The following is a 115,343-nucleotide window of genomic DNA, read 5'->3' as shown; positions in this document are numbered from 1 at the left end:
TCACCCACTATCGCATGCTCGACGCGATCCGTGAGGAACTCGACGTCGCGTGTCTCCGGCTTCACGCGATGGAGTACCACCTCTCCGTAACGGACTCCTCTCTCCCCCCGAGGGCGGTCGAGCGCGGTCTCGAGTTCGCCGCCGTCAACGCCGCGACGAAGGCCGCACTGGGCGGGATCACGTCTCCAGACGACCTCGAGACGGGACTGGAGTACGAGCCGTCGGCGAACGGTACCGAAGCGGTCGCACTTCTCGCGGACCACCTCGAGGAGACGGCCGAGAACGGCGTCCTTTGCACCCCGACGGTCGTCGCCTGTCCCAACCGCGTCGTCGACGATCCCGCGGGGACGGTCGGGATCGGCGACATCGTTTCCGCGTCGAGTTTCCTCCTCGAGCTCGCCGTCGCCGACGGTCGCGACGGACGGGATCGGTAACCGTCCGTTCGGAGCGTCTATCGCCACCGCTACCGGTCCGGGTCGCCGACGAGTCGGGAAGCGGTCGACTCCCGGCGCAAGACGTCGGTACGGACGGCTGTTCCGATCCGACGCGAGCGGCTGATCGAGCGACACCTATACGGGTCCACCGCCGCGTCGGGTGAGCGTGCACAATCGTTATCGTTCGAGCAGGCGTATACCGTACCGATTCACGACGGAGCGCTCGAGACGTTTCTTTCTTTCTCGGCTCCGAATCGGAGAATCACGAGGAACGCAGATGGCCACAGAAGGTACCGTTCGACGCGGCGGGGTACAGCCAGTAGAACTCTATCGGTTCGAGGGAACGGACGTCTGGCAAGAGGGCGACGAAAACGCGCGGATCCGCGGATATTTCCCGCTGTCGCCGGGCACGCCGAACGCTAGCGAGGTCGCGGGCGAGGAGGTGACGATCGTCTGTCTCGAGATCGAACCCGGAAACTACCTGCCGACTCACCGCGACAGCAACGAGGAACTGCTCGTCGTCGTCGACGGAACGGTCGAGGCGTCGGTCGGCGAGGAGAGGGTCGAACTCTCGAGCGGCCAGTGCGCGATCGTTCCCGAGATGGAACCACACGGGATTCGAAACGTCGGCGACGCGACCGCTCGAGTTATCGGGTTCTTTCCGACCGACGAACTGACCGCGACGTTCGACGAGACCCTGATGCCGTTCGACAGCACCGTCGTCACCATCGGCGGACGGGGCGAGTAGACGCCGAGTCGCAGCGAGCACTGACCGCCACTTCTTTCGCCGCGACACCCGCCTCGATCCGTGATCCGACAGCGCTCCGATCACGGATCGGTTCGCTCTCGGATCGGCTCGGAGTGATCCCGGTACGTCGCGAAGACGCGCTCGGCCCAGCCGCGAGCGATGGCCGAGTCGGAGTCGACGAACACGCGCATCGTCCCGGTTCGTTCGTCGTAGCCGGCGACGCCGACCCGATCGTCGAAGACGGCGAGACCGTACGGAAGCGCCTCGCGCGTCCGAAGCGTCAGGTGTCCCGCGTCGATGGCCTCGCGAAGCTGATCGGGGTAGCTCTCGAAGAGCACGTCGACGACCTCGGGGAGGTAGATGAGTTCCACGTCGCGACCGTCGAACAGCCGCTCCGACGGCTCCGCGAGCCCCAGCGGGAGCATGGGGGTTGTGTTGAATCCGCGAAGGGTCTCGCTCCCGCGCAGTAGCTCCACGAACCGGGACGCCGGTGCGTAGGGGTCGTCGGGCGTCGCCGTCGTCACCGTCCCGTCCGCAAACGGTGCGACGACGAACTCCCGGTGTCTCTCACAGATCGACTCGAGCAACGGAGCGAGCGCCGTCGCAGCCCGCAGGTCCCGCTCGAGACGGACGACCGCGTCGGCGTAGGCCTGCCCCGTTCCCGTCAGCGTGAACCGGTTGTCGACTCGTTCGGCCAGATCGTGATCCTCGAGCCAGCGAGTGAACCGGTGGCTCGTCGCCCGGGAGACGTCGAGTTGTGCCTCGAGGTCGTTCCGGTCGAGCGGTTCGGCTACCAGCGCCTCGAGGAGGTCGCGGTGACGGACGACGTCGAGGAGCTCGTCGGTCGCCATTCGCTCGCCGAGTTCGTGTGCCGATACCGTACTCGACTCCAGCTCGCGGCTGGTTTCTAGAATTTCGTCCAGGACTGTGTTTCCCATCTCGATCACGTCGATCTCGCCGATCGGGACCTCTACGTGTCTCACGCGGATAGCTCTATCTCAGGTGCTGAGACGGACTCCGTCAGGCGACACTGAACTTCGAGGGTGCGGGAGCGATCGATAACTGACTACACGTGAGTCGAGCGCGTCCATACGACCATGGAACGGAGAACCGAGTCCGACGGGCGAACGGGATCGACGAGCGAACGGAACGAAGCGGTCCCGTGGCGATCCCGGACGGTACAGATCGTGTTGACGAGTACGGCGCTGGCGCCGCTCGGCGTGCCGCTGATCAGCCCCGCTCTGCCGGTGTTCAGGGACGTGTTCGGGATCACCGACGCGCAGGCGAGTCTCCTGGTAAGTACCTACTTCCTCGTGGGGATCGTTCTCTCGCCGTTCATCGGCATCCTCGCCGATCGCGTCGGTCGGAAGCGAGTACTCGTCGGCGGGCTGATCGCGTTCGGCGTCCTCGGGGGAGCGATGGCGGTCGCGCCGACGTTCGAGGCCCTGCTCGCCCTCCGGATCGCGCAGGGAACCGCCGCCGCGGCGATCTTCATCACCACGGTCACGCTCGTCGGCGACGCGTTCGACGGCGTGCAGCGAAACGCGGTACTGGGTGCGAACGTCGCGGTGCTCTCTGCGACCGCCGCCCTGTTCCCCGTCGTGGGCGGGGCGCTCGCCGGTATCGCGTGGAACGCGCCGTTTCTCGCGTACCTGGCGGCGCTCCCGATCGCCGCGTTCGCGCAGATCGCGCTCGAGGAACCGGACCGCGCTGGCGACAAGGGCGGACTCGCGTACCTCGCCGACGCCGCTCGAACGGTCCTCACGCCGGCGCTCGCGGCGTTGTTCGGCGTCGCGTTCCTCACCGAATTCCTGCTGTTCGGGGTGGTCTTCACCGCGATGCCGTTCGTCCTCGCGACGACGCTTGCCCCCGTACTGATTGGCGTCGTCATCCTGGTCTCGGAGACGGCCTCGATGGTGGTCGCACTCTCGAGCGGACGGCTGGCACGATACCTCTCGAACGAGTGGCTGATCGCGACCGGGTTCGCCTGCTACGCCGTCGGGTTCGCGGCCGCGTGGGCCGCGGCCGGCCTGGCCGGAACGATCGTCGCAGTTCTGGTCGTCGGCGCCGGTGTCGGACTGCTGATGCCGGTCGTCGACGCGGCCGTGAGCGACAGGGTCACCACGGAGTACCTCGCCGGCGCGATGAGTCTGCGCAACAGCACCACGTTCCTCGGTCGCACCGCCGGACCGGTCGCGTTCGCCGGGCTGGCGATTACCGCGGGTGTCGGGTACGACCCCCTCCTGCTCGCATCGAGTATCGTCGCCGTCGCCGCGACGGGCGTCGCCGTCGTCGCGGGGCCCGTTCGCCTGGCTCGAGTCGGTGCTCGCAGCACGTCGGCCTAACGCGACGGTGCCGAGTCGAAGCTCGCTCACGGAGCGTCTGTGTGCTCGTTCGCGGGGACGCCAGTGCGAGAGAGCACAGTCGGTACCGGACGACAGGTGAATCGAGCACCGAGCCCGCCGAGAGAGGCTCTGAGTCGTTTTGCGACGGTGTGTTCGAGAACTGCCCGCGCCGTTCGCCGCCCCCGTCGAACGGACGGCCGCGGCGGGGTCTCCCGCCGGCGATCGGACACGCACGGACCGACCGACGGACGATCACGGGATCGGCGCGTCCCGACCGAATGTATCGATCCGACAACCGCTCGGCCGCCGAACGCGGGAGAGTGGAACCGGCACCCTCACGCCGCCGGTTCGACGTTCTGGTTCATCCGGAACAGGTTCGTCGGATCGTACCTCGTTTTCACCTCGACCAGTCGATCGTGGTTCTCACCGTAGGCGAGAGATTCTTCCCCCTCGAGTTCGCTGATGAAGTTCACGTAGACGCCGCCCATCGCGTGCGTCCGCATGTCCTCGTAGAACTCCCTGGCCCACGCGATACATCGATCGTCCATGGCGGGATCCTCCCAGCGCGTGTGGACGTTCATGGCGTACGCCGCGTCGCGGTGCGGGTACGCCGTCGCGTCCGTCTGCACGCGAGCCATCGCACCGCCGACCTGTCCGAAGAAGATTTCGGACAGGGGCGACGGGAGTTTCTCGGCGTATTCGATCGCCGTGTCGATAGCGTCGTCGGAGAGTTCGTCGAAGTTGTGTGACTTCCAGTAGTTTCGGGCACCCTCGGTTAACAGCGGATCGAACGCCTGCTGGAACTCCGCGTACCGGTGTGGTCCGACCGCGTCGGCGATGGGATCGCCGAACTCCCGAATCGGCGCCAGCACCTCCTCGCCGTCCTCGAGGGAGCCGGCGTAGAACGCGACGACGATGACGACGCCGACGCCGTGGACGTTCTCGGGAAGGAACGGTAGCGGCGGCGCGGCACGAAGAATCGTCCAAACGGCAGACTCGTCGGGAGCGTCTTCGTTAAAGTCCCGAACGTGCCTGAGGACCGCGGGGGCGTCCTCGCCGGAGTAGACGATCGGTCCGGACAGTACTTCGGGGCCGACCTCGTGGAGGTCGAACTCGAAGGAAGTGACGACGCCAAAGTTGCCGCTGCCGCCACGGACGCCCCAGAAGAGATCCGCGTTCTCCCCTTCGCTCGCGTGTCGCAACTCGCCGTCTGCGGTGACGACGTCGACCGACCGGAGGTTGTCCACGGTCATGCCGTATTTCCGGGTGAGCCAACCGAAGCCGCCGCCGAGCGTGAGGCCCGCGATTCCGGTCGTCGAGTTGATTCCGAGCGGCGTCGCGAGCCCGAACTCCTGCGTTTCGTGGTCGACGTCGGCGAGCGTTGCTCCCGGTTCGACCTGCGCCGTTTTGCCGGCCGGATCGACCCGTACCGATCGCATCCGCGAGAGATCGAGCTCGAGGCCGTCGTCACAGACCGCGTTCCCCGCGATGTTGTGTCCGGCGCCGCGAACCGAGAGCAGTAGCTCGTGTTCGCGAGCGAAAGACACCGCGGCGATCACGTCCGAAACGCCTCTCGCCCGCACGATCATCGCCGGGTGGCGATCGACCATCCCGTTCCAGACGGAGCGCGCTTCGTCGTACCTCGAGTCGCCGGGGCGGAGTAACTCGCCCCGGAGCTGTTCTTCCAGTACGTCCGCCTCGTCGTCCGTGGGAGTGGTTGTTACTGACATGCATCCTCTACCGAAGGGACGACGCCGACCGAAATATAGATTTATTATTAATTATTATAAATACCAGCGAGCGAGACGCGCTCGAGAAGTGCGTTTCGATTTCCGTACCGAACGTCCCGGTCGGAAGAATCGTCCGGCCCGTAAATCCAGCAATCCTTTTCCCGGACCGCAATACGACCCGTCCTACAGGTGGTATTTTGAGGGGCGCGTCCGCTGCAGTGCGTCGATGGCGGGATGTTTGTGGTGGTATCGGGATCAAACGGGACAACAGACCATGAGTTAGTCAAAACACACTGTACGGAAGGAGGTAGAGGACGATCGTCAGAAACGGGAACAGGGCGAGTAACATCACGGCTGCGTACCCGAACATCTCGCGGGCCCTGATACGCGTAATTGCCAAAAGCGGAATCGCCCAGAACGGGTTCAGCAAGTTCGTGTGTGCTTCGCCAACGGCGAAGGCCATCGTCGCATGGCCGAACTCGATGCCGAGCTGGTCGGCGGCTTCGAGAATCGACGGACCCATGACGATCCACTGCCCGCCACCGGACGGAACGAACAGGTTGAGGATCGCTGCCGCCAGCCACGTAAAGATCGGAAACGTCTGGACGGTCGAGAGCCCGATAATGAGTTCGGCGATTGCGCTCGCGAGGCCCGAATCGGCCATCATCCCCTGAATACCGGCGAAAAAGGGAAACAGTAGGATGATTCCAGCAGCTGCCGATGCCGCCTCACCGAACTTCTCCCGGTATGTGGATGGGTTCGTCCAGACCAGTATACCGGCCATCAGGAACGCGAAGTTGATCGTATTGAGATCCCACACTTCGATTCCTTCGGTAAGGAGTATCCAGAAGATGTACGCGACGCCGGCACCCGCAAGGAGACCGCCGAGAACGCGACTATTGTTGATACGCTCTGCCGGAACCGTCTTGCCGGTATCGGGCTCGTTCGCTTCTAGGGTCCCCTGACCGCCGTCAGTACCTGTTTCGTATAGTTCGTTTGCAGGGATATACTCGGTGATACCCCGTGCCCTCTCGCCCGACGGAGTAATGAGGTACAACACGGTAATTGCAAAGAGGATAGAAAGGATTGTTAGCGTGATTGTGTACGGGTGGAGGATGGTTTCAGTTACCGGGACCGGATCTGAAACTACTGCGAAGGCCGTCCCGTCACCGACTTCCGTCTCATCGGTAAGCAACAGCGGTGCGGATCCGGACCATCCCCAGTGCCAAGTCAGACCCAGCCCCATGTACCCTGCGACACAGAGCAGTGGATAGTGTACGTCGATCCCCCGTTCGTGTGCGGCTCTTCCCATCTCTCGAGCGAAGATTGCACCCAGAATGAGACTGAATCCCCAGTGAATCCAGGCGACGACCATCGAGAACCCGGCGACGAGAACGACCGCTTGATGAGGGGTTTTGGGAAGCCTGGCGAGTCGAGCGAGAAGTTTGTTGGCGGCGGGATGATACGCAAGCACGAACCCCGTCATCAGTATCACGACCATCTGCATCGAGAACCCGAGGAACCCCCAGAATCCATTGAACCAGAACTCGATCATCTCTACCGGTCCGACGGTCCCGTTACCGGCAGCTGGTTCGATCGTTCCTGTTTGATTTAGTATAAGACCGGTCCCGAAAACGAGGTAGGTGAGAAGAATTGCAAACAGAAACGGACTGGGCATCCATCGTTCGACGATACCCGAGAGTCTGTATCCGAACCGTTCGATAGTCGAATCCTCCGCGCCACTTTGGGACATACAGACTCTGTGTTCGCGACTATCAAAATAAATTATACGGTTCAAATAATACATAGAATGACGGGCACCGTCTGATCGGGTCAGTTCGAAAAGTGAGCGGGTCGTTAAGTTGGTGTAGCTACTCTCTCAGACCAGTTCACCGAGAGCTACGAGGGGGATTTAAAGGTGTATTGGGAGAACGAGCGGACGGCGAATGTCCCGGCGGACGTCGCCGTCAGCTTCATCAGATCGGGATTCGCTTCGAGAGACAACGACGATTCTGGTCGCTGAATTAGGTCAACTACCCCTGGGACGCAAAACACCTAGACGCGTAGTTCATTGACGGGATGTGGTCGAGATACGACGATGGGATTTTCTGAGTGACAGTGCGAAAGCAGAAGCAACGGTCCTACGATCTCCCGTCCAGCGCGTGACGGGCGGAACGCGGAGCAACGGGAGTAGCGGTAACTGGATCCGGCAGTGCTCCTGGAGCGCGCGGGCGATGCGGAGTTTATCTTCAGGGCTGACCCGACTCACCACGACGCCGTCGCGATCCAGAAGCGCCCCGAGGACCTGGTCATCTTCGGGAAGCTCATCGCCCTCGACGATGAGTCCGGCGTCACTCAACAACCCGATCTCGGCGGCGATCGCCTGCGCCGTAGCCGGGTGATCCCCCGTTATCATCGCCGTTCGGACGGACGCGTTTCTGCTCGCGGCGACGGCGGCTGCCGTACCCGGACGCGGTGGGTCTTCAAGGCCAACAACACCGACCAACTCGAGATCGGTTTCGATCGACTCGGGATCGGCGTCCACAGCCACCTCGTCAGCCGGCCGCGTCGCGACCGCGAGGACGCGCAGTCCACGTTCTGCCATCTCTGCGACCGCCGCTCTCGCGTCGTCGCTCCCGTAACGAGTCCTCGAGAGGACCGCCTCTGGGGCGCCCATAACTAACAGCCGATCCCGCGTGAGTACGGACGTTCGTCGCCGTCGCGGATCGAAGGGAAACCGCCTGAGTTCCGGATCGGCTCGCGTCCGTTCCTGAATATCCACGTGTAGACGACGAGCGAAGGTGACGAGTGCAGCCTCCATCGGATCGCCGTGTGCGACCCACTCTCCGTTCTGTCGTTCGATGTCACCGGTCGAACACCGCGCGACGATCGTCCCCATTTCTCGGATCGGAGATTGCGTCCCGTCGTCGGCTTCTACACTCCCTGCCGGATCGTAGCCGTCGCCCTCGATTCGAGCGCGGCCCGCCGGCGTCCACGCCTCGACGACGGCCATTCGGTTCTGTGTGAGCGTCCCGGTCTTGTCCGTACAGATGAACGTCGTCGAGCCGAGCGTCTCGACGGACTCGAGTCGCCGCACGAGCGCGTTTTCCGCCGCGAGGCGTTTGGCTCCGACGGCGAGCGACATCGTGACGCTCGGGAGCAGCCCTTCGGGGACGAGTGCGACCGTGACGCCGATCGCGAAGAGGACGCCGACACCCGGATCGGTCCCGAGCGCCACGCTCACGGCGAAGAAGACGCCGCCGACCGCGACGGCGATCGTCGCGATGATCCGGACGAGACGGCCGATCTCGTGGTGAAGCGGCGTCTCCGGTCGCTCTCGCGCGCGTCAGTGCTGCGATTTCGCCGAGCCTCGTCTCGGACCCCGTCGTTCGAACGATCCCAGTGGCTTCGCCTTCGAGAACGAACGTCCCCGCGTATGCGGTCTCACCCGCCTCGACTGATTCGGGTGTGCTCTCGCCCGTGAGCAAGGAAATATCGAGACGGAGACCGTGAGAGTTCACGATTTCGAGATCCGCTGACACGCGATCCCCCGGGCCGAGCAGGACGACGTCGTCGACGACCAGTTCCGTCGCGTCGATCTCTCGCGTCGCCCCGTCTCGTCGGACGGCAACTCGTTTCGGAAGCAGATCCCGAAGCCGTTCGGCCGCACGTTCGGCTCGGTACTCCTGGACGAACGCGAAGACGCCGTTGATCGCCACGACCAGGGTGATGGCGACTCCCAGTTCGCCCATTCCGGCGAGGACCGCCAGGCCACTCGCCGCCCAGAGCATGATCGCGAAGAAGTGCACGAACTGCTCGGCGAACACGCGCCACGCCGGTGGCGGCCGCTGCGTCGGCAGGACGTTCGGGCAGTCGCGCCGGAGCCGTTCGTCCGCTTCCGGGGAAGTAAGACCGGTGACGCGACGCACGGAACGCGAGCCGGCAGGATTCCGCTCCATCCATCGGGAACTCACGACCACGACCTCGAAAAAACCCTGTAACGATCGGTCCGCTAAGCAGACCGTCGGCAGGTCGTTGTCAGAACGGTTCGTTCTCGAGAACGTGAATTCCGATGCCGAACTCGCCACCATCGATTCGTTCGACGCGGCGGTATGGGCGGACGACTCGCTCGTCGATCCGAAAGCCGGCGAGCAATACCACATGACGAGGCAAACCGCCCGCTTCTCCGACCCGAGTACGAGTCGACTACCGGAGACGACTTTGGACGAGACTGTGCGCCGACCGTGTCCGGTGCGGAGCGCTACGGTGACGATCTCTCGAGCGAGGTCGGCGAGCCGGTGACGCTTTCCGCGCGGTTCGTCCGGACGATCCTCGTCGCCCGGTGAAGGCGCGAGCGCGCATCGACTCACCGCTCGCGGCGGCAGTTGACGCCGGGCCGATCCAGGTCGGGCGCACCGGAGCCGATCACGACGGGAAGCGCCACCGCCAACCGGCCGTCGCTTCGACGTTCGAGTCCCAGCGCGAAGTGTGTTGCCGGACTCTCGAAACGACCCCGGAGGTCGCTGGATCGCTATGAGGGACTGAAACCGGTCGCCGTCCGCATCGCCCTCCAGACTCAATAGCTTGGCTGTCGAACCGTACCTGATGGGAGCGACCGACAGCTCGATCGTCACGGTCACCGTCGACGGCACCGAACTCGAAGGGGAGTTGCTTGTCCCGGACGACGCGACCGGTCTCGTCCTGTTCGCGCACGGGAGCGGCAGCAGCCGGCACAGCCCGCGAAACAACTTCGTCGCCGATCGCGTTCGTGCGCGCGGTGTCGGAACGTTGCTGTTCGACCTGCTCACCGAAGCCGAGGATCGAACGTACGAAACGCGGTTCGATATTCCGCTGTTGACCGACCGACTGATCGGTGCGACGCAGTGGGTCCGAAGCCGGGACGACACCGCCGACCTGAACGTCGGCTACTTCGGCTCGAGCACCGGTTCCGCTGCCGCGCTTCGAGCTGCGGCACGACCCGAAACCGACGTCGCGGCGGTCGTCTCGCGCGGCGGGCGCGTCGATATGGCGGAGGACGCCCTCGGTCGGGTGACGACTGCGACGCTGTTCATCGTCGGCGGGAACGACCATCCCGTTCTCGAGTGGAACGAGGAAGCGTACGAACTGCTGGCGGGAGAGAAGTCGCTCGAGGTCATCGAGGGCGCGTCGCACCTCTTCGAGGAACCGGGAGCACTCGAGTCAGTAGCTGAGCACGCCGGCGAGTGGTTTGCAGAGAAACTGCTGTAACGATCCGGGTTCACCGAATTGATGATGTACTGGAGACAGCCACGAATCGTCGCACCGGTCGCAACACCGTCGTCGACGACGTCACGCGCTTTCCCTCGAGATCGATCGCATCTCGACCCGCTCGATACTGTCCGCCTTCTCTCGCACAGCGGTCGCCTTCTCGCTGCGTTTCGACGGACGCTTCATCGACCGAAAGCTGGCCGATGATCTCCTCGTTGGGCCAGACGGAGCCCTCGCTCGCCGCCAAACCGATCACCAGTTCGGGATTTCCCGGCGCGCCGATCAGGGGCATCGCCGACTACGCGATCCACGGCGACCTCTTCGACGTCGTTCCCGCGCTCGCCGAGGAGTTCCAGTGAGTTTCGGCTTCCAGCGACGAAAACCGTTGGACACTCCTCCGTTCCCGACCGTGACGGCAACTCGTCGAGGAAGCCCGCAACCTCCGTTATGGCTCTCCCTCGAATACATCCGCCAATCGTTCGCGCATGAACTCACGTCGATACTTTCGGCGTTCCGCTTCCGAAAGGTAGTTTTCCAGAACGACGCCCGCATCGGAACTGCCCTGATCGCCCGCAATCACGTCGAGATTCTCGAGCAACTGTTTCTGTGCATCCATGTACGTCGTATACCAGAATCGTCGACCCATTTTCGAGGTCGGCGTCTCGCCACGGACAGTAACGTTGGCACGGTTCGCAAGCCGTTGAAAGCGGGATTGGACCGTTTCACCGACGAGATGACCGCTCGAGGACGCCGTCGAAGGGAACAGATACCCGTTCCACTCGTCGTCTCGGGCACCGAGTGCGTCGATGTGATCCGCCAGCCGCTCACGTCCATAGACCAGTGCGACTGTTCCTGGACCGTTCTTTCGCTCCTCGAAGTAAATGTGTGGGTCATCACCTTCGAGTACGATCTGTGAAACGTGTAACGACGCGACCTCGTTCCGTCGAAGGCCCCACGCACACAGCGCGAGCACGAGCAGTTCCTCCTCAGAACTCTCGACAGCGCCGTACAGTCGCCGGACGCCCTCGCTCGAGAGCGGCTGGTTGTCCTTTCCCTCACGGTTCCAGTTGTACTCCTCGTTGATTCTCGAGGTTGGATTGAACGCGGCGATCGCACGACGTTCGAGGTGACTATAGAACTGATTGACGTCGCTCAGATACCGCTGCTTCGAAGCGTCGGTCCCGAGATCGGCGTCGAGTTCGTCGAACACCGCAAGGACGCGTCGGATCTCGCCAGCCCGTTCGGTGGCGTCGACAACGCGGTCCACGAGGTTGGCCTGACCGTGAAGCTCGTCGTACAGTTGCGCGTAGGTCGCAAGTCGTGAGCGTTTCGTCGCGACTGTCGTGTCGGCGAGCCCTTGTCGACGCTCGAGCGTTCGGATGAACGACTCGAGTTCCTCAGTGGTGGTTTCGTCGTCGATACCCCACGGATAGCCCTCTGCAGACCTCTCGACGTAGCCCACGGACTCGAGAAACTCCGAGAGGGTCATCTCGTAGTGCTCTCGAAGCGTGTAGGTGAGTCCGCCGTAGCCGACGTCGAGTAGGTCCTGATAGGTGGGTTTGTCCTCGAGATCGTGGCCAGCGCGCTGCAGTGCGAGTTCGATTTCGGTGTTCCAGAACTCGCGGAGTTCCTCGAGCGATTTGTGCGACCACCGGATCTGGTCGCTACGCATCGGGATCCTCCTCGAGTAACCCGTTTGCTCCGGATTGTGGTAGTTCTGAGAGCTCCATTTTCATACGATTCGCCACTCATGACACTCACTAAAAGCTACCGTGTATTCGGTTGTCGGGGGTGAGACAACCAAAATACATAGACTAGGTATCGCATGGGTTCAGAACCGAGATAAACTTCATCCAGCTATATGAATTGGCCTACCGTTGAGTTGCCGGAGCTTCGGAACGTAGTTGCAGAGAGCAGCCTTCGCCTGATACGGAAGGTCGTAGGGCGTTACAACGTCACTGACGCCAGTCATCGTGTCCTCACCACTCTCGAAGGCGTCGTCCAACGCGCTTCTGTACGTTTCGAGCGTATCCTGAAGCTTCTCCTCCTTGTGCGTGGTCGGCGGGGCAAGAGTCGCTTGGAGTGTCTTAGTCGCCGTAGCCGACATCACTGATCCTCCACGTCGTCCATGAGAACGTCGATGCTCACTTGCCCGGTACTGGCGAGGAAGTACCCCGGTTGCCAGAACGAATCTTCCAGCGTCTGTTTCACTTTAGGGTACTCACTGCGGACCTTCCGTGACGTGACGCCCTTTAGCGAGTTGATGAACTTCGTTATGTCGGTGGTCGGTTTCGCGGTGAACAGGATGTGAACGTGGTCAGCCCCACCGTTCACGTTCTGAATCTCAACCCCGAAGTCCTCCGAGAGTTCGTTCGCAATCTCACCGATACGTTCCGCGATTTCTTCGGTGAGGATGGTCGCACGGTACTTCGTGACGGTCACAAAGTGATACTGGAGTGCGTAGACCGTGTGCGACCCTGTTTGAAGGTTGTACTTCATTTGGCCTCACCAGATACAAGGAGACCAATTGTACTAAACATTGTATCGTGAGGTATTCGGTGAGCTGTAACTCGTGGTTTGCCTAGTCGACCGACGCGATTCACGCCCGTCCCCAGAACGCTTCGCGTTCTGGTGTGCGAACGAGAGCTTCACTCTCGTCAACGCCGTAAACGGCGGGATTCTCTCGCTGTTTAAAGATAGCGTCCGGCCCGTTCTTTTCGTTCGCCGCTAAAGGCGTACCGTGGTCTATATAAATTAAGGTCTAAGTATCGGCGTTAACAATTTACGCGGCGTTCTGGACCAGAGGGTATGCCTCGCACATCCTCATCCACTGACGACTCGTCCGTCTGTAACACTGCTCCCGTCAAATTGGATGCTGCGGACTCAACCTCATCAGAATTAGCGACGTCCCGGCGACAATATCTCGCAATAACAGGTGTTGGTCTCTCTACGATCACTGTTGGGTGTGCATCTACCGAGTCCAATGGATCGTCGAGGGGATCCGATCCCACGGAGCCGACCGATGAAACGTCCGATAGCCCAGTGACGACTGAAAACACCACAGAAACCGAGGACGATAGAGAAGGCGATAACGATGACACAGGAGCTGACGATGACAACGAAGACGAAATAGAATCTACCGATGAGCTCCCGCTGTTCGATGCCCACACGCATATCATCCCAACGGAAGCACGGGGCCAGGATCCGCTATCAGCCAGTGAACTCGTCGGTTGGATGGACGGGAACGGTATTGATCGTGCAGTTGTCCTTCCGTTCGATTTTCCCGAGAGCTATCCGGTCCAAGCACCAAGTTCGTGGGTGCTCGAGGAGGTAAACGCGTATCCTGACCGCCTCGTTCCCTTCTGTTCGGTCGATCCCCGAGATATCGACGGTGAGGGAGCTGCTTCCGAACGTCTCGAGGACTTTATCGATCGTGGTGCTCGTGGGTTTGGCGAGCTCAAAGTCGAGATGACTATTGACGACGACCGTCTCGAGACGCTGTATGAACTCTGTGCGACCTACGAGCTCCCCGTTCTCTTCCATACTGATCAGCAGTCACTGCGAGACGAGGTCGGCCTTCCGAAACTCGAAGGCGTGTTGACCTCGTATCCAGAGGTCAACTTTGTTGCTCATGCCCATGGCTGGTGGTCCCACATAGATGCAGACGTCGAACAAGGAGACCTCGGCCGTATTCCAGAAGGACCAATCGAGTCACGTGGCCGCATATGGGAGTTACTTGCTGAATACGACAATATCTACGGCGACATTTCGACGTTGGCAGGCTGGAATGCGCTTACACGTGACCACGGATATGGACAGGAGCTACTCGAGTCACACCACGACCAAATCGTATTCGGGAGTGACTACCTCTATCCCGGGCAGGGGATCCCGCACTTCGACCTGTTCGAACAGTTCGAACTCGATCTCAACGCGTGGGCGAACATTCGGTATCGGAATCTCGAGAGCCTGCTTCGCTGAGTATTACTATAACTAGGCCACGTTTAGATGGTCGTGTTGGCACTGTCTAGTTCTGCACCGCCTCGACTGGTACGTTTTCATCGAGAGCGTGATGCAGTCTCTGGTGATTGTAGTAGTGCACGATCTGTTCAAGGCATTTTCGAGCGCTCGCCCGACTTCCCATCCACGAATTATAGAAGCGATCGATACGCATTTTGAGGGAGTGAAACCACTTTCCGATGAGGGTTCGATCAGTATAGTTGATCCGACTTCCCAGTCCGACTCGGGAGAGGGCGGTCCGGTAGCCAAATTAATCGACGAGAAACACAGCCTCGGAGAGATCGTGTTTCTCGCGGAGTTTCTGCAGAAATGGAGCCGCCGGATCACTGCTCTGTCGACTACACAGTGCAGCGTCAAGAATCGACTTTGTCTCGGTGTCTATTGCAGCATACAGCCAAGACCACTCTCCGTTACTCTTGACAGCTGTTTCGTCGACAGCGACCCGCCGACGTCCACGAAAACAACGCTCTCGTGCGGCCCATCAGAACGCTTCGCGTTCTGAGGACGGCATCGCTGTCGGCAGGTCGCGTCCGCTGGCAGCTTATCCGATGAACTCTGTTCTAAACCGCTCCACGAGAGCGTTCACCGCCTAATTCAGCGAGAATCGTTGTTGTCTCCCGAAGCGAACAATCGGTCTGATAGAGGCGGACGGCGAACGCCCTGACGGGCGTCCTCAGAACGCGAAGCGTTCTGATGGGCTGCACAAGAGCTTCGCTCTTGTGAACGACGCCGGCCGCTCGTTCTCCCAAGATCCATCACCCCGCTCAGCGAGTGGCTCGCCAGCGACCGCTCGGGTGTGCCACGGGCGAAGCAGTCAGTCGTCCCCGGCGACTACGAGACGAACCCGCGAATGACGGACCTCACGGAGCAGCAGGTCGAAAATCAGCCCCCTTCGGACTTCTTCACCCTCCTCAGCCTCCTTCCGAACGACCCGAGCATGTCGCTTATCGACGACTCCCGCAAGGAGTAACTGATGCCACTCAACACTTCGATCGACGAGTCGGACTACGCGTTCTCCTCATTGCTCTCCTCGTCGGCGCCACGACCGTATCCCTCGACCTCTTGAATTTCGACATCATCGTCTTCGTTACCAGATTCGTTCTCGTTCGCATCAGTATCAGCGACGTCGTCGCCTTCTTCTCCAGTAGGCGTATCATTCCCGTTCATTCCATTGTCTTCGTCCATCTCACTATCCTCATCGTTAGCTGTCTCACCGTCGTTGGTCTCTTCGGGGCCCTCCTCCTGGAGGACTCCACAGCCCGCCAATCCCACTACTGCACCCGTGCTTACAATCGAGATTATCCGGCGACGTGTGAGCGTTCGGTCTATCATGGTGCAGTGCAGGTACGATGGAACGAGGTAATAAGGACCACAGGTAGTTCGGATAATCAATATAGATTGGATGTGATCTGACCGAGTTAGATTTCTGATTGGTACGACTAAACCGGTTAACCGATCCGTACTCACGGTCCTCGAGTACGATCACCCCATCGGAGGACACGGCGTATTCGACGGCTACGGATCAATCGCGACGATTCAGCGCTACTGCCAGCGATCGGTCGGAGGTTATTGTTGCAAGTGCTACTACAGATTTCATCGGTCTGGCACTCGGATCGGTTTCGGACCCTCTTACCCCGGAAGTCAGGACTCAGTCGGCCTCGAGGACCTCGAGATCGAACTCGAGCGTTTCACCCGCCAGCTGGTGATTGAAGTCGATCCGAGTGATCTCCGGATCGATATGCGTGACTTCGCCGACGTTTCCGTCCTCGGATCCGATCTGGATCCCTGTCTCGAGGGATCGGCCTTCCGACTCGAGTATCTGCTCGAATTCGACGGTGGGGTATTCGACGATCGAATCGTCAGATCGCTCACCGTATGCGTTCTCCGGTGGAACCGTGATCGTCGTCTCGTCGCCCGCTTCCATCCCGATGAGCGCGTCGTTGACCCCTTCGATGAGTTCGTCGTCGCCAACTTCGACGGTGAGCGGTTCGTACTCGCGGTCGGGCAGCCGCTCGGCCAGCCCCGTCTCCTCGGCAACGTCTTTGCGCGTCGTATCGAACACGAGGCCGTCGGCGAACCGAGCCGTGTATTCGATCGTGACCGAGTCGCCGGTTTCGATTGGCATGGATACTCGGTAGTGTGGTGAGGGATAAAGGGCCTGTCCATCACTCTCGCACCTGCGTTTCGTTCGCGTGCGTCTACGGGCGATCCGCTGACGCTGCTACGGGACAACGAGTTTCGAGCGTATTCGGTCGTCTCGATTCTTCCCGTCGGCTGTGCGGCCGTGCTCGGTACCTCTACTCTCGAGACGCCACATACTGGCCAGATTGGCGGGTACCTCGAGCGAACGGTGCGGTACGCCGCGTTTCAGATCGATCCGCTGACGAATTCGACCGGCTACGCGAATATGGACTCCCCGCCGTGGAACGATGAGTGGTATTCGTCGCGGTGAACCGATGACGGCCCACACGAAAGCGTAGCTCGAGGCCCGAGGAAACGTGCAACATTGAACTCCCCATCGGGGAATCCCATGACCTGAGACGTAGGAGAGTGTCAACCTCTCGAGAATATCGACGACCGATCGCTTCCGTCCGCTGGCTGCGGCCGAATGCGGTCGCTCGCGCGTCCGTACAGCTTCGTGAACGGCGTAGACGTGACGCCGTGGATCAGGACCGAACTCGCGATGACCAGACTGGCTGCTCCCCAGACGAGTTCGTTACCGAGTATCCGGTGGGCGACCGTCGCGTAGAACAGTGCTGCGATCCCGATCGGGCCGAACCAGCCCGCGAACAGCGCGCCGAGATCGCCACCCGTTTCGGAAACCGCCCGTCGGAAGACCAGTACCATCGGCAGTCTCCGGAGGAGGAGCACGCCCGCGGCGAGGATCACGCCGGCTACTCCGAGCGACGCCCACTGCTCGACCGGCAACGCGGTACCGAAGAGCACGAAGATCGGAAACGTGAACAGTCGAAGCATCGTCTCTTGGACCTTCTGCTCGTCTGCTTCGTCCGTGGCGTCCGCGAACTGGTTGAACAACAGCCCGGCTACGAACGCCGCGAGAATTCCGTCGCTGCCCAGCAACTTGACGGCACCCAGCACGGCGAACGTGAGAGCGACGGTCACGCTCAGCAGGGACGTCTCCTCGAGGAACTCGTGTCGTCGGGACTCGCGCTCGATCCAACCGGCGGCCGCACCGATTGCGGCGCCGATGACGATAGCCGCCCCGACCTCCCAGAGGAGCGTCGAGAGCAGCCAGTCGGAAATCGCCCGCCGGGGCGAATGCTGGAGGACCAGAATCGGCAAGAAGACGACTGGATACGCCAGTCCGTCGTTCGCCCCCGACTCGGCGGTAAGGAGGTTCCGGATCGGTTCCGGAATGTACTCCGCCGCAGTATCGCCGGTTACGATCGTTCCGGCGAGGACGGGGTCTGTCGGCGTGACGATCCCGCCGATGAGCAACGCGACCCAGAGGGGAACCCCCAAGAGGAGATAGACGAGTCCGCCGCTGACGAGCCACATGCCGACCATTCCGGGAACGAGAATCGCCGCCATCGAGCGCGCGTGTTTTCGGAAGTATCCCTGAGGAAGCCGAAGCGCAGCTCCCACTACGGCCAGTCCGACCGTCAGCCGGGCACCCTGCTCCAGGATCACGAACGGATCCCCCCAGCTCGACAACCGGACCAGGCCAAGTCCGAGAGGCCCGATAACGATCCCCAGAAGTACCGCTAGCATCGGCTCTGAGAGGAAGTTCACTCGACTGTGTATCAATCCTGCGACGAGACTCAACACCAGCGTCAGACCGCCGATCGTGGCGAGTACGATATTAAGCTCTTGCATAGTCTCGAGCCCGAACGTCGACTGAAATTGAAACACCCGAAAAGCGGGCGGTCTACGATCAGTCGTTCTTCGAGAATCGGGATAGTGGTTCGGCCTGCAAGCCTCGCGGCCGCGCAACGACCGACAGCGCGCTCCAAGGAACGTCGACGACGAGACTCTCGAGGACGGTACGAAGGGCGACCACGGGAGCGCACCGCTGCACGCTCGTTCGCGTCGTCCGTCGGTTCCCCTCGGAACGACCGACAGACGGCGTTTCCCGTCGTCGACCGAAGCGAAGTCCGGGATTCCGACCGAGGCGAACCGGTGGTTCCGGTACCGGTTGCTTACGAAGGGACCACCTTGATATTGGTCGGAGGTATGCTACTCGGGGCATGCCTCACGTTACCGTCGAAGACGACACCGAGGTGTTCGTGCGCGATCTGGGTACGGGCGACCCCATCGTCTTCCTGCACGGCTGGCCGCTCAACCACCGGATGTTCGAGTATCAGTACCACCGCCTCCTCGACGAGGGGTTTCGCTGTGTCGGTATCGACCTTCGCGGCTACGGGAAGTCCGATAAACCGTACGGGAATTACAGCTACGATCGGTTCGCCGACGACGTCCGCGCGGTTCTCGACGAACTGGACCTCGAGGGGGTGACGCTGGCGGGGTTCTCGATGGGCGGGGGCGTCGCGACTCGCTACATGAGCCGCCACGACGAAGCCCGCGTCGACGAACTGGCGTTGCTAGCCGCCGCGAGTCCGGTCATCACCGAAAAGCCCGACTTCCCCGAGGGCCTCGACGAGGCGGTGGTGAACCCGCTCATCGAGGGCGCCCGAACCGATCGGGCGAAGATGAACGCCGACTTCGGCGAGATGTTGTTTCACACCGATCAGAGCGACGAGATGATGGACTGGATCTGGAGCCTCGGGATGGAAGCCTCGGGGCAGGCGACGGTCGCCTCCGCCAGGACCTGGCGTGACGCGGACCTTCGGTCCGACATGGACGACATCACCGTCCCGACGAAGGTGTACCACGGCAGTCACGACGAGGTCACGCCGATCGAAATCACCGGAGAGGTGCTCGCGGACGGTATCGAAACCGCCGAGCTGATCCGCTTCGAGAACAGCGGTCACGGGCTCGTGGCCGACGAGACTGAACGGCTCAACGAGGAACTGGTATCGTTTGCCGGTTGACCCGAAACTCGGGACCCGCCTCGCGGCGCGTCACCCACTTGAGAGCCCGCCGAGCGGCGCCTACAGAATACGAGGAGGAAGGTCGCGGCGAAGCCGTGGGTAACTTACTCGGCATAACTCGCGGCGCGCGTTCGGAGGTAACGAAAGAGGTCGAGCGCTACCGCGACGGGGAGCAAAGCCAGTACCAGCAAAACGACGAGCACGATGACGAACACCTCGTCCGGTGCAGTGTACGATCTGTCGGCTGCGGTCAACGAATCCCACGTCGAACCGAGGAGCATCCGCGTCTCGACGAGCAGGGGGCCAGAGTCGGTCACTACTGATCCCTCTACGGCGATCGATTTTACGCTTTCGAGAGCGACTCGGTCCGCGCGCTGTCCGGACGGAGGGTCGCAAACGGGAACGGGACCGGAAACTCGAGTCGGGTACCCTTCCGACGGGACCGGCCAGCGAGCCCCAGATGTATACCGTATCGGATCGTACGCGTCGTATGGATCATCCCATCCTCGTACCGACGGACGGAAGCGAGCCTGCGACGGCGGCGCTGGACCACGCGCTAGACGTCGCGGCGGGGACCGACTCGACCGTTCACGTACTCCACGTCGCGGACGCGGGCGACTCGGATTCGGCTCGTCGCGACGAGCGGTCCGACGGAGCGGCGGGTGGCCCGGGAGCGGAACTCCTCGAGCGCGCTCGCGCGACGGCGGCGGAACGCGGAGTAACCGTCGCCGATCACGTTCGACGGGGGGACCCGAAGGCGGTGATCCTCGAGTACATCGACGACAACGACATCGGAACCGTGATCATGGGCGCCCACGGCCGTCACGGGATCGGGGAGTACCTGTTCGGGACCACCACGGAAGCCGTGGTCGCCTCGAGCGAGGTCCCGGTGCTGACGGTTCGGGCGGATAACGGGAAGCCTGCGTACCCCTACGAACGGATCGTGGTTCCAACCGACGACAGCGATTACGCGCGAGCCGCGGCCGAACTGGCAGCGACGATCGCGGCGCGAAACGATGCGACGCTTCACCTGCTGTACGTCGCCGACGAGTTCCCGGAAACGATCGATCCGCGCTCGACCGAACTCCCCGCCGAGGTCAAAGAGACCGCGCTCGAGTTGCTCGGCGACGTCGCGTCGGGACTGGATCACGACGACGTGGTTCCCGTGGTCAAAGCCGGTTCCGTCCCGCACGTGATCTGCTCCCACGCGGAGGAGAACGATGCGGACCTGATCGTGATGGGGACCCACGGCTGGTCGGCGGTCGACCGCTTCTTGCTCGGGAGTTTTACCGAACGGGTCATCCGAACCGCACCGGTGCCAGTGTTGACGACGACGGTCGAGGAGGAGTAGTTCCGAGCGCCGAGAGCCAGATTCGGGTTCCCGTCCCGCCGAGCCGGATCGCCTCGAGGGACCGCCTGTGAGGAGAGCGTGACCACTCCGTCAGCCCGCTACCGAGCGCTCCACCGGAGACCGCGGGTGAATCGCGGCGGGAAAGTCGGCTCGCCCGTTCGGGGACCGACGTCCGAGAAGTTCGGTGCCACAATCACCGACGTGAGAGCCGGTTCCGCGCAGTTCGCGAGCGAGAGGGGTGCTCCTCCGCGTTCGCTGCGGACACGCCGGGGCGACTCCGAGAAACGCGCCGGAGGAGTTCGGGCGGCGCTCTGCAATCAACAATATGGCATATAAACTCGATTCAACAGATACTTATTCGATTACCGCCGGACGTGGTGTACATGCACGCAGCCGGTGTGAGCCAACGCGAACGCGGCGCGAGAGCGCACGAGAGCGGTGTAAAACTACAGTCGCCCGCACACAGCCGCGTTCCTGACGACCCATGAGTGCGATCGAGGCGTTCAAACGCGAAACCGACCCGTACGTGTTCGCGCTCGCGCTGGGGCCCCTGCTCGGGATCATCGTCGGCATCGTCGCGTGGCCCGACGCCGCCGCGTCGAAACTGGCGCTCGCGAACGAGGTCATCGTCACCAATCTGGGGTGGCTCTACCTGTGGATCGTGTTTCTCTCGTTCGTCTTCGTGCTGTACGTCCTACTCGGCCCGTGGGGGCGTATTAAACTCGGCGATCCCGACGATGAGCCCGAGTTTTCGTTCTGGCAGTACCTCGTGATGACGTTTACCGCCGGTCTCTCGTCGGGGGGACTAGAGTTCTGGGGGCCGGTCGAGCCGCTCGTCCACTACGACACCCGACCGCCGTTTTTCAGTTCCGACACGGGCACGTGGGCGCAGATGGCCGACGCGCTCCAGTACGCCATCTTCCACTACGGCGTGTCCGCCTGGGCCACTTACCTCGTGTTCGCAGTCGCCATCTCGTACTTCGTCTATCGGAAGGACGCGCCGTTCCGACCCGCCGTCATCCTCGCGCCGTTCGTCGGGACGGACAACGTCGACGGCTGGCTCGCCAAGCTAGTCGACGCGATGGTCGTCGTCATTACCGTCAGCGGCATCACCGTCTCGTTCGGCCTCGGCATTAGCCAGTTCATCTCCGGTCTCGGATTCAAGTGGGGCGTTCAGCTCGGCGATACCGGCCGCATCGGACTCATCCTCCTGGTCGGCGTCCTGTTCCTGCTCTCCGTTATCGTCGGCATCCAGGGCGGGATCCGTCGGTTCGCCGACCTCAATATCGTGTTGTTGCTCGGACTGATGGGTATCACGTTCGCGTTCTCGCAGCTGCCGTCGCTGGTCAATCTCGGTTCCCACGCGCTTACCGGGTACGCGACCGACTTCATCGGCATGAGCCTCTTCTACGAGCCGGGCAGCGAGTCCACGAACTGGCTCAGCTCCTGGACGCTGTTTTTCTGGCCGTGGTGGCTCACGTTCGCGCCGATGGTCGGCATCTTTATGGCGCGTATCTCCCGCGGACGGACGCTCCGCCAGCTCGTCTTCGCAGGATTGGTCGGCTCGTTCGGTCTCACCGTCCCCTGGTACGTCGCCACCGGTGGCTCCGCGCTTCTCCTCCAGACCTCGGGCGCCGCCGACCTGCTCGAGGTCTACTCGAGTTCGGGGCTAGAAGCGGTCGGCTTCGCGCTGTTCGAGAACCTCCTCCCGTACCCCGGCGTGTTCTCGGCCGTCCTGTTGGTACTCGTCGTCAGCTTCCTCATCACGACGCTTGACTCCTCCACCCTCAGTATCGCCATGATCGTCGACGGAGGGAGCGAGTCGCCGTCCGTACTCAACCGCGTTGTCTGGGGGTTGATGATGGTGTTGCTGACGATCTCGCTCAACCTCGCCGGCGGCATGTCCGTGCTCCAGTCGTTCACGATTCTGGTCGGCCTGCCGACCGCCGTCCTCTGCGGGCTCACCATGGTCGGGATGCTCCTCGAGTTCGAACGGGAGTTCCCCGTCCTCGGCGAGGACGACACCGACGACGTACAGGCGCCGTCCGCGCCGACGCAGCCGGCGATCGAGCGATATCCACAGGAGAGTTCCGACGACTGAACGGGCGACGGGTCGACAGTCACACCGTGTTTCGGTCGTGAGAGAACGTTAGACGCGGCGTCCGCCGCCGCGCTCGTCCGTCGTTGCGGCCTCACGAACGCGAGCCACGCGCTCGTCGGTCGGCGGGTGGCTGTCGAGTGCTCGCTCGAGCGGCGTTCGGTTCCGACGGCGCTCTCGACCGAGGAAGATCCGCCGCAAGACTCCCCGGTGGGACTCGTTGGCGCGCTGGATCTTCTCGAGCGCCCGAGCGAACGCGAGGGGATCGTCGAGAACCGCCACCGCTCGCCGGTCGGCCGCGTACTCTCGACGGCGGGAGTCGGCCTGGAGCGCCAGGATCGGTGCGACGGACAGCCCCAGTGCGATCCGCACCAGCCCGCGCCGCAACCCGCTTCCGACGCTGTCGGGACCGTGCACCGGACGACCCACCATCAGCGACAGTCCCCAGCAACCGATCGTGACGACGGCCACGAGCGGGAGCAGCGATGCGAGCACGAGCGTCGTCACCGTCTGGAGAACGCTCAGGGCCAGCGTTCGGAGCAGTCCGTCGGAGCGCTCGAGGTGGGCGAACTCGTGCGCGAGCACCCCCTCGAGCTCCGCGGCGGTCAGCAGTCGGACGAGCGAGCGGTCGACGACGAGCGTCCGACGGCCGAGCGCGAACGCGTTGGGCTGACCGAGTCGGGCGACGTACACGTCGGGCCGATCGACGTTCATTCGTCGAGTCAATCGATCGACGCTCGCCTGGAGACTCGGCGCGCGGACCGCCGAGAGCGGGATCGTCTCGAGTCGCGAGAGGAGCCGCCTGGTACCGATCCGGTAGTTCAGGTAGCCGAACAGGAGCGCAATTCCGATCGCGAGAAGCGTCACGACCAGGAGATCGGTTCCGGAGAGGAACGCCTCGATGACGCGAACACCGACGACGATGCCGAAGCCGGCGAGTGCGAGCAACCACGACCCAAGCAGGACGGCGAGGACGCGTGGCCGTCGAACAGACACCGACATGGTTCGAGTAGGACCGTCGCGGCCAAAACGGTTGCTGGGTCACCCCCGCGGTTCGGTCTCCGGAAGAGTGCCGGTCGGTCGTCTACCCAGCACAAATACCACTCCAGGGCATAGCACGAGGCTATCGACCGAAACCCGGATGAACGATAGCTGGAAACTCGCAAACCGTTTGGCAAGTAATTTATATAGCTCTGTGGCAGTCCGTGCTATGTCGAACGACCTCGCTCAACGGACGAGTACGCTCCGAACGCAGAAGCGGCGACCGAGCCGCGAGACGACACCCGTCGTCGCCGTCGTCGCGGCGGTTGCGGACGCGGCCGGAACCGATCCGCTCGAGCTGCCGCCGCTCGGTAACGCTATCGATCCCGAGGCGTTGAACGACCTGGTCGATCCCGAGCGGAGCACGGGACTCGAGTCGATCGCGTTCGAGTACGCGGGATACGACGTCGTCGTCGCCGGCACCGGCGACGTCCGGGTGAATCAGTCCGAGTGAGTGCGCGGGGGCCGCGTCGGGACTCCCGCGGGGCGTCCGCCGTGACCTTGCAACGCGACCCGTTTTCCTCCTTCGCGCCGAACTCCCGGGCATGGGGGGCGACGATATCGACGAAACGTGGGAGTCGTACGGGACGGACGTCACCGAGCGGGATCACCCCCTTCACTCGATCCTGGATCGACTACTCCTTCGATGGAACCGGATCGTCGTCACCGTCGCGCTCACCGTGGGCGCGTTTCTGCTCCTGGTGGGTGTCCACGCACTCGGCCTCGTCTCGAGTGTCAACGACGCTACGATGACGCGGATCAGCCAGGGGTTGATCGCGGGGACGTTCTCGCTCGTCACCCTCGTCGTCACCGTCAACCAGTTGATCCTCTCGCGGGAGTTCCGCACGGCCGACGAGTTCCGGGACAGGTTAGGCGGCGTCGTGGGCTTTCGCCGCGATATCGAGGACGCGACCGGCGCCGCCGCGACGCCGGCCGCGCCGGCGGATCTGCTCGAGCTACTCGTCAGAGAGATCGGTCACCGGGCGGACCGGGTCGAGGAGAGCCTCGCCGACGACCTCGAGGGGCCGACCCGAACGCGGCTCGAGGCGTTCGTCCGTAGCGTCCGGGAGGGCACCGACCGAACTCGGGAGACCCTGGATCGGGCCCGGTTCGGGACGTTCAGCGCCCTCGCCGCGACGATGGAGTACGACGACGCCTGGCAGATCTACGCCGCGAGACACCTGCGCAACGACCACGAGGACGAGCTGTCGGACGCCACCCGCGAGGCGCTCGAGGAGCTGGTCGAGTCGCTCGAACTGCTCGAGACCGGTCGCGAGCACCTCAAGACGACGTACCTGCAACGGGAGCTGACCCGCCTCTCCCAGCTGACGATCCTGTTGGGGATCCCGGCGGTGCTGGCGGCGTTTCTCCTGGGACTGTTGTACGGGGGTATCGGCGGGCCGACGATCGGTCACGCCGACGCCCCGGTCGTCGTCAGCGGATTGATCGCGATCGCCTCCTCGCCGGTGGCGCTGCTGTCGGCGTACGTTCTCCGCGCGGGGACGATCACGCGACGAACCGCCTCGATCGGCCCGATGCTCCCCCAGAAGGGGCCCGACGAGGGGCCGTTCGAGGTCGCCCGCGACGCGGACGGAGAATCGGAGTGAGACGAGCGAAACGTCGCCCCGCGGCCGCCGTTTCCGTTCGACGACGATCAGATGAACGCGAGCGGAATCATCAGTGCGATCCCGATCGCGATCCCGCCGGCCAGCTCCGGCTTCCCGCCGTTCGGTAACGGCTCGCCGAGCTCGAGCGCCTCGGGAACGAACTCCGAGAGCACGAGGTAGATCATCGCCCCGGCGGCGAACCCGAAGCCGAAGGGGAGAAACTCCCTGGCGACCCGAACGAAGTAGAACGCGATCACGGCGCCGATCGGCTGCGGGAGACTCGAGAACACCGCCCACCAGATCATCTTCGCCTCGGAAACGCCCATCGATCGCAGCGGGATCGAGATGGCGGTTCCCTCCGGGACGTTGTGGATCGAAATCGCGAGCGTCATAAACACCGCCAGCACCGGAACGGTAAAACCGAGCACCGGGACGCCGCCCTCGAGACCGAGGTCGGCGAAGGAGACGCCGACGGCGACCCCTTCGGGAAAGCTGTGGACGGTCAACACGCCGAGGATGAGCACGAGCTTCTTGAAGTCGGCCTCCTCGTACTCTCGGGGGTCGACGTCGGCGTCGACGATCACGTCCCTGGCGACGACGACGAGGACGACCCCCGCTGCCATCCCGACCGCGATCTGGAACGGCGTTCCCTCGGCGAGTCCCTCGTCGACGAGGCCGAACACCGACGCCGAGATCATGACGCCCGAGGAGAACCCCCAGAGGACGACGTTTCGGCGGTCGCTGATCTCCTCGAGGAAGAGAAACGGCACCGCGCCAAGCCCCGTCGCCAGCGCGGTGACGAGCCCGGCGACGAACACCAGCACGAGATTCTCGAGAAGAGCCACTGGTACCGACGTATTCGGCCTCGTCGTACAAACGGTTGACGGAACCGGTCTCGGTCGACGCCTCGCCGGTTCGACTCGCGGCCGGGCGCACGGCGGAGTTCCCGACGCTTCGACGGTGTCGTCGATAGTGCACACTATCTCCCCCCTGAAGAATCGCCCATTATACAACGGGACAGACGGTACGACGCTCTCGGTTCTCTATACGAGTATAACCCATGACGACCATAGAAGACCACGCGACTGACGGCGACGATCGCGACCCCCTCTTCGCGCGGATCCCGCGACGGGACTTCATGAAGGCGGGCGCCGCGGTCGGCGCGGTGGGATCGCTCGCGGGCTGTACGGGACTGCTCAGCGACGATGGACAGGTCTCGGCGGCGGACGCCGACGCGAGCGTCCCGCCGGGCGAACACGACGACTACTACGCGTTCCTCTCGGGGGGTCACTCCGGCGAGATCCGGGTCTACGGCATCCCCTCGATGCGCCAGTTGATCCGCATCCCGGTGTTCGGCCGCGAAAGCGCCCGCGGCTACGGCTACGACGACCGATCCAGCCAGATGCTCGAGGACGCGGGCGGCTACTCGTGGGGCGACGCCCACCACCCCCGCGTGAGCCAGACCGACAACGACTACGACGGCCGCTGGGCGTTCGTCAACGACAAGGCCAACGGCCGGATGGCTCGAATCGACCTGAAGTACTTCGAGACCGACGCCATCGTCGACGTTCCCAACCAGCAGGGGACCCACGGAGCCTGCTGTATGCTTCCCGATACGAAGTACGTCTTCGGCGTCGGCGAGTTCCGCGTGCCGATGCCCAACGACGGTCGGGAGCTCGACGACCCCGACAGCTACACCTCGACCATCGCCGCGATCGACCCCGAGTCGATGAACGTCGAGTGGGAGGTGCTGGTCGACGGCAACATGGACAACGGCGACGGCGGCAAGGAGGGCCGCTGGTTCTTCGCGACGGGTTACAACAGCGAGAACGGCGTCACCGAAAGCGAGATGTCGTCCTCCGAGACCGACTGGGTCAAAGCTTTCGACGTTCCCGCCATCGAGGAGGCCGTCGAGGCCGGCGAGTACGAGGAGGTCGGCGGCGTCCCGCTCGTCGACGGCACCCGCGACAGTTCGCTCAACGGCGGCGATCGACCGATCGTCCGCTACATCGACGTCGCCAAGAGCCCCCACGGAGTCAGCGTCACGCCCGACGGGAAGTACGCGATCGCCAGCGGCAAGCTCGATCCGACCTGCTCGGTGATCGACATCGAGGCGCTCGCCGAGACCAACGATCCCAACGAGGCGATCGTCGGCCGACCCAGCCTCGGGATGGGACCGCTGCACACCGCCTACGACGGGCGCGGCCACGCCTACACGACGCTGTTCATCGACTCACAGGTCGTCAAGTGGGACATCGAGGCCGCCGTCGAGGCCGCGGACGAGTCCGAGGACCCCGTCGTCGAGAAGATCGACGTCCACTACAACCCCGGTCACTTGATCGCCGCCGAGTCGTACACGGCCGAGCCGCAGGGCGACTGGCTGGTCGCGCTGAACAAGCTCTCGAAGGATCGGTTCCTCAACGTCGGACCGATGAAACCGGAGAACGATCAGCTGATCTACATCGGCGACGACGACGCGGGGATGGAACTGGTCAAGGACACGCCGGCCTACGCCGAGCCCCACGACGCCTCGATCGTCAGCGCCGACAAGATCCAGCCCGCGGACATCTACGATCCCGAGGACTACGACGAGGAGTTCGTCGATCACGACGACTCCGACATCGTCCGCGAGGACGGGCGCGTCCACGTGAAGATGTACTCCCAGCGCAACGAGTTCGGCTTCCAGGACGTCACCGTTCAGGAGGGCGACGAGGTGACCTTCACCGTCACCAACATCGAGACCACGCCGGACCTGCTGCACTCGCTGGCGATCCCCGAACACGACGTCAACATCAAGCTCGCACCCCAGGAGACTCGCGAGGTAACGTTCACCGCCGACGAGCCCGGCGTCTACTGGATGTACTGTGCGTTCTTCTGTAGCGCACTGCACCTCGAGATGCGCTCGCGACTGCTCGTCGAACCCGCGGAGTGATCCACCATGACCCGTCTCACACGACTGGCCGAACTGCGACGCCTCCTGCCGCTGACAGCGGCGGGGCTGTTCCTGCTCGCGCTGACGGTTCCGGTGTGGCGGATCACGTTCGACGCGCCCCAGTACGTGGAGACGCTGGTCGTCGAACTGTACGCCCACCCGCGAATCGGCGGGGACTTCGAGGAGGTCGCGATGCTCAACAAGTACGTCGGGTTCTACTACCCGGACCCGGTGTACGCCGATCCCAACTACGCCGTCCACGAAAAAGCCGTGGCCGTCCCGGAGTGGATACTCGGCCCGGTGGCGTTCGTCGGGCTGGCCGCCACGGCCGCCGTCGTCGCGCTCCTGCCGGGCGGAAGGATCGAGCGAGGGCTGCTCGCCCTGTTCACCGGGGCGGTCGCGGTGCTCGGCTCGATGGCCGTCATCATCCAGTACCGCCTCTACCAGGCCGGCCACACGCTCGACCCGGACGCCCCGCTCAACGGCGTCGACGGCTTCACGCCGCCGCTGCTGGGTAACTACCAGGTCGCGAACATCGACGGCACCGCCTGGGTCGGCCCCGGCGGCTACATGCTCGTCGCCGCGGTCGTCGCGCTGGCGGTCGCGGTCGCCCTGCGGGACTCGCCGGCGACGATCGCCGACGTCCCCGCGCTGGCCCGAAACGGCTGGAACCGGTTCCGGGACCGCGTCCGGCGACGGGGTCGCGAGGACGACCGCTCGAGGGGAAACCGACCGTCCGATTCGGACGAGCGTCCGGGCCTCGACGTCGAGACCGACGGTGGTTCCGATCCCCGCGCCCCGGATGCGCGCGGCTCCGACGGGCGCGGCCCGCCGACGGGAGGTGGACGGTCGTGACCGAGCGGTACTTCGCCGTCCTCGCCGCGGTCGTGCTCGTCACGTCGCTGGCGGGTGCGGCCGTCGGGGCGACGGACGGCTCGAGCGGTTCGGAGACCGTCGACGACTGGCGGGCGGACGTCCCCGACGTACACGACGTCGAGGAACCCGACGGCGACGGCACGGCGACCCTCGAGAGCGACGGCGAGGACCGCGAGTTCGCGTCCCTGCAAGCGGCCGTCGACGCCGCCGAACCCGGCGATAGGATACTGCTCGAGGGGCGGTTCGACGAGCGGGTTACCGTCGACACGCCGAACCTCACGATCGAAGCCGTCGAGCGCGACGCGGCCGTGATCGACGGCGGCGGCGAGGACACCGTCGTCGAGATCGCAGCCGACGGGACGACCCTCGAGGGGGTCTGGATCCGCAACTCCGGGCTCGAGAAGAACGACGACGACAGCGGCGTCCTGGTCAACGGCTCGAACACGACCCTCTCGGAGCTTCGCCTGACCGAGATCGCGTTCGGGATCTGGATTGGCGACACCGACGGCGTCGTCGTCGAGGAGTCGCTGATCGCCGGCCGCGAGGACGTCCCGACGGTCCAGCGGGGCAACGGCATCCACCTCTGGGAAGCGAGCGACGCCGAGCTCCGGAACAACGCAATCACGACCGTCCGCGACGGCATCTACTACCAGTGGGCCGAGGGCGTCCACGCCGAGGGCAACGCGATGTGGGAGATGCGCTACGGCGTCCACTACATGTACTCGAACGACAATCACCTCGAGGACAACACCGCCTTCGACAACGACGTCGGCTTCGCGCTGATGGTCTCGACCGGGCTGACCCTCGAGGACAACGTCGCGGTGAACAACGACGGCACGAGCGGCCACGGCATCCTGCTGAAGGACGTCGAGGACAGCGAGATCGTCGGCAACGAGGTCGTCGGCAACGGGAACGGCCTGTACGTCTACAACGCGCAGGACAACCGCCTCGTCAACAACCTCGTGCTCGAGAACGACGTCGGCGTCCACGTGACCGCCGGCAGCACCAACGCCGTCGTGGCGGGCAACAGCTTCGTCGCGAACGGCGAGGCCGCGTTCGCCGAGACGACCTCGCAGGCCCACTGGAACGGAACCGACCGGGGTAACTACTGGGCCGACGCGCGGACGACCGATCTCGACGACGACGGCGTCGGCGAGATCCGCTACCAGCCCGCGGGGACCGTCGAGCGACTGGTCCACGAGCGCCCGGGGGCGGCGGCCTTCGCCGAGAGCCCGGCCTTCGACGCGGTTCGGATGGCCGAGAGCTCGTTCCCGGTCGTCGAATCCCCCGGGATCATCGACCACCGCCCGCTCGCCGAACCGCCGCACGACGAATGGAGGACATACTATGAAGATCACGATCACTGACGTACGCAAACGCTACGGCGACGTCGTCGCCCTGGACGGGCCATCCTTCGAGATCCCGTCCGGGTCGACGTTCGGCGTCCTCGGGACGAACGGCGCGGGAAAGACGACCCTCTTCGAGCTGCTGGTCGGGCACCACGAGCCCGACGCGGGGCGGATCGAGGTCGGCGGGCTCGACGTCGAGCGGGCGGGCCACCGCGTCCGCGAGCGTGTCGCCTTCCTGCCCGAACACGCCGGCTTCCCGCCGTCGATGACGGGCCGAGAGGTGCTCTCGGTCCACGCCCGCATCCGCGGGCTCGCAGACCGCGAGGCCCGCATCGACGAGGCCCTCGAGACGGTCGGGCTGGCCGACGCGGCCGACCGGGCCGTCGACGGGTACTCCAACGGGATGGAACGGCGCCTCGGGCTCGCGTCGGCGCTGCTGGCCGAGCCGCCCGTGCTCGTCCTCGACGAGCCGACCGCGGGGCTCGACCCCCGCGGCGTCGCCACCTTCCACGAGATCGTCGAGCGGATCGACCGCGAGACCGACGCGACCGTCGTCCTCTCCTCGCACGTCCTGAGCGAGGTCGAACGGCTCTGTGACACCGTCGCCGTCCTCGAGGACGGCGAGCTCCGGACCGTCGGCGACGTCGACGAACTGCGAGCAGCGGGCGAGACCGTCACCGTCGTCTTGCAGTCGGCCGACGACCCCGCCCGACTCCTCGACGCCGTTCAGGGGTGGGGCGAGGTCGTCGAGACGACGAACGCGATCGAAGTGACCTGCGAGCGCGACGCCGCGTTCGATCTCCTCTCGGCGATCGATGCCGAGACGATCGATCGCTTCGAGGTCCGCGAACCCGGGCTCGAGGCGGCGTTCCGGAAGGCCCTCGCGACGGAGGCGGCCGCGGGAGACGAACCTGCGGCCGAAACGGAGGTGGACGCGTGATGTCCGACGGGTCCGAATCGAGAGCCGCGGCTCCGGCCGCCCGAACGGAGCCGGCGCTGCGGTCGGACGGCGGGTACGAAACGGCCTCGAACGCTCGAGAGTCGTCGACGCGACGCCCGACCGCCGTCGACGGCGGGCGCTCGGGGAGCTGGTACCGACAGCTGTTCGTCGTCGCCGAAACCGAGTACCGACTCGCGGTTCGAGGCCGCTGGGCCGTCGCGCTCGCCGCTATCTTCGCCGCGTTCGCGCTCGGGCTGACGACGTTCAGCGGGGCGAGCGTCGGCCCCGAGGGGTTCGAGCGAACGGTCGCGAGTCTGGCCGCCCTCGCGGTGTATCTCGTCCCGCTGCTCGCGCTGGCGTTCGGCTACGACGTTATCGTCGGCCGGGAGGAGAGCGGTTGGCTCCAGACGCTGTTTTCGCTCCCGATCGACCGCTCGTGGATCGTCGTCGGCGCCGCGGTCGGCCGGGCGGTCGTGCTCGCGAGTGCGGCGGTTATCGGGTTCGGGATCGCCGGCGGCTTCCTGCTGTGGGAGTTCGGATTCGCGGGATTTGGCACCTACGTCGCCTTCCTGCTGGCCGCGGTCGGACTGGCCCTCGCGTTCCTGGCGATCGGCGTCCTCGTCTCGACCGTCGCCAGCGAGAAGACGCACGCTCTCGGAACGGCGCTGCTCGCGTGGGCGTGGTTCGTCCTCGTTCACGACCTGCTCGGGTTCGGCGTGATCGCCGCGTTCGATCTCTCCGAGACCGCCGTTTCGGTCCTGTTGATGGCGAACCCGACCGGGATCTTCCGAGCGCTCGTTCTCGGCTCGCTGGGCGCCGCCGGCGACGCCGGCTTCGCCGCCGTCCTCGCCGAAACCGGCGTCTCGAGCCCGATCCTGATCGGGGCGTTACTCGCCTGGATCGTCGTCCCGATCGCGCTCGCGGCGCTCGCGGTTCGGAGGCGGCGTGTTTAACTCGTTTTTCGGAGACGGTTCCCGACGGTTTCAGCCGTCGCCGACGAGCCGCGGCCAGTCCCAGTCGACGCCCTGCGCCGAGCGGAAGCCGATGCTCATCTCGCCGTCGATGCCGGCCGTCTCGTTCGTGTTCACCCCGCCCAGCGTCGCGCCCTCGAGATCCTGGATCCAGAACTCGACTCCCGATTCGCTGTCGGCGACGAACCGACAGTCGACGGTCTCGCCGACGAGGCTCGGCAGCGTCGAGTCCTTCGCGAGGATCTCGGCCCCGTCGCCCGTCTCGCGGGCGATCCGTATCCCGCCGTTGGGATCGATGATGAGCCGCCAGCCGGGCGTCTCCGTCGACCAGACGTCCTCCTCCATCCCGAAGAGGATCCAGGGCTGGAAGGTGTTCGAGTTCGGCCGCACGAGGACCGAGACCTCGCTTCCGTCCTCGGGGTAGTTCGAGAGCCCCTGCCCGGGGAACGACCGCACGTTCGAGTCGCCCTCCTGTCGAAGCCCCCGGCTCGAGTCCGGATGCAGGGCCGCCTCCGAGACGACGGCGGCGTCGCCGGTTCCGTCGAGCGTCCACGACCGATAGAGACCGCCGCCATCGTACTCTTCGAAGTCGTCGATCAGTAGCGCGTCCGAGCCCCCGAGTCCGCCGCTCTCGTCGACCTCGATCTCGTAGGCGGCGGTGTCCGCGCAGTTCGTAAGCGCGAAGGAGTAGACGGCGGTCTCTCCCGGCTCCGGTCCGGGCTCGTCGGCGTAGCGCGTACTCGAGAGCTCGGTGCCGCCCTCGTCGTAGATCCGCGCGGCGGCGTCGAGGGCGCGTTCCGAGTCGCCGACGTTCTCGAGTTCGACGTGGACCTGACAGCGGTCGTCCGGGGAGTCGTCGGCCCGGGTGAAGGTGTGGCGCTCGGCCGAGAAGAACTCGCCCGCGGCGGCGGAGACGTCCACCTCGCCCTCGACAGACTCGTCCTCCCGCAGCTGTTCGTCGTCCGATTCGTTCGCGTCCTCCGACCGGCCGCCGCCCGCGGCACCGTCGCTGCCGTTCGTTTCGGACTCCCCCTCGTCGTCGGACCCCGAATCGCCGCAGCCGGCCAGCGCGATCGAGAGCGTCGTCCCGGCGCTCCCGAGTATCGTCCGTCGTCGCATACGCGAGTATCTATTCAACAGCGGAATAACAGTATCGAAACGACTCTCAGACTCCCTGCCGCGTCGTCACCGTCGTTCAGATCCCTCGGACGGGGTGCCGACGCCCGCCGGCCAGCCGGGCGGCTGCTCGGGCGAGGGGTCGGCGTGTTCGCGTTTCAACACCATCGGCGTCCGCTCGAGCGAGAGCACCTTCGTTCCGTCCTGGTTGTACGCCCGGAGCTCGGTCGTGACGATCCCGACGTGGTCCCGGGAGTTGCTCTCGCGTTTCTCGAGGACCTCGCTCTCGGCGTAGATCGTGTCGCCGTGGTAGACGGGGGCGTGGTGGCGGATCCGATCGTAGCCGAGGTTGGCGGTCGCGTTCACCGAGACGTCGATCACGCTCATCCCGACCGCGAGGGCGATGACGAACGTGCCGTCGACGAGGCGCTCGTCGAACTCGGTCTCGGCGGCGTAGGCCTCGTTGAAGTGCATCGGGTTGAGGTTCATCGTCACGTTCGTGAACCAGACGTTGTCGGTTTCGGTTACGGTCCGGCCGAACGGGTGTTTGTAGACGTCGCCGACCCGGAAGTCCTCGTAGTATCGGCCGTGCCAGCCGGCGACCACACGTCGCTCCGGTTCCTCCCGCCTGTCGACTGCACCGTCGGTGTCTTCGGTCATCGTGTCCGCCCGTACGGTTCCTCGAGGGCGAACTTGATCCTGCCGGCGGTCGCTTCGACGGTGTTTCCCGCTCCGTCACGGGGGAGAGGTCGCGTCGCGGTCGCGGCGAGAACACGTACGTAATGCGAAAGTTCAGGATCTACGCGCCAGAAGGTTTTGGGACCGAACCTATACCGATGTGGCGTGTCGGTAAAAGCGAACTCATGACCTCGATCATCAACCTCGAGATCTCGGGCGAGGGAACCGGACTCGCCGAACTGGTCGACGCGGTTCCGTCGCTGACGTGCGAAGCGGAGGCGACCATCGCCTCGAGCGGGCACGATCTCTGGCTCTCGGGCGCCCCGAAGGCGGAGATCGAAGCCGGGGTCGCCGACGCCTCGTCGATCGACGACTACGCCCTGATCGACGGAGCCGAAGGGAAGTGGCTGTACAACGTCGAGTTCGCTCCGGAGACGATCGACGTCTTCGAACTGGTCCTCGAGGAGGGCGGGACGATCCTCGAGGCGTCCGTGCCGAACGGGTCCTGGGTGCTCGACATCCGTGTCGAGGACCGCAGCGACGCGAGCTCGATCTACGATCGGCTCGAGGACCGCGAGCTCGAGCCGACCATCATCCGCCTGTTCGATACGAACGGGGGCGCTCGATCGCAAACGGGGCTCACGGAGAACCAGTACGAGACGCTGGTCGCGGCGATCGATCACGGCTACTTCGAGATTCCGCGGCGAGTGTCGATGCAGGAACTCGCCGAGGAACTCGATATCTCCCACCAGGCGCTCTCCGAGCGCCTGCGTCGCGCGTACCGATCGCTGGTCACTGCAGAACTCGACGTGACGACCGAGGAGGCCGATTCGGTTCGCTCCCCGACGCTCTCGGACTGACGGCCGCATCGGTTCGCGGCCAGTCGTCGACCTTGCAAAGGGAACCCAAGGAGTGACGTCGATAGCCCCGCTTCCCGCGAACGATGCAAAAGCGCTGTCTGAACTGCGACTGGACGATCCGCGGATCGGAATCCAGCCGGAACGACGAACGGGCCCGCGAGACCCTCGAGCACTTCACCGAGACGGGACACACGATCGTGACCCTCCCCGAGCCGATGAACGCCGAACTGCCCGGGTGACGGTCTCGCGGCAGCCGTCGTTTTCGAGCGCACTCGAGCGCCGGCGTGGGAAGCGCGTTGTTTCCCCCTCGAGGCCCGACGACTCGCCGAGATCGAGGTCGCGGTAGGCGGGACTCGCCGCGACGGGCGCAGACAGCTTTATGGCGCGCACCGTGGTCATGGTGGTCGTTGGCACTGACCAACGGGTGGACGACGATGCCTGAAACACGATTCGAAGTCGACACGAGCAGCGATCCGGACGACCAGCCGGGCCCGACGCCCCACAACCGGTGGCACCCGGACATCCCGGCGACGGTCTCGGTAGAACCGGGCGAAACCTTCCGGCTGGAGATGCTCGACTGGACGGGCGGACAGATCGGCAACGACGACGATCCCAACGACGTCCGGGACGTCGAACTCGAGCAGGTCCACTACCTCAGCGGCCCGGTCGAGGTCGAGGGCGCCGAACCGGGAGACCTCCTCAGGGTCGACCTGCTGGATCTCGGCCCGCTTCGGGACATGGAGTGGGGGTTCAACGGGATCTTCTCCCAGCAAAACGGCGGCGGGTTCCTGACCGATCACTTCCCGGACGCCGCGAAAACGGTCTGGGACGTCGAGGGAACCGTCGTCTCCTCCCGGCACGTCCCCGACGTCCGGTACGAGGGGAAGATCCACCCGGGACTGATCGGCACCGCGCCCTCCCGCGAACTGCTCGAGGAGTGGAACAGCCGCGAGGGAGAGCTGATCGACAGACACATGGACGATCCGGAGTCGATCCGGAACCACCCCACCGGGGAGACGGAGCCGCCGGTAGCGAACCCGCCCACCGAGGCGGGCGCCCTGATGGGCGAGATGGACCCTGACGAGGCCGAGGAGGCCGCGACGGAGGGCGCTCGGACCGTTCCCGGACGGGAGAACGGCGGCAACTGCGACATCAAGGACCTCTCGCTGGGGACGACGATCTACTTCCCGGTCTACGTCGAGGGCGCGAAGCTCTCGATGGGCGACATGCACGCCTCGCAGGGCGACGGCGAGATCTCCTTTTGCGGCGGGATCGAGATGGCCGGCTACGCCGACCTCCGGGTCGACGTCGTCAAGGACGGAATGGAGAAACACGGCGTCGACCACCCGATCTTCCAGCCGGGCCACCGCGGGCCCGACTTCTCCGACTGGGTCACCTTCGAGGGGTACTCGGTCACCGAGGACGGCGAGCAGCGGTACATGGACGCCCACGTCGCCTACCGCCGGGCCGCCCTCGAGGCCATCGACTACCTCGCGAACCTCGGCTACAGCCGCGAGCAGGCCTACATGCTGTTGAGCACCGTCCCCGTCGAGGGACGGATCAGCGGCATCGTCGACGTACCGAACGTCTGCGCGACGCTGTCGATCCCGAACGAGGCCTTCGAGTTCGACATCACGCCCGACTCGCTGGGCAGCGTCGAGAACCGCAGCCGGGACGTCGTCACGGACGACCCCCTCTGAGATCGACGGCCCGTTCGACATCCGGACGATCCCCGCAGAGCGACGTCGATCCCGTGACGGCCGTCCACGAGCCGACACGGGAACATGTTCGACGGGACGTAGACGGACGAGGCGACCGTACCGGAAAACGAGATGAATCCCCTCTCAGGTTTCCGCTCCGGCGGCGTGGACGAGGACCAGTACGACGGATGGGACGAGTTCGTTCTGGCGAACGTTCCCGGGCCGGGGCCGTTCCTCGAGGACCACCGCCCGCTCGAGGGCGAGGACCACGTCGCCGTCCACGAGCGCGCGCGGGAACTGTTCGAGGAGCGGGGCGTCTACGACGCCACCTTCGGGTACAACCTCGCGAAGCTGAACCTCGATCGGCGCCACCCCGACGCCGGGTTTCGGTACGCGCTCGAGGACGACGGCGTCCTGCGGGCCGAGTTCACGCCCACGACCGAGTTCTGTCCGCAGGCCGACGCGCTCCTGAAGGGTGCGTTCCGGGCGTGGAACGACCACGGCGGCGACCGCGAGTACGAGCTGGTTCGCGTCCGCGTCCGCCCGTCCCACAATCAGACGGGATCGATCAACGACGCGCTCGAGGCGGCAGAACGGCGGTTCCGCGAGACCGGGGCCGTCGAGTTCGGAGCCGAGCGCTCCCGCGAGTAGCTCTCGGCGGGCGACGCCGAATCGGCGCGACGGATCGGCGATCGGGTCTCGGAGTCGATCGCTACCGCACGTGTTCGGGGTAACGCCGACGTCGGTGGTATCGGTACCGTTCGACGCATGGCGACGAACTACGACGAGCTGCCGCTGGTGTACTCCTGTTCGGGGTGCTCGAGCGCGGCGCAGCTGGCGAACGAGCTCGCAGTGTCGCTCGACAGGGAGGCGGTCGCCGAGATGTCCTGTATCGCGGGCGTCGGGGGCGACGTCGCGCCGCTGGTCGCGACCGCCACCGACGGACGACCCGTGGTCGCGATCGACGGCTGTCCGCTCGAGTGTACCCACCGGTGTCTATACCGACACGACGTTCGTCCGGACCGACACTACGTTCTCGCGGAGGAGGGCGTTCCGAAGGAGTACCACGCCGACTACGACGACGAGCGAGCCGACGAGTTGTTCCGAAAACTCCGGCCGGAGATCGAGGCCCTCGACGGGGACGACGCGTAGCCGACCGAACCGGTTCGGCCGAACGTCCAACCGGAGCCGGACCGAACGGTCGCTCATGTCCCGAAACGACGGCGAACGGGTCCTCGACGTCCGCGAGGTCGACGGCCCGCCGTTCGACGAGATCTCGACCGCGCTGACCGACCTCGAGGACGGCGAACGGCTCCGGCTGATCGCGCCGTTCGAGCCGCGCCCGCTCTACGAGGTCCTCGAGGAGCGGGGGTTCGAGTACGATCCCGAACGAACGGACGACGGACGCTTCGAGGTGCTGATCGCCGACTCCCTCGAGTAGCCGACCGCTCCGACGAGGACGTTCCCCGGGATCGACGACCGCACTGTCGCCACTGACGGCGAACGTGTTCGTGCCAATCTGCATACTGACACCACGACTACCTCGAGTCGTATGACACGACTCGACGTCCGCGAGATCCCGCCCGTGAACAGGCATCCGACCATCCACGACGCCTTCGCGGAGCTCGACCCCGGCGAGGAGCTGACGATCGTCAACGACCACGAGCCGAAGCCGCTGTTCTACGAGTTCCAGGCCGAGGTCGAGGCGTTCGATCCCGACGGCTACAGCGTCGAGTGCGTCGCCGACGAGAAGTTCGTCGCGACGTTCCCGAAGCGCGCGGACTGATCCGGGTTCGGCGCTCGTCGGCGCGACCGCGTTCCGATCGACGGTCTCGAGCTCGACGGCGACGGCCGACGGGCGAACGTGTTCGGAGCCAACTCGAGGGTCGTGGCGATCCTCGGTTCGAGTATGAACGTACCCGATGGCGTTCGAACGGATCGCGGACCGCCGATGGCGATCCCGTTCCAGTACTTCGTCGTCGCGTTGGGGTTTCTGGTCGCGGGCGCCGTCGGCGGCGTCCTGTCGAGTCTCGCGGCGCTGCCGGGGCTGGGGTCGCCCGCGTACGCCCACCTCCTGCTCGTGGGCTGGATCTGTCTGACCATCATGGGCGCGATGACCCAGTTCGTCCCCGTCTGGTCGGGCGTCGAGCTCCACTCGCGACGGCTCACGACGGTACAGCTGTGGCTCGTCGCGGGCGGGCTCGTCGGGTTCGTCGCCTCGCTGCTGGCTCTCGCGCTGGAGGTGTTGCCCGTCTTCGCCGCGCTCATGCTCGCGGGGATCTGGCTGTTCGTCTACAACGTCGGGCGAACGCTGCTGTCGGCGCGCCCGTTCGATTTCACCGAGCGACACTTCGCCGTGGCGTTCGCGTCGTTCGCGGCGCTCGCGGCGCTCGGGTTCGTCCTCGCACTTGATTTCGCGCTCCCCGTCCTCGACCCGATTGCGCTCGATCGCGGCGACGTGCGCGGAGCCCACGTCACCCTGGCGGTCTTCGGCGCGGTGACCGCGACCGTCGTCGGCGCGATCGCACAGCTCGGGACGATGTTCACTCAGACCGGGAGCGACCCGCTCTACCGCGGCCTCGAGGGCCTCGAGCAGGCGACGTTCCCGCTCGGGCTGGTCCTATTGGCGCTCGGACGCGGCGCCGGGTCGACGACGGTCGCGACCGTCGGCGCCGTCGGCGTCCTCGTCGGGCTCCTCGCGGTCGCGCTCGTGCTCGTCCGTCGGCTGGCCGCCTCGTCGACCGACGCCAGCCCGATGACCGACCGCTACTGGATCGTCGCCGCTGCGCTGTTCGCCTGGATCGGGCTCGCGGCGCCTGCGTGGTTGCTCGATCCGATCGGACCGGAGCGGGTGTTGGGCTACCCGGACGCGACCGCCCTTCTCGTGTTCGGGGTCTTCGGATTCGTCGTCGTCGGGACCCTCTACCACGTGGTTCCCTTTATCATCTGGATCGAACGCTACAGCGACCGCGTCGGGCTCGAGCCGGTGCCGATGATCGACGACCTCTACAGCCACCGGCTCGAGCGCGCCGACCTCGCGGCGACGGGTCTCGGTGCCGCGGGGCTGGTCGTCGGCGAGTTCCTCGGACTGGCGACGCCGGTCGTCGCCGCGTCGGCCGCGGCGCTCGGCGTCGGGTTCTGTCTGTTCGTATCGAACATGCTGCTGACGGTTCACCGACACGATCCGAACGGACTGGGACACGTTCTCCGCCCTCGCCTCGACCCCGCGAAATCGGCGGTCGCGGAAGGAGCCGACGCTCCCGAACCCGATCGCGACCGGAACTGAGCACGCCCCGCGACAAGGCCCGAACTCGTTCGGGGCGGAATAGAGGTCCGACGAGATCCAATGATTGGACATGACGAGTCACCGATCGGTCGTCGCCCGAACCGACGCCCCGACCGACCGCCCTCGAACGGTGCTCGACGTTCGCTCGCTGGGACCGCCCGACCCGCTCCAGCGGACGCTCGAACGGTTGGCCGAACTTCCCGACGAGACCGTCCTCGTCCAGCGGAACGACCGCGCGCCCCAGTTTCTGTACCCAAAACTCGAGGACAGAGGGTACGCCTACGAGACGGTCGAAACCGACGAGGAGGTCGTCACGGTCGTCTGGCGCGAGTGACAGTCCCGCGGAGAGAGACGTATTTCCCCATCGGATCCGGATCCTCGCTCGAAAAGGCGGGACGTCCGCGGTGACGTTTCTTAGATAAGACTCAAAGTTACTAATCTTACGTCTGTATCTTAGATGAGTTAGGTGGGAAAGACACATACCCAAGATTGCGAGCGAACCCGCACGAAGGCGTCGGTTCGTTCGAGCGAGCGGTGACACGACGAAATCGGTGATTTCGTTCCGGGGCCGTCGGAGTACGGCGGTCGATGTGTATCCGTATTCGTCCAATTTCGGATCGGAGATTCCCGCCACAATAAGACATTCGTAAGATTCTAGTACGAAGTCTGAGTGACGTCACGTAATGACCTACGAATACCTGAACGAAGAACTGGTGAACGCGTTGCTCGGGGACGGCCGCGCGAGCCTCCGAAGCCTCGCCGAGGATCTCGACGTGTCCGTCACGACGGTCTCGAACCGGCTCTCGGACCTCGAGGACGAAGGCGTCATCCAGGGGTACACGCCGACCGTCGACTACGGCGCCGTCGGCTACGACGTCACCGCGGTGATGCAGCTCAAAGTCGAGGGGGATGCGCTCGCCGAGATCACGGAGACCTTGCGCGAGCATCCCCAGATGATCTCCGTCTACGAGGTGACGGGCGACTACGACGTGATCGCGATCGGCAAGTTCGAGGACACCGACGACATGAACGATCAGATCAAGTCGCTGATCACCGATCCGGCCATCAACCAGTCCAACACCAGCATCGCGCTCAACGCCGTCGCCGAGAACGAGCAGTTCGAACTCGAGACCGACATCGACGACTGATCGAGGACCGGTCAGTCCGTTTGCTCCGCAGCCTCGTCGAGAAGAACGAGCGCGCCACCGAGCAGGGCGACGTTCTTGCAAAAGTGGATCTCGTTCGCCTGGCGCACCTCGCCTTCCATCGTCCAGAAGTCGTGGATCTGCGGCGTCGTCCCGAGGAAGAAGACGATTACTGCCCCGGCCGACGCGCGCGGGAACTTCCAGAAAACGATCCCCAGGTTGGCGATGAACAACAGTCCGGTGGCAAACGGGACGAGCAGTTCCGGTGCGGGAACCCCCTTCTCGCGGGATATGTCGACGCGTTTCTCGTTGTTTCGAAAGCCGTCGACGGCCATGTACATGAGCGTCACACCGTACAGCAGGCGACCCAGTCTGGACGGCGGGGTGGATGTGTCGGTCATGCGCTCTCAGACGACCTCGATTCGGCTGACGTTCGCGTCGAGCCGACCGACGGTGGAGTACGCCCCGTCCTCGTTTCGCCGCATGAGCCTGCCCTCGACGTCGTCGCGTTGGTCGGGAACGTCGAAGAGCCCGGAGCCACAGATCACGTCGCCGTCGTACACGGCCCACGTCTCGACGATCTCGTGGGGTTCGCCGGGGTAGGAAACGCGCTCGAAGTCCCGCCCGAAGTTCGTCGATTCGAACAGCGCCGCCTCGTGTTCGTCGTCGACCCACGCCGGCGGCGCCTCTTCGCCGCCACAGAAGAACACCCGTCCGTCGTGGACGAACACCCGACGGATGTAGGAGAAGTCGTTCCCGGTGTCGAGTCGGGTCCAGGAGTCCCCGGCGTCGGTCGTCCGGTAGAGGCCGCCGACGCCGACCGCGTGGCCGAGCCCGAGGTTCTCGAGGTCGTGGTCGAGATACCCCGTCGTCGCGAGCCAGACGTCCTCCGAGATCGGCAGCACCTGGTGGACGTCGTCGACGATCGTGTCCCGGCGATCGAGCCAGGTCCGGCCGCCGTCCGTGCTTAGGTGGATCCCCCCTGCTTCGACGCCTGCGACGAGTCGCTCCGGGCGACCGGGGGCGGCCTCGAGAGCGCGCAGTCGTGCGTAGTGGGGATCGATCGGCGACTCCCAGTGGCCTCGAGAGGGGAGTTCTCGGAAGCCCTTCAGCTCCGACCATGTCTCGCCGTCGTCGACCGAGCGGTAAATGTACGGGTCGTTCGTGCCGGCGTACAGCGCCCCGTCGGCAGTCGCGAGTATCGACCACACCTCGCTCCGGCCGGCGTGCCAGAAGCGGTCGCCGAGGGGAACCTCGAGGTCCGCCCACGTCTCGCCGCCGTCTCTCGAGCGATACGCCCCCGTCGACGACGCGACGAACACGCCGTCGGCGTGGTCCCACGACCGGACCGCTGTTACCACCCCACAGTCGAGGACCCGTTCCGCCTCGTCCCGTTCGAACGGAATCCCGCCGACCCGGTACAGGCCGTCGTCCGTCCCGATCAGCAACGTCATATGTGTCATGTTACTTTGCCACATAATAAAGTTTTACCAGTCTGTAAAACACTACGTGTACTCACCGACGATAGCGAACCCGGCACGATCACGCCAGGCTCGCCCGCGACGAAGGAGATGCACATGCCACCGACACACCCGACGAAACGACCGACCGACGCAGCGCACCTCGACGAACGCTCCCCCGACGTACCGACGGACCTCCTGAACCTCCCCTGGATCGACGTCCACAACCACGCGCACACTCTCTCGTGGGCGGATCGAGAGCGGTACGCCCTCTCGGGGTGTGAGTCGATGGTGATGGTCGCCTCGGGGTACCACTGGACGCCCTACAACCCCGTCAGAGCCGAGGACGTCCGGTACCTGTGGGACGACGCGCTCAACCGTCGCGCGGCGATCGAGCGAAACCACTTCTTCGAGGCGAACCTCGGGCTGGGGATTCACACGGGCGCTCGCATCGAGGATCCCGACAACGCCCTCGAGGCGATGGCCGACTACTGCGCGCTCGGGGAGGTCGTCGTGATCGGCGAGACCGGCGTCACGCCCTCCCAGCACGTCAGTAGCTGGGACATAGACGAGCAGCGCGCGATCGTCCAGGCGCAGATGGAACTCGCCGATACCCACGACCTGCCGGTGCTCCTGCACACGCCGAACACCTCGAGCGACTCGGGGCGATCCTACCGCTCAGGAATCGGAACGCCGGGCTACGAGAAGAACCCCGGGCTGGGTCAGGAGCCGGTGATCGACGCCGAGAACCCGGCGCTCGAGGCGGTGAAGATCGACGTCGAGGCGGCTCGGGATGCGGACCTCGACGAGGAGCGGGTCGTCGCCTCCCACGCCGACAGAAACAACACCCCCTACCTGATGGAGGAGACCGACTGCTACCTGAGCTACACGATCGGCCACTCGTGGCTGATCGGCGTCGACGCTGCGGACGTCGCCGACGCGATCGACGAGTACGGCCCCGAGCGGATCATGATCGATACCGACTGTGCGAACGTGCTCCGGACCGACCCCTTCGCGTTGAAGCGGGCCATCCTCGAGTTGTATCGCTACGGGATCGACGAGGCGGCGATTCGGAAAGTGGTTCTCGAGAACCCGCGCGAGGTGTTTGATATCGGGGGAAACTCCTGAAAGAGAAGTACTGCTGGTATAGTGACTGCGAATCTATCAAGTAGGGCTGCGTGTCATTTATTGCCACGCACGCTGTAGAATATGCGATCAGTTCTGATGCAAATACCAGAAACTCGGGAAGTGACGTGTCCGAAATGCGGGGAGAACAGCAGTATCCCAGTCCCAGAACGGGACGTCGAACTGAAAGTCAGCCCGTACGTCGCCGCGTTCGGTGATCACACGGAGCTCAAATGCTCGAACGAACACGTCTTCTGGGTCTACTACTGCTAACCATACGCCTTCTACCGGTCGCCCGGTTCGCTTGCCTCCGCAACGGGTCAACCAATCGGATTCGGAACTGAAATTGAGGGAGAACGCGTACTACTGACCACTACTTCTCGAACGCACAGGTGTTCATCAGTTCGCCGATTCCATCGATCCCGATCGTTACCTCGTCGCCGTCCTCGAGCAACACCGGCGGCTCCCGGTAGACGCCGACGCCCGGTGGCGTGCCGGTGAAAAGGAGGTCGCCCGGCTCGAGCGTGAACGCCCGGCTGCAGAACGACACCAGCTCGTCGACGCCGAAGACGAGGTTCGCGGTCGTCGACTCCTGGAGTCGCTCGCCGTTGACCTCGGCCCAGATCTCGAGGTCGTGGGGGTCGTCGACCTCGTCCGCGGTGACGAGTTCGGGTCCGATCGGGGCGAAACCGTCGAGGCTCTTGCCGCGAACCCACTGGCCGTCGCCGTGCTGGAGGTCCCGCGCCGAGACGTCGTTGCCGACGAGGTAGCCCGCGACGTGCTCGAGGGCCTCCCCCTCGTCGACGCGCCGGGCTTCCTCGCCGATGACAACGACGAGTTCGGCCTCGTAGTCGACCTTCTCGGTGAGGTCGGGATCCCAGCTAATCGTGTTCCCGGGGCCCGTAATCGTCGTCGGGAACTTCGAGAAGAGGACAGGTTCGTCGGGGATCGGATTGTCGCCCTCCTCGGCGTGATCCCGGTAGTTCAGCCCGACACAGACCACCTTCTGCGGATCGTGTACCGGCTCGAGCCGATCGACGTCGTCGAGGTCGTAGACGCCGACGCCCGTCTCCGCGGCGTGCTCGACGGCCAGTTCGGCCTTCCGTCGCCACTCCCAGCCGGCCAGCAGCTCGGTGCTCGAGCGGGGCAAGTCGACGCCGGCGGCGGCGCCCGCCTCGGCGAGGTTGACGACCGTCTCGTCGTCGGTTCTGGCGCCACACCAGGGCTGTTCTCCGTTCGTCGTCGTGTATTGTCCGAGTCGCATATGAGTGATCTGTAGCGGGTAGTTACTCGAGATCGATGCCGGCCTCCTCGAGCAGCCGTTCGCCGGAGGCGACGAAGCGGTCGAACTCCGCTTCGAGGAGGGGGTTGTGCAGTTCGCCGTCGCGCTTGACCGGTTCGCCGTCGACGAGCACGGTGTCGATGTGAGACGGATCCGACTGGAAGACGACGGTCTGGATCGGGTCGTGACACGGCGCGGTCATGAAGTCGTCCGTACGGATCATGACGATGTCCGCGCGCTTGCCGGGCGTGAGCGTGCCGATCTCCTCTTCCATGTTCAGCGCCCGCGCCCCCTCGATGGTGGCCATCTCGAGGGTGTCCCGCGCGGTCGTCTGTACCTCGGTGACCGCCGAATCACCCTCGAGGATCGCCTGGTTCTCGAACATCCGCTGGACCTGCAGGCCGATCCGCATCTGGGTGGCCATGTCGCCGCTGATGTCCGAGCAGACGTCGACGCCCCACGCCGGTCGGCCGCCGGCCTCGAGGACCTTCCCCGTCACGGGAACGCCGTGGCCCATCTGCATCTCGACTTCGGGCGTCGCCGAGAACGAGACCCCCTGCTCGACGGCGTGGTCGACGTCTTCCTGAGAGAAGTGGTTCCCGTGGGCGACGTTGACGTCCGGGCCGAGCACGTCGCGGAGGCAGCCAAAGCCCTGGTAGTCGTCGCCGTAGACCGACGAGGGCCAACACGCGGCGCCCATGTGGAGCGTGGCGACGGCGTCGAGGTCGCGGGCCAGTTCCAGATCGCTGCGGGCGGTCTCGTCGGTACAGAAGTCCGGCCCCCGGAGCCCGAGCCCGAGGCTGAGCAGGTCGTCGTCGCGGATCCGCTCGGCGTAGAACTCGCGGATCTGCCCCTCGGGGAGGCCGACGTCGCTGTTGAACCACCACGTCGCCGCGTCGTCGCCCGGCGGCCCGTAGGTGTACACCGCGCGCAGTCCGGCGTCCTGGAGCGCGTCGACGGCCCGTTCGGCGTGCTCGAGCGAGTTGGGGTACGACCAGTCCAGGGCCGTGGTCGTCCCCGTGTAGAGCTTCTCCAGTGCGCCGAAGAGTCCGCCGAGATACATGTCCTCGGGTCGGTAGAGTCCGGTGATGTTGCCGAGCATGTGGTCGAAGTACTCTCCCATGAGCGACCAGTTCCCGGCGATACCCCGTACCTGGGTCTGTGCGAGGTGGATGTGCGAGTCGACGAATCCCGGCAGGACGATGTGGTCGCTCGCGTCGATCTCCTCGGCGTTCGACGCGCTTAGCCCGCGCCCGATCTCGACGATCTCGCCGTCCTCGATCAGCACGTCGGCTTCGTCTAGCTCACCGATTTCGGGGTCGAGCGAGACGACGGTGCCGTTCCGGATGTGTGTCTGTGTCATGCGCGATCTGACAGACTGACCGCGGGGACAAAAGTTTACCGTCCGGTAAACTCTCCATCGGCGGAGCAATCGAACTATATATCGTTCGAACGGAGAGAACGTATGAGCGAGTCCGATGGGAGCGCCTCCGACAAGGACACCCAGGAGGTGATCATGGAGGCGACGTTCCGTGCGCTGAGCGAGCACGGGTACAAGGACCTCAGGATGCGCCACATCGGCGAAGAGATGGAGCTGACCCGACAGGTGATCCACTACCACTACGACGGCAAGTACGACCTGCTGTCGTCGTTTCTGGAGTACGTCATCGAGCAGTACGAGGGCAGCGTCGAAGTGGCGGCCGACGCGGATCCCCGGACGGAGCTCGACGCGCGGATCGATCAGTGCCTGTTCGGCCCAGAGTTCGACGAGTTCACCCACTGGGATCGGATGCGAGTCTACCACGAGCTGTACGCGTATGCGCAAAACGACGACCGCCACCGGGAGGTGTTCAACGAACACTACGCCCGCATTCGAGGAAGCATCGTCGAGGTGATCGAGGCGGGAATCGAACGCGGCACCTTCCGCGAGGTCGACGCCGAGCGAATGGGCCAGCTCATCACGGACCTGATCCACGCCGCGCGCGGCCGTCGGATCGCGCTCGGGCATGAGGACGCCCCCGAGGAGACTCGTCGGGCCATCGACGAGTTCGTCCTCGATTCGCTGCGTCCCGACGGCTGAGGACGCGTCGTGCCCGTCCGAACGGGTCCGTTCGCTACTCCTCGCCGAGTTGCTTCGAGAGCCGACCGAATGATCCGGCGTCGTCGGCCTCAGCCGTGGCGTGATCGATCGGACCGCCCTCGGCTCGTCCCGTTATCCGGCACGACGATAAAAGCGACTTCGACCCGGCGGCGGATCCACGACGCAGCCTCCGCGCGACTGCGACCGACGACGGCTGCGAGAGCGAACCCGAGGGAATCGAGCAGCGAATCCACGGAACACTACCCCTCGTTTAGAAGTGGTCGTAGTTCGATACCTATCCGTATTTGACTTGTGGGTATTCCGTTCTCGATCACTACCGTAAGAGATGAGCTTCGCCAGCGGGTCAAACAGCTGCTCCATCTTACACAGGATTCGTCGGAAACGGTTCTCGAGGAATCCAATTATCGGGCCCAATAACCAATCTATGGACGTGGCGACGGTCCCCTCGATCGGCCGTTTTAGGGGACGCGTCTCGGTACCGACCGTAGCCATCCGAGCAGTAGTATTTCGTATTATATACAAGTCTACACAATCTATTTTATGGTGAATTTCATATATATTCCGTTTCCAGATGGACGAAAAGGTTCCAGTACGGGGTCGTAGAACCGACAGGCGGTCCCCTCCCTTCAACAGTGACGGCCCCGGACCGACTCGGCCCCTTCTCGTTCGACGGAGTTACGAGCATCATCGTGGGGCTCGAGAAGGACCTCGAGGCGGGCGATCGAGCGGCCCTCGACGCTCGCGGCGGTGTCGAGTCGTCGGGGCTCGTGGGGGCCGACTCGGAGCGATGCTGAGAGTGCGGCGGGCGATTCGCCTCAGATCGAGTGTTCGATGTAGAGTTCAAGTTCGTTGACGGCGCTGAGCACCCGTTCCGGCAGTTCCTCCGTGAGCTGCTCACCCTTGACGCGGTGTGCAGGCCCGGAGACGCTCAGCGCGCCGATCACTTCGCCGGCCGAGTTCGTCACCGCCGCGCCGACCGCGTGAACCCCCTCGGTCGTCTCCTGCCGGTTGAAGGCGTACCCGCGCTCGCGGATCCGTTCGCACTCCTCCTCGAGTTCGGCACGCGTCGTGATCGTGTTCTCGCTCACGCCGTGGAGGCCGTGGGTGGCGACGATCTCGTCGACCCGTTCGGGAGACGTGTTCGCGAGGATCGATTTGCCGGCGGCGCTCGTGTGGAGCGGACCCCGCCGGCCGATGTGTGCCCCCGTCTGCACCGCGCTCTGTCCGACCTCGGTGTAGAGGTAGACCCGTTCGCCGGCCTCCTCGACGATAAACTGCGCGCGCTCCCCGGTCTCGGCCGCCAGCACGTCGACCTTCTCTTTGATCATCGGGTACGCGGTCGTCGCCCGCTGTGCGTGCCCGCCAACGGTGAGAAACTGGAGTCCAATCCGGTAGGTGCCGTCCGACTGGACGACGTAGTTGTGCTCGCGGAGGGTAACGAGGTGTCGATGAACGGTGCTCGGCGACAGTCCCAGATGCTCGGAAATCTCGTCGATCGTTCCCCCGCGTAGTTCGCGAATCGCGTCGACGATCGCTAACGACGTTTCAGTCGTTCGCGCCCCCGTTTTGGGTTTGTTTGCCATGAGAGGTGCTGTGTATCGAGTGATCATAAATGATGGTGTTCTCTCCAGGGACGGCCGCCGTCGGTGCTTCAGCCCCCGATCTGAGAATCCGGGACGGGTTGTACGCGAAACCCACAGCGTATTCGGCCTATATTCATAATTCATTACTTCATTGGTTCACGTTATCATCCTACTGCCGGTTTATTACGAAAGTACTTCTGTAAACCTCTTATGTCGACGTGGATACCGTCACGTGTTCTCAAATTGGGACACCGAAATCACCTCCTTCAACTGATCTCCGTTGCAATCCCGAATATTCGGGACTCTCCGAGGAGCTACTCCTTCCGCATCGGCCCGTAAAATCCATAGCTCGTGGTCGGGAGGGAGTCTCGAGACTATCCAAATATCCGGGATCGGCGTTGACGACTGCGCCGGTAGGGAACCGGTTAAGTGGTATCGGAACGCGTCGTTGTGACATGCCAGGTATCTCCGTGCGCCGAACAATAGTGGTGGGCAGTCGTGGATGAGAACGATCGGTCAATTACGGGGTTTACGATGCTCGCACACGGGATCTTTCACACGTACGAGTTGAGCATCCCGATCTTCATCGTCATCTGGCTCGACGCGTTCGAGGTGTCGGCGTTCGTCCTCGGACTCGTCGTCAGCGTCGGCTACGGACTCATCGGCGTCGGTGCGATTCCGAGCGGTCGGCTCTCGGATACGTACGGCTCGCGTCGACTGATCGTCGCGTCGATCGTCGGCATGGGCGGGGGGTTCTTTCTGCTCGCGCTCGCGCCGAACGTCTACGTGTTGATGGCGGCGATCGTCGCCTGGGGCATCGCCGCGAGCGTCTACCACCCCGCCGGGCTGTCGCTGATCAGCCGCGGCGCGAAAAACCGCGGGACGGTGTTCGCCTACCACGGCGTCGGCGGTAACATCGGAACCGCGTTCGGTCCGCTGCTGACCGCGTCGTTGCTGCTCGTTCTCGACTGGCGGTTGGTCGTCGTCGTCCTTACGATTCCGGCCGTCGCCGTCGTCGCGTTCGGATCGCTGATCGAGTTCGACGAAGGCACCGCGGCCGCCGCCGACGGCGGGGACGGCTCGAACGACGAGCGGTCGTCGATGGAACTTGAGTCGATCGTCGACGACTCGCGGCTCCTTCTCACCGCAGGGTTTCTGCTTACGTTCGCCGCGGTCATGATCTACGGAGTCTACTACCGGGGACTCCTAACCTTCCTTCCCGACATGATCGGCGGTCTCCCCCGGTTCGAGACCTACGAGATCTTCGGACGGGAGGCCGAGCCGGCCCAGTACGTCTACACGGGGATACTGATGGTCGGGATCTTCGGCCAGTACGCCGGCGGACGGATCACGGACCATGTACGGACGGAGTATGCGTTCCTCTCGTCGCTGACCGCCCTCGGGATCCTCGCGTTCACCTTTATCCCCTCGGTTGACTGGGGACTCGCGCCGTTCCTGCTGGTCTGTGCCGCCATCGGCTTTTTCCTCTACGCGACCGCGCCGATCTATCAGGTGGTGATCGCGGAGTACGCGGCCGCCGACGTCCACGGCCTCTCCTACGGCTACGCCTACCTCGGGATGTTCGGCTTCGGCGCGGCGGGGGCCGCGCTCGCCGGCTCGTTGCTCACCTACGCGAGCGAGACCGTCCTGCTAGCCACGCTGGGCGCACTCGCACTGGTCGGCGCCGGGATCGTCGCGACGTTACTCGTACTGCACAGTGAGAATGAGTAACTAACAACAAGATTTAATACCGTAATCTCGCATGCTTGGTGTATGGTAGCTAGAGCTGGCGGTGGAATTCTCGACGATATTACCGTCGTCGATCTGACGACGTTCGTGACGGGCGGGTTCGCGACGTTGATGCTCGCGAACCAGGGCGCAGAGGTGATCAAGATCGAGCGACCGACCGTCGGCGACGACAGTCGTCACTCCGGACCGCCGTTCGTCGACGTCGCCGACTACGAGGGGGAAGGACGGGCGGCGTCCGAACACGGCGAATCGCCGTACTTCTGGACGGTCAACTACGACAAGCAAAGCGTCGAACTCGACCTCAAGTCCGAGGAGGGGTACGAGATCTGTCGGGAGCTGATCGACGAGGCCGACGTCGTCGTCGAGAACTTCAGACCGGGCACGGCCGAACGGCTCGGGCTCGGGTACGAGGAGCTGGCCGAGGACCACCCCGGGCTCGTCTACTGCTCGATCTCCGCGTTCGGCGACTCCGGCCCCTGGAGCGCCCGTCCCGGCTACGACCTGCTGATCCAGGGGATGAGCGGCATGATGAGCGTCACCGGCCCCGAGGACGGCGAGCCCGTCAAGGTCGGGTTGCCGCAGACGGACCTGATCACCGCGATGTGGTCCGCGTTCGGAATCGTCAACGCGCTCTACCGGCGCGAACGAACCGGCGAGGGCGAGCGCGTCGAACTCGGAATGCTCGACGCGGCGCTGCCCTGGCTGACCAAACAGGCCGCGAAGGCGTTCGTCGGCGAGGAGCCGGGTCGGATGGGAACGAAGGATCCCGTCCTCGCACCCTACCAGAGCTACCCGACCGCCGACGGCTACCTGAACGTCGCCTGCGGGAACCAGAAGCTGTGGGAACAGCTCTGTACGGAGATCGGCCGCGAGGAACTCGCCTCCGATCCCCGGTTCGAATCCAACGCCGATCGGGTCGAGAACATGGACGCCCTCGAGGCGGAACTCGCCGAAACGTTCGCCGAACGCACCACCGGCGAGTGGGTCGAACGCCTCGCCGAGGATGCGGACCTTCCCGTGGGGCCCGTCTACGGCGTCGGCGAGGCGCTGGACAACGAACAGGTCGAGGCGCGGGGCGCAGTCGACACCCTCACCCACCCCGCTGCCGGTGAGATCCCGATCCTCGAGCACCCGCTGAACTTCTCGGAATCGGAGAGCGGGTTCGACGAGGCACCGCCCATGCTGGGCGAGGACACCGAGGCGGTCGTCGAGGCGCTCGGGTACTCGGAGCGGGAGATCGAGGAACTCCGCGAGAAGGGCGTGCTATCCGGATAGATCGAGCGAGAGGGGAGCGACCGCCCCCCGAGAGCGGTCGCACCGTCGAACCAAACTGGGGCACCTGACACCGCCAGCGTCGAGAGCGGAAGCCCGAAGGACCGCGTCGATAGCCCCGCATACGGGCGAAAACGGCTGTAGGCGTCGAAGGATTTATGATAGTGGTCGGAAGTAGGAGTAGGTAGTCTTCGCCGGAGCAACCACTATGGACGTCAATCAAGCGATCGCACGTACCCTGAAAGAGGAAGGAGTAGAGTACCTGTTCGGATTCCCGAGCAACCCGCTTTTCGACACCGGTGCGGCCGAGGAAGAGGGGATTCGAACCATCATCACCAGACAGGAACGGACTGCCGTCCACATGGCCGACGCCGTGGGACGGCTGAGTTCGGGCGACCGCGTCGGCGCGTTCGCGTGCCAGCACGGACCCGGAACGGAGAACTCGTTCGGCGGGGTCGCGCAGGCCTACGGCGAGTCCGCGCCGATCGTCGCGATTCCGGCCGGCTACGACGAGGCCAAGACCGACGTCGACCCCAAGTTCAACTCGCTGGTCAACTACCAGCAGGTAAGCAAGTCCTGCGAACAGCTGACCGATCCCGACGCCGTCGGCGAGACGATGCGTCGCGCGTTCAGCGCGGCCCGGAACGGTCGCCCTCGTCCGGCCGTCGTCGAAGTGCCCAAGGACGTCTTCTACACGGATCTCTCCGGGGAGTTCGAGTACCGACCGACCGGCTCGAACCGATCCGGCCCCGACCCGGACGGCGTCGACGAGATCGCAGACGTCCTGCTCGAGGCCGAGAACCCAGTCATCTTCGCCGGCCAGGGCGTCCACTACGCCCAGGCGTGGGACGAGCTGCGAGAGCTGGCCGAGACGCTCGAGGCACCCGTCGCGACCAGCCTCAACGGCAAGAGCGCGTTCCCGGAGGACCACCCGCTGTCGCTGGGCGCCGCCAGCAAGAGCGAACCGGGCCAGCTCGCACACTTCATGCGAGAGACCGACGTCCTCTTCGGCGTCGGCTGTAGCTTCACCGATACCGCCTACGGGCTCACCGTTCCCGACGGACCGACGATCGTCCACTCGACGCTCGACTCGACGGACATCGACAAGGACGTCGAGTCCGACTACTCGCTGGTCGGCGACGCCAAGCTGACCCTCGACGCGCTGGTCGATTCCGTCGGCACGCGGGTCGACGACTCCCGCGGCCGGGTCGACGACGTCGTCGGCGAGATCGAGGACGCACGCGAGGCGTGGCTCGAGGAGTGGCGCCCGAAACTCACCTCGGAGGAGACGCCGATCAACCCCTACCGCGTGATCCACGAGCTCACCGAGGTACTCGACGCCGAGGAGACGATCATCACCCACGACGCCGGCAACCCGCGGGACTTCCTGGCGCCGTTCTGGGAGTCGACCGAGCCCCTGTCGTACATCGGCTGGGGGAAGACGACCCAGCTGGGGTACGGGCTCGGGCTCGCGATGGGCGCGAAGCTGCTCAACCCCGACAAGCACTGCATCAACCTCATGGGCGACGGCGCGATCGGGATGACCGGGCTGGACTTCGAGACGGCCGCCCGCGAGGAGATCCCGATCCTGACGATCCACCTGAACAACTACGAGATGGCCTCCTACGATACCCCCTTCTCCGGGGACTTCGCCGACGTCGGCGAGGCGCTGGGCGGTTACGGCGAGCGCGTCGAGGACCCCGACGAGGTCGGGCCGGCCATCGAGCGCGCCGTCGAGCAGACCGAGTCCGGCACGCCCGCGCTGCTCGAGATCATCACCTCGAAGGAGACCGAACTCTCGCGGCCTGACCTCGAGTAGGACGGCATCGCTGAACGCTCTTCTATCGATTCGCTCCTTCGTCCCGCCGAAAGACGTTCAAGCGCGTCAGTCGCCGAACGCGCCGTCCTCGCTCCACCGCTCGAGAGTCGTCTGATCGTCGGCAATTTCGTCGAAGACGTCCTCGGTGTGCTCGCCCAGCCGCGGCGCGGGCGAGCGCACGACGGCGTCGTACTCGGGGTAGTTGATCGGGTGGCCCGGCAGCAGGCACTCGCCCCAGTCGGGGTCCTCGTGGTCGACGACGAGGTTCCGGGCGCTCGTCTGTTCGTCCGCGACGACGTCGGCCACGTCGTTGATCGGACCGCAGGGGAAGCTCGCCGCCGTCAGCTGCTCGAGCCAGTGTTCAGTCGGCTCTTCCTCGAGGGCCGTCTGGATCAGTTCGGTGACCCGCTCGGCGTTCGCCTGACGATCGTCGTTGGTCGGATACTCCCGGAGCTCCTCGGCGCCGACCAGATCGACGAAGTCGTCCCAGCGCTCGTCGCTCGGGACGCCGGTGACGATGGCGCCGTCGGCGGTTTCGAAGCGCTGGTAGGGAACGAGCGTCTGGTGGGTCACGCCCTGGGGTCCGGGAACAGAGCCATCCATCGAGTACTCGGTGAGGTACTCGTTGAGCAGGGTGACGATCGAGTCGAACAGGCCAACGTCGAACTTCCCGACGAACGCGTCGGGATCCTCGAGGCGGTCGCGCTCGTACAGTCGCGCGAGGACGCCCATCGCGGTGAACATCCCCGTCGTGAGATCGCCGATCGCCTGGCCGACCTTGACGGGCTCGCCGCCCTCGGGACCGGTGACGCTCATGATCCCGCCCTCAGCCTGCAGGATGAGATCGAGTCCCGGCTGCTCCCGTTTGGGGCCAGTTTCGCCGTACCCCTTGATGCTGGCGTAGACGATTTCGGGGTTGCGATCGCTGATCTCGTCGTAGCCGATGCCGAGCTTGTCGGTGACGCCGTAGCCGAAGTTCTCGACGAACACGTCGGCGCTGGCGATCAGCTCCCGGGTGGCCTCCGTTCCCGCGTCGGTCTTGAGATCGAGGGTAACCGACCGTTTGTTGCGGTTGTTCGCCATGAAGTAGCCGGACTTGCCGTCGGGACCGATCCCCTGGGATCGGGCCGGATCGCCGACGCCCGGGCGTTCGATCTTCACGACGTCGGCGCCCATGTCGGCGAGCAGTGCCCCGCAGAAGGGACCCGCGCGGTGACCGGTCATCTCGACGACCGAGACGCCGGAAAGGGGCCCCCCGCTCATCGTTCCTCGTTGAACTCGTCGACCAGCTCGCGGCGCTCGTCGGTGGCGAACTGCTCCCACCAGATCTCGGCTTCCTGTTCCCGCGCTTCCTCGAGACTGCCGGCGCGTACCGCGCCGTTGAGCGCGCGTTTGGAGTTTTTCACCGCCGTTCGTCCGGTCTTCTGGATCCCGTCGACGATTCCGTCGACGGTCTCGTCTAACTCCTCGCGCGGGACAGCGCGGTTGACCAGCCCGATGCGCTCGGCCTCGTCGGCGTCGATCATCCCTGCGGTGTAGACGAGCTCCTTCGCCTTGGCCTCGCCGACCAGCTCGACCGCCCGCCAGGTCGAGCCGCCGGTCGGAATCTGACCGATGTTGGCGGTCGGGACGCCGAACTTCGCGTCGTCGACGGCAATCCGGAGATCGCAGTACATCGCGAAGATCAGGCCCCCGCCGACACAGTAGCCGTTGATCTTCGCGATCACCGGCGCGTGGCAGTCGTACGGTTTCTGGTACATCTCGTAGAACAGCTCCTGACGGTCCCGCTGGAGCGGATCGTGCTCCTCGGCCGTCCCGGCGTACTGGGAGATGTCGGCGCCCGCGGAGAAGGCGTCCTCACCCTCACCGGTGATCACCACGGCATCGATATCGCGGTTCAGTTGTATCTCATCGAACGCGCGCTTGAGATCGAGCATGACCTCGTTGTTGAGCGCGTTGTAGACCTCGGGTCGGTGGAACTCGATCGTCGCGATCCCGTCGTCGACGTCGACGGTGATGCTCTCGTAGGCACTGTCGCTGACCATGTACCGCCGTTAGTGTGTCTCTCGCAAAAAATTTTGTATTATGGCGCCGACGCTTACTCGACCCGGAGCGAGACGACCGGGGTGGACGCGTTCAGGAGGACGGACTGGGTGACGCTCCCGAATAGCGCCTTCCCGACCGGCGATCGGTTTCGTCCCGCGACCACCAGGTAGCTCGCGTCCGCCTCGTCGGCGTAATCGACGATCTCATCCGCCGGGTCGCCGAGGAGTCCGACCGGTGTCGCCTCGACACTCGCGTCCTCGATCGCCTCCGCGGCGATCTCCTCCGCGATCTCGACGACGTCCGCCACCGGTACCGTCCCCCCGGTCTCGCTGACGTTCGTCCGCTCGAGGGAGACGAACTCGTCACGGGTGAGCACGTGGACGACCTCGACCGGTTCGTCGAACGCGCGTCCGAGACGGTGTGCCTGGGTAACGACGGCGGCTGCCCTGTCGGAACGATCGATCGCTGCAACGACGGTCATGGCTTCGAGGAGGATCTCCACCCGTAAATCAGTTACCCGCACGCCGGCTCCGTCCGCGACGGATCGCCCGTCGAGAGCGATCGGAACGGAACTACTAGTTCACCTAGTACCTCGTTATTGCGTTTATCTCTACTGTCGAAAGATTCCGGTATAAGAGAAAGCTTTATGTCTGTACTGTTTGATCATGGTAGTGTGACCCTGACTCACGGAGTCAAGCAACACATCCCAGGGTCTGTGGCCAATACGTATGTCCGAAGAAACAACGCAACGAAGTGTGACGGTGGAGGCAACGACCAGGCGACGGTTCCTCGGAATCGCCGGTGCGGGTGCTGCTGCGTCGATGGCCGGCTGTCTGCAGGACGACAGCCCGGGATCGGGGAACGGTGAGGATTGGGAACCCTCCGAATCGATCCGATACATCGTGCCGTACGACGAAGGGGGTGGCACCGACGTCTACGCCCGCGGTATCGTCGAACCGCTCACCGACGCGATGGGACAGGACATCCAGGTGGACAACGTCCCCGGCGGCGGCGGCCTGAACGGGTTCGGGGAGCTGTACGGCTCGGATCCGGACGGACACACGATTTCGGGGAGTGCGACCCCGCTCGAGGTGCCGCCGCAGATGCTCGAGGACCCCGGTTTCGATCAGCGCGACCTCGAGGGCATCGCGAACATCGGCCGCTCGACGTGGTGTCTCATCGTCAACGAGGAGTACGAGGACGAGGTCGAGACGTTCGACGACGTCCGCGAGATGCACAACTCCGGCGAGTGGGAAACGATCGGAATCCAGGAGCCGGGCAGCCCCCAGGACATCATGACTCTGCTGGCGAAACACGGCGAGGGGTACGCCGAGGAGTACGACTGGCAGTGGGAGGAGCGGGTCCAGTATACGGGAACCGGTCCGATCACCGAGGCGGTTACCTCCGGCGAGGTACCCTGCGGGATCGGAACCGATGCGGGGACGGAGCCGAACGTCTCCTCCGGAGGCGTCTACCCGGTCTGTACGTTCTGGAGCGAGGGAACGGAAGTGTATCCCGACATCCCGTCCGTCACCGACGAGGGGTACCCGGACATGGACTTCATCTCCGGCGTCACTCGCGGGCTGTACGCGCCGCCGGATACGCCCGACGGCGTCATCGAGGAACTGACCGGACGCGTCGAGGAGGCGACCGAGGACGAGCGCTACCAGGAGTGGTCCGAGGAGACCGGAAACCCGATCTTCTACGAGGGGCCCGACGAGGCGAACGCGGCGATCGAAGACGCGTTCGCGGAGATCGAGGAACTCGGGATCATCGAGCTGATCGAAGAACATTCGTAACCCCCCTCCGCCTAGTACTATTATGAGTAACACAGAGTCAACCGAGAGGAACGTAACGCCGGAACGGATAATGCTCGTTACGTTTCTCGTCCTCAGTGCGGTGTTCATTATCGAGCCGGTGATCGCGGACTATCCGGACGACGCTCGCGTGTTTCCCCAGCTAACCGCGTCGGCTGTCTTTATCGGCTCGCTGTTGCTGTTGCTACAGAATTACCTTCCTGGCCCCCTCTACACGTTCGTCGCCGAGAGCGTCAGCATCACCAGTTCCGACGAGTCGGAGGTCGTCGAGCAGGCTGGCGACGAGGAGGATTCGCTGGACGAACGGGAGTCAGACCAGAAGACCGGGAAGGACACGCTCGGCTCGAAGTACGGGTACGAGGTGAACGAGACCGTGTTTATGGTCTCGACGGCGGTCCTGTACTTCGTCGCGGGGTGGGCGGCTGGTTTCCTCTTCGTCACTCCCCTGTACATCCTCGGGTACACCCTCTGGTTCCGGGTGAATCCGATCGTCGGTCTCGGACTGGCCGCGGCGGGAACGATCGTCATCTACCTGTTCATACTGTACCTCGTGATGCCGTTCGACGAGGGCCAGATCTTCGATTTCAGTCCGCTCGTTCCGACGCTTATCGATAGCACGTCGCTACTGCTTCGAGGTGGTGCGTAGATGGCAGTCGACGCCTTTCTCGAGGGGCTCGTGGTCGCGACGAGCCCGGAAATGCTCCTCTGGCTGACCGTCGGCTTGCTTCTCGGCATCATCCTCGGCGCCCTTCCGGGTATCGGTTCACCGGTCGGAATGGCGATCGTGCTCCCGCTGACGCTTCCGCTGGAGGCGACGGCGGCGATCATCCTGCTGGTCGCGATATACAGTGGCGCGATGTTCGGTGGCTCGATCTCGGCGATACTGATCAACGCGCCGGGGACTGAATCGGCAGCGGCGACGACGCTGGACGGCTACCCGATGTCGAAAAACGGGCTCGCGAAAAACGCGCTGGCGATCGCGACGACGGCCTCGGCACTGAACGGATTTCTCGCGGCGATCCTGCTGGTCGTCCTCTCGCCGGTGTTGATCGAAGTAGTCCTCGCGTTCGGTTCACCGGAGTACTTCCTGCTGGCGATCCTCGGCATCTCGCTGATCACGATCGTCACTCAGGGATCGATCGTAAAAGGCCTGGTCGCCGGGGCGTTGGGTTTCATGATCTCGACGATCGGAACCGCAATCCTCAGTCCGCGCCCGCGGTTCACGTTCGGTCAGTTCGGCCTCTACGAGGGGATCGACTTCGTGGCGGCGCTGATCGGGATGTTCGCGTTCGCCGAGATGATGAAACTCGCCGCGCGCGAGCAGATCTCCGACGACGACGTCGAACTCGCGGGCAGCGTCCGCAAGGGCATCATGACGATTTTCAAGTATCCGGTCACGACGATCAAATCCGGACTGATCGGCATGGGGATCGGAATGATCCCCGGTTCGGGGGCGACGACCTCGACGTTCGTCGCCTACGCGGAGGAGGCTCGTTCCTCGACCAAGGACGGGAAGTTCGGCGAGGGCGATCCTCGCGGGGTCATCGCGCCGGAGGCGGCGAACAATCCGACCGTCAGCGGCTCGCTCATTCCGACGCTGTCGTTCGGAATCCCGGGAAGCGGCTCCACCGCCGTTTTGCTCGGTGGGATCCTCATGCACGGACTCCAGCCCGGACCCGTTCTCTTCGGCGACCAGCTCAATATCACCTATGCGCTGTTCATCTCGCTGTTCCTCGGCAACGTCCTCATCCTCGCCGTCGGGCTGTCGCTGATCCCCTTCGCGAGCCGGATCACCGAACTCGATACGAACGTGATCATCCCGATGGTCGTCGTCCTCTCGTTCGCCGGAGCGTACACTCTCAACCAGAACTGGTGGGACGTCGGCGCCGTCATCGCGCTCGGGATTCTGGGATTTTACATGGTCCGGAACAACTACTCGATCATCGCGTTCGTGCTCGGAATCGTGCTCGGACCGATTGCCGAGGAGAACTTCTTCCGGTCGCTCCAGATCTCGGGAGGCGAGTACACCATCTTCATCAATCCGATCGACCAGCCGCTGTCGTTTCTCCTGTCGCTGGCGATCCTGGCGATCCTGCTGGGTCCATTCGTGAAGGGACGAGCCGAACGAATGGTCAGCAGCAGCTGATCACCCTCGAGACTCCGGCCAACCGTCGGAACCGAAACGGCTAAGTTCCGACATCCTACCCTTCGCCTATGGAAGACGGCTGGCAACACGTCACACTCGAGGAACTCGAGGCGAATCCCGACAAGCCCGGAAACCGCTGGGAGGCCTCGCCGGCGCTCGGTATCGACGCGTTCAACGTCAACGTGGCCGTTCTCGAGGCGGGCGAGCGCCTCTCGCAGAACCACTTCCACTACCACGAGAACCAGAAGGAGCTGTTCTACGTCGTTTCGGGCTCCTGCCGTGCGAGAACGGTCGACGAAACCGTGACGCTCGAGGCGGACGGCCTCGTCGCGTTCGACGAGGGAAAAGGGGGCGCGCACGTGCTCTACAACCCCTTCGAGGAGCCGTGCAAGCTCCTCGCCGTCGGCTGGCCCCAGGACGGCCGGTACCCGGTTCACCAGCTCGAGACGACCGACGACGCGGTCGACAACTTCCCGGACGAGTGAGAGAAATACCGTTCGAACGACAGCTCGAGGCCGAGTTCGATCACCGCGCTTAAGGGACGGATTACCGTATCCCGATCCATGCCACGGCTGCAACGAGGACTCGTGTTGGGCGGTATCTTGCTCAACGCGGTGGCGTTCGTCTACAGCCTCTACGCCCGGTCGCTGCTTTATGCGACGGTATTCCTGTTCGTTGCAGCGTATCTTGTCGTCGTCTACCGGGCGAACGGCGGCTACGTTGACTGAGAGTCGCCACCGGGCCACCGGCGGAGGGCACAACAGTTATGTGGCACCGCTCGGGTAACAGTATCACGCACAAGACATGCAAGCGATTAGCAAGGGACCGACGACCGCCCGACGCACCTATCGTCGGTGGGCGAACCGACGGTCCTCCCCGACCGCGGCCGCCTCCCACCGACCGACCGCTACCGACGGAGGCGAGGAACGAACGGCCTCGAACGCCTCCTGATCTGATGCGTTTCGCTTGCGATCGGACCGATCCAGAACGGACACCGAGTATAATGGCTACACACGACAGACCGACCGACGGAGATCCGGCGACGGATCGCCGCGCGAAGTACGACTACCGAAACGACACGACGGAACGCCCGGATCTCGTCGACGACCTCGAGCGACGGGTCGGCGGCGACGTCCGCTTCGACGAGTACACCCGCGAGCTGTACGCGACCGACGCCAGCGCCTACGAGATGCTACCGATCGGCGTCGTCTACCCGACCGACACCGCCGACGTCGCGGCGGTGATGAGTTACTGCGCCGACCGCGAGATCCCGGTGTTACCCCGCGGCGGCGGAACGAGCCTCGCCGGCCAGACGGTCAACGAGGCAGTCGTCCTCGATTTCACCCGCTACATGAACGCGGTGACGGACACCGATCCCGACGCCCGGCGAGCCCGGGCCCAGGCAGGCATCACGATCGGCGAACTCAACAGGACCCTCGAACCCCACGGACTCAAGTTCGCGCCCGATCCGTCGACCGCCGACCGCAGCGCCCTCGGCGGTGCGATCGGGAACAACACGACGGGCGCACACTCCCTGAAGTACGGCAAAACCGACGCCTACGTCGAGGAGGTGGAGGTCGTGCTCGCGGACGGCTCCGTCGAGCGCTTCGGCGAGATCGACCTCGAGGAACTGCGCGAGCGGGCCGACCCCGACGGGGAGCTCCTCGAGCGGATCTACGCGGAAGTCGCTCGAATCGTCGACGAGGAGAGCGACGAGGTCGAGGGCGCCTATCCGACGCTGAAGCGAAACGTCTCGGGGTACAACCTCGACGTGCTGGTCGAGGAAGCCGAGACGGGGACGGTCAACCTCGCGAAGTTACTGGTCGGCAGCGAGGGGACGCTGGGGATCGTCACGGAGGCGGCGGTCTCCCTCGAGACGATCCCGAACACGACGTCGGTCGCGGTGCTCTGTTACCGAAGTCTGCTCGACGCGATGGACGACGTCGGCGCGATCCTCGAGCACGATCCCGCGGCAGTCGAGGTACTGGACGACGTGTTGCTCGACCTGGCGCGAAACACCGAGGAGTTCGCCGACGTCGTCGGCATCCTCCCCGAGGGGACCAGTTCGTTCCTGCTGGTGGAGTTCTACGCCGACGGCGAGGAGGAGGGCCGCGAACTGGTTGAGGCGCTGATCGACGACCGCGAGGGCGAGATCGCGTTCGACGCGCTGACGGCCTACGACGAGCAACAGCAGTCGCGGCTCTGGAAGATGCGAAAGGCCTCGACGCCGATCTTGCTCTCGCGGACCGGCGACGAGAAACACATCGCCTTCATCGAGGACATCGCGATCCCGCCGGAGCACCTCACGGAGTACGTCACCGACTTCCAGGAGGTTATGGAGGAACACGGGACCTTCGGCAGCTTCTATGCCCACGCCGGGCCGGGCTGTATGCACGTCCGCCCGCTCGTCAACACGAAGACGGCCGAGGGGGTCGACACGATGGAGGCGATCGCCGACGGCGCGACGGACCTCGCGGTGAAGTACGGCGGCAGCGTCTCCGGCGAGCACGGCGACGGCCGCGCCCGCACCCAGTGGAACCGCAAGCTGTACGGCGATCACATCTGGACCGTCTTCCGCGACCTGAAGACCGCGTTCGATCCCGACTGGCTGCTTAACCCCGGCTCGGTCTGTGGCGATCACGACATGACCGAGAACCTCCGGTTCGGCCCCGACAGCGAGTTCGAGGCCGGCTTCGAGCCCGCCCTCAACTGGGAGATCGAGAACGGGTTCCAGGGGATGGTCGAGCTCTGTCACGGCTGTGGCGGCTGCCGGACCAGCCAGGAGGGAACCGGGGGCGTGATGTGTCCGACCTACCGGGCTGCCGACGAGGAGATCACGAGCACCCGCGGCCGGGCGAACATGCTCCGCCAGGCGATGACCGGCGAGCTCGAGCCCGACGAGGCCTTCTCGGACGAGTTCGTCACCGAAGTGATGGACCTCTGTGTCGGCTGCAAGGGCTGTGCGAAGGACTGTCCAAGCGAGGTCGACATGGCCAAGCTCAAAGTCGAGGTCGAACACGAGTACCACCAGCGCAACGGCGCCTCGCTGCGGGAACGCATGTTCGCCAACATCGACACCCTCTCGAAGCTCGGCAGCGCCACCGCGCCGCTGTCGAACTACATGACGAAGCTGCCGGGCGCCCGGCTGGTACTGGAGAAAACCGTCGGGATCGCCCGGGAGCGATCCTTGCCGACGTTCCACCGGGAGACGTTCACCGACTGGTTCGAGAGCCGGGAGTCGCCGGTGGATCCGGAGACGGCCGACCACAAGGTCCTGTTGTTCCCGGACGTCACCACGGAGTACAACGATCCCGAGATCGGCAAGGCAGCGGTTCGGCTCCTCGAGGCCGCGGGCGTCTTCGTCGACCTCCCCTCGGGCACCACCAGCAGCGGCCGTCCGGCTTACTCGAAAGGGTTTCTCGAGACGGCCCGCGAACGGGCCGAGCAGAACGTCAACGCCCTGATCCCGAAAGTTCGGAACGGGTGGGACATCGTCGTCTGCGAGCCGAGCGACGCGGTCATGTTCCAGTCCGACTACCCGGATCTGGTCACCGGCCACGACGTGAGTGACGTCGCCGAAAGCGCTTACGGCGTCTGCGAGTACCTCGACGTCCACCGCCTCGACGACCGCCTCGAGTTCGGGCCCGTCGACGAGCGCCTGACCTACCACGGCCACTGTCACCAGAAGGCGACGAAGAAGGACCACCACGCCGTGGGCGTCCTCCAGCGGGCGGGGTACGCCGTCGATCCGCTCGACAGCAGCTGTTGCGGAATGGCCGGCTCGTTCGGCTACGAGGCCGAACACTACTCGATGAGCCGGGCAATCGGCTCGCAGCTGTTCGGTCAGATCGACGACAGCGACGGCGACGGCGTCGTCGCTCCAGGGGCGTCCTGCAGAACGCAGATCGGCGACGAGTACAACGGGAAGCCGCCGCACCCGATCGCGAAACTCGAGGCGTCGCTCGCGTAGGCGACTACACCTTGTACTTGTTCAGCTCGATGACGTTTGCGGTGCGACGGAGCTGATCGACGAATGCGTTTTCTTCCCAATCGTCGTCGATGCGAGCCGTCGGCGCCGAGATGCTGATCGCGCCGATGACCTCGGACTCGAACCGGATCGGCGCGGCGATACAGCGCAGTCCCTCGAGGCGTTCCTCGTCGTCGACGGCGAACCCGCGCTCGCGGGTGCGCTCGAGTTCCTCCTCGAGTTCCGCGCGCGACGTGATCGTCTTCGGCGTCACCGCGGGTAACCCGTGGCGGTCGATGATCTCGTCGACGCGCTCGGCGGGCAGGTGCGAGAGGATCGCCTTGCCGAACGCCGAGCTGTGCATGGGGTGACGACAGCCGACGTAGGTGTCGAGGTCGACGGCTCGTTCGCCTTTCGACCGACAGAGGTAGACGCCCTCCCCGTTCTCCTCGACGACGAAGTGAACCAGCTCGCCGGACTCCTCGGCCAGGGCCTCGACCTGCGGCTCGGCGACCCTGTAGACGTCCATCTCGCTGCGGAGCTGGCCACCGATATCGAGAAAGCGCAGGCTCAGCTCGTAGGTGTTCCCGTTCTTGACGACGAACCCGTGCTCCTCGAGCGTGCTGAGGTGGTTGTGGATCGCGCTCTTGCCCATACTCAGCTCGTCGGCCAGCGTCGTGATCCGCGCGCCCCCGCGACGGTTCAGTTCCTCGATCAGCGTCAGCGACTTCTCGGTCGTGCGGACCGGGTGTTTGGCTCTGTTTTCCATACGCGGAGGGTGTTATCGGAGCCCAATAAAGGTTGGTCTCTCATAGAGAACGCCGTTTTACCGCGGTTCGGGCCCTCTCGATGGTAATTTATAGCGTTTGACCGATCTCCGAGAGCGGCACGTGCGTAACGAGGGCGGGTGTTTCGGGCTGTACAGTCGAGTTAGCCGAAGTTCGGATCACGGCCGTTCGAGGGGCCTAGATCGCAATAGGAATTCTGTGATAGAGAACGATTAGCCGTCGACGAGTTCCGAACCGAGCGACTGCGCACCGTCCTCGAGCCTATACCCGGACGTCGTGTTCCCAGGCGACGGAAGGAAGACCCGATCGGCGGTCCGGACCATCGATCGGGGCGGGACGTCCGGCGACAGCGCGGCCAGGAAACGGACGTGACCGGCGTCGAGTCACGCCGCCGTCGGAAAGCCGGAGAGCGCACCGAACGTTCGACTCGGCTCGAGGCGACGATCCGAGTACCGACGTAATCGTTCCCCGCGGGCGCGCGCGGTTTGCGGGAAGTCGTCGGATCAGCGACGCGATCCTCGGAGGCGAACGCCGACTCGAACGGAACACTGTCCCGAGTTCCCGTCCCGACTGGCCGAAGGTCGGGAAGCCGGGGCCGAGTTACGGCGATCAGTATCGCGGCGGAACTACGCACGAGCGAGCGGCCAAAAGAATCGATTCGGCGGGAACGATCAGCCGACAACCATCGCGCGCTCGACGAGGTCCTCACCGTACAGCTCCTCGAGGTCCCCGTGTTGGTCCGGGCGGTTCTCGTAGACGTCCTGGAACAGCGTGATCGGCGTCTGGGCTGCCTGGTAGGTCGCCTCGTCCCACATGCGGTCGTTGCTGACCTCGACCTCGACGCCGTCGATGACCAGCGTGCCCGACCGTTCCATCGCGATGGCGCCCTTGCCGGCCTCCTTGGCCGCCTCGAACTCCTCCATCGAGTCGACGATGTCGTCCAGGCTCGGGATGTAGGAGGTCATATCGAGCAGCTCCTGGGAGAGTTCCTCGCCGTCGAGCTCGAGTTCGTCGCCGCCGACGCGGAGCGTGTACCGGTCGTCGCCCGTCTCCTCGAGTTCGACCTCGTCGCCGTTGTAGACGTGGCGGCCGTCCTCCTCGTCGAGCTCGATCGTGCGGTCGTTGACCTCGAGCTGCCAGCTGCCGTTTTTCGGCGGGAGCGGCGACTTGTTGGCCTCAACGACCTGGCCGGGGGTCAGCGACCAGATGCCGAGCATCCCCTTCGCCTGGTTGTCGGTCATGCGCTCGTGGTAGCCCTCGACGTCACGGATGTCGTCGTAGGGACCGTCGACCGCGATCAGGCCGGCCGCGCTCGCGCCGCGGGAGGTGTTGTGTCGCAGCTCCGGCCACGGCGGGAGCTCGCCGGTGGGCGTGATCGCGCGCATGCTCTTCGTGTAGTCGACCTCGCCGTCGACCAGCATGAACAGGCGCTCGAGGTTGTTCGAGGGCTTACCCATCTCCTCACGGAGGTCGCCCAGCGCCAGCTCGGCCTCGCCGCTCTCGACGATGACCGACATCGCGAGGCTTCCCTCCTCGAGGCCGTGCTCGTTTTCGACGATGGTGAGGAACTCGTCGGCCTTCTTCCAGTCGTCGATGTCGCCGACCTCAGGGATCACGAAGCCGTCGAGGTGGTCGACGGCGCCGTTCTCGGGGTCAGCCAGCTTCAGGATCTGCTGGAACCCCTGGTAGCGGGTCGTGGGGCTCTCGCGGTGCCAGACGACGCGGGGGTGGATCTCGCCGGGGAAGTCGGCCCCGTGCTCCGAGATCACGTCGATCATGTTCTCGACGCCCTCGTCGCGCATCGAGGGGGCCGTCGCGTCCTCGTTGTCCGGCACCCAGACGTCCGGCGCCTCCATGCCACTGAGTTGGGCGGCGCTTTGCAGCATCTTGGCGGAGTCGTCCTCTCCTTCGACAGCAGTCGGGGTAGTAAAGAACGTCCGCACGAAAGCTCGTTCGTGTAGACGGTCGGTGTGCGTGCTCATGAGTCCGACTGGATCTATTGCGTTCTAATATTAAAATGATGTGGTAACGTTCTGCGATCAACGCCCTCGTAATCGGGGACAGGCGATCGACCGGGAGGCGACGGCACCCCGATCCGCACGTTTTCGTGTGCGCGAAGTCGAACGGACACGAAGCGGGTTCGATCGTTCTCACATAGGAAACGATTATTCCCGCGAATCGACGAACGGGACGGCAAACGCGAGGTTGCGAGGAAGTGGGTGGCGACGAACGTGGAATTGGCGGAGGGCGACAGCCCGCCTCTCGAAACGGAATCGCCGGATTCCCGACCGTCGTTCGGGTGTTCTGAGATAGGGAACGATACGCCGTACTCGCGTACTCTGTACCCGAAGCTGAAGGTGGATTTTTACACTTGTATTTTCGTAATTTCACCCGGTCCGTTTCGTGACTATCGTCAGTTCTGAAATGGAGAACAGTCGGAACCGGCAGCTCCGGGTTCTGAAACCGGAAACTACCGTTTCGGGTCCCGAAAACCGAACGACGGCTTCCGATTCTCTCAGTCCAGTGACTCGACGAGTTCGACCTTCCGGCCGTCGGGGTCGTGGACGAACGCCGTCCGGGCGCCGGCTTCGGGCTGATCGCCCGGTTCCTTCTCAACGCCGTAGTGGTCGATCTCCTCGAAGGTCGCGTCGACGTCGTCGACGCCGATCGCGAGGTGATCCCAGGACGTTCCATCCTCGAAGCTCTCCTCGCCGTCGGTGTCCGACAGCTGCAGTTCGATCCCGTTCTCGTCGGCGATGTACCGGTTGTGGGTCTCGCCGTCCGGCGTCTCGAACTCCCAGCTCTCCTCGAAACCGAACTGTTCGTAGAACTCGATGGTCTCGTCGGCGTCGGCGACGTTGACGTTGATATGGATGAGCTCCATACCGTTCTCCCGGATAACCACCCTATTAAATGCACTGGATACGACGATCGGTGCCGAGACCCGCCAGTGGCGAACGCTGACGGGAAGTGCGGTCGTTGACCCTTTCCGAGTCTTTTTGACGGTCGAGCGGTATGGCTCACCATGGCCTACGAGATAGCGAGTATTCCGGGCGACGGTATCGGTCCGGAGGTCGTCGACGCGGCCCGACCCGTGTTCGAGGACGTAGCGGAGCGACACGGGTTCGACCTCTCTTTCACGCGGTACGACTGGGGCACCGAGCGCCACCTCGAGCACGGTTCGATGATGCCCGACGACGGCCTCGAGGAACTCGAGGGGTACGACGCGATCCTGCTGGGGGCAGTCGGTCATCCCGACGTCCCGGACCACGTCACGCTGAACAACCTCCTGCTTCCGATCCGCAAGGGGTTCGACCAGTCGATCTGTAAGCGACCCGCGATCCTCTTCGACGGCGTCGAGAGCCCGCTCGAGGGGTACGACGGCGGCGACATCGAGTTCGTCGTCTACCGGGAGAACACCGAGGGCGAGTACGCCGATATGGGCGGCCAGGAACACCCCGGCCACGACCACGAGGTCGCAGTCCAGAGCGCGGTCTTCACCCGAACCGGAACGGAGCGCATCGTTCGGGCCGCCTTCGACGCGGCGACTAAGCGCGAGGGGCACCTGACGAGCATCACGAAGTCGAACGCCCAGGCCCACAGCATGGTCTTCTGGGACCAGATCGTCGAGGAGGTGAGCGAGGAGTACCCCGAGGTCACCGTCGAGCGTCTGCTGGTCGACGCGGCGAGCATGGACTTCATCCGCCGTCCCGAGGAGTTCGACGTCGTCGTCGCCTCGAACCTCTTCGGCGACATCCTGACCGACATCGGCGCGATCATCACGGGCAGTATGGGGCTGGCACCCTCGGCCAACGTCGATCCGACCCGAACCTACCCCTCGATGTTCGAACCCGTCCACGGCAGCGCCCCCGACATCGTCGGCGACGGCGTCGCGAACCCGCTGGCCACGGTCTTCTCCGGCGCGATGATGGTCGATCACCTCGGCGAGGAGGACGCCGGCAGCGCCCTCTGGGACGCCGTCACCGACCAGCTGGCCGATCCCGACGCCCCGCGAACGCCCGATCTGGGCGGCTCGAGCGGGACCGAGGACGTGGTCGGGGATCTGCGGACTCGGCTCTAAGGATCGCACCGTCCGCCACGACCACCGCGAAAACAGTCGTTTTCGAGCTACTCGTTGAGCCAGAGGTCCAGACCCGTCGTCTCGTCGAAGTTCCGGACGAGGGGCTCCTCGAACGCGCGGAGGTGGACCTCACCGGCGAAGACGGTGCCGCCCTCGAGGTGGCCCGCGAGGGTCTCCCCGTCCCGCCGGGAGAGGACGGCGTGGGTGTGAGCGAACACGTCGCCGTCGAGTTTCGCGACGTTTCCGACGCAGGCGGCGACCTCGAGCGGTTCTTCGAAGGTGATCGACTGATACTCCTCCTTGTCCTGGTCGTAGAACCAGATCTCGGCGTCCTGGACCGCACCCATCGCGTTGAACCAGCCCGCCTCGACCTCCTCCGCCCGGGCGAGGCTCTCGATCTCGTCGCGCCAGTCCTGTCCGGTCTCGAGTCGCGCGAGGAACTCCCGCGTCGCCTCCACTTCCTGGTACTCCATACCGCAATACGCACAACGCGTCTCAAAAAAGATTGCGGTGGTGGCGACGCAACCGCCGCGATCTGAGGCCCGTGTCGACTGTATTCACTCTCCCCGGATTCTGAATAATACGCAACATTCAATTCCCCTCCACGGAAGGAGTAGCGTATGACCGAGCGCCACGAGCTCGAGCAGCTGTACGTCCACGAGTCGGTCGAAAACGTGATCCCGCCGGAGGCGTTCGTCGAGGCGTTCGACGACCTCCCGATTCCCGCCGAACTCGTCGGCGACGGCCGCGAGTACGGCCCGACGGACGCGGTGGCGACCTACGTCCCGCGACCGGAGTACCTCGAGGCGGGCTGGGTCCACTGCATCCGCGCCGGCTACGACGAGTTCGATACCGACGCCTACGAGCGCGAGGGGGTTCCGCTCACGAACAGTTCGGGGATCCACGGCTCGACGGTCAGCGAGGTCGCGCTCAACTGTATGCTCTCGCTGGCCCGACTGGGCCACCGCTACCGCGACCACCAGAACGAACGGGAATGGTGGGAACCGCCGTACGAACGACCGTTCACGCTCGAGAACGAGCGCGTCTGCGTCGTCGGGCTCGGAACGATCGGCGAGGCGACCGCGACCCGGTGTGACGCCCTCGGGATGGACGTCGTCGGCGTCCGTCGCTCGGACGAGCCGGTACCCGGCGTCTCCGAGATTTTCTCACCCGATCGGCTCCACGAGGCGATCGAGGACGCCAGGTTCGTCGTCCTCACCGTCCCCCACACGCCGGCCACCGACGACATGCTGAGCGACGCGGAGTTCGAGGTAATGCGCAAGGACGCCTACGTGATCAACGTCGCTCGGGGTCCCGTCGTCGACGAGGACGCGCTCGTCGAGGCCCTCGAGACCGACGCGATCGCTGGCGCCGGCCTCGACGTCTTCGAGACCGAACCGCTCCCCGAGGAGTCGCCGCTGTGGGGCTTCGACGACGTGATCGTCTTCCCGCACAAGGGGTCGGCGACGAACCGATACCACCTCGACATCGCGGAACTCGTCGCGGAGAACGTCGAGCGCTACCAGTCGGAGGAAAAGTTGAAAAACCGCGTCGCCTGATACGGATTGCTGTACCGATTTACCGGCGCAACCGCGACCCAGACGGCAGTTGCGCCGGAACTGACGTACAGGAAACCGTATGAGAGGGTGGCTTCGATCAGTTCTCCGTTCGCTGTGCGTCGACGACCGCTACGGCCGCCAGATTCACGATGTCTTTGACCTCGTCGCCTCGCTGGAGGACGTGGACGGGTTTGTCCATCCCCGCGAGCATCGGCCCGGTTGCCTCGGCGCCGCCCAGCCGCTGGAGCAGCTTGTAGCCGATGTTGCCCGACTCGAGGTTCGGGAAGACGAGCACGTTCGCCGGCTCCTCGAGTTCGGAGAACTCGTAGGTGCCGTCGAGGATCTCCTCGACGACGGCCGTGTCGGCCTGCATCTCGCCGTCGACGGGGAAGTCGACGCTCGGGTCAGCCTGCAGTCGCTGGGCGGCCTCGCGGGAGGGGCGCGTGCGCTCGTTGTCGACGCTGCCGAAGTTCGAGTACGACAGCATCGCCGCGCGGGGGTCGACGTCGAACCGGCGGGCGACGTCGGCGGTGTGGCGGGTGACCTCCTCGAGGACGTCGGCGTCGGGATCCTGGTTGACCGTCGCGTCGGCGATGAAGATCACGCGGTTCTTGAACGCCAGCATGTAGACGCCGGCGGCGTAGTCGGCGTCGTCACCGGTGCCGATCACCTCGAGGGGCGGCCGCAGCGCCGAGGGGTAGTGGTGGGTCAGCCCCGTCAGCATGGCGTCGGCGTCGCCGACGTCGACCATCACGCTGCCGAGGTAGTTCGGATCGCTCCGGACGAGGTCGTCGGCCTCGGTGCGGGTCATCCCCTTGCGCTGGCGCTGCTCGTAGAGGTGGTCGGCGTAGGCGTCGTAGTCGCCGGTCGACGGATCGACGATCTCGGGGTCGAACTCGAGGCCGAGCCGGGTGACTGTCGTCCCGATCTCGTCGCGGTCGCCGAGCAACACCGGCGTCGCGATCCCCTCGTCCTGGATCTGGTAGGCCGCCCGGATCATCTTCTCGTCTTCCCCCTCCGAGAGGACGACGCGTCTGGGGTCGCTCTTGGCCTTGTTGAGCACGACCCGCATCATCTCGCGGGACTTGCCCAGCCGCGCCTCAAGGCGTTCCCGGTAGGTCTCGGGATCGACCTCGCTGCGGGCGGCGCCGCTCTCGATTGCCGCCTCGGCGACCGCGGGCGCGATCTCGAACAGCACTCGAGGGTCGATCGGCTTCGGCAGGATGTACTCGGGGCCGAAGCGCAGCGGTTGATCCCCGTAGGCCTTGATGACGGCGTCGGGGACGTCCTGTTTCGCCAGGTCGGCCAGCGCCTCGGCGCAGGCGACCTTCATCGCCTCGTTGATCTCGGTCGCGCGGACGTCGAGCGCGCCCCGGAAGATGAACGGGAAACCGAGCACGTTGTTGACCTGGTTGGGGTAGTCCGAGCGCCCCGTCGCCATGATGACCGTGTCGTCGCGGGCGGCCTTGGCCTCCTCGTAGCCGATCTCTGGGTCAGGGTTGGCCATCGCGAAGATGATCGGATCCGACGCCATCGATCGGACCATCTCCTGGGAGACGATGCCGGCCGCCGACAGCCCGACGAGGACGTCGGCGCCCTCCATCACGTCCGCGAGTCCGCCCTCGGGCAGGTCGCGGGCGAACTCCCGCTTGAACTCGTTGACGTCGCCCGCCTCGGCGCGCTCCTCGGTGATGATTCCGGTCGAGTCACACATCGCGATGTTGTCGGGATCGACGCCGAGCGAGACGTAGAACCGGGCCGTCGCGATCGCGCTCGCGCCCGCACCCGAGAACACGACCTCGAGATCCTCGAGGTGTTTGCCGACGAGTTCGGCGGCGTTCAGCAGTCCGGCCCCGGAGATGATGGCGGTCCCGTGCTGGTCGTCGTGGAAGACGGGGATGTCCATGCGCTCGCGGAGCCGTTCCTCGATCTCGAAGCAGTCCGGCGCCGCGATGTCCTCCAGGTTGATCCCGCCGAACGTCGGCTCCATCGCCGCGGTCGCCTCGACGATCGCGTCGGGATCGTCGAGTTCGAACTCGAGGTCGAAGACGTCGATGTCGGCGAAGCGCTTGAACAGGACCCCTTTCCCCTCCATCACGGGCTTCGAGGCCTGCGCACCGATGTCGCCCAGCCCCAGCACGGCGGAGCCGTTCGAGACGACGCCGACGAGGTTCCCCTTCGCCGTGTACCGGTAGGCATCGTCGGCTCGCTCGTCGATGGCGCGACAGGGGCCGGCGACGCCGGGCGAGTACGCGAGCGAGAGGTCCCGCTGCGTGCTCGTCGATTTGGTCGTCGCGATCTCGATCTTTCCGGGCGGTTCCTCCTCGTGATAGTCGAGTGATTCGTCCTCGAGGGACATATGTCATCACATATCGTACGAGTGGTAAAGCTGTTTTTACCACCAACAATCATGCATGTCCGATGGCGGGTGCGGGAGCCACGGTCGATCCAGGAAAGCTACATACCGCGGTCCGTTCATTGGAACGTATGGTTACGATCGAGAACCGCGACGCGCTCGAGCGAACGGACGCGCACGCGGTCGCGCTCGAGTGTATCGTCGCCGGGATCGAGGCCGCCCACCCCGAGCGGATCGTCAACGAGACGCTGACCGTTCGGGACGGCCTACTCGCGGTCGAGAACGCCGCCGGGGACGAGCGCACCGAGTACGACCTGGATCGCTACGAGAACGTCTTCGTCGTCGGCGGCGGCAACGCCGCAGGCCACCTCGCCCGAACCCTCGAGGACGCGCTCGGCGACGCGCTCGCGGGCGGGGTCGTCGTCACTGACGATCCCGCCGGGACGTCGGTCATCGAGGAACACCCCGGAGACCACCCCATCCCGAGCGAGGACGGCGTCGAGGGTGCCCGACGAGTCCTCGAGGTCGCCGAGCGGGCCGGCGAGGACGACCTCGTGATCGCCTGCATCACCGGGGGCGGAAGCGCCCTCCTGCCGGCTCCCGCCGGATCGATCTCACTGGCCGACCTCCAGTCGGTCACCGAGTCGCTGCTCGAGTGTGGCGCGTCGATCGACGAGATCAACGCCGTCCGCAAGCACTGCTCGGCGATCAAGGGCGGCCAGCTCGCCCGCCGGGCGGCGCCGGCAGCGGTCGCGACGCTCGTCCTGAGCGACGTCGTCGGCGACGACCTCAGCGTGATCGCCAGCGGCCCGACAGCCCCCGACTCGTCGACCTACGCGGACGCCCTCGAGGTGCTCGAGCGCTACGAGCTGTCGGTTCCCGAGACGGTCTCGGCGTACCTGGAGGCCGGCGAGCGCGGCGAGAACCCCGAGACGGTCTCGCCGGACGATCTGCTGCTCGAGTCCGTGCGGATCCACGTACTCGGAAGCGGCCGGACAGCGATCGAGGCGGCCCGCGAGGTCGCGGCCGACCGCGGCTACGAGCCGCTCGTACTGTCCTCGCGGGTTCGGGGCGAGGCCAGCGAGTCGGCGATCACCCACGTCGCGATCGCCGAGGAGTGCGCCGAGACCGGCGATCCGATCTCGCCGCCGGCAGTACTGCTCTCCGGTGGTGAGACCACCGTTACGCTCGCCGAAGATCACGGGGAGGGTGGCCCGAACCAGGAGTTCGTGCTCGGCGGTGCCGTCGAACTCGAGAGCGACGCGGTCGTCGTCGCGAGCGTCGACACGGACGGGATCGATGGCGCGACCGACGCCGCCGGGGCGATCGCGGCGGCCGACGACGTCCTGACGGCGGCGGGGCGACGCGCGCTCGCGCGCAACGACGCCCTGCCGATCCTGGAGTTGGCCGAGGCGATCGTTCGAACCGGACCAACGGGGACGAACGTCAACGACCTCCGGGCCCTCGTCGTCGAGGACTGACCCCCGGCGGAGAACGGACGGCCGCGTTCGGGCGGGCTGGCAATAACTGCCGAATACCGGCACCGAAAGCGGTCCTTTCCGGAGGGGCGTGGGTCCGAGAGGCACAGGATTTATCATAATCGATCCCCCAGAGTCGACTGATGGCTGTTGAAAAGCCACACGGTGGCTTAGCTAACTACGAGGAGTTTCGTGACGAACTCGATCACGAGTACGACGACGTCGACGAGTACGTCGATCTCGCTGCGGATCTTCGGTCGGTCGTAACGGGGGAAGTGCGCTTCGACGAGTACGCGCAGGTCCTGTACGCGACCGACGGCAGTATCTACAAGGCCAAACCCGCCGGCGTCGTGCTCCCCCGCAACGCCGACGACGTGCAAAACGCCGTGCGCGTCGCCGCCGAGCACGACGTGCCGATCATGGCCCGCGGCGCCGGCTCGTCGCTGGGCGGGCAGGCCGTCGGTCCGGGCTGTGTCGTGCTCGATATGACGACCTACATGGACGATATCATCGAGATCGACCCCGACCGCCGGCGGGCGCGGGTCCAGCCCGGCGTCGTTCAGGATCACTTCGACGACGCCGCCGAGAAGTACGGGCTCAAGTTCGCGCCCGACCCCGCCTCGTCGAACCGCGCGACGATCGGGGGCGGAATCGGGAACAACTCGACGGGCGCCCACTCCGTCCGCTACGGGATCACCGACGCCTACACCGAGGAGTTAGACGTCGTCCTCGCGGACGGCTCGCTGATCCACACCCGCGAGGTCGTCGTCGACTCCCCCGAATGGGAGGAGATCGTCTCGAAGAACGACCGCGAGGCCGAGATCTACGAGACCGTCCGCGGTCTCGTCGAGGAGAACCGAGAGGAAATCGAGGAGAAGTACCCGAACCTCAAGCGCAACGTCTCCGGGTACAACCTCAACAAGGTCGTCTACGAGAACGACGAGGGCGAGGAGGTCGTCAACCTCTCGAAGCTGTTCGTCGGCGCCGAGTCGACGCTGGGCGTGGTCGTCGAGGCCGAGATCAGCCTCGTCACCCTCCCCGAGGAGACCGCGCTCGTGTTGTACTGCTTCGAGGACCTCATCGAGGCCCTCGAGGCCGTCCCCGAGGCACTGGAGTTCGATCCCAGCGCCGTCGAACTGATGGACGAGGAGATGTTCCGGCTCGCCCGGGAATCCGAGCAGTTCGCGCAGTACGAGGAGCCGATCCCCGACGCCACCGAGGCGGCGCTGATGCTCGAGTACGACTCGGAGCTCCACGACGACTTCGAGGAGGCCGTCGGCCGCACCAACGAACACTTCGTCGAGAACGGTGACGCCTTCGGCGCCCTCGAGGCCTACAGCGAGGCGGACCAGGCCGACCTCTGGAAGCTCCGGAAGGCCGCGATTCCGCTGCTGATGGGTCTCGAGGGCGACCCGAAGCCGTACCCCTTCATCGAGGACGCGACAGTGCCCCCCGAGGAGCTCGCGGAGTACGTCGAGAAGTTCATGGACGTCCTCGAGGACCACGACACCTCCGCTGCCTACTTCGCCCACGCGGGCAGCGGGACTCTGCACATCCGGCCGATCCTCAATTTGAAGGACGACGGCGGCATCCAGACGATGCAGTCGATAACCGACGCGGTCACCGACCTCGTCCTCGAACACGAGGGGGCGTTCTCGGGCGAACACGGCGACGGACTCGCCCGCACCGCGTTCAACCCGAAGATGTACGGCGAGGACCTCTGGGAGGCGTTCAAGGAGATCAAGTCGGCGTTCGACCCCGACTGGCGGATGAACCCGGGGAAGGTCGTCTACACCGACGAGAACCCGACGGACATGCGCGAGAACCTCCGGTACGGACACGCCTACGCCTCGATCGAGCCCCAGACGAAACTCGACTTCTCCGAGGAGGGCGGCTTCTCCCACCTCGTGGAGCTGTGTAACGGCTGTGGCACCTGCCGACAGACCGACGACGTGATGTGTCCGACCTACCGGGGGATGAAAGACGAGATCGCGACCACCCGCGGTCGGGCGAACATGCTTCGGTCGGCGATCTCGGGCGACCTCCCCGAGGAGGAAATGTACTCCGAGCGCTTTCAGGAGGAGGTGCTGGATCTCTGTGTCGGCTGCAAGGGCTGCAAGAGCGACTGTCCGACCGGGGTCGACCTGGCGAAGCTCAAAGCCGAGACGAAACACCAGTACCACGAGCGGGAAGGGACGGGCCTGCGCGAGCGGCTGTTCGGGAACATCGACACCCTCTCGAGGATCGGGAGCGCGCTCGCGCCCGTCTCGAACCTTGGGCCGAAGCTCCCCGGCAGCCGGCTCGTGATGGAGAAGGTGGCGGGCATCGCCGCCGACCGGGAGCTGCCGAGCTTCCGGCAGGAGTCCTTCCAGGACTGGTTCGCCGAGCGCGGGCCGCGGGTCGACCCCGACGCGGCCGACCGAAAGGTCGTGCTGTTCCCCGATACGTACACGAACTACAGCTACCCCCGACCCGGCAAGGCCGCCGTGCGCGTCCTCGAGTCGGCGGGTGTCCACGTCACCGTCCCCGACGACGTCGGGCCGAGCGGTCGCGCGGCGTTTTCGGTCGGCATGCTCGACGACGCCGAGGAGCGCGCGGTGGCGAACATCGAGAAGTTCGCCGAGTACGTCGATCAGGGGTACGAGATCGTCTCGCTCGAGCCCTCCGACGCCGTAATGTTCCAGGACGAGTACCTCGATCTGGCACCCTCCGCTACCGCCGAGAAGGTCGCCGGCCACTCCTACGGGATCGCCGAGTACATGGACACGTACCGCCTCGTCGAGGAGCTCCCGCTCGAGGAGACCGACGAGACGCTGGCCTACCACGGTCACTGCCACCAGAAGGCGACCGGAAAGGACCACCACGCCGTCGGCGTGCTCCGGCGCGCGGGGTACGCGGTCGATCCGCTCGACAGCACCTGCTGTGGCATGGCCGGCTCCTTCGGTTACGAGGCTGAACACTACGACCTCTCGAAGTCGATCGGCGAACGCCTCTTCGAGAAGATCGACGAGAGCGACGGCGACCCGGTCGCCCCCGGCGCCTCCTGTCGGAGCCAGATCGGCGACCGCGACGGTCCCGGCGAAAAGCCGCCTCACCCGATCGAGAAGGTGAACGAACTGTTGACCGCACGATAGGATAATAAGTCTGATATTTTTGGGCCGTTCGAGAGCGGAGACGGTCGTACCTCCCGGACGCGACCGCCGTGTCGATCGGAATATTCTCTAGATAACATGTATTCATCAGATTATAAATAGAACCATTTATTATACCTTATGAGAGACGTGATCACGGGACGTTCATGATGAGAAAGGACGGTGCGAGACGGTGCGAACCGGAACAGGGGAACGGACGTACGGCGATCGAAGACCGATTCAGTCGGGGTGATCGGGACGAATGGTGATGGATGTTGCCGTCGCGGCGCTACCGCTCGCGGTCGTCGCGGTGTTGCTCATCGGGTTTCTGTGGCCGGCGACGCGGGCGATGCCGATCGCGTGGATCGCCGCGCTCGCCGTCGGCTACGTGTGGTGGAACAACCCACCGGACTACCTGGTGGGATCGTCGTTCGTCGGGGTGATGACTGCTCTCGAGATCCTGTGGATCGTCTTCGGCGCGCTGGTGTTGCTGTACACGCTGATGCAGGCCGGGGCGTTCGACCGGATCAACCGGGGCTTTACCGCCGTCTCGGACGATCGACGGGTCCAGATCGTGCTGATCGCGTTCTTCCTCGCGACGTTCATCGAGGGCGCGGCAGGGTTCGGAACGCCAGCGGCGGTCGTCGCGCCGCTGATGCTCGCGCTCGGATTCCCGGCGCTGGCAGCCGTCATCGCGGCGCTGATCGGTCACGTCATGGCCGTCACCTACGGCGCGGTCGGGACGCCGATCATCGTCGGCATCCAGGAGCCGCTGATGATCTACGAGGACCAGATCGTCAACGAGGGCGGGATGAGCGTCGTCCAGTACTCCTACGAGGTCGCCGCGTGGGCCGCGACCTACCACGCCCTGACCGGCTTCGTGATGCCGTTGTTCGCCGTCGCCATGGTCGTCTACTTCTTCGGCCCGTCGGACGAGCGCACGATCAAGCCGGCGCTCAGCGTCTGGCCGCTCTGTCTGTTCGCGGGGATCGCCTTCGCGATCCCGTACTGGATCTCCGCGTGGTTTCTCACCGCGGAGTTCCCCGCGCTGATCGGCGCGATGGTCGGCGGTGCGATCACCGTGTCGATGCTTCGACGCGGCTACCTCCTTCCGGACGACGAGTGGGACTTCCCGCCGCGCGAGGAGTGGGCCGACCACTGGGTCGGCGCGATCGAACCCGGCGACGACGGCGCGGACGGGGCCGTTCCGAACGGCGGCGAGCAGATGTCGCTGTTGAAGGCGTGGTCCCCCTACATCGTGCTCATCGTCCTGCTGGTCGTCACCCGCGTCGTCGACCCGATCTCGGCGGTGATAAACGACGCGGACCTCGGTGCCGAGTTCGCTATCGCCGGCGTTGGAGAGTTCACGATCGGTGTGGTGATCGAGTGGACCCAGATGTTCGGGTACGATCTCTCCGCAGCGATCGGGTGGATGAACGCCCCGGGCTTCTGGCTGTTGCTCAGCGCGATCATCGCGATCGGCATCTTCGGAATGTCAGGCCAACAAGTCAAGGCGGCCTGGAGCGAGGCGATCCAGAAACTGGTCTCGCCGTTTATCGCGCTGGTCTTCGTGATCGCGATGGTGCAGGTGATGATCCTGTCCGGCGGCGCGCCCGGCGCGCCCGAGGCGGGCAGCATGATCGAGATCCTCGCCATCGCGACCGCGGACGTGACCGGACCGCTGTACCCGGCACTGGCGGCGCTGATCGGCGCGCTCGCGGCCGCGATGGTCGGCTCGAACACGGTGTCGAACATCACCTTCGGCGGCTTCCAGTTCACGGCCGCACACGAGCTCGGCCTGCCCAGCCAGATCGTCGTCGGAACGCAGGCCGTCGGCGGCGCGATCGGTAATCTCGTCGCGATCCACAACATCGTCGCGGCGCTGGCGACCGTCGGCCTCGTCGGTCAGGAGGGACGGGTGATGCGGTTGAACCTGATCCCCCTGTTCTACTACGCCCTCGTCGTCGGGGTCTGGGCGCTGCTGTTCGTCTATGTCATGCCCGACGTGCTCCCGTCGGTGTTCGACGTCTACTAGCCGTCTCCTTCTCGACTCTGCGATTCCGGTTGAAGCCGTTTCGAAAACAGCCCTCTGTATCCGGCTATTATCAGTAGCATTATTATATATGTTAAAGGATAGATTTCCTTAGAAAGACACCTCTGACGAAGCCACTCGAGTGTCGTCTCGAGAAGAGCGACCCGACGAAAATCGTCGTTTCGACCTCCGATGAGGCGAACAAATAGACGGCACCCCGATCGAAACCTCAGATCGGAGAGCTCATCGAACTTGGGGGTAGTTATGTCGATGTATTTATTATTCTCTAAAGGTCCAACTTATCGAGAACTAGCGTAGCTGGATAGATCGGCCTACCGTTCTCGTCTGAACCGCGTCGTCAGCGAGCGGGAGTCGGCCCCCTTACACCCCGGTCGAGAGTCAGTGCGAGCGACCTAAACGATGAGGAGATATTATCCGGTACCGTTATATCATTCTCGCTCGAGGAACTGATATGGCGTGGCAACACACCGTCTACGCGTACCCGATCCTCTTCGCGACCGCACTTTCGGTCGCCCTGGGTGCGTACGCGGTCGCCCGCGCCCGGCGCCGCGGGCGGTCGCCGACGTTGTTCGCGTTCGTCGCGATCGTCTACGCCGCACTCACGCTCGCGGTCGTACTGTCGGAGTTGGCTCGCACCGGCCGAGCGTACTACCCGCAGGCCGCCCTCCTAACGGCCGCGGTCGTCGCCCCGATCGGGGCGAGTTTCCTCGCGGTCGCGGGCGTCCCGCCGTTCGGCCGCGAGGGGGTGAACCTCGTCCCCGCGGCGGCGGGCCTTCCGGTCGCTGCACTCGGCGTTGCAACGTTCCGGTACCGGCTGCTGGATCTGCCGCCGGTCGTGTACACGACCGCGATGCGCAACTCGCCGGACGGCGTCCTCGTTCTCGATTCGAACAGGCGGATCGTCCACTCGAACGGGAGTGTCGAGAGACTGCTCGGCGCCTCCCCGCCGTTCGCGGAAACGTCCGCGAGCGCCGTCCTTCCGGAACCGGACGAGCCGGCCGACGATCGGACGATCGAGGTCGCGACGGCCGAGGGCGATCGAGTTCCCGACGCCGACGAGATGCTCGCGTCGCTGTGCTACAACCTGCTGACGAACGCCGTTGTCCACAACGACGGTCCTGAGCCCGAGATGACCGTCGTCGTCACCGAATCCGACGACCGGATCACCGTCTCGATCGCCGACGACGGCCCCGGATTTCCCGAACAGCCGTGGAAGCTACTTACCGGGGAGACGCCGCTTACGGAGTACGAGGGGACCGGCTACGGGCTCTACATCGTCCGATCGCTGGCCGAGGGGTACGGGGCCGAGCTCTCGGTCGCGCACGATCGACCGACGGGGTCGGTCGTGACGGTCCGACTGGCACGCACCGACGACGACCGCGAGCCGGAGGAGGAACGGCCCGTCGCGGCTGGAATCCGGACCGATACTCGGGAGCGAACGTCCGTCGGGCGAAGCGGCGGGGTAGCCGAATGACCGAGTCCTCGACCGACAGAGGGATGCCGTCACTCGAGTCGATCAACGTCCTGCTCGTCGACGACAACGAGCGGTGGGCTGCGTTCACGGCCGAGGAACTCGAACGCCGGGAGCCGTCCCTGCGCGTCGAACTGGTCCTCGGCGCGAACGAGGCGCTGTCCGCGCTCCGGGAGGGAGAACAGGACTGTCTCGTCGTCGACTATCGGATGCCGGAGACCAACGGGATCGAACTAGTAGAGCGCGTCCGGGAGAGTCGGCCGGAGCTCCCGATTGTCCTCGTCACGGGTGAGGGCAGCGAGACGGTCGCGGCGCGGGCCATCGACGCCGGTGTGACCGACTACCTTCCGAAGGACCCCACGATTGACCAGACACCCGTTCTAGCCGGCAAGATCCGAAACGCCGTCGAGCGCCGCGCGTTGCGGCGGGCGATCGAGGACAGCGAACGGCGCTACCGGACCGTCATCGAGCAGAGCCGCGACGCGATCGTGATCCTTCGGAAGGGATGGATCCTGTTTTGTAACGAACGCTTCGCCGAGTTCACCGACTCGAGCGTGGACAACCTCGTCGACACCCGGTTCGCCGAGGCGTTCGTCCACGAGGCCGACCGCGAGCGGTTCCGCGGTATCGACAGCGAGGTCCTCACGAACGGCGTCCACCGCTTTCGGCTGGTAACCGGCGACGGAACGGTCGCCCACTGCGAGTACACCGGGCGCGAACTCGTGTACGACGGCATCCCGGCGACGATGCTCTCGATCAGGGACGTCACGGCGAAGCGACTGAAGGAGGTGCGCCACCGCCGGGAGCGAAACCTCAACAGACATCTCCAGCGGGCACTCGTGGCGTCGCGAAGTCGGGAGGAACTCGAGGATGCCGTCGTCTCCGAACTCGCCGAGCAGGGGTACGACCTCGTCTGGTTCGGGGCAGCCGTCGACGGGAGGCTCCAGCCGCGGGCCGTCGCCGGAGACCGGCGGTACGTCGACGAGGTCGAACTCTCGCTCGAGCGGACCGAACACGAGTGCGAACCCAGCGTCTGGGCGACCCGAACCGGAACGGCGCGGGTGATCGCCGACCTCGAGGCGCTGTTTCCGACCGACTGGCGGAATCTCGCACTCGAGCGCGGATTTCGGACCGCGATCGCGCTTCCAGTCGGCTACGAGGACATCATCTACGGTGTCCTCGCGGCCTACCGGACCGAACCCCACTCGATCGACGACGCCGAGCGCGACTTCCTCCGGGACCTCGCGGCGACCGTGGGTTACGCGATCCACCACATGGATGCCCGGAAGGCGCTCACCGCGGACCACGGCATCGAGGCCCGAATCGAACTCCGGGACGGCCCGCACTACCTGAGCGAGGTCGTTGCCGCCGTCAAGACATCGGAGCCGGAACTGGTCGTCCACAGCACCTACTCGAACGGCGACGGCGAACTCGTCCAGTACGCCACCCTCTGCGGCGGCTCCACCGAGGAGTTTCGCGACGCCGCCGCGGCTCACCCGGCCGTCCGGGAGGTCGTCCCGGTCCGGCGGGCCGAAGCCGACTCGTTTCAGTTGATGGTCGACGGAGAGACCCCGGAGTCGACCCTCGCTCCGTTCAACGCGCGCGTTCGATCGACACAGGTCACCGCCGACCGCGCGGTGCTTCGGATCGAACTCCCCTCGAGGGAGAACTTCGACGCGCTAGTCGACCACCTCGAGGACCGGTACGGTCGCGTGTCGGTGCTGTCCCTCGTCGAACGCGAGTGGACGGATCGCGGCGGGGCGCTGACGGTCGATACGAGAGCGCTGACCGAAAAACAGGCGGTCGCCCTCGAGGCGGCCTACCGCCACGGCTACTTCGAGCAGCCGCGTCGCTCATCCGCGACCGATATTGCGGACGTGCTGGGTATCTCCCACTCGACGTACCTACAACACTTGCGCGCGGCCCAGCAGAAGGTGTTCACCGCGTTCTACGGCGACTGAGGCCAGCGTCCGCGATCGATGGCTTCGACACCCGACTCCCCTCGAGGGAACGGGCAGGGATCGGTGCTCGTGACGGCGGTCGTGAGGACTGTACTCGCCCGACGTATAAAAAGGCAGTACCTTCATGTGTCGGATCCCGGTAGATCAGCACCGACTCCGACCCGCGCGGAACGACCGTCGACACGACATATGTCGCGGTAACACTTCTCCTATTCGAGTGACAACTGTTGTAATACAGCGTGAACGTCTTCCCCGCAAATCTGTCGGTAAACGAGGGCCGTTACCCGTGAAATGCCACGGGGTGGGCAGGAGACTCGATCGCGATCGCAGTGGACCGACACGTCACCGGGGACGCGATCCGACACGCTTCGATTCGGCGGCACGTCCCCTCCTCGAGAGCGGACGGCCCCAAAGAGCGATATGAAGGAGAAACCAATGGCAACAGACAACACCGACATCGACGAACAGCTATCGACCAGCGGCCCGGACCCAATCCCGGGAGAGAGGGAGTCCGCCAGTCCGGATCCGGCGGTCGCCGATCCGAACGCGGAGGGTTCGACCGCCGAAGCGGACGTCGTCGGCGGACTCAGCGAGAACGTTGCAGGGGCGCTCGCCTACCTCTTCGCACCGTTTATCGCGGTACTGTTTTATTTCCTCGAGGACCGAAACGAGTTCGTCCGGTTCCACGCCGCACAGAGCATCGTCGTCTTCGGCGGCTTCTTCGTCCTCTCGATGGGCGTGTTCGTGATGGGATTCGTCCTCGAGTTCCTGCCGTTCGTCGGCTGGATGCTCTCGCTGGCGATCTCGATGCTGACGTTCCTAGTGCTCGCCCCGCTCGGGTTCATCCTGTGGGCACTTCTGACATACAAGGCGTTCACGGGCGAGCGATACGCCCTCCCCGTCGCCGGGGAGGTCGCAGAGAGGTACGTCTGATGGGTGTGCGCCGGCGTTCGTTCGTGGCGGTCGCCGGGCTCACGGCGCTGAGCGGCTGTCTCAGCGTCGACGACATCACGAGCCGGGCGAGAGGCGAGGTCAGCGACCGGGCAGGAGACGAGCTCCGGGATCGAACAGGGTTCGACGTCGAGACCCCCGAGGAGCCGCCCGAAACCGACGAGGAGTGGCGGCTGTACGAATTCGAGCCCGGCGAGCGCTACGAGTACCGCATCGACACCGAGGAGGACGGACCCGGAACCTTCAGCTGGACCATCAAGGACGCGGGCGAGGATCGGCTCGTCGTCGACACGGAGCTGACGTTCGAGAGCGGGGACAAGTTCGCTCGAACCGCAACCGGAACCCAGGACGAGGTGTTCTCGGAGCTGATGGCGACACCGTCGGCGATCTTCATCGGCTCGGGGCTGCACTCGCCGTACGTCACCGCCAACGAGGGCGTCTACGTCGGCCACGAGTGGCGGGTCGCGACCGACGAGGGGAGCTTTCGGTACGCAGTCGAGGACACCGACTCCTACGTCGGAACCGACTGCTACGTGACCGTAACCGAGATCGACGGCGCGGTCGTCCACGAGAGCTGTCTCTCGCCCGACCTGGCGTTTCCCGCGTTCGTCGTGTACTACGACGAGAGCGGTGAGCAACTGCTCGAGATGGAACTGCTCGAGTACGAATCGCCGAGTGGCGAGAGCTGAGTGACGAATGACGACGAACCCACTCACGGAGACGGTGACGACGGCAGGGCGGAGCAGTGAAGGGAGCGTCGACCGGGGAACGGTTCTCCGAGCACTTGGCGTCGCGAGCGTTTCGGTCGCGAGCGTCTGCCTCAGCGGGGACGAGGACGATGCCGAGGGCAACGGTAATGGGGTCGAGGGGACGAGCGACGAGTCGGCAGACGACGACAAAACGGGGGGATCGAGCGACGCGAGCACCGACGGCGGGAGCGAGGAGGGCGTCGGAACCGCCGAGATCGCGTTCCTCGGGGAGACGTACGGTTACGACGACGCCTCGTGTGAGGGGAACAGCACCGTTCCGCCGGAAAACGAGATGATCCGGCACCGCGACGTGAACAACGGGCTCGAGTTCTGGGTCGAGCGGGACGACCCGGCGGCGTCCGACGTCGTCGAGGTTTACCTCGGTTTTCCGGAGGGCGGCGCGGACGAAACGATCGGCGAGATCGAGGCCGACACCGCCCAGACGACCGTCGACGAGGTCGAGTTCGAACTGAGACGCGGGACGTCGGGCAGCCTCCACCTCGAGCCCTTCACCACATGTACGACGACGTGGCACACGATCCCGACGGCGGGGAGGCTACCTGGGAGATAGCATGCTAACGCGAGATACACCGACGGCGCGGAACCGAACGACGACCTCGGCGAGGGCGGCCTCGTCGTCACCGCCGAACCGACGGAGGGGGTAGCAATGGCACTGCACTTCCTGAAGGCAACGACCATCTTCTTTAGGACGCTTCCATTCGTCGCGCTACGGATGGCCATCGGGATCCTGTTCGGCCTCGTCACGGTCGTCTACTTCGGGATCGTCGGCTGGCTGGTGCTGACGCTGCTCGACGCAGGGACCGTCTCCGGACCAATCGGCGGGATCGGGTTGCTCGTCGCGACCCTGCTGTTCCTGGCCGCGATTCGGTTTGCCCGCCGGTACGTCCTCTACATGGTCGCCGCGGGCCATATTGCCGTCATCGCACAGATCGTCGACACGGGCGAGACGCCGCGAAACCAACTCGCGTTCGGTACCGGACAGGTGCGATCATACTTCTCGGAGGCCAACGCCCTGTTCGTCGTCGATCAGCTGGTGAAGGCGGCGCTCCGGCAGTTCAACAACCGAGCCGTCTCACTGTCAAACCTCGTGAGCGTTGTCCCGACGCTGAAGAACGTCCTCACCGTCCTCCGGAGGGCAATCGGACTCGCGGCGTCGTACATTGACGAGGCGATCATCGCGTACGTCTTCATTGCCGAGGAGAAGAACAACTGGCGGGCCGCCCGCGACGGAGTCGTCCTCTACGCGAAGACCTGGAAGTCGATCCTCGGCTCGACGCTGGCGATCGTTCTCGGAATGTACGCGGTCGCGTTCGGATTGTTGCTGGCGCTGACCCCGCTGGCCGCCGTCTTCGGGAGCCTCTCGCCGACGTTCGAGATCCTCGGCTGGGTCGCCGTCGCCGGGGTCGGCCTGACCGTCTACCTCGGCGTGCTCAGACCCTGGGTCGAGACCGTCGTGATCACGACGTTCCTGATCGAATCGCGCGAACTGACGACGGACGGCGACACGGTCGCGCTCCTCGAGCGGCGCTCGCGGAAGTTCCGGGAGCTGACGGCGAGGGCGGACGCCGAGGAGACCGCGGGGTATCCCACCGGGGATGTCGACGACGACGAGCGTCCCGCCGAAAAGCCGACGTGAACTGGTCTCCGCACCAGCAGTCGCCGTCTCGGGGGCCGACCCGCGGAACCGTTTCGACGCGGATCGTCGACGAAGGTTCGCGCGGGGGGATCCGACGGAAAGCATATGTGGTGGTACTGTCGTTCGTACTACATGGTTCGTTACACCGACGATCGATGCACAGACTGTGGCGGACGACGGATCGCACGGACCGACGACTCCGTCTGGTGTCCGAACTGTGCGCTCTTTCGGCCCGACGGCTAGCCACGGCGGGTCCTCGCTTGAGCGAAGCCCGGATCGGCGTCGTCCTCAGAGGCCACCGGATCGCGGCACTCGGCTCTCGCTCAGCAGACGGGTGAGCGTTTGCTTGACGCGCTCCGGGTCCGGGACGCCGTGAAACGTGACGTCCTCGGTCGACGTGCCGGCGGTGTAGATCATGACGTCGCCGTACGAGAACAGCCGCTGGAGGACGGACTGATTGTACGCGGTGTTCTGGATCCTGTCGAGACGAATCTGTGTGACGTCGCGGGAGACCAGGCCGCGCTTGACGTAGATCTCCTCGTCGGTGATGACGTACAGGAGTCGAATCCAGTTGAGGTACGTCAAGCAGACCCGTCCCGCACCGACCAGAACTAACGCGAGCGGAAGGTACACGAGCCAGGACGGAACATTCGTGCCGGAGAGCCAGACGGTGAGCACGATCCCGACGAGCGCGACGCCGACGCCGGCCGCGACCGAGACCGCGATGGTGAGCCAGGACGGCCGACCCGCCCAGCGGACACGCTCGCCCTCCGTGAGGTGGAGCCAGTCGGCACTAGCGAGTTCGTCATACGACGACCGTGCGTTCGTCATCGGCGTCCCCCCTCGGCGCGCCCGTCTGCGCGTTCCGTGGCGGGTTCGAATCCGGATACCACCGGAACGTCCTCGGCTCCGGAACGAACGCGCCCGAGCGGATCGTCCTCGAGTCGGAAGTCTCGAGTTACGGTGAACATCGTCGGTTCCACGCTGCGTCGTTGGGGCCGCATCACCCTCAGTGTTAGTGTTCGTTCGGCGGTCGACGGTGTGTTGAACGCGACGCGATCTGCCGTCTCGAGGGGGTTGTCAGGAAGTCGGCGCCTCGCTGCGCTCGGGTTCAGCTTTAGCGGATAGCACGGAGCCCCCTTCCTCAACGAGCGAAGCGAGTAGGGTGGGGAGGAGCGCGTGGCGTGGCAGCTTTAGTTCGCGGAGCGGTTCGGACGGTCCGTGGATGAAGTGGGAGCCGCGGGGGCCGCAGGGCCTCCTCGCGCTAGTCTTCCTCCCAGTAGTACAGTTCCTCCTTCGGACTCTCGCAGGCTGGACAGGCGTCCGGGAGGCTGTCGGAGAACCGCCCCATCTCACCACAATCCATGCACCGCCACATGTTGTGGCCGCGGTTGTCCGCCTCCCGCGGTTCACCGATCGGAACCTCCGTCTCGTCCTTGTTTCTGAGTTCGCTCTTGTCGAGGGAATTTCGGTTGGGACTCATTCCGATCACAAGTACGTTCCGTGGCGTGTTAAGGCATGCCATTAGTAGAGCGGATCCGGACGGTCCGGCGTCAGTGACCGTTGCGACGCATCGTCCAGAGGTCGTCGAAGTCGATCACCTCGAGGTCGTCGCCCTTGCTATCGATATGCTCGAGCAGGCGTTCGTACTCCTTCCGGTCGAGCGTGTTGTCCTGGTCGAAAGCGTGGAAGTTCAGGATCGAACACTGGCGGTGTTCGGCGGCGAGGTCGACACACCGCATCGAGATATCGAGGTCGTGACCGATCGTACGCGGCAGAACGAGGGGATCGAACCCGTGGACGACGGTGGGGTTGACGTTACCCGACTGGTTGAACCCGCCCGCGTAGTAGTCCGAGACGACGTCCAAGGACGTCCGATCGAAGCTGTTGTGCGGGTAGACGATGTAGTGGCCGCCCTCGAGTTCGTTCTGGACGGCCCAGTTTTTGTCCCGTCGAAGGCGCTCCTTGAGCGACTTCTCGTCCGCCTGCGCGAGCCGGGTGTGGGTGCCGTGTGCGACGATCTGGTCGCCGGCCTCCTGGCGCTCTCGGAGCTGCTGGACGTTCATGGTTCCCTCGCGCTGTCCGCGCATCCACTGTCTGACGACGGCCTGGACCGCGTTGACGCCGTACTCGTCGTGCAGCAGGCTCACGGTGTCGTAGAACTCCTTCGAACCATCGTCCCATCTGAGGACGACGTACCCCTTCTCCGGTTTCTCGTGGCGGCGCAGGTTGTCAACCCACACCTCCGTGTCGCCGGTGTTGTGGACGATGAACTGGATCTTGTCGACAGCGTCGCGCTCGAGCGGCGTCATGCTCTCGTCGAAGACGCCCGGGTTCGTTTGGAACCAGTCGATATCCGGCGTGCGGTAGGTAACGCTCCAGAGCTGGTGGTGTGCGTACCCGCCGTAGAGGTCGACGAGCCGGATGTCGATTGCCACGTTGTCCGGCGTAGACGTGCGCACGGCCAACGAAAAGTCGTGGTCGGTCAGATCCGTCGTCTCGATCGACCGTTCGACCATGACGTTCTCGCCGTCCTCGGCGGTGAGTTTGAGGCTCTGGGGCCCGTCGAACGCGGTGTCGTCGTCCGGCTCCGCAGTTCCCCGGACCGTCTCCCAGACGTCGAGGTCCTCGAAGTCGTCGAACGAGTCGCCCGGCTGGCCGAACTCTTCGCGGCTGTCGTACTCCGTTTCGACCGCCAGCGGCGGCGAGTCGTAGCCGTTCGTCTCGTCCGAGTCACCGTTCCCGGTCGGCGTATCGTCCGACGGGTCGGATCCGTTGTCATTCGACGTTTCCGATCGGAGCCGATTGGTACAGTCCGCCAGTCCCGCCATCGTCGCCGATCCGGACAGTGTAAGGAACCGTCGCCGGGTGTTAGGTTTCTTCTACATAGTTGATTTATGATTAGTGAACTGAGTATATTATTACAGGAATAGAATACTATCATTTCACGAGATTCCGAGGCAAGAAGCGCGACGGCCGGTCGAATCGGGATATTCGGAGAGCGTCGGTGGCGCTCTCGAGCCGACCGTTGCCGGCGAACGTTCGACAGTCGGTCTCGTCCACTCGTTCGGCTCGAAGGCGAGGTCCTCGCGGCGTGCTCCGCCCGCGGCGGGGAGGCCGCGACGTTGTCCCCCGCTCGAGGCGCCGGTTCTCGGTCGGTTCCCGACGCCTCAACGGGTCGACGAACTCTCGCACTCGGAGGAGCGCCGGCGACGTTCGTCCCGTTATCGGCGAGTGGCGCCGTCGCGATCGGATTCGAGACCGGCAGGCAGCGAAATCGCGTCCGCGGGGGCGAAGTTTCTCGGCGGACGCGTTCCGCTCGAGCGGGGCGAAAAAGAGCGAAGCGGATCGACCCGGCTCAGTCGTGAATACCCATCGCGCTGATCTGTTCCTGGTACCGGTTCCGGATCGTAACTTCGGTCACCTGCGCGACGTCGGCGACCTCCCGCTGGGTCTTCTTCTCATTACACAGCAGCGCGCTCGCGTAGATCGCGGCCGCGGCGTACCCGGTCGGCGACTTCCCCGAGAGCATCCCCTGCTCGGCGGTGGTGGTGATGATCTCGTTGGCCTTCAACTGAACCTCCTCCGGGAGGTCGAGCTCGGAGCAGAACCGCGGGACGTACTTCTTGGGATCGACGGGCTCCATCTCGAGGGAGAGCTCCTGGGAGATGTAGCGGTACGTGCGGCCGATCTCCATCCGATCGACCCGCGAGACCGCCGCGACCTCGTCGAGCGAGCGGGGAATGCCCTCCATACGACAGGCCGCGTACAGCGTGCTCGTGGCGACGCCCTCGATCGATCGACCGCGGATGAGGTCCTCGTCGAGCGCGCGCCGGTAGAGCACGCTGGCGACCTCGCGCACCGAACGGGGGACGCCCAGCGCCGAGGCCATGCGGTCGGTCTCCGAGAGGGCGAACTGCAGGTTGCGCTCGCCGGCGTCTTTGGTGCGGATGCGCTCCTGCCACTTCCGGAGCCGGCTCATCTGCGTTCGCTTCTCGGAGGACAGCGAGCGCCCGTAGGCGTCCTTGTTCTTCCAGTCGATCGTCGTCGTCAGCCCCTTGTCGTGCATCGTTTGGGTCGTCGGCGCCCCGACGCGGGACTTGCTGTCCCGCTCCGACTGGTTGAACGCCCGCCACTCCGGTCCGCGATCGATTCCCTCCTCCTCGAGGACGAGTCCGCAGTCCTCGCAGCTGACCTCGCTGCCGTCCGAACTTCGAACGAGCGCCGTCGACTCGCACTCGGGACACGCCCGAACGCCCTCCTGTGCAGCCTCGTTGTTCGTCGTCTGCTCGTCGCGCTGTTTCTGGCGGGTCGGGCGTTTCATCGGTCGAGTTGAGAGAGTCGCCCGAGAAGGTTAAACGCTGGGAGTGTCTGCTCGAGGGATCACCTGCTTCTGTCCGCTCCGAACGCGACGCTCCCGCAGGACTACAGAGCGGTCGGGCGCTCGGGTCACAGCCTCTCGGCGTCGGGCCCGAACTCGTTCGCGAGCAGTTCGGGGACGTCGTCGGGCCGGACGTCCGAGAACCACTCGTTTCGGGGCTGGATCGTCAGCGCGGACCCGTCCTCGCTGCACAGGCCGAGACACGTCGTCGTGCTGACGCCAACCGGCGACCAGAACGCGTTTCGCTCCCGAAGCCAGTCCCGAACCGCGTCGGCGACTGCCGCTCCGCCCGCGTCAGCACAGCAGGCGTAGTCGGAATCGCGAGCGTTGGTGCAGACGAACACGTGGGCGTCGAGGCGCGTCCGCTGTTCGCTCGTCCGCCGTTTCATGCGTTCGAGGCGGACGCCCTATCGCGCGCGGTCGTCGCGTTTCTCCCGCCGCGTCGGTGGAGCCAGCCGAAGCAGCCGGCGACGAGAAGCCACAGAGCGGCCTGACTCAATACCACCACCCCCCGGAACGCGGCGACCAGTTCGCCGGCGAGCGCGTCGTTGGCGGTCACCGTCGGCGCTGCGAGCGACGCCGCGACGCCGAGGATCACGATCGGCGCGGCGGCCGCAACCGCGGCGACGAGCCGACCGCGAGCAGCGACGCTCCGGTACACGAGGATCGCCGCGGCGCTGACGAGCGCGCCGACGACCATCAGCGCCGCGTAGGCGATCAGTCGAGGGCCGGTAGCGAGCGCCTGTTGGGCACCCGGGGTAGCCGGCGGCAACAGGAGCCATGGCGCGACCGACACGGAGAGGAATCCCGCCCCGGCGAGGACGTACGCTCTGGCCGTCCCCGTCCCGGGAAGCGACGGCTCGAGGAAGTAGTACGTGAGTCCGAAGAGCCCGCCGAGGAGAATCCCCCAGAGGACCCCACTACCGATGCTCACGATCGTCGTCGTCGTTTCGGCGACGGCGGAAGCGTGCTCGTGGCCGTGATCGTGATGCGCCGCAGCTTCCATGTACGCGACCAGCGGGTTGCCCACCAGCCCCATGTACGCGCCGTAGGCGAGGCCAGCGATCGTGCCGGCGGCGACGCCGCGCTCGAGATAGCGTGCGATCATCGTCTCAGTGGCAGGTGATGCCGGCCGCGTGCCGGAAGTTGTGCATCGAGTCGTGTGCGAGCGGTTCCTGCAGGAACAGCAGCGCGAACCCGAGCGCCGCCGTCAGCGCGACTACCGCGAGGATCTGCGGGGGAGACAGCTCGAGCCGGGCACGGTTGATTCGATCGCGGACGGTTTCGTTGGACGTAGTCATACAACTTCATCTGCACTAACAAAAGTGTAGTTGTAAAATCTATCGGTCCCGAGTCGCGGTATCACTCGACGGACTCCGGATCGCTGCCCGAGCGAACCAGTTCCGCCGAGAGCGACGACAACGGGACGCGTTCGCCGCCGGTTTCGTCGGCAACCAGAGTCGAGAGTCCGGCTCGAGAGCCGTCGTCGGCGTCGACGACGAGTAGTTCCGCCCCGGTTCGGGCGAGCCGACGGGCCGCGTCCCGCGTCTCGTCCGTCGGACTTCCTCCGGCCGCGTTCGCCCGTCCGTCGGTGACGAGGACGACGACCGTCGTCTCGGTGTCCGAGCGCTCGACGACCCGCCGGGCGGTCTCGAGACCCGCGGGAAGCGGCGTTCGGTCCCCGGAGGGAAGCTCCTTGAGATGACGCGCGGCGAGGGAGACGCTGTCGGTCGGCGGGAGCAACACGTCGGCGTCCTCGCCAGCGAACGCTACGAACGCGACCTCGTCACGTTGCTGGTAGCTGTCGCGCAGCAGTTCGAGGACGACGCCCTTCGCGGTCCGCATCGCGGGCCGCATCGAGGCGCTCGCGTCGACGGCGAAGACGATCGTCGTCGTCGCGTCGCCGACTCGCACGGACCGCCGGAGGTCCTCCGAATCGACGTTCGAGGCGCCGCGCGCCGCGGCGGCCCGGACCGACGCCGCCGCATCGACGGGATCGTCGCCCGACGCGGATTCCGTTCTGACGCGGGCGCCTCGATTGTCGGCGTCCGGCGCGGTGCTCGCGCGGGCTCCGCCCATCCGCGCGGGATCGTCGGCGCCGGCTTCCGACGGTTCGAGCGTCGGCGCGCTCGCGTCGCCGATCTCGGCCCGACGCTGGCCCGGAACGAGCGGTCGGGCGGTGTCGTCACCGCTCTCGTTCGATCCCGAGGACTCGTCCGGTTTCGGACCGTCCTCGTCACCTCCGTCGGGGTCGCCGTCATCGTCGGCGTCCGCATGCTCCGCCCCGGTCGGAGTCGAGTTCCCGTCACGGCTCGGTTCCTGTTCGCGCTCGGCGTTCCCGGGTTCGGACTCGGCGCCCGGACGGTCCGCGCCGTCGGCGCTCTCGGTGGGCTCGTCGCGGTCGCGACCGCCGTCGGCGTCGTCCCCGTGGTTCGATTCTCGATCGCCCTCGTCTGCCTCCCCGTTGCTCTCGCGGTCGTCCGCACTGTCGTCGCCCTCGTCGTCCGGTTCCGTCCCGTCCGACAGCTCCTCACCGAACCGATCCTCGAGAAGGTCCTCGAGCTCCGGTTCGTCCTCGAACGGGGTGCTCCGGAGGCGGTGTGGCAGTGCGTAGGTGACTGCCTCGCGGACGTCCGACTCGATCACGGTCGTTCGGCCCTCGAGCGCGGCCAGCGTCCTCGCGGTCCTGGCCGTCGCGATGTCGCCGCGGTGGCCGTCGACGCCGGCCTCGAGGCAGAGTTCGGCGATCTCGGCTTTGAATTCGGCGGGGAGCTCGACGCGGGGCAGGCGGTCGCGCGCCCCGGCGACCGTCTCGCCGAGTCGCTCGACGGCGGCATCCGCCTCGGCCGGACCCGGGTCGGCGTCGTGTTCGATCGCCCGATCGATGATCTCGACCCGATCCGCGATGTCCCGGCAGCCCTCGACGGTCGCCCGGAGGGCGAACCGGTCTCGAAGCTGCGGACGCAGGTCTCCCTCCTCGGGGTTCATCGTCCCGATCAGCGTGAACGACGCGGGATGGGAGACGCTGACTCCGTCGCGCTCGACGGTGTTGATCCCGCTCGCCGCCGCGTCGAGAACGACGTCGACGAGGTGATCGTCGAGCAGATTGACCTCGTCGACGTAGAGGATCCCCCGGTGCGCGCGGGCCAACAGCCCGGGATCGAACTCGGCCTCGCCGGCCAGCGCGTCCTCGACCGAGAGCGTCCCGACGATCCGGTCGCGGGTCGCCCCGAGCGGGAGCGTGACCAGCGGCACGGGCCGCGTCTCGACGGGGAGTTCGTTCGGATCGCGCTCTCGACAGTCCGCACACTGCAGACTCGGCTCGTCGGGCGCGCAGCCGTACCGGCAGTCCGCGACGGCGCGCTGTTCGGGGAGGAGATCGGCGAGTCCCCGGACGGCGGTTGACTTCGCCGTGCCCTTCTCGCCGACGATCAACGCCCCGTCGAGCGCGCCGTTCGCGGCGACCGCCAGTAGCACGCGCTTGAGCTCCGATTGGCCGACGATCGCCGGAAACGGGGTCGACGACAGTTTTTTGCCCCCGGCGTTTGCAAACATAGTTGCGTTAATACAATAGAGGTTTAAAAATTCGATGACACGCATCGGGATCTACACCGCGACGGAGAACGAACTCGGATCGATCGGACGCGCGGCCGGGCGCCTCGAAAACGTCGAACTGGTCGTTCGCTCGGAGAGCGACCTGGACGACGAGGCCGCGATCGAGGCGTTCGTTGAGGAACTGCGCGGCGCCGACGCGGCGATCTTCTGGCTGCACGGCGCCGAGGACAGCATGCCGGGCTACGAGTATGCGACGGGCGCGCTCGAGGAGGCGAGCGTCCCGCTGATCGTGAAGGCGACCGGCGACGCCTTCGCCCTCGAGGACACGACGGTCGCCGCCGAACACCGCGATCGGGTCTGTGAGTACCTCGAGCGGGGCGGAACGATCAACGTCGAGAACTGCTGTCGGTTCCTCGCGAGCGAGTACGGCGACCGCGACCTCGCCTCCGAGGACCCGGCCAAACTCCCGACGGAGGGAGTGTACCACCCCGACTATCCGGGCGTCGGCTACGAGGAACTGCTCGAGACTCACGACCCGGGGAAGCCGACCGTCGCGGTCTGGTTCTACGAATCGCACTGGACCCACGAGAACACCCGCTACGTCGACGCCCAGGTCCGGGCGCTCGAAGACCAGAGGGCGAACGTACTGCCGATCTTCTGCAACCCCGCCACGGATACGGACGAACAGGAGGACGCAGAATGGGTGACGGATGAATGGCTCATCGACGATGGTGGCGAACCGGTCGTTGACGCCGTGCTCTCCTCCTTTATGTTCTCGCTGTCGATGGACGAGCGCGGTCGCAGCGCCGACGACGAGGGCCAGAGCGCTGAGGACGTCTTTCTCGATCGACTCGGCGTTCCGGTGCTCCAGACGATTACTACGATGCGGTCCCGGTCGCGCTACGAATCCAGCGACACGGGCGTGATGGGCTTCGAACTCGCGCTCTCGGTCGCCTTGCCGGAGTTCGACGGCAACGTCATTACGCATCCCATATCGGGGAAAGAACGGACCGACGACGAGGTCGGGATCGGGTCGGCGCCGAAACACCACTTCCCGATCGCGGATCGGATCGACCACGCGACGCGGCTGGCGGTCAACTGGGCCGAACTCCGGCACACCCCTAACAAAGATAAGCGGGTCGCGGTCGTCCTGCACAACTACCCGCCGAGTGACGACGGGATCGGCACCGCGTTCGGACTGGACTCGCCGGAGTCGACGGTGAACCTGCTCGAGGAGCTCGACGACAGGGGCTACGACTTAGGCGCCGAGCTGCCCGAGGACGGACAGACGTTGGTCGAGCGACTCACCTCGCAGCTGACCCTCGAGGACCGCTGGGTCGCCCCCGAGGACGTCCGCGACCTCTCGGTCGACGTGGTCTCGACCGATACCTACCGAGAGTGGTTCGCCGACGCCGACGAGCGGTTTCGGGAGCACGTCCTCGAGGAGTGGGGCGAGGTTCCCGATCGTCCATTCGCGATTCCGGGCGTCGAGTTCGGCAACATCCTCGTCACCGTCCAGCCCCCGCGCGGGTTCGGGATGGACCCCTCGAAGGTCTACCACGACTCCGACCTGCAGCCGCCCCACGACTACTACGCGTTCTACGGCTGGCTGCGCAACGAGTTCGGCGCCGACGGGGTGGTCCACCTCGGGACCCACGGCAGCCTCGAGTGGCTCCCCGGCAAGACCGTCGGGCTGAACGGAGCCAGCGCACCCGACCAGCTGATCGACGACCTGCCGAACGTCTACCCCTACATCGTCAACAACCCCGGCGAGGGGACCCAGGCCAAGCGCCGTTCCTACGCCGCGATCGTCGACTACCTCACGCCGGTCATGCGGGCCGCCGGAACGTACGACGAGTTGGCCGAGCTCGAGGAGCTCGCGAACCGGTACCGCGAGGCCGGGATGGAGGACGCTCGCGCCGACAGCGGCGAGCACCTCGAGGACCTCATACGTGAAAAAGTCGAGGAACTCGATCTCGCCGTCGAACTCGGTATCTCGGGGACAATCGACGAGAAAGCGGACGTTCGTGGCCCCGACGAAGCCGGGTCGACGCTCGCCGAGGGCGACGTGGAAGGCGATGCCATCGAGATCGACGAACTCGTCGAACGAATTCACGAGTACCTCACCGACGTCAAGTCGACCCAGATCCGGCTGGGACTGCACACGATGTCCGAGCCGCCCGCGGACGACCGCCTCGTGGAGTACCTCGTCGCACTTACTCGCCTCAAGAACCCCGGCGCGCCGAGCCTCCGCGAGAGCGTCGCGGGCGTCCTCGGAGTGGACTACGAGGCGATGCTGAACGCACCCGGCGAGTACGACGACGAGCTGGGCACAACCTACGCCGAGGCCGCCGACAAGGTGCGGGAGACGAGCCTCGAGCTGGTGGAGACGCTCGCCGAACACGGGTTCGACATCCCGGAGTCGGAGTGGGAGGCGCGCGCGATTCGGAACGAATCACGAGGCGAAGGCGGTGAAACCGCCGGAGCGCCCGACAACGAACTTAATATGAACCTGCTCGTCGTCGACCTCGAGACGATCGGCGACGCCCGGGCGAGGTCGGGCGCCCACGACGATCTCCGGGAGGTGCTGGCCTACATCTGCGAGGAGGCCCAGCCCCGCGTGCAGGCGTCTGAGGACGAGGTGCCTCGCACTGTCGACGCTCTCTCGGGCGAGTACGTTCCGCCGGGGGGATCGGGTGCGCCGACTCGCGGCGGCGTCGACCTGCTGCCGACGGCGCGGAACTTCTACACGCTCGATCCCCGGAAGGTGCCCGCAAAACCGGCCTGGCAGGTCGGCCGCGAGGTGGCGGAGGGAGTGCTCGAGCGTCACCACGCCGAGGACGACGAGTACCCCGAAGAAATCGGCGTCGTCGCCTGGGGGACCCCCACCGTCCGCACTCGTGGCGAAACCATCGCTCAGGTGCTCGCGATGATGGGCGTCGAACCCAACTGGACCGACGCGGGTCGGATCGACGACGTCGAGCCGATCCCCCTCGAGGAGCTCGAGCGACCCCGGATCGACGTGACGACGCGCGTTTCAGGGCTCTTTCGGGACGCGTTCCCCGCCGCAGCGGGCGTCATTCATGACGCCGTGGATGCGGTCGTCGACCTCGACGAATCCCACGAGATGAACTACGTCAAAAAGCACGTCGAGGAGGAGGCCGCAGAGCTCGAGCAGGAAGCAGGGCTCGACGAGTCCGAGGCCCGCGAGGCCGCCACACACCGCGTCTTCACCACGAAACCCGGTGGTTACGGCGCCGGGACGAACAAGGTCGTCGATGAGGGCAACTGGGACGACCGCTCGGACCTCGCCGACGTCTACGTCCAGTGGGGCGGCTACGCCATGGGGTCGCGAGGACGCGTCTCTGACGCCCACGACGCCTTCGAGCGTCGCCTCTCGAGCGTGGACGCCACCGTGAAAATCGAGGACACGATGGAGCAAGACGAGTTCGACTCCTCGGACTGGTACGCCTTCCACGGCGGGTTCATCTCGGCCGTCAACGAGATCGCGGGCGAAGAGCCGGCCTCCTACGTCGGCGACTCCTCGGATCCGGACAACGTCGACGTCTACACGAACGAGGAGAAGGTCCGCAAGGCGATGCGCTCGCGGGTGCTCAACCCCGACTGGCTCGAGTCGATGGAGGAACACGGCTACAAGGGCGCGGGCGACCTCTCGACGACGGTCGACGTGACGCTCGGCTGGGACGCCACGACGGGCGTCGTGAGCGACACGCTCTGGAACGAGGTCGCCGAGAAGTTCGCCTTCGACGAGGATCGCCAGGAGTGGATGCGCGAGGTCAACCCATGGGCGCTCGAGTCCATCACCGATACACTGCTCGAGGCGATCGATCGCGACCTCTGGGACGCCGACGAGGAGACGACGGACCGACTTCGAGACCTGAACCTCACGGTTGAGGGCGATCTCGAGGCGCGGACGACCAACGAGGCCGTCGGCGCGGAGGTGGCGAACGATGACTGACGGGACGCAGTCGACCGGCGCGAAGGAGGACTCCGACTTCGATGAGGAGTACGCCGATCTGGGCGCCACCACGCAGAACGCGATGGAGATCGCCGAGACGAGTATGGACATCGTTCGGGGGTTCGTCCCCGACGAGACGCTCGCCGATCGGGTCCGCCAGAAGTCGGTCCACTCGATGGGCGACATCGAGTTCCAGCACCTGCTCGAGTTCACCGGGAGCGACGAACTCGACGACGACGAAGACGCCCCCGTCCGGGCGGGCGCCCGCGCGGTGCTCGAGGAGACGACGATCGTCACGGACATCACGATGGCGAAAGCCGGGATCACGGGCCGGGGCCACGACTGTGAGACGCGCAAGGCGATCGGCAACGGTGCTGAACTCGCGAAGGAAACAGGGATGACCCGAACCGCGGCGTCGGTGCTCGAACTCGACAAGCGGGGCGTCTACGAGGAGGCGATCGCGGTCGTCGGCAACGCGCCGACGGCGGCGTTCGCGCTCGCGGACTGCATCGAGGACGGCACCCGTCCAGCGACGATCGTCGCGACGCCCGTCGGCTTCGTGAAGGCCGAGGAGAGCCGCCAGCGCGTTCGCGAGGTCAGCGAGGAGTACGGCGTCCCGGCGATCACGAACGTCGGTCGCCGCGGCGGCAGCGGCCTGGCGGCGGCGCTAACGAACGAACTGATCCACGTCGCCAAAGACGTTCGAACGGACGAGCTCGAGCTGGATCTCCCGGCCGAGACGCGAGCCGCCCGAGCGAGCGACGGCGCGACCGAGAACGACGAGGACCGATGAGCGACGGGTACGACCTCGAGGCGGGGCCCGATCCGGCGACGTTCGCGGCCGTGAGCCCGGAACCCGACATCGACGAGACGACCGACGATCCCGTCTACGTCGTCGGCGTCGGTCCGGGAAACCGGGAGTACCTCACGCCTCGCGGGGAGCGCGCGATCCGGGAGGCCGACGTCGTCGTCGGCTTCGCGACCGTCGTCGAGTTCGTCGAGGAGCTGACCGACGCCGAGCTGCTGACCTGCGGCTACCGGGACGAAGCCGAGGCGCTCGAGGCGTTCGGCGAGCGGGTCGCCGCCGGCGAGAGCGGCGCGGCGGTCGCGATGGGCGATCCGAACCACTCGGGGTACCAGTTCGTCGGGAAAGTGCAAGATACGGTGGAGCGTGAGGCGCCTGAGACTCCAGTTCGGGTCGTCCCCGGCATCTCCTCGCTGCAGGTAGCTGCGAGTCGGGCTCGAACGCCGATGGAGGACGCCGAGTTCGTCACGCTCCACAAGAGCGGCGACCTCGAGGCCGACGTCGACCGACTCACGAGGGCCGTCGTCGAGGACGACCGCCATCTGCTCGCGCTCCCACGGCCGTACGATCGGATGCCCGGCGACCTCGCCGAGCTGTTGCTCGAGCGCGGCGCCGATCCCGAACTTGAGGCGCTGGTCTGTGAGAAGCTGACCCACGAGGACGAGCGGATCCACCGGTTTACGCTGGCCGGACTGTCCGAACACGCGGACGGTAACGGACGGGAGGACACCCCCTTCTCGGATCTGGTGGTGCTCGCGGTGCGACAGCCGGTGTAGTCTTCGCCAGCATCGGCTCCCGATTTCGGCGGCCGTCCTCGCGTTGCACCCCTCAGTTATCACTCGGACGCAACGAAGCTTTCGCTACTGAAACTCAGAATGCTCAATAGTAGTTGGTCTAACTCAACCACAATTGTTTTAGTGAAAGCCCCAGTTATCCACGGGTAATGGCACCGATTGCGCTGCCACACGACGCAAAGGCTGGACCGACGAAGGCAGAGGTCCGGGCCGTCACCCTCTCGAAGCTCGCGCTCGGGACGGACGACCACTTCGTCGAGGTCGGCTCCTGTACGGGCGCCGTCACGATCGAGGCTGCACGCCGGGCGGAGCGCGTGACCGCCCTCGAGCGGAAGGACGAACGGCTCGAAACGACCGAAAAGAACCTCGCGGCGAATGCCGACTCGGTGCGGGCCGACGTCGAACTGCGCAACGCGGAGGCCCCCGAGAGGCTGCCCGAGGACGCCGACGCGCTCTTTCTTGGCGGGAGCCGCAACTTCGAGGCCATCCTCGACCGCGCCGCCGAGACCGGCGTCGATCGCGTCGTGATGAACGTCTCGCGGCTCGAGATCGCCGGCCGGGCGACCGAGGCGTTTCGCGAGCGGGACCTCCTCGAGGAGGTTGTCCAGTTCCAGGTTAGTCACGGCTACGAACTCGCCGGTGCGACGAGCTTCGACTCGGAGAACCCGGTGTACATGCTAATCGGCAGCGCGACCGACAACGACGCGGACGGAGACGACGGAAAGCGAGTCGCCGCCGACGGTGAGGGATCGCAGCGATGACCCTCTACGGCGTCGGGCTCGGCCCCGGCGAAGCTGACCTCGTGACGGTCCGGGGGAAGCAGGTCCTCGAGCGAGCGGACGTCGTTTACTCGCCGGGTCGCCTCTCCCGGAGCGTCGCGCTCGAGCATGTCCCCGAGGAGCGGATCGGCGACCTCGAGTTTCCGATGACGAGGGACGAGGAGAAGCTTCGGGTGGCCTGGAAAGAGGCCGCGGCGGAGATCGCGCCCACCGCCCGCGGGAGCGATGTCGCCTTCGTGACGCTGGGCGATCCGAACGTCTATTCGACGTTCGGTCACCTGCGACGAACGATCGAGGCCTTCCACCCCGACGTCGACCTCGAGATCGTTCCCGGCGTGAGCGCGGTGACGGCCTTCGCGACCGCGCTGGGCGTCGAGATCGAGGCCGGCGCGGGGCTCTCGCTCCGAGAGGCCGCGAACGGCGCGAGCCCGACGGGGCCCGATCGAATGGTGCTGTTCAAGGTCACCGACGCGCCGGCGACCCACGAGGGGCTCCTCGAGGCGGGCTACGAGGTAACCTACGGTCGCCGCCTGTTCATGGAACAGGGCGAGACGGCGGTGACCGACGACCCCGCCGAGATCGACGAACGAGACTACTACACGCTGGCCTACGCCGAGAAGGCCGACCTCGAGATCGAGCGGGCGACGGCGGCGTTTTCGGAGCACGGCGGAACGGGCGATCCCTCGAGCGATGACGATGCCGAGTCCAACGACGCTGGGTCGAGCGGCGAGTCGATCGCGGACGGCGGCGAACCGACCGTCCCGGGGCAATCGTCGACGGGCGAGATGTCGTCCGAACGCGAGCGAGGCATCGAGTTTCGGTCCCTGCCGGAGGACTCGGATGTCGACGGCGCGCTCGTCGACCTCGAGCGCGCCGAGGGCTGCGAACACGGCGACTGTAGCGAGCACTGGTACTGATGGGTGAGACGACCGAGACGGACGACGCCGCAGACGGCGGTGACCCCCAGAACGCGATCGACGCGCAGGGGGCTCGTCGCCGGGCGGAACTAGACGACCGGGTTTTCGACCACAGCGCGGGCGACGAACAGGCGGGGATCCCCTTCGTCGGCGCTGGCCCCGGCGACCCGCGGCTGCTCACGGTTGCCGGGCGCGAGCTGCTTGAGGAGAGCGACCTCGTCGTTCATGCGGGGTCGCTGGTCAACAGCGAGCTGCTCGAGGCGTACTGCGATCACGCGGAACTCGTCAACTCCGTGGGGAAGGACCTCGAGGAGCTGATTCCGCTGATGCGGGACGCCCACGAGGAGGGACGGAGCGTAGTCCGCCTGCACAGCGGCGACCCCGCGATCTACGGCGCCGCACTCGAACAGATGGACGCCCTGGAGCACGAGGGCGTGCCGACGTACTTCGTGCCCGGTGTTACCTCGGCCTTTGCGGCCAGCGCCACCCTGCGGACGCAGCTGACGCTCAACGAGGTCTCGAACCACGTCGCGTTCACCCGCCCGCAGGGCAAGACCCTGAGCGAGGAGGAGGACCACATCTCCGAGTTCGTCGGGATGGGCGACGTGACGACCTGCATCTACCTGGGGACCCACGCGGTTCGCGAGACGATGGATCGCCTGCTCGAGGACGGTCACGACCCCGAAACCCCTGTCGGCGTGATCTATCACGCCTCGTGGCCGGACGAGGACGTCATCGTCGGTTCGATCGCCGATATCGCGGACAGGGTCGAGGAGGCGGGGTATCGGGCCTCGGCGCTGGTCGTCATCGGCGATGCAATCACCGGTGCGGGCTACGAGCGCTCGTACCTCTACGGCGACTGGGCGAATCGGGGATCGTCGGGAAATTCGGCCGATAACACGAGCGGGCCGGAGGCGAGCGATGACTGAACCGCAGTGCAGTCACTGCGAACACGGCGAAAGCTCCCACCCACGAGATGGTCAAATCGGATCGATTCGACGTGGAATGGACGAGTTTGCGACGAGAGAGGTTCGACGATGAGTTCAGGTACTGAAAACGCGGACGAGACGGACGACTCGAGTACAGATTCCGGCGGCCACTGTTCGACGCCGGATTCGGATGGCGAGGTGGCCGAGGAGATCGCGATCGTCTCCTTCGAGCGCAAGATGGAGACGGCCGAGGAGATCAGAGCCGAGATCGGCGATCGCTACGAGTCGATTGAGATCCTCGAGTACCACGGCGACGTCTTCGCCGAGCACTGGGGCGAGTACGACTGTTTTATCGGGCTGATGGCCTCCGGGATCGCGATGCGCAAGACCGCGAGCCTGCTCGACGACAAGTGGGAGGATCCCGCGATCTGCGTCGTCGACGAGGAGCTGACCTGGGCCATCCCAATCACGGGCGGCCACCACGGCGCGAACCAGGTCGCCCAGGACCTGGCGACGATGGGCACCGTGCCGGCGATGACCACCGCCAGCGAGGCGGCGGGCAAGCAGGGCGTCGAGTCGAAGGCCAAGGCGATGGACGCTCACGTCGTCAACGGCGACTCGACGGTCAAGACGAATCTCGCCGTGCTCAATGACGAACTCGGCCCCGTCGAACGGCTCGAGGGACCGCGGGCCGTCCTCGTCGGCGACGACGTCACCGTCCTCAAGCGCAACACGGACGACGGTGTCGTCCTCGGCACGGGCAGCGTCTCCGGAGCCGACACGGAGGCGTTCCTCGCCGCCTGGGAGGAGGCCCTCGAGCGGACCGACTACGCGCTTTCGGACGTCGAGTTCGTCGCCACCGCGACGCGCAAGGAAGAGGAGGACGGGCTGCTCGAGGCCGCGCGGGAACTCGACCTCGGGGTCGTCGTCTTCGACAAGGAAACCCTCCTCGAACACGAGGGGCCGACGCCCTCGAAATCCAAGGAACTGATCGGTTGGCCCGGCGTCTCCGAGGCCAGCGCGATCGCGGGCGGCGCCGAACGGGAACTGGTGCTCGAAAAGATCGGGTACGAGAACGAGGTCACGGTGGCGATCGGGCGATGAGTTCGGACGCCGACGCTGGCGAACTCGGCGCGGCGGCGGACGCCGCGCCCGACGGCACCCCCGACGACCACGGTACCCTCTCGGTGGTCGGCATCGGCCCCGGGCTCCCAGACCACATGACGGTGAAGGCGAAGCGGGTTATCGAGACCGCCGATGTCGTCATCGCCTCAAGTCTCTACCAGGAGTTCCTGCGAGCCGACGGAACGATCCCCTCGGAGGAGCGAACGGACGAGGACGGTATCGCGACTCGAGACGACGGGTTCGAGCAGGAGATCGTCCGCTCGACGATGGGGCGCCAGATCGAGCTCGCCCGCGCGGCGTTCGACTACGTCCGTGAGGGGAAAGATGTCGCCCATGTCTCGGGCGGCGACCCCTCCGTCTACGGCAAGTCGGACCTGATCTTCAAGATGGCCGACGAGGAGGATGCGACCGACGTTCCGATCGAGATCGTCCCCGGAATGACGGCCGCGCTCGGCGGCGCGGCCAACGTCGGCGCGCCGCTGTGTAACGACTTCTGTACGGTCTCGCTGTCGGACAAGTGGCGCGGCTGGGACGAGATCGAGGAGAAACTGCGCGCGGCCGCAGTGTCGGATTTCGTGATCGTGCTGTATAACTGCTGGCGCAACTACGAGAAGGCGGTCGAGATCGTGCGCGAGGAACGGACCGACGACGCCCGCGTCGCGATCGTCAACGACGCCGGTCGTGCCGACGCGGGTCGCAATGGCGAGAGCGAGTTCATCACCACCCTCGGTGAGGCCGCCGACCACGACAACAAGGTCTCGGGGATGGGCACCTCGCTGATCGTCGGCAATCACGAGACCGAAACCTGGAGCAACAACGACCGAACGTACCTCGTCACGCCCCGCGGCGGGCGCGACGTCGAGGATTTCTAACAATGAGTACGGACACGAACGCGGAGACGGACGACGAATCGGCTTCGAACTGTGGCTCGACGAGCGCGAGCGAAACCGGAACCGAGGCGGGGACCTCCTCGAGCAGCAAGTGCGGCGCCTCGAGCAGTACGGACGGCTCGAGCGGCTCGAAGTGTGGCGCGTCGAGTTCCTCGTCCTCGAGTTCCTGCGGCGCCTCGAGTTCCGACGACGGGAGCGACTCCCGCGAGCAGGAAGTTGGCGCCACCGTCGCGGACTTCGACGCCGAGCCCGGACAGTTAACGGCAGTGGGGCTCGGACCCGGCCACGCCGAGGGGATGACCGAACGCGCCAAGGCGGCGCTGCTCGAGGCCGACCACATCGTCGGCTACACGACCTATATCGAACTCATTCCGGACGAGATCACCGAGCAGGCCGACGAGATCTACGACACGCCAATGTGCGGCGAAGTGTCGCGCACGGAGGAGTCGATCGACCGCACGCTGGCGGGCAACGATGTCGCCATCGTCGGCAGTGGCGACCCGAACGTCTACGCGCTCGCGGGGCTGGCCCTGGAGATCCTCGAGTCCAAGGGCGCGACAGCATCGATGGTGGAGTTCGACGTCGTTCCGGGCGTTCCGGCGGCCCAGTCCTGTGCAGCGCGGCTGGGCGCCCCGCTGGTGAACGACACCGTCTCGGTCTCGCTGTCGGACCACCTCGTCCCGATGCCGGAGATCGAGTCGCGGCTGCACTCCGTGGCGAGCGAAAACTTCACGATCACGATCTACAACCCCTGGAGCCGCAAGCGCCGGGAGAACTTCGAGAAGTGCTGTGAGATCCTGCTGACTCACCGTGACGCGGAGACGCCGGTCGGGATCGTCCACGGTGCCGGCCGCGAGGACGAACAGGTGCTGATCACCGAACTCGGCGAGCTCGAGGAGCTCGGCGAGAGCGAGATTATCGACATGACGACCACGATTCTCGTCGGCACCGAGGACACCTACGTCTGGGACGACCGGATGGTCACGCCGCGGGGCTACGAGACGAAGTACGAATACTAACCATGCCACGCTACGATATCACCATCGAGAAGGACGCCTGTGACGGAATCTTCGCCTGCCTGACGCGCGATCCGCGGTTCGTCGAGGGCGAGGACGGCCTGGCGACGGTCGATCCCGACGCGGACCCGATCTACGGCTGCGAGGGCGAGGTGACCGATACCGAACAGCAGGTCATCGCGACGTTCGACGACGACCGCATCGACGAGGCGAGGCAGGCCGCAGCGGCCTGTCCGACCGACGCCATCGTCGTCGAGGAGGTGCGCGAATGAGCGAGTCGCTCGGGTCCGACGGTGAGAACGCGGTCCACGAGATTGAAGTGCCCGCGGACCCGCTGGCGGGCCACCCCGCGAGCGCGTACTTCTGGGGCCACGTCGCCGGCAGCGGCGACGTTTCAGCTAGCGCCATCGAAGTCGTCACCAACGACGAGACCTCCGCGCAGGTGCTCGCGGCCGTCGCCGGCGGCAACCTCAAGCACGATACGACGAGCCGAGAGTACGCTCACGACGCGTCGATCACCCGGACCGAGGACGAGTACACGCTCTCAATCGGAGATGACGGGGAAGAAGGCGGCGAGGACCACGGGAACGACACCGGAGGCCTGCTCGGTCGCAGCGGCGCGCTCGGGCTTCCTGTTGACGGACGTGGCAACTACCGGTTCGGCGCGTTCAGCGGGTACGACCGCGAGCTACTCAGAGGGGTCCTCGAGGGCTGTGGCACGATCTGTTTCAAATCAAAGAGCGGCACCGTCGGGATCTCGTTCGTCCACGACGACCGCGACCTGCTCGAGCTAATCCGAGAACTGATCGCGGGGTGTCCAGTCGAGGCGTCCGTCGACGACCTCTCGGTGACGTCCTCGGGCGGCTACTGGTTCGGGATCGACGACGGCGACGCGCCCGCGTTCGGAACGTGGCTCTATGAGGACTGCGAGGAGACCGGCCTCTACGCGCCCAGCCGTCGCCGTAAACTCGAACGGAGCCTCGAGCAGGCCGAAGCGTACGACGAGCCGTAACCGAGGCGACCGAATCCGATCATGACCATCACCGACGAAAGACCACCCACGAGGCCGAGATGAGTACGTCAGACGACACCGTGCCCGCGGCGGCGTTCGACGACGAGGCGGTCCTGCTGATCGGCCATGGTTCCCGCCGGGAGAAATCGAACCAGCAGGTGCGAGAGTTGGCCGCCGAGTTGGAGTCGCGGCTGGGGATCCCGGTCGACGTCGCGTTCCTCGAGCTCGCGGCGCCGGCGATCGACGAGGCGCTCGCGGAGCTCGCGACGCTCACATCACGGGTGACGGTCGTTCACTGCTCGCTGTTCGCGGCGAGTCACGTCAAAAACGACGTTCCGCTGGCGATCGAGCGGGCGCGGGCGACACACGACCTCGAGATCGACAACGGGGCACACCTGGGCATCCACCCCGCGATACTCGACCTGCTCGACGACCGGGCTCGGACGGTCGAGGACGAACTGGCCGTCGATCGAACGGCGGACGACGTCGCCGTCGTCCTCTGCGGGCGGGGCTCGAGCGACCCCGACGCGAACGGCGACGTCCACAAGTTGGCTCGACTGCTGTACGAGGGGCGAGCGTTCGACCGCGCCGAAGCGACCTTCGTCGGCGTCACCGATCCCACGCTCGAGGACACGCTCCACGGACTCTCGAAACACCGGCCCGACGCGGTCGTCGTCCTGCCGTACATGCTCGGAGACGGCGTTCTCACCCAGCGGGTCCGCGACTGGACCAGCGAGTTCGACGACGAGTACCCGTACGTCGATGCGCTGGCGGGCGACCCGCTGGGAACCGACTCGCGGCTGCTCGACGTCCTCGCCGACCGCTGGCAGGAGGCCCGCACCGACAGCGTCGAGATGTCCTGTGACACCTGCAAGTACAAGGTCGATCTCGAGGGCTACGAGGAGGACGTCGGCGGCGCGCGGGCCATGCTTCGCGCGCTGGCCCACCAGGAGGCACACACCGATCGGAACGACGTCGACGACGATCCCCACAGCCACGACGCGCCGAAAAGGCACGTCACGGTCTGTACGAACCGGACCTGCGCCGACGCGGGGTCGCCCGCCGTCCTCGAGCGACTCCGGCAGGAAGCCCGCGACTCGGAGCACTGCGACGCCCGCATCACGCGGTCGTCCTGTCTCGGCCGCTGCGGCGACGGGCCGATGGTTGCGGTCTACCCCGACGGTGTCTGGTACGGCGACGTCGCGGCCGCGGACGCCGAACGGATCATTTCCGACCATCTGGAGCGAGACCGTCTCGTTAGCGATCTCGTCGATCAGACCCTGTAGAACGACCCGACGCACAACCCGCTCGAAACGAACGACACCGACACATTACACCCACGAGATTCCACATGAGCTGCTACGAAATCGAAGCGCTCCGACTCGGACTGATGAACGTCCTCGGCGTCGAGGACCAGCACGCCCGCGATCACGCGGAGAAGGAACTCGAAGGCCACCTCGAGGGTCCCGTCGAGGGACTCGCCGAGGCCGAGAGCCTCGCGGCGGTCGAGCGTCACCTCGACGCCGCGCTCGTCGACCTCGAGGAAACCGTCGCGTCGATGGACGCCGACGACCCGGAGTACGACTACACCCGGGGTCGGTTGCTGGCCGTTCGCGACGCCGAACGCGCCGTCCGTCGGCTGCGAACCCAGGGGGACAGCGTCGTCGACGGCCTCGGCGAGGCCCACGATCTGCTCCACGAAACCTTTCCCGCGGAGGAGTAGCGTGGCGGAACGCAGGCGAACGGTCGAACGCCCGCTCGGCGAGATCGATCCCGCAGGAAGCCGGCAGCTGTGGACGCGCTCGAGCGTCGAGCTGACCGACGATCTCGTCGTCACCGGACGGTGGAACGGGACGGTTACCGCGTTCGACCGCGAATCGCTCGCCCCCCGGTGGGAGGTCGACGAACCGGAACGGGCCGTTTCGCTGGCGGTCGCCGACGGCGCGCTCGTCGTCGGGGAACGCGGCGAGAACGGAACCGTCGCGGCCTACTCCCTCGAGTCCGGGACGCGACGGTGGTCCCTGGACACCGCCGCAGACGTCGGCGCGCCCGCGACGGACCGGCTCTTCGCTCTCCCGTACGTCCTCTCGCTTGCGACCGACGACGACGGAAGGGTGTACGCGGCCACCCGACGCTACGAGCGCGACGGCGAGGACCGCCGCTGGCACGGCGCCGTCTACGGCCTCGATCGCGACGGAACGGTCCGGTGGCGGTACGAGACCGACGCCTCGCCAACAGCGCTCTCGCTCGACGACGAGCGGGATCGGCTGGCCGTCGGCTACAACCGGTGTCCGGGAGCGCACGACCGCGGCGTCGTCGTCCTCGACTCGAGGACGGGCGAGCCCGACTGGACGTGGGACTCCGGAACCGACGGCGACCGCCGCGTCGGCGATGTCTCGTTTGCCGGCGGCCGCCTGGCCGTCGCGAGTCACGGCGACAAGCGCGGCTACGTCCTCGAGGCGGACGGAACCGAGCGGTGGGGCGTCGATCTCGCGGTCGAGACCGACATCGACGGCGAGACGCTGTACGCGTACCCGAATCACGCCTGCGCGAACGACGGACACGTGGCGTTCGTTACTGGGAGCACGTACGCCGTCGGGCGCAGGGAGACGGCGTCCCGCCACCCGAACGAGCACCGCATCGTCGCCTTCGGAGTCAATGGCGATCCCCAGTGGGACGCCCCCGTTCGGGGGTTCGTCCGCGAGCTCGCGACGCGGGACGGCGCGGTCGTCGCGCCGTGCGCTCAGAACTTCCGCGTCCGGAATCCAGAGACACACGCGCTCCGTTGGTTCGACCTCGAAACCGGAGAGAGCGGCGAGCGCCCCCTCGAAGGGATCGCGACGGCCGCGGCCGTCGACGACGAGCGGATCGTCGCGATCGAGGAACCCGTCGCGTATCACGACGAGGGCCGAGTCCGCGGCGAGTACGCCCTCATCGTCGAGCCGCGGTTCACGTAAGCGATCGCTCGGATCGGGCGACGAGCATGAGCGCGCCAGCAGCACCGATCTGGAAACGGCGAACGAAGGTGCGGTGAACGCTCGAGGAAAGCAGTGACTCGAACGGCGCGGGCGAGCGATCCGAAGCCGATCCCGTTCCCGCGACTCGATCTCCGTCTGCCAGAAACCGGCTCGCAATCGATCACGGATCCTGGAATCGACCATGAATCGGAGTCGACTTAGCGGTATGCTTTTAAGAGCCGATGGCGACGGTGGCCGTGTGGGACGATATCAGCCGGGACGACACGATTCGTTCATCAAGTGCGAGGCGCCTCGGTGCGGGGCCAGCAACGCTCCTGAAGGGTCCCCTGAGTACGACGCCGAGTGCTGGCGGTGCGGAGAACCGCTCGGCGGAAAGCCCGAGACGGGCGACGAAGTGACCGTCGATATCGTCGACGAGAAGGCCGACGGGACGCTCGTGTGTAAGACCGAGAGCGGGTTTGTGCTCTTTCTCGAGGCCGACGTCGCTGCGATCGAGGCGACGGTCCGAGTAACCGCCGTCGACGAAACGTACGGCGAGGCGGAACTCGTCGAGGCGAACCCGTAACCGAACTTGTCGGATACGAGTGCGAAACCGAGACAGGTCGGTATTCTGAACGCGATGGAGAGAAATGATGGCGATCAAGAGCAGCGATACGCCGAAGGAAGGTAGAGATCGGTCCGGTGAGGTGGCGAGTTCGGAGTCGCACACACACACCACGTTTCCGGTGAAACGGTCCGTTGGAGGTGGGGTACCAGAACAGAACCAGGAGAATATTGCCTAAATCCTCTGTCGGTCGTTCATAGATTCTTAGGTTTACATCTAGATGCTTCGCTACAGTATCCTATGTTTTATTAGATAGTAGCGAGTAAAGTTCATTGACTGGATCACCTTCTAAGGAGGACGGCTTTGGTCACAACTGGATCCGCCTTCTCGAGTCGAAATCGTCGTCTTTTCCGTCGAATCACCAGATCGAATCCTTCTGCGTTTCGCGTTCTGTGTTCGAATAGTCGGATTCACGCTCCTATCAACCCCCGTTTCCAGTCCAACCCACCCGCCTTCGGAGCCGATTTCACCGGAAACGTGGTGTGTGTGTGCGGCCGGGAGGTTCCCCGGCGCCGAAACCCTCAAGTCGATTCACCGGAAATACGGTGTCTGAATCAATGCCGGAGTCCGACGACCTATTCGTTCGGGAGGATCCGATCTTTACGAACAAGGAACTCCTCGAAATCAGCCACCTCCCGGACGAGGGTCGGATCGTCGGGCGGGACGAGGAGATCAGCCACCTCGCCAACGCCGTCAACCCCGCGATCTTCGGACAGAGTCCGAGCAACGTACTGATCTACGGGAAAACTGGGACCGGAAAGTCCCTCTGTGCGAAGTACATCTCCAGGCGGCTCGTCGAGACCGCCGAGGAAGAAGACATCAACGCCGTCTTCGCGTACGTCGACTGCGCGCAGGATACCACCGAAACGCAGGCCGTCCAGACGATCGCGAGCTCGGTCAACACCGACGCGACGGATATCTACATTCCGGACAAGGGGATCAGCACCGCGACCTACTACAAGCGCCTCTGGCGGCTGCTCAACGACGAGTACGACGTCGCGCTCATCATTCTCGACGAGATCGACAAACTCGAGGACGACGCGATCCTGATGCAGCTTTCCCGTGCCGGCGAGGCGGGAAAGGTAACCGACTGCAAGATCGGCGTCATGGGTATCAGCAACAAGATCAAGTACAAGGATCGAATGGACGAACGGGTCAAATCGAGCCTCTGTGAGCGCGAGTTCGTCTTTCCGCCGTACAACGCGAGTCAGCTCAACAAGATCATGACCGCCCGAAGCGACGCGTTCCGCAGGGGCGTTCTCGAGGACGCGGTGATCCCGCGGGCCGCGGCGCTTGCAGCCCGCGAACACGGCGACGCGCGAAAGGCGATCGACATCCTCCGGTACGCCGGCGAGATCGCACAGACCCGGGGAACGGAGTCGGTCCGCGAGGAGTTCATCGTTCAGGCGCGCGAGCGCGCGGAGATCGACCGATTCCGCGAGCTCATTCGGGGGTCGACGCCCCACTCGCGGTACGTCCTCCAGGCGTTGACCGTGCTCTCGCTCGACCAGCAACGCGAGGAGGGAGACGTCGAGAACAGCGGGTTCAGAACGACGCGCATCTACGACGTCTACGAACAGATCTGCCGGCAGGAGGGCACCGACGCCCTCTCGCTTCGCCGCGTCCGCGACCTGCTCAAGGAACACGCCTTCCTCGACATCCTCGAGCAGGCGCGCCACAGCGGCGGGAGCGCGGAGGGAAGCTACACCGAACACACCCTCCTCGAGGATCCGGGAGTGGTCAAAAACGTCCTCGAGGACACCGTCGAGTGAGTTTCGACCTGTCGGTTCGTCCGTTCGCGATGGAACCGACCGTTTACGGGATGAAAACCCCCGACTTCACCGGAAACGAGGTGTGTACTATTCACCGGAAATTCGGTGCCTCTTTCCCGCTCGCACGACGCCGACCCGGCTATCGGACCTCCCGTGAACGTCGATCTGCGGGATCTCGAAGGACAGTCCTTCCAGACGTTATTTCTCTCCCCGCTCCTCGAATTCCACCGGAAGGACGGTGTCCCGGTCGGCTCGATACGCTCCGAGCGTGCACACCGAGATTCCGGTGAAATCGATCGGACCCTGCTCGTCAGTCACTCTTCTGTAGGGATCGACGGATACACGCTCACGGGCCTCGTTTCACCGGAAACGAGGTGTGTCCGACTGAGACCGTCGAAATGGCCTCCCTCTTGCGACGGAGTTTCGGCGCGCGGCTCGAGACCACTACGGTACGCGCGGACGGCTCGATCCGCTGTCGAGGCGACGGTTTCGCTCGCGTGATCCAAACGCGAGGAGGAAGTCGAGAGAAAGGGTTTCCTGGAACGACAGCAACGGCACCGTGAACCGCCTCGGGGTCAAGTGGTTCGAGACGCCTTCGGCGTCTCGTCATCAAGCGAGACCTCCGGTCTCGCGGACATCGCGGAGCGAAGCTCCGCTCAGTCACGAAAATCGAAGATTTTCGAGCGACCCCGAGGCGCTCGGCCTGCCTTTTCTGCAGAGCTGTCCCGCGAACATCGGACTTGAGAAGTGCACACTTCTGTCTCCGGCGAGTCGAAGTACCTAGCCACGTCCCGATTATTTGACGGTCAAAAGCATGAGGCTACGCTATGATCCCAGATGAGTCCCCTAGAAACGGTAATCCCTCTCTATCTGAGGAGTTACAGGGGAGAGTACGGTACTGGGCTCCAGCAATCGCCGTGAGTCTGACGACGTTCATTGTGGTCGTCAACGCCTCCCTGATGAACGTGGCGATCCCCACGATGGTAGACGAGTTCGATACCTCTGTCACCGTGATTCAGGGGGCGGTTTCGCTCTACTCGCTGGTGATCGCTGCGCTGATTCTTCCAGCCGGTACGCTGCCGTCTCGGCGTAGTCCTCGGCGTGTAATGGCAGTCGCACTGACCGTCTACGCCGGCGGGACGCTGGTGGCAGCGATTAGCTGGAACACGACGATCCTCTATCTCGGCTGGTCACTTGTTCAGGGTTCCGCGGCTGCTGTGATCTTTCCACTGACGTTTACCGTATTGACGGTCAGTTACGAAAACGATGACCGGGCGAAGGCGTTCGGACTGCTGGCCGGCGTGAGCGGGGTCGGATCGACGCTCGGGCCGATTATTGGTGGCGCACTCACCACGTACGCGAGTTGGCGGTGGGGATTTACGCTCCAAATCGTTGGTGTGGGGGTTATTCTCTACTTCGTTCGGTACGTGCGCCCGAATCCGCTGTCAAAAACGAGCAGCTCGCTGGATAAGGGTGGGGCAGCGCTGACCACCGTCGGCGCGACGTCGCTCGTCACTGGATTCCTTCTGAGCGGGAAGTACGGATGGGTAGTCGAACGGCGGCCGTTTTTCGTCGGCGACATACAGTTCAATCCCGTCGGGACGTCACCAGCGATCTGGCTGCTCGGCATCGGACTGTTCACGTTCGCCGCGTTCGTTCGGTACGAGCGCCGACTGGAGCGTGCCGGGAAATCACCGCTCATTCCGCTGCACGTGCTGACGAACCGCCCGTTTGTAGCCGGTGTCGTCACGTATAATATTCGTTCGATTGTCTCGGCCGGTTTCCTGTTTATCGTTCCGGTCTATCTTCAGGCGGTACTCGGATACACCGCCTTCGAAACCGGGGTCGGGTTATTACCATACTCTCTTACGTCCGTCCTTTTTGCGGCGTTTACCACCGACTGGCGGAAGTACATCTCTCCACGGACGCTAATTCAGGTCGGTATCGTGTGTATCGGTCTCGGACTGGTGCTGTTGTACGAGCAGACGGGACCCGATCAGACGATCGGCAGGATGGTCATCCCGGTGGCGCTGTACGGAACGGGTGTCGGACTCATACTGGCACAAATCTCCAACATGACGATGTCGGCCGTCCCGACCGCGAACTCCGCTGAGGCATCCGGCGTCCTGAACGTGAGCAGTTCGATCGGATTTGCCATGGGCACTGCAGTCGTCGGCTCGTACTTTCTCGGCCACTTCTACGGTGGCGTCGTCGACAGAGTGCTCCGAGCGGAACACGTGACCGTCTCGACGGAGCGACGAAACGATCTGGTGGTCGCTCTCGAAGATGCAACAGAGACGGCGACCGAGGCCACGCAACAACAGTTCCTGAACCGACTCACTCCGACGCAACGACAGTTGCTCGAGGGGATCTTTGAGGCTGCGATGTTCGACGCTCAACGGGCGGCGTTGCTCCTCCTCGTACTGCTCGTGGTGCTCCTGCTCATCGCATCGACGTTCTTACCACGGCAGATACCGGAAGCCGACGACGGAACTGACCGCTCCAAATCGCCCCGGGGTTCGACACGTGACACTTCCGAAACGGCCGTGGAGGACTAACCGAAAACACCGGATCGGGCACTTCGGATGAGCGCGGTCCTCCGTCCGATCGGCTCAGCGAGGTTCGTGCGACTCCAACTGAACACAGATCCGCCTACGAGGACGATGGCTCCGCTCTCCAGCGGTCCATGACGTCGTCGATCGGTTCCTCGAGTTTCTCCAACATCTGTGCCGCCCCGAAATCGACCGTCGATGACGACGTGAGGTCGAAGACGACCAGTTCGACGTCGGAGTCGCGGTTTTCGAGTCGTTCGAGGAGATCAGTCCGGACTGTCTCCGCGTTCGCGTAGAACAGCTCGGCTTCGACGCGGTAGACGAACGCGTCCGAGAGAGTCGTTGCCGCGGGATACAACTCGGGAGCGACGAAGTGGTCCGTTCCGTCGAGCCGACCGAATTCGTGTGTCAACGGATGACTGACAGCACCGGAAGCGTAGACGAAAACTGTCGGCTAATTCGTTTTTTCAGGAGCTCTTTTCCAGCTAAAACTCACCTTTTGGTTATGGTAACTCTCGTTGTTCGTAATTTCACCCGAGCACCCTAACGACCCAAATCGTACCTCCTGTGTGCGCTAGGAAACGATACGCGGATTCCGATCGTCAATCCTGTAGGATGCGATTGTACAACGAAGCGAGGATATATCCACTGGTGAACCCGTCCATAAACGCCCAGCCGGCACCGATGATGAGTCCGGCCCTGGTCTCATTGAAGCCGCGGTACATGTCCGCGAGTAGCTGTTCCCACCGTTTGCCCCACCCCACTCGAGCAGTGAGACCGATAGCCGCCACCGCACCAGCCCAGAATATTCCACACGCCAATCCGAACGCATTTGGTTCCAGTCGAGATGGTTCCGAAATCGCGGCCTGGCGCGGTTCTTGTGTCGTCTCGGAGTCTGATTGCTTCACTTTGGTTCCGATCCAGTTGCTCATATTCGGTAGTTCCCATCGAGTCAGCAGTTAGTTACGACTGATGAGATTAGATTCTCAGAAAGCGTCTAGATGGGTGTTGTGAGATTCCTCTACCATCCAGACACCGTTCTTACGGCCTCTGACCTTGAAACCTTAGCGCTTGATCTCCTCTCTGAGATCCCGATCCCCGGAGTCGAAGGCTGCGGCTTCGACTCCGGGATCATCCGACAGACGCTCCTCCAGGCTGCTGTCGATCAGA

At 65.0% G+C, this 115,343-nt stretch carries 103 protein-coding genes and 3 pseudogenes (1 of these 106 running past the window's edge); 67 read left to right on the top strand and 39 right to left on the bottom strand.

Features of this window, described 5'->3' with window-relative positions:
• On the top strand, positions 1-434 hold the 3' portion of the coding sequence (locus GWG54_RS05780) for an ADP-dependent glucokinase/phosphofructokinase (RefSeq protein WP_167936873.1). It extends 952 nt beyond the left edge of the window; 434 of the gene's 1,386 nt are visible here — the last part of the coding sequence; its start codon lies beyond the left edge, outside the window; it ends in the stop codon at positions 432-434.
• Positions 435-711: 277 nt separating this feature from the next.
• Positions 712-1,182 carry a cupin domain-containing protein gene (locus tag GWG54_RS05775; protein WP_167936872.1) on the top strand — a complete coding sequence of 157 codons (471 nt, stop codon included), beginning with the start codon at positions 712-714 and terminating at the stop codon, positions 1,180-1,182.
• A gap of 80 nt (positions 1,183-1,262) precedes the next feature.
• On the opposite strand, the gene GWG54_RS05770 is transcribed toward GWG54_RS05775, so the two are convergent.
• The gene (locus tag GWG54_RS05770) at positions 1,263-2,120 is read right to left on the bottom strand and encodes a winged helix-turn-helix domain-containing protein (protein ID WP_167936871.1); all 858 of its coding nucleotides are present in this window, start codon (positions 2,118-2,120) and stop codon (positions 1,263-1,265) included.
• A gap of 159 nt (positions 2,121-2,279) precedes the next feature.
• On the opposite strand from GWG54_RS05770, the gene GWG54_RS05765 reads away from it, so the two are divergent.
• Entirely contained in the window at positions 2,280-3,527 is a 1,248-nt protein-coding gene (locus tag GWG54_RS05765) for an MFS transporter (RefSeq protein WP_167936870.1), read from the top strand.
• A gap of 335 nt (positions 3,528-3,862) precedes the next feature.
• Here GWG54_RS05765 and GWG54_RS05760 read toward each other — a convergent pair whose 3' ends face one another.
• The 3 genes and pseudogenes from GWG54_RS05760 to GWG54_RS21150 all read right to left on the bottom strand — a co-directional run bounded on the left by GWG54_RS05760 (position 3,863) and on the right by GWG54_RS21150 (position 9,216).
• Positions 3,863-5,257, bottom strand: coding sequence for an FAD-binding oxidoreductase (locus GWG54_RS05760; protein ID WP_167936869.1), 1,395 nt, complete (start codon positions 5,255-5,257; stop codon positions 3,863-3,865).
• Between the two features lie 283 nt (positions 5,258-5,540).
• The gene (locus GWG54_RS05755) at positions 5,541-7,010 is read right to left on the bottom strand and encodes a short-chain fatty acid transporter (protein ID WP_167936868.1); all 1,470 of its coding nucleotides are present in this window, start codon (positions 7,008-7,010) and stop codon (positions 5,541-5,543) included.
• Positions 7,011-7,325: 315 nt separating this feature from the next.
• Positions 7,326-9,216 (bottom strand): annotated as a pseudogene (locus tag GWG54_RS21150) (cation-translocating P-type ATPase).
• Positions 9,217-9,862: 646 nt separating this feature from the next.
• Here GWG54_RS21150 and GWG54_RS05745 point away from each other — a divergent pair.
• Together GWG54_RS05745 and GWG54_RS05740 are read left to right on the top strand one after the other, a co-directional pair.
• Complete coding sequence (locus GWG54_RS05745; protein WP_167936866.1) at positions 9,863-10,504, top strand: dienelactone hydrolase family protein; 642 nt, start codon at positions 9,863-9,865, stop codon at positions 10,502-10,504.
• Between the two features lie 203 nt (positions 10,505-10,707).
• A complete protein-coding gene (locus GWG54_RS05740) occupies positions 10,708-10,863 on the top strand; it encodes a hypothetical protein (RefSeq protein WP_167936775.1) in 156 nt (51 codons plus the stop codon).
• Positions 10,864-10,949: 86 nt separating this feature from the next.
• On the opposite strand, the gene GWG54_RS05735 is transcribed toward GWG54_RS05740, so the two are convergent.
• From GWG54_RS05735 to tnpA, 3 genes and pseudogenes are all read right to left on the bottom strand, one after another.
• A complete protein-coding gene (locus GWG54_RS05735; protein WP_167936865.1) occupies positions 10,950-12,176 on the bottom strand; it encodes a tyrosine-type recombinase/integrase in 1,227 nt (408 codons plus the stop codon).
• A 210-nt stretch (positions 12,177-12,386) separates the two neighbouring features.
• Positions 12,387-12,611 (bottom strand): annotated as a pseudogene (locus GWG54_RS05730) (RNA-guided endonuclease TnpB family protein); the annotation flags it as partial.
• Positions 12,611-13,003, bottom strand: coding sequence for an IS200/IS605 family transposase (tnpA, locus tag GWG54_RS05725; RefSeq protein WP_167936864.1), 393 nt, complete (start codon positions 13,001-13,003; stop codon positions 12,611-12,613). The gene tnpA and the pseudogene GWG54_RS05730, both read right to left, overlap by 1 nt.
• Positions 13,004-13,546: 543 nt before the next feature.
• Between tnpA and GWG54_RS05720 the strand changes: the two genes are divergently transcribed.
• Positions 13,547-14,482, top strand: coding sequence for an amidohydrolase family protein (locus tag GWG54_RS05720; protein ID WP_394352918.1), 936 nt, complete (start codon positions 13,547-13,549; stop codon positions 14,480-14,482).
• Between the two features lie 46 nt (positions 14,483-14,528).
• Here the strand turns inward: GWG54_RS05720 and GWG54_RS05715 are convergent.
• A pseudogene (locus tag GWG54_RS05715) lies at positions 14,529-15,225 on the bottom strand (IS6 family transposase).
• Positions 15,226-15,317: 92 nt separating this feature from the next.
• On the opposite strand from GWG54_RS05715, the gene GWG54_RS05710 reads away from it, so the two are divergent.
• Positions 15,318-15,491, top strand: coding sequence for a hypothetical protein (locus GWG54_RS05710; RefSeq protein ID WP_245242751.1), 174 nt, complete (start codon positions 15,318-15,320; stop codon positions 15,489-15,491).
• A gap of 35 nt (positions 15,492-15,526) precedes the next feature.
• Here the strand turns inward: GWG54_RS05710 and GWG54_RS05705 are convergent, their stop codons facing one another.
• The 3 genes from GWG54_RS05705 to GWG54_RS05695 all read right to left on the bottom strand — a co-directional run bounded on the left by GWG54_RS05705 (position 15,527) and on the right by GWG54_RS05695 (position 18,358).
• Complete coding sequence (locus tag GWG54_RS05705) at positions 15,527-15,853, bottom strand: hypothetical protein (protein ID WP_209438279.1); 327 nt, start codon at positions 15,851-15,853, stop codon at positions 15,527-15,529.
• Positions 15,854-16,169: 316 nt separating this feature from the next.
• The gene (locus tag GWG54_RS05700) at positions 16,170-16,646 is read right to left on the bottom strand and encodes a peptidylprolyl isomerase (protein WP_167936862.1); all 477 of its coding nucleotides are present in this window, start codon (positions 16,644-16,646) and stop codon (positions 16,170-16,172) included.
• Between the two features lie 428 nt (positions 16,647-17,074).
• Complete coding sequence (locus tag GWG54_RS05695; protein WP_167936861.1) at positions 17,075-18,358, bottom strand: cation:proton antiporter; 1,284 nt, start codon at positions 18,356-18,358, stop codon at positions 17,075-17,077.
• 371 nt (positions 18,359-18,729) lie between these two features.
• On the opposite strand from GWG54_RS05695, the gene GWG54_RS05690 reads away from it, so the two are divergent.
• A complete protein-coding gene (locus GWG54_RS05690; RefSeq protein ID WP_167936860.1) occupies positions 18,730-19,533 on the top strand; it encodes an alpha/beta fold hydrolase in 804 nt (267 codons plus the stop codon).
• Between the two features lie 104 nt (positions 19,534-19,637).
• On the opposite strand, the gene GWG54_RS05685 is transcribed toward GWG54_RS05690, so the two are convergent.
• Entirely contained in the window at positions 19,638-19,850 is a 213-nt protein-coding gene (locus GWG54_RS05685) for a hypothetical protein (protein WP_167936859.1), read from the bottom strand.
• A 173-nt stretch (positions 19,851-20,023) separates the two neighbouring features.
• Here GWG54_RS05685 and GWG54_RS05680 point away from each other — a divergent pair, with 173 nt between their 5' ends.
• A complete protein-coding gene (locus tag GWG54_RS05680) occupies positions 20,024-20,884 on the top strand; it encodes a universal stress protein (RefSeq protein WP_167936858.1) in 861 nt (286 codons plus the stop codon).
• 484 nt (positions 20,885-21,368) lie between these two features.
• Positions 21,369-22,985 (top strand): BCCT family transporter, encoded by a 1,617-nt coding sequence (locus GWG54_RS05675; RefSeq protein ID WP_167936857.1) that lies wholly within the window; start codon positions 21,369-21,371, stop codon positions 22,983-22,985.
• 48 nt (positions 22,986-23,033) lie between these two features.
• Here GWG54_RS05675 and GWG54_RS05670 read toward each other — a convergent pair whose 3' ends face one another.
• A complete protein-coding gene (locus tag GWG54_RS05670) occupies positions 23,034-23,984 on the bottom strand; it encodes a M48 family metallopeptidase (protein WP_167936856.1) in 951 nt (316 codons plus the stop codon).
• A gap of 208 nt (positions 23,985-24,192) precedes the next feature.
• Between GWG54_RS05670 and GWG54_RS05665 the strand changes: the two genes are divergently transcribed.
• Both GWG54_RS05665 and GWG54_RS05660 read left to right on the top strand, forming a co-directional pair.
• Positions 24,193-24,477, top strand: a complete 285-nt coding sequence (locus tag GWG54_RS05665; RefSeq protein ID WP_167936855.1) for a HalOD1 output domain-containing protein — start codon at positions 24,193-24,195, stop codon at positions 24,475-24,477.
• 91 nt (positions 24,478-24,568) lie between these two features.
• Positions 24,569-25,630, top strand: coding sequence for a hypothetical protein (locus GWG54_RS05660; protein WP_167936854.1), 1,062 nt, complete (start codon positions 24,569-24,571; stop codon positions 25,628-25,630).
• A 47-nt stretch (positions 25,631-25,677) separates the two neighbouring features.
• Here GWG54_RS05660 and GWG54_RS05655 read toward each other — a convergent pair whose 3' ends face one another.
• A complete protein-coding gene (locus GWG54_RS05655; RefSeq protein WP_167936853.1) occupies positions 25,678-26,475 on the bottom strand; it encodes a ZIP family metal transporter in 798 nt (265 codons plus the stop codon).
• A gap of 215 nt (positions 26,476-26,690) precedes the next feature.
• On the opposite strand from GWG54_RS05655, the gene nosZ reads away from it, so the two are divergent.
• The 5 genes from nosZ to GWG54_RS05630 are packed head-to-tail and all read left to right on the top strand — an operon-like array spanning position 26,691 to position 32,680.
• On the top strand, positions 26,691-28,562 hold the full coding sequence (gene nosZ / locus GWG54_RS05650) for a TAT-dependent nitrous-oxide reductase (RefSeq protein WP_167936852.1): 1,872 nt from the start codon (positions 26,691-26,693) through the stop codon (positions 28,560-28,562).
• 6 nt (positions 28,563-28,568) lie between these two features.
• Complete coding sequence (locus GWG54_RS05645; protein ID WP_167936851.1) at positions 28,569-29,417, top strand: hypothetical protein; 849 nt, start codon at positions 28,569-28,571, stop codon at positions 29,415-29,417.
• The gene (gene nosD / locus GWG54_RS05640; RefSeq protein ID WP_167936850.1) at positions 29,414-30,805 is read left to right on the top strand and encodes a nitrous oxide reductase family maturation protein NosD; all 1,392 of its coding nucleotides are present in this window, start codon (positions 29,414-29,416) and stop codon (positions 30,803-30,805) included. Before GWG54_RS05645 ends, nosD begins: the two co-directional genes overlap by 4 nt.
• Positions 30,786-31,727, top strand: coding sequence for an ABC transporter ATP-binding protein (locus tag GWG54_RS05635; protein WP_167936849.1), 942 nt, complete (start codon positions 30,786-30,788; stop codon positions 31,725-31,727). The genes nosD and GWG54_RS05635 overlap by 20 nt, the downstream gene beginning before the upstream one ends.
• Positions 31,727-32,680, top strand: a complete 954-nt coding sequence (locus GWG54_RS05630) for an ABC transporter permease (protein ID WP_167936848.1) — start codon at positions 31,727-31,729, stop codon at positions 32,678-32,680. The genes GWG54_RS05635 and GWG54_RS05630 overlap by 1 nt, the downstream gene beginning before the upstream one ends.
• 30 nt (positions 32,681-32,710) lie before the next feature.
• Here the strand turns inward: GWG54_RS05630 and GWG54_RS05625 are convergent, their stop codons facing one another.
• Positions 32,711-33,817 carry a hypothetical protein gene (locus GWG54_RS05625; protein WP_167936847.1) on the bottom strand — a complete coding sequence of 369 codons (1,107 nt, stop codon included), beginning with the start codon at positions 33,815-33,817 and terminating at the stop codon, positions 32,711-32,713.
• 66 nt (positions 33,818-33,883) lie between these two features.
• The gene (locus GWG54_RS05620; protein ID WP_167936846.1) at positions 33,884-34,474 is read right to left on the bottom strand and encodes a MaoC family dehydratase; all 591 of its coding nucleotides are present in this window, start codon (positions 34,472-34,474) and stop codon (positions 33,884-33,886) included.
• 203 nt (positions 34,475-34,677) lie between these two features.
• Between GWG54_RS05620 and GWG54_RS05615 the strand changes: the two genes are divergently transcribed.
• The 10 genes from GWG54_RS05615 (at position 34,678) to lrp (ending at position 41,486) form a co-directional block, all read left to right on the top strand.
• Positions 34,678-35,352: a helix-turn-helix domain-containing protein gene (locus GWG54_RS05615; RefSeq protein WP_167936845.1), complete on the top strand. Its 675-nt coding sequence runs from the start codon at positions 34,678-34,680 to the stop codon at positions 35,350-35,352.
• A gap of 83 nt (positions 35,353-35,435) precedes the next feature.
• Positions 35,436-35,591 (top strand): hypothetical protein, encoded by a 156-nt coding sequence (locus tag GWG54_RS05610; RefSeq protein ID WP_167936844.1) that lies wholly within the window; start codon positions 35,436-35,438, stop codon positions 35,589-35,591.
• 195 nt (positions 35,592-35,786) lie between these two features.
• Positions 35,787-37,052, top strand: a complete 1,266-nt coding sequence (gene fmdA / locus GWG54_RS05605; RefSeq protein ID WP_167936843.1) for a formamidase — start codon at positions 35,787-35,789, stop codon at positions 37,050-37,052.
• A 132-nt stretch (positions 37,053-37,184) separates the two neighbouring features.
• Entirely contained in the window at positions 37,185-37,703 is a 519-nt protein-coding gene (locus GWG54_RS05600; RefSeq protein ID WP_167936842.1) for a hypothetical protein, read from the top strand.
• Positions 37,704-37,820: 117 nt separating this feature from the next.
• A complete protein-coding gene (locus GWG54_RS05595) occupies positions 37,821-38,204 on the top strand; it encodes a putative zinc-binding protein (RefSeq protein WP_167936841.1) in 384 nt (127 codons plus the stop codon).
• Positions 38,205-38,259: 55 nt separating this feature from the next.
• Complete coding sequence (locus GWG54_RS05590) at positions 38,260-38,493, top strand: DUF2249 domain-containing protein (RefSeq protein WP_167936840.1); 234 nt, start codon at positions 38,260-38,262, stop codon at positions 38,491-38,493.
• A gap of 111 nt (positions 38,494-38,604) precedes the next feature.
• Positions 38,605-38,838, top strand: a complete 234-nt coding sequence (locus GWG54_RS05585; protein WP_167936839.1) for a DUF2249 domain-containing protein — start codon at positions 38,605-38,607, stop codon at positions 38,836-38,838.
• Between the two features lie 123 nt (positions 38,839-38,961).
• On the top strand, positions 38,962-40,338 hold the full coding sequence (locus GWG54_RS05580) for a cbb3-type cytochrome c oxidase subunit I (RefSeq protein ID WP_167936838.1): 1,377 nt from the start codon (positions 38,962-38,964) through the stop codon (positions 40,336-40,338).
• 70 nt (positions 40,339-40,408) lie between these two features.
• Positions 40,409-40,672, top strand: a complete 264-nt coding sequence (locus GWG54_RS05575; RefSeq protein ID WP_167936837.1) for a DUF2249 domain-containing protein — start codon at positions 40,409-40,411, stop codon at positions 40,670-40,672.
• A 349-nt stretch (positions 40,673-41,021) separates the two neighbouring features.
• Positions 41,022-41,486 carry an HTH-type transcriptional regulator Lrp gene (gene lrp / locus GWG54_RS05570; RefSeq protein ID WP_167936836.1) on the top strand — a complete coding sequence of 155 codons (465 nt, stop codon included), beginning with the start codon at positions 41,022-41,024 and terminating at the stop codon, positions 41,484-41,486.
• 11 nt (positions 41,487-41,497) lie between these two features.
• Here lrp and GWG54_RS05565 read toward each other — a convergent pair whose 3' ends face one another.
• Positions 41,498-41,884: a DoxX family protein gene (locus GWG54_RS05565; RefSeq protein WP_167936835.1), complete on the bottom strand. Its 387-nt coding sequence runs from the start codon at positions 41,882-41,884 to the stop codon at positions 41,498-41,500.
• A gap of 6 nt (positions 41,885-41,890) precedes the next feature.
• Positions 41,891-42,937 (bottom strand): sialidase family protein, encoded by a 1,047-nt coding sequence (locus tag GWG54_RS05560; RefSeq protein WP_167936834.1) that lies wholly within the window; start codon positions 42,935-42,937, stop codon positions 41,891-41,893.
• A 123-nt stretch (positions 42,938-43,060) separates the two neighbouring features.
• On the opposite strand from GWG54_RS05560, the gene GWG54_RS05555 reads away from it, so the two are divergent.
• Positions 43,061-44,071 (top strand): TatD family hydrolase, encoded by a 1,011-nt coding sequence (locus GWG54_RS05555; protein WP_167936833.1) that lies wholly within the window; start codon positions 43,061-43,063, stop codon positions 44,069-44,071.
• Between the two features lie 370 nt (positions 44,072-44,441).
• Here GWG54_RS05555 and GWG54_RS05550 read toward each other — a convergent pair whose 3' ends face one another.
• Together GWG54_RS05550 and GWG54_RS05545 are read right to left on the bottom strand one after the other, a co-directional pair.
• On the bottom strand, positions 44,442-45,332 hold the full coding sequence (locus GWG54_RS05550) for a fumarylacetoacetate hydrolase family protein (RefSeq protein ID WP_167936832.1): 891 nt from the start codon (positions 45,330-45,332) through the stop codon (positions 44,442-44,444).
• A 22-nt stretch (positions 45,333-45,354) separates the two neighbouring features.
• The gene (locus GWG54_RS05545; protein ID WP_167936831.1) at positions 45,355-46,713 is read right to left on the bottom strand and encodes an amidohydrolase family protein; all 1,359 of its coding nucleotides are present in this window, start codon (positions 46,711-46,713) and stop codon (positions 45,355-45,357) included.
• A gap of 102 nt (positions 46,714-46,815) precedes the next feature.
• Here GWG54_RS05545 and GWG54_RS05540 point away from each other — a divergent pair, with 102 nt between their 5' ends.
• Both GWG54_RS05540 and GWG54_RS05535 read left to right on the top strand, forming a co-directional pair.
• A complete protein-coding gene (locus GWG54_RS05540; protein WP_167936830.1) occupies positions 46,816-47,430 on the top strand; it encodes a TetR/AcrR family transcriptional regulator in 615 nt (204 codons plus the stop codon).
• A 653-nt stretch (positions 47,431-48,083) separates the two neighbouring features.
• A complete protein-coding gene (locus GWG54_RS05535) occupies positions 48,084-48,245 on the top strand; it encodes a hypothetical protein (RefSeq protein ID WP_167936829.1) in 162 nt (53 codons plus the stop codon).
• A 21-nt stretch (positions 48,246-48,266) separates the two neighbouring features.
• On the opposite strand, the gene GWG54_RS05530 is transcribed toward GWG54_RS05535, so the two are convergent.
• Entirely contained in the window at positions 48,267-49,034 is a 768-nt protein-coding gene (locus tag GWG54_RS05530; RefSeq protein WP_167936828.1) for an IclR family transcriptional regulator, read from the bottom strand.
• A gap of 498 nt (positions 49,035-49,532) precedes the next feature.
• Between GWG54_RS05530 and GWG54_RS05525 the strand changes: the two genes are divergently transcribed.
• From GWG54_RS05525 to GWG54_RS05515, 3 genes are all read left to right on the top strand, one after another.
• Positions 49,533-50,765: an MFS transporter gene (locus GWG54_RS05525; protein ID WP_167936827.1), complete on the top strand. Its 1,233-nt coding sequence runs from the start codon at positions 49,533-49,535 to the stop codon at positions 50,763-50,765.
• A 42-nt stretch (positions 50,766-50,807) separates the two neighbouring features.
• Complete coding sequence (locus GWG54_RS05520) at positions 50,808-52,058, top strand: CaiB/BaiF CoA-transferase family protein (protein ID WP_167936826.1); 1,251 nt, start codon at positions 50,808-50,810, stop codon at positions 52,056-52,058.
• 205 nt (positions 52,059-52,263) lie between these two features.
• Positions 52,264-53,874 (top strand): thiamine pyrophosphate-requiring protein, encoded by a 1,611-nt coding sequence (locus GWG54_RS05515; protein ID WP_167936825.1) that lies wholly within the window; start codon positions 52,264-52,266, stop codon positions 53,872-53,874.
• 66 nt (positions 53,875-53,940) lie between these two features.
• Here GWG54_RS05515 and GWG54_RS05510 read toward each other — a convergent pair whose 3' ends face one another.
• From GWG54_RS05510 to GWG54_RS05500, 3 genes are read right to left on the bottom strand one after another with little or no spacing between them, the layout of a single operon-like run.
• On the bottom strand, positions 53,941-55,137 hold the full coding sequence (locus GWG54_RS05510) for a CaiB/BaiF CoA-transferase family protein (protein WP_167936824.1): 1,197 nt from the start codon (positions 55,135-55,137) through the stop codon (positions 53,941-53,943).
• Complete coding sequence (locus GWG54_RS05505; protein WP_167936823.1) at positions 55,134-55,919, bottom strand: enoyl-CoA hydratase/isomerase family protein; 786 nt, start codon at positions 55,917-55,919, stop codon at positions 55,134-55,136. The genes GWG54_RS05510 and GWG54_RS05505 overlap by 4 nt, the downstream gene beginning before the upstream one ends.
• Positions 55,920-55,972: 53 nt before the next feature.
• On the bottom strand, positions 55,973-56,401 hold the full coding sequence (locus GWG54_RS05500; protein WP_167936822.1) for a universal stress protein: 429 nt from the start codon (positions 56,399-56,401) through the stop codon (positions 55,973-55,975).
• A gap of 313 nt (positions 56,402-56,714) precedes the next feature.
• Here GWG54_RS05500 and GWG54_RS05495 point away from each other — a divergent pair, with 313 nt between their 5' ends.
• The 6 genes from GWG54_RS05495 (at position 56,715) to GWG54_RS05470 (ending at position 63,853) form a co-directional block, all read left to right on the top strand.
• On the top strand, positions 56,715-57,719 hold the full coding sequence (locus GWG54_RS05495; RefSeq protein ID WP_167936906.1) for a tripartite tricarboxylate transporter substrate-binding protein: 1,005 nt from the start codon (positions 56,715-56,717) through the stop codon (positions 57,717-57,719).
• 70 nt (positions 57,720-57,789) lie between these two features.
• Positions 57,790-58,383, top strand: a complete 594-nt coding sequence (locus GWG54_RS05490) for a hypothetical protein (protein WP_167936821.1) — start codon at positions 57,790-57,792, stop codon at positions 58,381-58,383.
• On the top strand, positions 58,384-59,883 hold the full coding sequence (locus tag GWG54_RS05485) for a tripartite tricarboxylate transporter permease (RefSeq protein ID WP_167936820.1): 1,500 nt from the start codon (positions 58,384-58,386) through the stop codon (positions 59,881-59,883).
• A 68-nt stretch (positions 59,884-59,951) separates the two neighbouring features.
• Entirely contained in the window at positions 59,952-60,368 is a 417-nt protein-coding gene (locus GWG54_RS05480) for a cupin domain-containing protein (RefSeq protein ID WP_167936819.1), read from the top strand.
• 78 nt (positions 60,369-60,446) lie between these two features.
• Positions 60,447-60,611: a hypothetical protein gene (locus GWG54_RS05475; protein ID WP_167936818.1), complete on the top strand. Its 165-nt coding sequence runs from the start codon at positions 60,447-60,449 to the stop codon at positions 60,609-60,611.
• A 275-nt stretch (positions 60,612-60,886) separates the two neighbouring features.
• Positions 60,887-63,853, top strand: coding sequence for an FAD-binding and (Fe-S)-binding domain-containing protein (locus GWG54_RS05470; protein WP_167936817.1), 2,967 nt, complete (start codon positions 60,887-60,889; stop codon positions 63,851-63,853).
• Between the two features lie 4 nt (positions 63,854-63,857).
• Here the strand turns inward: GWG54_RS05470 and GWG54_RS05465 are convergent, their stop codons facing one another.
• The 3 genes from GWG54_RS05465 to GWG54_RS05455 all read right to left on the bottom strand — a co-directional run bounded on the left by GWG54_RS05465 (position 63,858) and on the right by GWG54_RS05455 (position 67,522).
• Complete coding sequence (locus GWG54_RS05465) at positions 63,858-64,619, bottom strand: IclR family transcriptional regulator (RefSeq protein WP_167936816.1); 762 nt, start codon at positions 64,617-64,619, stop codon at positions 63,858-63,860.
• A 690-nt stretch (positions 64,620-65,309) separates the two neighbouring features.
• Positions 65,310-66,620 carry a malate synthase AceB gene (aceB, locus tag GWG54_RS05460; protein ID WP_167936815.1) on the bottom strand — a complete coding sequence of 437 codons (1,311 nt, stop codon included), beginning with the start codon at positions 66,618-66,620 and terminating at the stop codon, positions 65,310-65,312.
• A 533-nt stretch (positions 66,621-67,153) separates the two neighbouring features.
• Positions 67,154-67,522 (bottom strand): VOC family protein, encoded by a 369-nt coding sequence (locus GWG54_RS05455; protein ID WP_167936814.1) that lies wholly within the window; start codon positions 67,520-67,522, stop codon positions 67,154-67,156.
• A gap of 141 nt (positions 67,523-67,663) precedes the next feature.
• Between GWG54_RS05455 and GWG54_RS05450 the strand changes: the two genes are divergently transcribed.
• A complete protein-coding gene (locus GWG54_RS05450; protein WP_167936813.1) occupies positions 67,664-68,719 on the top strand; it encodes a tartrate dehydrogenase in 1,056 nt (351 codons plus the stop codon).
• A 47-nt stretch (positions 68,720-68,766) separates the two neighbouring features.
• Here the strand turns inward: GWG54_RS05450 and GWG54_RS05445 are convergent, their stop codons facing one another.
• A complete protein-coding gene (locus tag GWG54_RS05445; RefSeq protein WP_167936812.1) occupies positions 68,767-69,192 on the bottom strand; it encodes a PPC domain-containing DNA-binding protein in 426 nt (141 codons plus the stop codon).
• Positions 69,193-69,339: 147 nt separating this feature from the next.
• On the opposite strand from GWG54_RS05445, the gene ddh reads away from it, so the two are divergent.
• Complete coding sequence (gene ddh / locus GWG54_RS05440; RefSeq protein ID WP_167936811.1) at positions 69,340-70,278, top strand: D-2-hydroxyacid dehydrogenase; 939 nt, start codon at positions 69,340-69,342, stop codon at positions 70,276-70,278.
• Positions 70,279-70,375: 97 nt separating this feature from the next.
• Here ddh and GWG54_RS05435 read toward each other — a convergent pair whose 3' ends face one another.
• Positions 70,376-72,637, bottom strand: a complete 2,262-nt coding sequence (locus GWG54_RS05435) for an NADP-dependent malic enzyme (protein ID WP_167936810.1) — start codon at positions 72,635-72,637, stop codon at positions 70,376-70,378.
• Between the two features lie 128 nt (positions 72,638-72,765).
• Between GWG54_RS05435 and GWG54_RS05430 the strand changes: the two genes are divergently transcribed.
• From GWG54_RS05430 to GWG54_RS05390, 9 genes are all read left to right on the top strand, one after another.
• Positions 72,766-74,115 carry a glycerate kinase gene (locus tag GWG54_RS05430; protein WP_167936809.1) on the top strand — a complete coding sequence of 450 codons (1,350 nt, stop codon included), beginning with the start codon at positions 72,766-72,768 and terminating at the stop codon, positions 74,113-74,115.
• Between the two features lie 140 nt (positions 74,116-74,255).
• Positions 74,256-77,246 (top strand): FAD-binding and (Fe-S)-binding domain-containing protein, encoded by a 2,991-nt coding sequence (locus GWG54_RS05425; protein WP_167936808.1) that lies wholly within the window; start codon positions 74,256-74,258, stop codon positions 77,244-77,246.
• 265 nt (positions 77,247-77,511) lie between these two features.
• Complete coding sequence (locus tag GWG54_RS05420; protein ID WP_167936807.1) at positions 77,512-79,278, top strand: L-lactate permease; 1,767 nt, start codon at positions 77,512-77,514, stop codon at positions 79,276-79,278.
• A gap of 469 nt (positions 79,279-79,747) precedes the next feature.
• Positions 79,748-80,770, top strand: a complete 1,023-nt coding sequence (locus GWG54_RS05415) for an ATP-binding protein (protein WP_167936806.1) — start codon at positions 79,748-79,750, stop codon at positions 80,768-80,770.
• Positions 80,767-82,728, top strand: a complete 1,962-nt coding sequence (locus tag GWG54_RS05410; RefSeq protein WP_167936805.1) for a bacterio-opsin activator domain-containing protein — start codon at positions 80,767-80,769, stop codon at positions 82,726-82,728. The genes GWG54_RS05415 and GWG54_RS05410 overlap by 4 nt, the downstream gene beginning before the upstream one ends.
• Before the next feature lie 435 nt (positions 82,729-83,163).
• On the top strand, positions 83,164-83,661 hold the full coding sequence (locus GWG54_RS05405; protein ID WP_167936804.1) for a DUF4870 domain-containing protein: 498 nt from the start codon (positions 83,164-83,166) through the stop codon (positions 83,659-83,661).
• Positions 83,661-84,368 (top strand): hypothetical protein, encoded by a 708-nt coding sequence (locus GWG54_RS05400; protein ID WP_167936803.1) that lies wholly within the window; start codon positions 83,661-83,663, stop codon positions 84,366-84,368. Before GWG54_RS05405 ends, GWG54_RS05400 begins: the two co-directional genes overlap by 1 nt.
• A gap of 7 nt (positions 84,369-84,375) precedes the next feature.
• The gene (locus GWG54_RS05395; protein WP_245242750.1) at positions 84,376-84,999 is read left to right on the top strand and encodes a hypothetical protein; all 624 of its coding nucleotides are present in this window, start codon (positions 84,376-84,378) and stop codon (positions 84,997-84,999) included.
• A 96-nt stretch (positions 85,000-85,095) separates the two neighbouring features.
• On the top strand, positions 85,096-86,085 hold the full coding sequence (locus GWG54_RS05390; protein WP_167936802.1) for a hypothetical protein: 990 nt from the start codon (positions 85,096-85,098) through the stop codon (positions 86,083-86,085).
• A gap of 288 nt (positions 86,086-86,373) precedes the next feature.
• Here GWG54_RS05390 and GWG54_RS05385 read toward each other — a convergent pair whose 3' ends face one another.
• From GWG54_RS05385 to GWG54_RS05350, 8 genes are all read right to left on the bottom strand, one after another.
• Positions 86,374-86,916: a PH domain-containing protein gene (locus GWG54_RS05385; RefSeq protein ID WP_167936801.1), complete on the bottom strand. Its 543-nt coding sequence runs from the start codon at positions 86,914-86,916 to the stop codon at positions 86,374-86,376.
• Between the two features lie 433 nt (positions 86,917-87,349).
• Entirely contained in the window at positions 87,350-87,568 is a 219-nt protein-coding gene (locus tag GWG54_RS05380) for a hypothetical protein (RefSeq protein ID WP_167936800.1), read from the bottom strand.
• Positions 87,569-87,638: 70 nt separating this feature from the next.
• Complete coding sequence (locus GWG54_RS05375; protein WP_167936799.1) at positions 87,639-88,916, bottom strand: polysaccharide deacetylase family protein; 1,278 nt, start codon at positions 88,914-88,916, stop codon at positions 87,639-87,641.
• A gap of 527 nt (positions 88,917-89,443) precedes the next feature.
• Complete coding sequence (locus tag GWG54_RS05370) at positions 89,444-90,409, bottom strand: transcription initiation factor IIB family protein (protein ID WP_167936798.1); 966 nt, start codon at positions 90,407-90,409, stop codon at positions 89,444-89,446.
• 125 nt (positions 90,410-90,534) lie between these two features.
• Positions 90,535-90,855: a (2Fe-2S) ferredoxin domain-containing protein gene (locus GWG54_RS05365; RefSeq protein WP_167936797.1), complete on the bottom strand. Its 321-nt coding sequence runs from the start codon at positions 90,853-90,855 to the stop codon at positions 90,535-90,537.
• A complete protein-coding gene (locus GWG54_RS05360) occupies positions 90,852-91,574 on the bottom strand; it encodes a CbtA family protein (protein ID WP_167936796.1) in 723 nt (240 codons plus the stop codon). Before GWG54_RS05360 ends, GWG54_RS05365 begins: the two co-directional genes overlap by 4 nt.
• A 4-nt stretch (positions 91,575-91,578) precedes the next feature.
• Positions 91,579-91,767 carry a CbtB domain-containing protein gene (locus tag GWG54_RS05355; RefSeq protein ID WP_167936795.1) on the bottom strand — a complete coding sequence of 63 codons (189 nt, stop codon included), beginning with the start codon at positions 91,765-91,767 and terminating at the stop codon, positions 91,579-91,581.
• Between the two features lie 61 nt (positions 91,768-91,828).
• The gene (locus GWG54_RS05350) at positions 91,829-94,021 is read right to left on the bottom strand and encodes a VWA domain-containing protein (RefSeq protein WP_167936794.1); all 2,193 of its coding nucleotides are present in this window, start codon (positions 94,019-94,021) and stop codon (positions 91,829-91,831) included.
• Between the two features lie 34 nt (positions 94,022-94,055).
• Here GWG54_RS05350 and cobN point away from each other — a divergent pair, with 34 nt between their 5' ends.
• The 17 genes from cobN (at position 94,056) to GWG54_RS05265 (ending at position 114,179) form a co-directional block, all read left to right on the top strand.
• The gene (gene cobN / locus GWG54_RS05345) at positions 94,056-98,000 is read left to right on the top strand and encodes a cobaltochelatase subunit CobN (protein WP_167936793.1); all 3,945 of its coding nucleotides are present in this window, start codon (positions 94,056-94,058) and stop codon (positions 97,998-98,000) included.
• Entirely contained in the window at positions 97,993-98,793 is an 801-nt protein-coding gene (locus GWG54_RS05340; protein WP_167936792.1) for a precorrin-8X methylmutase, read from the top strand. Before cobN ends, GWG54_RS05340 begins: the two co-directional genes overlap by 8 nt.
• Positions 98,790-99,581, top strand: a complete 792-nt coding sequence (locus GWG54_RS05335; RefSeq protein WP_167936791.1) for a cobalt-precorrin-7 (C(5))-methyltransferase — start codon at positions 98,790-98,792, stop codon at positions 99,579-99,581. Before GWG54_RS05340 ends, GWG54_RS05335 begins: the two co-directional genes overlap by 4 nt.
• Before the next feature lie 167 nt (positions 99,582-99,748).
• Complete coding sequence (cbiT, locus tag GWG54_RS05330) at positions 99,749-100,360, top strand: precorrin-6Y C5,15-methyltransferase (decarboxylating) subunit CbiT (protein ID WP_167936790.1); 612 nt, start codon at positions 99,749-99,751, stop codon at positions 100,358-100,360.
• Positions 100,357-101,295, top strand: coding sequence for a cobalt-factor II C(20)-methyltransferase (locus GWG54_RS05325; RefSeq protein WP_167936789.1), 939 nt, complete (start codon positions 100,357-100,359; stop codon positions 101,293-101,295). Before cbiT ends, GWG54_RS05325 begins: the two co-directional genes overlap by 4 nt.
• On the top strand, positions 101,295-102,224 hold the full coding sequence (locus GWG54_RS05320; protein ID WP_167936788.1) for a cobalt-precorrin-4/precorrin-4 C(11)-methyltransferase: 930 nt from the start codon (positions 101,295-101,297) through the stop codon (positions 102,222-102,224). Before GWG54_RS05325 ends, GWG54_RS05320 begins: the two co-directional genes overlap by 1 nt.
• A gap of 108 nt (positions 102,225-102,332) precedes the next feature.
• The gene (gene cbiG, locus GWG54_RS05315; protein WP_167936787.1) at positions 102,333-103,328 is read left to right on the top strand and encodes a cobalt-precorrin 5A hydrolase; all 996 of its coding nucleotides are present in this window, start codon (positions 102,333-102,335) and stop codon (positions 103,326-103,328) included.
• Positions 103,325-104,221 (top strand): precorrin-3B C(17)-methyltransferase, encoded by an 897-nt coding sequence (locus tag GWG54_RS05310; RefSeq protein ID WP_167936786.1) that lies wholly within the window; start codon positions 103,325-103,327, stop codon positions 104,219-104,221. Before cbiG ends, GWG54_RS05310 begins: the two co-directional genes overlap by 4 nt.
• A gap of 2 nt (positions 104,222-104,223) precedes the next feature.
• Positions 104,224-105,258: a precorrin-3B C(17)-methyltransferase gene (gene cobJ / locus GWG54_RS05305; RefSeq protein ID WP_167936785.1), complete on the top strand. Its 1,035-nt coding sequence runs from the start codon at positions 104,224-104,226 to the stop codon at positions 105,256-105,258.
• Positions 105,259-105,260: 2 nt separating this feature from the next.
• On the top strand, positions 105,261-105,527 hold the full coding sequence (locus tag GWG54_RS05300) for a ferredoxin (RefSeq protein WP_167936784.1): 267 nt from the start codon (positions 105,261-105,263) through the stop codon (positions 105,525-105,527).
• Positions 105,524-106,267: a cobalamin biosynthesis protein gene (locus tag GWG54_RS05295; protein WP_167936783.1), complete on the top strand. Its 744-nt coding sequence runs from the start codon at positions 105,524-105,526 to the stop codon at positions 106,265-106,267. Before GWG54_RS05300 ends, GWG54_RS05295 begins: the two co-directional genes overlap by 4 nt.
• Before the next feature lie 59 nt (positions 106,268-106,326).
• Positions 106,327-107,553: a CbiX/SirB N-terminal domain-containing protein gene (locus tag GWG54_RS05290; protein ID WP_167936782.1), complete on the top strand. Its 1,227-nt coding sequence runs from the start codon at positions 106,327-106,329 to the stop codon at positions 107,551-107,553.
• A gap of 65 nt (positions 107,554-107,618) precedes the next feature.
• Positions 107,619-107,990, top strand: a complete 372-nt coding sequence (locus GWG54_RS05285) for a DUF3209 family protein (RefSeq protein ID WP_167936781.1) — start codon at positions 107,619-107,621, stop codon at positions 107,988-107,990.
• 1 nt (position 107,991) lies between these two features.
• Complete coding sequence (locus GWG54_RS05280) at positions 107,992-109,224, top strand: PQQ-binding-like beta-propeller repeat protein (protein ID WP_167936780.1); 1,233 nt, start codon at positions 107,992-107,994, stop codon at positions 109,222-109,224.
• Between the two features lie 259 nt (positions 109,225-109,483).
• Positions 109,484-109,810: a TRAM domain-containing protein gene (locus tag GWG54_RS05275; protein ID WP_167936779.1), complete on the top strand. Its 327-nt coding sequence runs from the start codon at positions 109,484-109,486 to the stop codon at positions 109,808-109,810.
• 596 nt (positions 109,811-110,406) lie between these two features.
• Positions 110,407-111,621 (top strand): Cdc6/Cdc18 family protein, encoded by a 1,215-nt coding sequence (locus GWG54_RS05270; protein WP_167936778.1) that lies wholly within the window; start codon positions 110,407-110,409, stop codon positions 111,619-111,621.
• Between the two features lie 917 nt (positions 111,622-112,538).
• Positions 112,539-114,179, top strand: a complete 1,641-nt coding sequence (locus tag GWG54_RS05265; RefSeq protein WP_167936777.1) for an MFS transporter — start codon at positions 112,539-112,541, stop codon at positions 114,177-114,179.
• A gap of 94 nt (positions 114,180-114,273) precedes the next feature.
• Here GWG54_RS05265 and GWG54_RS05260 read toward each other — a convergent pair whose 3' ends face one another.
• Both GWG54_RS05260 and GWG54_RS05255 read right to left on the bottom strand, forming a co-directional pair.
• Positions 114,274-114,585 (bottom strand): STAS domain-containing protein, encoded by a 312-nt coding sequence (locus GWG54_RS05260; protein ID WP_245242748.1) that lies wholly within the window; start codon positions 114,583-114,585, stop codon positions 114,274-114,276.
• A 190-nt stretch (positions 114,586-114,775) separates the two neighbouring features.
• Positions 114,776-115,105 carry a bacteriophage holin gene (locus GWG54_RS05255; protein ID WP_167936776.1) on the bottom strand — a complete coding sequence of 110 codons (330 nt, stop codon included), beginning with the start codon at positions 115,103-115,105 and terminating at the stop codon, positions 114,776-114,778.
• Positions 115,106-115,343: the final 238 nt, after the last annotated feature.

This window comes from Natronococcus sp. JC468 (genome assembly GCF_012163165.1).
GTDB lineage: Archaea > Halobacteriota > Halobacteria > Halobacteriales > Natrialbaceae > Natronococcus > Natronococcus jeotgali.
Note: the sequence above shows the minus strand (reverse complement) of the source record. Positions and strands in the feature narration are given on the sequence as shown.

Coding starts and splice junctions, on each gene's coding strand:
- GWG54_RS05775 (WP_167936872.1), top strand. CDS start 712: ATGGCCACAGAAGGTACCGTTCGACGCGGCGGGGTACAGCCAGTAGAA.
- GWG54_RS05415 (WP_167936806.1), top strand. CDS start 79,748: ATGGCGTGGCAACACACCGTCTACGCGTACCCGATCCTCTTCGCGACC.
- GWG54_RS05755 (WP_167936868.1), bottom strand. CDS start 7,010: ATGTCCCAAAGTGGCGCGGAGGATTCGACTATCGAACGGTTCGGATAC.
- GWG54_RS05335 (WP_167936791.1), top strand. CDS start 98,790: ATGAGCGACGGGTACGACCTCGAGGCGGGGCCCGATCCGGCGACGTTC.
- GWG54_RS05560 (WP_167936834.1), bottom strand. CDS start 42,937: ATGACGTTGCTGATCGGGACGGACGACGGCCTGTACCGGGTCGGCGGG.
- GWG54_RS05660 (WP_167936854.1), top strand. CDS start 24,569: ATGGGGGGCGACGATATCGACGAAACGTGGGAGTCGTACGGGACGGAC.
- cbiT (WP_167936790.1), top strand. CDS start 99,749: ATGGCACCGATTGCGCTGCCACACGACGCAAAGGCTGGACCGACGAAG.
- GWG54_RS05435 (WP_167936810.1), bottom strand. CDS start 72,637: ATGTCCCTCGAGGACGAATCACTCGACTATCACGAGGAGGAACCGCCC.
- GWG54_RS05505 (WP_167936823.1), bottom strand. CDS start 55,919: ATGGTCAGCGACAGTGCCTACGAGAGCATCACCGTCGACGTCGACGAC.
- GWG54_RS05615 (WP_167936845.1), top strand. CDS start 34,678: ATGACCTCGATCATCAACCTCGAGATCTCGGGCGAGGGAACCGGACTC.
- GWG54_RS05390 (WP_167936802.1), top strand. CDS start 85,096: ATGGCACTGCACTTCCTGAAGGCAACGACCATCTTCTTTAGGACGCTT.
- GWG54_RS05320 (WP_167936788.1), top strand. CDS start 101,295: ATGGGTGAGACGACCGAGACGGACGACGCCGCAGACGGCGGTGACCCC.
- GWG54_RS05610 (WP_167936844.1), top strand. CDS start 35,436: ATGCAAAAGCGCTGTCTGAACTGCGACTGGACGATCCGCGGATCGGAA.
- GWG54_RS05510 (WP_167936824.1), bottom strand. CDS start 55,137: ATGAGCGGGGGGCCCCTTTCCGGCGTCTCGGTCGTCGAGATGACCGGT.
- GWG54_RS05765 (WP_167936870.1), top strand. CDS start 2,280: ATGGAACGGAGAACCGAGTCCGACGGGCGAACGGGATCGACGAGCGAA.
- GWG54_RS05625 (WP_167936847.1), bottom strand. CDS start 33,817: ATGCGACGACGGACGATACTCGGGAGCGCCGGGACGACGCTCTCGATC.
- GWG54_RS05410 (WP_167936805.1), top strand. CDS start 80,767: ATGACCGAGTCCTCGACCGACAGAGGGATGCCGTCACTCGAGTCGATC.
- GWG54_RS05520 (WP_167936826.1), top strand. CDS start 50,808: ATGGTAGCTAGAGCTGGCGGTGGAATTCTCGACGATATTACCGTCGTC.
- GWG54_RS05630 (WP_167936848.1), top strand. CDS start 31,727: ATGTCCGACGGGTCCGAATCGAGAGCCGCGGCTCCGGCCGCCCGAACG.
- GWG54_RS05585 (WP_167936839.1), top strand. CDS start 38,605: ATGACACGACTCGACGTCCGCGAGATCCCGCCCGTGAACAGGCATCCG.
- GWG54_RS05430 (WP_167936809.1), top strand. CDS start 72,766: ATGGTTACGATCGAGAACCGCGACGCGCTCGAGCGAACGGACGCGCAC.
- GWG54_RS05675 (WP_167936857.1), top strand. CDS start 21,369: ATGAGTGCGATCGAGGCGTTCAAACGCGAAACCGACCCGTACGTGTTC.
- GWG54_RS05290 (WP_167936782.1), top strand. CDS start 106,327: ATGAGTACGTCAGACGACACCGTGCCCGCGGCGGCGTTCGACGACGAG.
- GWG54_RS05735 (WP_167936865.1), bottom strand. CDS start 12,176: ATGCGTAGCGACCAGATCCGGTGGTCGCACAAATCGCTCGAGGAACTC.
- GWG54_RS05360 (WP_167936796.1), bottom strand. CDS start 91,574: ATGATCGCACGCTATCTCGAGCGCGGCGTCGCCGCCGGCACGATCGCT.
- GWG54_RS05480 (WP_167936819.1), top strand. CDS start 59,952: ATGGAAGACGGCTGGCAACACGTCACACTCGAGGAACTCGAGGCGAAT.
- GWG54_RS05565 (WP_167936835.1), bottom strand. CDS start 41,884: ATGACCGACACATCCACCCCGCCGTCCAGACTGGGTCGCCTGCTGTAC.
- GWG54_RS05635 (WP_167936849.1), top strand. CDS start 30,786: ATGAAGATCACGATCACTGACGTACGCAAACGCTACGGCGACGTCGTC.
- GWG54_RS05465 (WP_167936816.1), bottom strand. CDS start 64,619: ATGGAAAACAGAGCCAAACACCCGGTCCGCACGACCGAGAAGTCGCTG.
- GWG54_RS05385 (WP_167936801.1), bottom strand. CDS start 86,916: ATGACGAACGCACGGTCGTCGTATGACGAACTCGCTAGTGCCGACTGG.
- GWG54_RS05355 (WP_167936795.1), bottom strand. CDS start 91,767: ATGACTACGTCCAACGAAACCGTCCGCGATCGAATCAACCGTGCCCGG.
- GWG54_RS05690 (WP_167936860.1), top strand. CDS start 18,730: ATGCCTCACGTTACCGTCGAAGACGACACCGAGGTGTTCGTGCGCGAT.
- GWG54_RS05325 (WP_167936789.1), top strand. CDS start 100,357: ATGACCCTCTACGGCGTCGGGCTCGGCCCCGGCGAAGCTGACCTCGTG.
- ddh (WP_167936811.1), top strand. CDS start 69,340: ATGACCGAGCGCCACGAGCTCGAGCAGCTGTACGTCCACGAGTCGGTC.
- cbiG (WP_167936787.1), top strand. CDS start 102,333: ATGAGTTCAGGTACTGAAAACGCGGACGAGACGGACGACTCGAGTACA.
- GWG54_RS05300 (WP_167936784.1), top strand. CDS start 105,261: ATGCCACGCTACGATATCACCATCGAGAAGGACGCCTGTGACGGAATC.
- GWG54_RS05555 (WP_167936833.1), top strand. CDS start 43,061: ATGCCACCGACACACCCGACGAAACGACCGACCGACGCAGCGCACCTC.
- GWG54_RS05760 (WP_167936869.1), bottom strand. CDS start 5,257: ATGTCAGTAACAACCACTCCCACGGACGACGAGGCGGACGTACTGGAA.
- nosZ (WP_167936852.1), top strand. CDS start 26,691: ATGACGACCATAGAAGACCACGCGACTGACGGCGACGATCGCGACCCC.
- GWG54_RS05295 (WP_167936783.1), top strand. CDS start 105,524: ATGAGCGAGTCGCTCGGGTCCGACGGTGAGAACGCGGTCCACGAGATT.
- GWG54_RS05770 (WP_167936871.1), bottom strand. CDS start 2,120: ATGGGAAACACAGTCCTGGACGAAATTCTAGAAACCAGCCGCGAGCTG.
- GWG54_RS05445 (WP_167936812.1), bottom strand. CDS start 69,192: ATGGAGTACCAGGAAGTGGAGGCGACGCGGGAGTTCCTCGCGCGACTC.
- GWG54_RS05370 (WP_167936798.1), bottom strand. CDS start 90,409: ATGAAACGCCCGACCCGCCAGAAACAGCGCGACGAGCAGACGACGAAC.
- GWG54_RS05455 (WP_167936814.1), bottom strand. CDS start 67,522: ATGGAGCTCATCCATATCAACGTCAACGTCGCCGACGCCGACGAGACC.
- GWG54_RS05420 (WP_167936807.1), top strand. CDS start 77,512: ATGGATGTTGCCGTCGCGGCGCTACCGCTCGCGGTCGTCGCGGTGTTG.
- GWG54_RS05740 (WP_167936775.1), top strand. CDS start 10,708: ATGATCTCCTCGTTGGGCCAGACGGAGCCCTCGCTCGCCGCCAAACCG.
- GWG54_RS05425 (WP_167936808.1), top strand. CDS start 74,256: ATGGCTGTTGAAAAGCCACACGGTGGCTTAGCTAACTACGAGGAGTTT.
- GWG54_RS05595 (WP_167936841.1), top strand. CDS start 37,821: ATGGCGACGAACTACGACGAGCTGCCGCTGGTGTACTCCTGTTCGGGG.
- GWG54_RS05665 (WP_167936855.1), top strand. CDS start 24,193: ATGTCGAACGACCTCGCTCAACGGACGAGTACGCTCCGAACGCAGAAG.
- GWG54_RS05645 (WP_167936851.1), top strand. CDS start 28,569: ATGACCCGTCTCACACGACTGGCCGAACTGCGACGCCTCCTGCCGCTG.
- fmdA (WP_167936843.1), top strand. CDS start 35,787: ATGCCTGAAACACGATTCGAAGTCGACACGAGCAGCGATCCGGACGAC.
- GWG54_RS05475 (WP_167936818.1), top strand. CDS start 60,447: ATGCCACGGCTGCAACGAGGACTCGTGTTGGGCGGTATCTTGCTCAAC.
- GWG54_RS05580 (WP_167936838.1), top strand. CDS start 38,962: ATGAACGTACCCGATGGCGTTCGAACGGATCGCGGACCGCCGATGGCG.
- GWG54_RS05575 (WP_167936837.1), top strand. CDS start 40,409: ATGACGAGTCACCGATCGGTCGTCGCCCGAACCGACGCCCCGACCGAC.
- GWG54_RS05285 (WP_167936781.1), top strand. CDS start 107,619: ATGAGCTGCTACGAAATCGAAGCGCTCCGACTCGGACTGATGAACGTC.
- GWG54_RS05745 (WP_167936866.1), top strand. CDS start 9,863: ATGGGAGCGACCGACAGCTCGATCGTCACGGTCACCGTCGACGGCACC.
- GWG54_RS05450 (WP_167936813.1), top strand. CDS start 67,664: ATGGCCTACGAGATAGCGAGTATTCCGGGCGACGGTATCGGTCCGGAG.
- GWG54_RS05670 (WP_167936856.1), bottom strand. CDS start 23,984: ATGTCGGTGTCTGTTCGACGGCCACGCGTCCTCGCCGTCCTGCTTGGG.
- GWG54_RS05500 (WP_167936822.1), bottom strand. CDS start 56,401: ATGACCGTCGTTGCAGCGATCGATCGTTCCGACAGGGCAGCCGCCGTC.
- GWG54_RS05705 (WP_209438279.1), bottom strand. CDS start 15,853: ATGATAGACCGAACGCTCACACGTCGCCGGATAATCTCGATTGTAAGC.
- GWG54_RS05490 (WP_167936821.1), top strand. CDS start 57,790: ATGCTCGTTACGTTTCTCGTCCTCAGTGCGGTGTTCATTATCGAGCCG.
- GWG54_RS05590 (WP_167936840.1), top strand. CDS start 38,260: ATGTCCCGAAACGACGGCGAACGGGTCCTCGACGTCCGCGAGGTCGAC.
- GWG54_RS05380 (WP_167936800.1), bottom strand. CDS start 87,568: ATGAGTCCCAACCGAAATTCCCTCGACAAGAGCGAACTCAGAAACAAG.
- GWG54_RS05620 (WP_167936846.1), bottom strand. CDS start 34,474: ATGACCGAAGACACCGACGGTGCAGTCGACAGGCGGGAGGAACCGGAG.
- GWG54_RS05485 (WP_167936820.1), top strand. CDS start 58,384: ATGGCAGTCGACGCCTTTCTCGAGGGGCTCGTGGTCGCGACGAGCCCG.
- GWG54_RS05545 (WP_167936831.1), bottom strand. CDS start 46,713: ATGACACAGACACACATCCGGAACGGCACCGTCGTCTCGCTCGACCCC.
- GWG54_RS05270 (WP_167936778.1), top strand. CDS start 110,407: ATGCCGGAGTCCGACGACCTATTCGTTCGGGAGGATCCGATCTTTACG.
- tnpA (WP_167936864.1), bottom strand. CDS start 13,003: ATGAAGTACAACCTTCAAACAGGGTCGCACACGGTCTACGCACTCCAG.
- GWG54_RS05540 (WP_167936830.1), top strand. CDS start 46,816: ATGAGCGAGTCCGATGGGAGCGCCTCCGACAAGGACACCCAGGAGGTG.
- GWG54_RS05700 (WP_167936862.1), bottom strand. CDS start 16,646: ATGCCAATCGAAACCGGCGACTCGGTCACGATCGAATACACGGCTCGG.
- cobN (WP_167936793.1), top strand. CDS start 94,056: ATGACACGCATCGGGATCTACACCGCGACGGAGAACGAACTCGGATCG.
- GWG54_RS05695 (WP_167936861.1), bottom strand. CDS start 18,358: ATGCAAGAGCTTAATATCGTACTCGCCACGATCGGCGGTCTGACGCTG.
- GWG54_RS05600 (WP_167936842.1), top strand. CDS start 37,185: ATGAATCCCCTCTCAGGTTTCCGCTCCGGCGGCGTGGACGAGGACCAG.
- GWG54_RS05470 (WP_167936817.1), top strand. CDS start 60,887: ATGGCTACACACGACAGACCGACCGACGGAGATCCGGCGACGGATCGC.
- aceB (WP_167936815.1), bottom strand. CDS start 66,620: ATGAGCACGCACACCGACCGTCTACACGAACGAGCTTTCGTGCGGACG.
- GWG54_RS05400 (WP_167936803.1), top strand. CDS start 83,661: ATGGGTGTGCGCCGGCGTTCGTTCGTGGCGGTCGCCGGGCTCACGGCG.
- GWG54_RS05395 (WP_245242750.1), top strand. CDS start 84,376: ATGACGACGAACCCACTCACGGAGACGGTGACGACGGCAGGGCGGAGC.
- GWG54_RS05375 (WP_167936799.1), bottom strand. CDS start 88,916: ATGGCGGGACTGGCGGACTGTACCAATCGGCTCCGATCGGAAACGTCG.
- GWG54_RS05255 (WP_167936776.1), bottom strand. CDS start 115,105: ATGAGCAACTGGATCGGAACCAAAGTGAAGCAATCAGACTCCGAGACG.
- GWG54_RS05530 (WP_167936828.1), bottom strand. CDS start 49,034: ATGGCAAACAAACCCAAAACGGGGGCGCGAACGACTGAAACGTCGTTA.
- GWG54_RS05350 (WP_167936794.1), bottom strand. CDS start 94,021: ATGTTTGCAAACGCCGGGGGCAAAAAACTGTCGTCGACCCCGTTTCCG.
- GWG54_RS05310 (WP_167936786.1), top strand. CDS start 103,325: ATGAGTTCGGACGCCGACGCTGGCGAACTCGGCGCGGCGGCGGACGCC.
- GWG54_RS05405 (WP_167936804.1), top strand. CDS start 83,164: ATGGCAACAGACAACACCGACATCGACGAACAGCTATCGACCAGCGGC.
- lrp (WP_167936836.1), top strand. CDS start 41,022: ATGACCTACGAATACCTGAACGAAGAACTGGTGAACGCGTTGCTCGGG.
- GWG54_RS05550 (WP_167936832.1), bottom strand. CDS start 45,332: ATGCGACTCGGACAATACACGACGACGAACGGAGAACAGCCCTGGTGT.
- GWG54_RS05365 (WP_167936797.1), bottom strand. CDS start 90,855: ATGAAACGGCGGACGAGCGAACAGCGGACGCGCCTCGACGCCCACGTG.
- GWG54_RS05515 (WP_167936825.1), top strand. CDS start 52,264: ATGGACGTCAATCAAGCGATCGCACGTACCCTGAAAGAGGAAGGAGTA.
- cobJ (WP_167936785.1), top strand. CDS start 104,224: ATGAGTACGGACACGAACGCGGAGACGGACGACGAATCGGCTTCGAAC.
- GWG54_RS05340 (WP_167936792.1), top strand. CDS start 97,993: ATGACTGACGGGACGCAGTCGACCGGCGCGAAGGAGGACTCCGACTTC.
- GWG54_RS05680 (WP_167936858.1), top strand. CDS start 20,024: ATGGATCATCCCATCCTCGTACCGACGGACGGAAGCGAGCCTGCGACG.